Raw genomic sequence first — 111,934 nt, 5'->3', positions numbered from 1 at the left:
GCTCAGAGCAAACGTCAGTACCTTGCGACCGGCAGCGCGGGTCTTCCAGATGCCAAACGCCTTGTCATCGAGGTTCAGCACCGCGACGCCATCGGCTGCCAGTCCTTCGATGATTTCGCCCTTGGCTTCAACGATTTTCTCCGGCCCGCCAAACTCGCCGACATGGGCGGTTCCGGCATTGTTGAGTATCGCCACGTGCGGCTTGGTCAGCCCTACGGTGTAAGCGATTTCACCCAGACGCGAAGCACCCAGTTCGATCACCGCCGCGCTGTGCTCCGGGGCGAGTTCGAGCAGGGTCAGCGGTACGCCGAGGTCGTTGTTCAGGTTGCCACGGGTCGCGTGTACCGAACCGCGCGTGCGCAGGATGCTCGCGAGCATTTCCTTGACTGTGGTCTTGCCACTGGAACCGGTAACGGCGGCGACCGGTTTGGTGAACGCGGCACGGTTCAGCGCACCCAATTGGCCGAGCGCCTGGCGGGTGTCCTTGACCAGCAACTGCGGCAGCGTGCTGTCGGCGACTTCGCGCTCGACCAATGCAGCAACGGCGCCTTTGGCAGCGACTTCATTCAAATAGTCATGACCGTCGAAACGCGGGCCGGTCAGGGCGATAAACAGTTGGCCGGCCTTGATCGCGCGGCTGTCGATGCTCACGCCGTCAAAACTGGCGTCGGCACTGATCAGACGGGCATCGAGCGCGTTGGTCAACTCGCTGAGTTTCAGGGCCTTAAGCATGGGCCACCTCCCACGCGGTCAAGGCGTGATCGGCCTCGACCAGATCCGAGAATGCATGGCGTTCGCCGTTGATTTCCTGATAGTCCTCGTGACCTTTGCCGGCCAGAACGATCACGTCATCCGCCGAAGCACCGGCGATCAGTTGCGCGATGGCCTGACCGCGACCGGCCACGAACGTCACCTTGTCCACAGCCGTGAAACCGGCGCGGATGTCATCAAAAATGACGGCTGGATCTTCGGTACGCGGATTGTCATCGGTCACCAGCACGCGGTCGGCCAGACGCTCGACCACTTCGGCCATCAGCGGACGCTTGCCGCGATCGCGATCACCGCCGCAGCCGAACAGGCACAACAATTGACCTTTGACGTGCGGACGCAATGCGGTCAGAACTTTTTCCAGGGCATCCGGCGTGTGGGCGTAATCGACCACCACCAGTGGCTGGGTGCCGCCGCCGAGACGCTGCATGCGTCCGGCCGGACCTTCGAGTTTCGGCAACACCTTGAGGATTTCGTCGAGCGCGTAGTCGAGACCGAGCAAGGCGCCGACGGCGGCCAGTACATTGCTCAGGTTGAAACGACCGAGCAGCGTGCTGCGCAGATGATGCTCGCCCTGTGGCGTCACCAGGGTGGCGCGCACGCCATGGTCGTCGAACTGCGCGTCACGCACATAGAGATAGGCACTGCTGTCGAGCAGGCTGTAAGTGATCAGCCGCGACTCGCGTTTTTCAGCGGCCAGTTGCCGGCCGAAATCGTCGTCAAGGTTGACCACGCGGCACTTCAGGTCATTCCAGGCGAACAGCCGGGCCTTGGCCTCGGCGTACGCTTCCATGGTGCCGTGGTAATCCAGGTGATCGCGGGACAGGTTGGTCATCACCGCGACGTCGAACGCCAGCGCGGTAACCCGGCCCTGATCCAGACCGTGGGACGAGACTTCCATGGCCACGGCTTTGGCGCCGGCCTTTTTCAGGTCGCCCAGAGTCGCTTGCATGGCAATCGGGTTCGGCGTGGTGTGCAGGCCGCTTTGCAGCGAGCCGTGGAAACCGGAGCCCAAGGTGCCGACGATGCCGCAATGCTGACCGAGCAGGTCCAGCGCCTGCGCCACCAACTGAGTCACGCTGGTCTTGCCGTTGGTGCCAGTGACGCCAATCAGATTCAGATGATGACTTGGCTCACCATAAAAACGCCCGGCGATGTCCGACAGCTGCGCAGCCAGGCCTTTGACCGGAATCAGCGGCACTTCGGTGATCGGCAGCACGGTGGCGCCTTCCACTTCATAAGCCACGGCAGCCGCGCCGCGCTGCAAGGCGTCGGCGATGTGCGCACGACCGTCGAACTTGCCGCCCGGCACCGCGAGGAACAGGTCACCCGCGCGCACGTTGCGACTGTCGAGCGCCAGTTCACGGATCAACAGATCGTGGCCGGCGTGGGGAAAAATCTTGTTCAGACTCAGAGACATCAGCCGCGCCCTCCATTGGCTTTCAGCGGAACGGCCGGGGTGGCGTTGGCCTGTTGTGTCGTCGGCAGGTTGTCCGGAGTGACGTTCATCAGGCGCAGGGTGCCCGACATCACGCGACTGAACACCGGTGCCGAGACCAGACCACCGAAGTAACCAGCCTTGGTCGGTTCATCGATCACCACGACGATTGCATAACGTGGATCGCTCATCGGGCCGAAGCCGGCGAACAGCGAGCGGTAAGAGTTTTCGGCGTAGCCCTTGGTACCGACCGATGTCTTACGCGCGGTACCGGACTTGCCGCCCACGTGATAGGCCGGCACCTGCGCACGGAACACCCCGCGCGGGGCTTCGATCACTTGTTGCAGCATGCCTTGCATGGTTTTGGCGACGGCTTCCGGCAGCACCTGGGTGGTCTGCGGCGCCTTGTCGGTTTTGATCAGGGTCAGCGGTGCGAGACGACCGTTGTTGGCCAACGCCGAGAACGCGTGCACCAGTTGAATCGCGGTCACCGAAATACCGTAGCCGTACGACAGCGTTGCAGTCTCGGCCTTGCGCCACTCGCGGTAGTTCGGCAGGTTGCCGACACGCTCGCCCGGGAAGCCGAGGCCGGTGTCCTGGCCGAGGCCGACTTTCTGTGCGAGGCGGAAAATGGTTTCGCCGCCGATATCGAACGCGACCTTGCTCATGCCGACGTTACTGGAATTGATCAGAATACCGGTCAGGTCGAGTACCGGACCTTCGGTTTTCGATACGTCCTTGATCGTGTATTTACCGATCTGCAGGGAGCCTGGATACACCTCGACGGTGTCGCTCGGTTTCCAGCGGCCGGTTTCGATCGCGGCGCTCATCGAGATCGCTTTCATGGTCGAACCGGGTTCGAACACGTCGATCATTGCGCGGTTACGCATCATCGCCGGTTGCAGGTTGCGACGGTTGTTCGGGTTATAGGTCGGCTGGTTGACCATGGCGAGGATCTCGCCGGTCTTCACGTCCATGATCACCAGACTGCCGGCCTTAGCGCCGTTCTCGATGATCGCGTTGCGTAGCTCGCGGTTGGCCAGATATTGCAGACGCAGGTCAATCGACAACGCCAAGGGCTTGCCGGCCTTGGCGTTTTTGGTGACCTGGACATCCTTGATCAGCCGTCCGCGCCGATCCTTGATGACTTGCCGCTTGCCGGGCACGCCGGCCAGCCATTCATCGTAGGCCAGCTCGACGCCTTCACGACCGTGGTCATCGATGTCGGTGAACCCGACCATGTGCGCCGTCACTTCACCGGCCGGGTAGAACCGGCGGAATTCTTCGATGCCGTAGACGCCCGGCACTTTCAGGTCGAGTACGGCCTGGCCCTGCTCAGGGGTCAACCCGCGCACCAGATAAATGAATTCTTTGTTGGCCTGTGCTTCAAGACGTTCGGCCAGTGCTTTAGGATCCTGCCCCAGCGCCGCAGCGAGTGCCGGCCACTTCTCTTTGGCCAGCTGCATTTCCTTGGCGTTCGCCCACAGGGTGGTCACCGGCGTACTGACGGCCAGCGGCTCGCCGTTACGGTCGGTGATCAGACCACGGTGCGCCGGAATCGGGATATGACGAACGCTGCGCGCATCGCCCTGGCCCTTGAGGAAGTCGCGGTCGACCACTTGCAGGTCGATGATGCGCCAGCAGATCGCGGCCACCATCATACCCAGCAGACCGACCACCAGACGGAAGCGCCACGGGAAGAGTGCCCCTTCGAGCTTCATCATGGCGCCACCATCTTCACGTCAGCTGCGCCGGGGATGTGCATCTTCAGTTGTTCGGTAGCCAGCACTTCGATCCGGCTATGGGCGGTCCAGGTGCTTTGCTCCAGAATCAGGCGCCCCCACTCGGCCTGCGCCTTGTCGCGCACGCTCAGCTCGTTGTAAAGGGTGTTGAGCAATTGCCGGTTCCAGTGGGCGCTGTAAGACACGCCGATGGCCGACACCAGCACGCCGATGAATAACAGCAGCATCAAAAAGCTGCCGCCGGGCAATGGCTTGGCGAAAAGCTTGCTCACCGCAATTTCTCCGCGACGCGCATGACGGCGCTACGGGAACGTGGGTTGGCTTTGAGTTCGGCGTCGGAGGCCGTCTGCGCTTTGCCATGGACTTTGATTTTCGGTTCGAACGCAACGTGGCGAACCGGCAGGTTGCGCGGCAAGTTGTCGGCTTCGCCTTTCACCAGCTTGCGCATGAACAGTTTGACGATACGGTCTTCCAGCGAGTGGAAGCTGATTACGACCAGACGACCGCCCACTTCCAGGCATTCGAGCGCGGCTTCGAGGCCCGCTTCCAGATCGCCCAGTTCGTTGTTGACGTGAATGCGCAGGCCCTGGAAAGCGCGGGTTGCCGGGTTCTTGCCCTTTTCCCACGCCGGGTTGGCGACTTTCAGGACTTCAGCCAGATCGGCGGTGCGCTCGAACGGCGTGATGTCACGACGCTCGGCCACGGCACGGGCCATGCGACCGGAGAAACGTTCTTCGCCGTATTCCTTGAAGACACGGGCGATTTCTTCCACCGGCGCGGTATTGACGAACTCGGCGGCGCTGATGCCACGGGACGGATCCATGCGCATGTCCAGCGGGCCGTCGTTGAGGAAACTGAAGCCGCGCTCGGCATCATCGAGCTGAGGCGAAGACACGCCCAGATCCAACAGAATGCCGCTGACCTTGCCTGTAAGCCCCTGTTCGGCAACCACCGAGCCGAGCTCGGCAAAGCTGCGTTGCACAACGACAAAGCGGCCGTCTTCGGCCGCTAGCGTTTGCCCGGTGGCAATCGCTTGAGGATCCTTGTCGAATCCGATGAGCCGACCATCCGGCCCGAGCTTGCTCAGGATCAACCGGCTGTGCCCGCCGCGTCCGAACGTGCCGTCCAGATAGCAGCCATCAGGACGTACGGCGAGAGCCTCGACGGCTTCGTCAAGCAGTACGGTGATGTGGTTGAAGCCGCTATCAATAGTCACAGGATCAGATCACGCAGTTCGTCAGGCATGGCGCCCGGTTGTTGTATGGCAGCCAGGTCAGCGGCAGAAACCGCGTTCCAGGCATCTTCGTCCCACAGTTGGAACTTGTTCAGTTGGCCCACCAGCATTGCGCGCTTGTCGAGCTTCGCGTATTCGCGCAGACGCGGCGGCACCAGGAAACGACCACTGCCGTCGAGCTCGAGGTCAACGGCATTACCAATCAATAAACGTTGCAGACGACGGTTCTCTTCGCGAAGAGAAGGAAGCGCGCGCAACTTGGTTTCAATAATTTCCCACTCATCGAGCGGGTAGACACACAAACACGGATCAACGGCATCAATGGTCACGATCAACTGGCCGGAGCTGCGCGAAACGAGCTCGTCACGGTACCGGCTCGGCATGGCGAGACGGCCCTTTGCGTCGAGACTGATAGCGTTAGCTCCGCGAAACACGTCAGCGTTTCTCCAATTTTTATCGTTTTGAGCTCAAAAAACCCACTTCATGCCACTTTCCGCCACTTGCGCACACTATAGGAATGCGCCCACCACACCGTCAAGGCGCGGATTAAAGGAAAACCCTTACAGAACGGAGATTTAGGAGCATAAAAGGAGGAGCAACGAGAATCTGGCGGATGCTTTTATCCAATAACTTGAAGCAGCACTGAAAGCTGCGCTCGAAAGTTAAAGTAATTTGTTAAGAGTAAGATTTTTTCGGTATTACAAAAGCGCTTCTGCTGTTGATTGAAGCAAGGTGGGAAATGGCTATTACTGCGTTTGCCGTTGCCGGATTTCCAGCGCAGGCCTGCTGATAATAAACAGCCCTGTCGCCTTTAATTCAAGCAGGGAAAAGAAAAAGGTGGAGAGTCGATCTGTAAGCCGGGTTCTGTCTTGAACAGTCATTCGTCTACGATGGCCATCACTGGACATCTTTAGCAACCTACCCGGTCCCAGCGCGGGCCACGCCTTGGGACCCTATTTGGTCTTGCTCCAAGTGGGGTTTACCTAGCCACGAACTGTTGCCAGACGTGCGGTGCGCTCTTACCGCACCTTTTCACCCTTACCGGCGCCGAAGCGCTTAGGCGGTTATTTTCTGTGGCACTTTCCGTAGGCTCACGCCTCCCAGGCATTACCTGGCACTTCGCCCTATGGAGCCCGGACTTTCCTCCCCCCTCTAATTTTCATAGAGGGCAGCGACTGTCCGATCGACTCTCCGCCGCGCAGGTTAACGGCAGAGCGGCCGAAGAACAAGCGCTAATAGCCCGCAAACCGGTCTGCGCGACGGGTTACGCGTCTTTTTGCTGGTCCAGCGCCACCTGATACAGCACGTTTTTGCGCTCACCGGTGATTTGCGCTGCCAGAGCCGCCGCACGCTTGAGCGGCATCTCTTCCAGCAACAGATTGAGGATGCGCATCGCCTCGCTGCTGACGGCGTCTTCGGATTCCGGCGCGGTCCAGCCCGCCACCACCACGACGCATTCGCCACGCTGCTGATTGCTGTCGGCCTCGACGAATGCCCGCAACTCACTCAGCGGCAATCCCTTGAGTGTTTCAAAGGTCTTGGTGATTTCACGAGCGAGCAATGCCGGACGATCAGCGCCGAATACCGCCTCCATATCCTGCAGGCACTCCAGAATACGATGCGGCGCCTCGTAGAAAATCAGTGTGCGCGGTTCTTCCTTGATAGCTTCCAGGCGCGCTTTGCGCCCTACGGCCTTGGCCGGAAGAAAGCCTTCGAAGATGAAACGGTCGGACGGAAGGCCGGCAGCCGATAACGCTGCGATCAACGCGCACGCGCCCGGCACCGGCACCACATTGATCCCGGCGGCACGCGCCTGACGCACCAGGTGATAACCCGGATCGGAAATCAGCGGCGTACCGGCGTCGGAAATCAGCGCGACGTTGTCACCCGCCAGCAGACGAGTAATAAAGCGACTGCCTTCATCCCGCTCGTTGTGCTCGTGGCAGGCTGCAAGCGGAGTGGAGATGCCGAAGTGCTGCATCAGACGCTGGGAATGGCGCGTATCTTCCGCAGCAATCAGTGCCACCTCGCGCAGGATCTTCAACGCCCGGGCGCTGATGTCATCCAGGTTGCCGATGGGCGTCGCCACCACATAAAGCGAGCCCGCAGCGGAATTCAAAGGACCTGGAGCAGTCAAAGCGCACACCTCATGATCGGTAAAAGCCGCCATTGTAGCGCGTCGTGCGCCGGACGATGCGTCCGGGTCGGACACGGTTTGTCGCACCATTGTGAGGCTGCGCACTCTTTGTATCAGCTAAATTCACGGTTTCACGCCAGTAACATCGCGCCCCGGCCAGTGCTTGGGTACAATTCGACGCTAATTTGATCGAGTATTAGGAACACTTACATGATCGCTTGCCTGCGGCTGTTCACTGCCCTCTGCCTCGCTGCCTTGCTGGCGGCTTGCGCCAGCTCCCCTTCCTCCAGCCTTGGCGAACTTCCACGGACCCCGGATGCCACCATCGAGCAACTGCTCGAACAGGCTGCCCAGGCCAAATCGCCGGACAAGGCTGCGCTGCTGCGCCTGAGTGCCGCAGACATGGCCTACCGTCAGGGCAATGCCGGACAGTCCGCGCAAATCCTGCAGCAAGTACCGATGGATCAACTCCAGCCTGGCCAGCAGGCGTTCGCCAGCACGCTGTCAGCTGAACTGGCCATGACCCGTAACCAGCCGAAAGCCGCGCTGACTGCCCTGAGCCATCCAAGCCTGCAACGCCTGAGCGAAATGTCCGTACCGCTGCAAGTTCGCGCCGGCACCGTTCACGCCCGCGCCCTTGAGGCCGACGGCCAGACTCTGGCCGCCGCCCGCGAGCGCATCTTCATCGCGCCGATGCTGGAGGGCGAAGCCGCCAGCAAGAACCACGAGGCGATCTGGACCCTGATCGCATCGCTGCCGGCCGATCAACTGCAAGCGAACACCACCGATGATCTCGGTGGCTGGATGAGCCTGGCCCTGGCAGTGAAAACCGCCGGCACTCTGGAACAACAGCAAGCCGCCATCGACAACTGGCGCAACCAGCATCCAAAACACCCGGCCGCGATCAATCTGCCTCTACCCCTGACCAAACTCAAGGAGCTGGCCAGCCAGCCCCTGAGCAAGATCGCCCTGCTGCTGCCACAGGACGGCCAACTGGCCTCGGTCGGCAAGGCCCTGCGTGACGGCTTCATGGCTGCGCACTACCAGGCTCAGCAAGCCGGCCAGAAACCACCAGCCATCGAGTTCTATGACAGCTCGAAGCTGACCAACCTCGACGAGTTCTACCGCAAGGCCCAGGCCGATGGCGTGCAACTGGTCGTCGGCCCGCTGGAGAAGCCGCTGGTCAAACAGTTGAGCACCCGTCCGCAACTGCCGATCACCACCCTCGCCCTGAACTACAGCGAAGGCGATCAAGGCCCGGCGCAATTGTTCCAGTTCGGCCTGGCCGCTGAGGACGAAGCCCGCGAAGTCTCCCGCCGCGCCCGTGCCGACGGCCTGCATCGCGCCGCCATCATGGTGCCGAAAGGCGAATGGGGCGACCGCGTTCTGCGTGCCTTCAGCCAGGACTGGCAGGCCAACGGCGGCAGCATCGTCGCCACCGAACGTGTCGACCAGCCGGTGCAACTGGCCCAGCAGATCGCCGACATGTTCCAGCTGCGTCAGAGCGAAGCCCGCGCCAAGAGCCTGCAGAACGCTGCCGGCACCAACGTTGCCGCCCAGCCTTCGCGTCGCCAGGACATCGAATTCATCTTCCTCGCCGCCACCCCGCAGCAGGCGCAGCAGATCAAGCCGACCCTGAACTTCCAGTACGCGGGTGACGTGCCGGTCTATGCAACCTCCCACGTGTTCAGCGCCAGCGGTGATGTCAACCAGTACAACGACATGAACGGCGTGCGCTTCTGCGAAACCCCATGGCTGCTGGAAACCAGCGACCCGCTGCGTCAGCAGGTCACCGCGCAATGGCCACAAGCCGCCGGCAGCCTCGGCCGTCTTTATGCGATGGGCGTCGATGCCTATCGCTTGGCGCCGCGCCTGGATCAGCTCAAGGCACTGCCGGACAGCCGCATCGAAGGTCAGTCGGGCAGCCTGGGCATGACCCAGTCCCAACGCGTCGTACGTCAGTTGCCATGGGCGCAGTTTGTCAGCGGCCAGATCCAGCGCCTGCCGGACACTCCACGCTGATGCCCGACAGGTCACACCTGCAAAGCGGCAAGGATGCCGAGCGCCAGGCGTTCGAGCATCTGCAGTGCCAGGGTCTGCGCCTTCTGGCGCAGAACTGGTCATGCAAACGCGGTGAGCTTGATCTGGTCATGCTTGATGGCGATACAGTAGTATTCGTCGAGGTTCGTTACCGAAAGAACACTCAATGGGGCGGCGCACTCGACAGCATCGATGGGCGCAAACGGCAGAAACTGATTTTCGCCGCGCAGTTTTTTCTTCAGCGCGAGTCGCGTTGGGCCAATTCCCCCTGCCGCTTCGACGTGGTGGCCATCGACAGCCACCAGGGTCAGCTGAACTGGTTGCAGAATGCGTTCGACAGTTGAGCGCCTGCTCCGACCCGGACATTTTCACTCAACACTTTTGCTCTTTGCTTTGCGGGCTGCACATTCACGTGCCGGACAGCCGCGCTAATTAAGGTCACACAGATGGACATGCAATCCCGAATTCGCCAGCTTTTCCAGGCCAGCATCGACACCAAGCAACAGGCGATGGACGTACTTGCACCGCACATCGAGCAAGCCAGCCAGGTGATGGTCAACGCCCTGCTCAACGAGGGCAAAATGCTCTCGTGCGGCAACGGCGGCTCGGCCGGCGATGCCCAGCACTTTTCTTCGGAGCTGCTCAACCGTTTCGAACGTGAACGCCCCAGCCTGCCGGCGATCGCGCTGACCACCGACAGCTCGACCATCACCTCGATCGCCAACGACTACAGCTACAACGAAGTGTTCTCCAAGCAAATCCGCGCACTCGGCCAGCCGGGTGACGTGCTGCTGGCCATTTCGACCAGCGGCAACTCGGCGAACATTATTCAGGCGATCCAGGCCGCACATGATCGCGAAATGATTGTCGTAGCATTGACCGGACGCGACGGCGGCGGCATGGCTTCGCTGCTGCTGCCCGAAGACGTCGAGATTCGCGTACCGGCCAACGTCACCGCACGTATTCAGGAAGTCCACTTGCTGGCGATCCATTGCCTTTGCGATCTGATCGACAGCCAACTGTTCGGGAGTGAAGAATGACCCCTAATCGCCTTGGCCTTCTGGCCTTGACCCTGTGCCTCGGCATCAGCGGCTGCACGTCGGTGGTGAATGCCAGCCGTGAAGCGCCGATCGAAGACGACCGTGGTACCCGCACATTCGGCAGCAAGATCGATGACTCGCTGATCGAAACCAAAGTCGGCGTCAACGTGGCCAAGGCCGATCCGGCCCTGGACAACGACTCGCACATTGTCGTCACCAGTTTCAACGGCGTCGTGCTGCTGGCCGGCCAGACCCCACGCGCAGACCTCAAGGAAAAGGCCGAACAAGCCGCTGCCAACGTTCAGCGCGTGAAAAAGGTCCATAACGAATTGCAAGTAATCCCCCCTTCCGGCTTCATTGCCCGCCAGAACGATTCGTGGCTGACCACCAAGATCAAGACCCAGATGCTCACCGATGCCAGCATTCCCGGCTCGCGCATCAAGGTCGTGACCGAGAACGGTATCGTCTATCTGCTGGGCCTGCTGACCAAACAGGAAGCCGCTCAGGCGACCAACCTGGTTCAGGGTGTTTCCGGTGTGCAGAAGATTGTGAAGCTGTTCGAGTACATCGACTGAACCGCAAAATGCAGGCACAAAAAAAGGCGATCCAACTGGATCGCCTTTTTTATTACTTCACCACTTTCAGGCTTGGCCGGCCGCTTGGGCGCGGTGGCTCGCTGTCCGGTGGAGGAACATCGTCATCCTGCTCGATCTCGTCTCCGTCATCCATCGGCGACTCCAGATCGAACACCATGCCCTGACCGTTTTCCCGGGCGTAGATCCCCAGGATTGCAGCAATCGGCACATAAAGGCTGTGCGGGACGCCGCCGAAGCGACCTTCAAAGGTCACAACGTCGTTGTCCATGTGCAAGTGCCGCACGGCACTTGGCGAAATGTTCAGGACAATTTGCCCGTCGCTGGCAAAACCCTGTGGCACCTGCACTGCCGGGTACTCGGAATTGACCAGCATGTGCGGGGTGCAATCGTTATCCACAATCCACTCGTAGAGCGCGCGGACCAGATAAGGTCGACTGGAGTTCATAGCGGCTCCTTAAGCCTTAGCGCATGTCGCGTTCGACACCAGACAGACTCGCCTGGAAAGCCTCACGCGCAAACTGACGCTCCATATAATCAAGCAGCGGCTTGGCCTGCCGCGGCAGTTCTATACCCAGAATCGGTAAACGCCAGAGTATTGGCAATAGGCAGCAATCCACCAGACTTTGTTCCTCACTGAGGAAAAACGGCTTGTCGGCAAACAGCGGCGACACGCCCGTCAGGCTTTCGCGCAATTCCTTGCGCGCCACGGCACGAGCCGCTTCCTTGGTGCGCGAATCCAGAATCAGATCCACCAGACCACACCAGTCGCGCTGAATGCGGTGAATCAGCAGACGGCTGTTGGCACGCGCCACCGGGTACACAGGCATCAATGGCGGATGCGGGTAACGCTCATCCAGGTACTCCATCACCACGGTCGACTCCCACAACGCCAAGTCACGATCGACCAGCGTGGGCAGACTGCCGTAAGGGTTCACTTCAATCAGTTTAGGCGGCTGACGACCAGCCTCCACAAAAATGATTTCGGCGCTGACACCCTTCTCTGCAAGCACGATGCGCACTCGGTGGGAATAGTGGTCGGCGGGGTCGGAGTAACAGGCCAACCGATTGGTCACGCCCATGGCGATCCTCCTCGCTTGTTGAAATGGTCGGAGCCGGAAAAACGCGCGCGCCCAGAGGGCGCCTCCCGCAACGGCCGGCGAACCAGGCGTTGCGTTTTCAGAGGCGCCCTTGGGCGCGCGCGATTAACAGCAATTGCTTGAAGCGTTATCAGTGCACGTCTTTCCAGTATTCACGCTTGAGCAGGTAGGCGAACACAAAGAAGAACGCCAGGTACAGCAAGACGTAAGTACCGATGCGCTGATGTTGCAGCTTAACCGGGTTAGCCGAGTAAGCCAGGAAGGTTACCAGATTCTTGACCTTCTCATCGAACTGCTCTTCGTTGAGGGTTCCGGTTTTCGGCACGATGGTCAGTTGATCGCACGCTTCATGAGTCAGAGGCGTACCGGTCAGCGGGTCATATTGTTTCTTGCCGTCTTCGACGATCTGTACCTGTTTGCAACCCACAACCTGACGACCTTGCAGGCCGACCAGCACGTTAGGCATGCCGACGTTCGGGAAGACCTTGTTGTTCACGCCCCATGGACGCGCAGGATCTTCGTAGAACGACCTGAGGTAACCGTAGAGCCAGTCGGTGCCGCGAACACGAGCCACCAGGGTCAGGTCAGGCGGCGCTGCGCCGAACCAGGTCTTGGCGTCGGCCGGCTGCATGCCGATGTTCATGTGATCGCCGATCTTGGCGCCGGTGAACACCAGTTTTTCCAGCATCAGTTCGTGCGGGATTCCGAGGTCATCGGCCACACGCTCGTAACGCTGGAACTTGGCACTGTGGCAACCCATGCAATAGTTGGCGAAAGTACGCGCACCATCCTGCAGGGCAGCCTTGTCGGAAACGTCGATGTCGACCTTTTCCAGTTCCGGACCACCGTGTTCGGCGGCAAAGGACAGCACTGGCAGAGCAGCAAAAATCAGAGCAAAAAATAACTTTTTCATCAGCCAGTCACCCTTTCCGGAACCGGTTTGGTCTTCTCGAGCCTGGTGTAGAACGGCATCAGAATGAAGTAGGCGAAGTACAGGAAGGTGCAGACCTGCGACAACAGCGTACGGCCTGGCGTCGGGGCCAGAACGCCCAGAATGCCGAGGATCACGAACGAAATGCAGAACACCACCAGCCAGATTTTGCTCATCCAGCCTTTGTAGCGCATCGACTTGACCGGACTGCGGTCGAGCCACGGCAGAACGAACAGCACCGCAATCGCTGCGCCCATGGCGATAACGCCCATGAGCTTGTCAGGGACCGCACGCAAGATTGCGTAGAACGGTGTGAAGTACCAGACCGGTGCAATGTGCTCAGGCGTCTTGAACGGGTTGGCTTGCTCGAAGTTAGGTTTTTCGAGGAAGTAGCCGCCCATTTCCGGGAAGAAGAACACAATGAAGCAGAAGATAAACAGGAACACCACAACGCCGACGATATCTTTCACGGTGTAGTACGGGTGGAAGGCGATGCCGTCCAGCGGAACACCGTTTTCGTCCTTGTGTTTCTTGATGTCCACGCCGTCCGGGTTGTTCGAACCGACTTCGTGCAACGCCAGGATGTGCAGCACCACCAGACCGAGAATCACGATCGGCAGGGCAACCACGTGCAGGGCGAAGAAGCGGTTCAAGGTGATCCCGGAAATCAGGTAGTCACCACGGATCCACTGGGTCAGGTCGTTGCCGATGACCGGGATCGCGCCGAACAGCGAGATGATCACTTGGGCACCCCAGTAGGACATCTGGCCCCACGGCAGCAGGTAACCCATGAAGGCTTCGGCCATCAGCGCCAGATAGATCAGCATGCCGAAGACCCACACCAGCTCACGGGGTTTCTGGTACGAACCGTAGAGCAGACCACGGAACATGTGCAGATAGACCACGATGAAGAACGCCGAAGCGCCGGTGGAGTGCAGCAGACGCAGGATCGAACCGTACTCGACGTCGCGCATGATGTATTCGACAGAAGCGAACGCTTCTTCCGCCGATGGGGTGTAGCTCATGGTCAGCCAGACACCGGTGACGATCTGGTTGACCAGAACGAGCAGCGCCAGCGAGCCGAAGAAGTAGAAGAAGTTGAAGTTTTTTGGAGCGTAATATTTGCTGAGATGGTCTTCCCACATTTTGGTGGCGGGGAAGCGCGCATCAACCCAATCCATGAACTTGCTCATCACGCTTTCTCCGTATCGACGCCAATGACAATCAGCTCATCGGTCTCATAGGAATGCGGGGGTACTGGCAGGTTCAAAGGCGCAGGTTGCGACTTGTAGACGCGGCCAGCCAGATCGTAGTGGGAACCGTGGCAAGGGCAGAAATAGCCGCCTACCCAGTCTTTGCCCAGATCCGCGGGTGCAACTTCGGGACGGAAGGTCGGTGAGCAACCCAGGTGAGTACAGATCCCGATCAGCAGGAGGATTTCCGGCTTGATCGATCGCACTTCTGGGTCGACATAAGTGGGTTGCGTGGAGTTTTTGGAGGTCGGATCGGAGAGCTGGCCCTCGATCTTTTTGAGATTCCCCAGGATTTCCTCGGTACGGCGGACAATGAACACCGGCTGGCCGCGCCATTCAGCAATCATCTGCTGCCCTGGCTCGATTTTGCTGACATTCACTTTCACCGGTGCTCCGGCAGCCTTCGCCTTGGCACTGGGAAACCATGACCCCACGAACGGGACCGCAGCCCCCACCGCTCCTGCAGCACCCACCACGGATGTGGCTGCTACCAAGAAGCGACGCCGGCCTGCATTCACGCCGTCATTGCTCATTCAGTCCTCTCCCATCAGCTTTGTGGCCTGTTAAATCAGGCATCTACTAAATTGAAACTATGTACTTATAAAAATTTTGCCGAATGGTAATGAAAACCCCCAATTCTGACAAGGTAATTACCCGGAGGGCTGGCCCTCAAGCCTTGTAGTATAGGGGGTCTACGAATGTGGCAAGTTGTCACAGCGCAATTATTCAAGAAATCGCACGCATAAAAAAACGCCCGGTTCCGTGAGGAATCGGGCGTTCTTTTTGAACGTGGAAGCGAAATTAACGCTTCGAGTACTGCGGACGCTTACGCGCTTTACGCAGACCAACTTTCTTACGTTCAACTTCACGGGCGTCGCGAGTAACGAAACCAGCTTTGCGCAGAGCGCTACGCAGGGTTTCGTCGTAGTCCATCAGAGCGCGAGTGATGCCGTGGCGGATTGCGCCAGCCTGACCACTTACACCACCACCGATGACAGTGACGTAGATGTCGAACTTCTCGACAGTTTCAGTCAGTTCCAGCGGCTGACGAACTACCATGCGGGCAGTTTCGCGACCGAAGAACGTGTCCAGGGAGCGGTTGTTGATGGAGATGTTACCAGTACCCGGACGCAGGAAAACGCGTGCGGTTGCGGTCTTGCGACGGCCAGTGCCGTAATTTTGAGTCGCCGACATAATGAACTATTCCGTTAAATCTTCAGTTCTTGGGGCTGCTGAGCAGTATGAGGGTGTGCAGCGCCCGCATAGACTTTCAGCTTACGGTACATGTCGCGACCCAGTGGGTTTTTAGGCAGCATGCCTTTAACCGCGGTCTCGATCACGCGCTCAGGGGCCTTGGCGATCAGCTTTTCAAAGTTGATCGACTTGATACCGCCCGGGAAACCGGAGTGGGAGTAGTACATTTTGTCAGTGGTTTTAGCGCCGGTAACACGGATCTGCTCGGCGTTGATTACGACGATGTAGTCGCCGGTGTCAACGTGAGGAGTGTACTCAGGCTTGTGCTTGCCACGCAGACGGCTCGCGATTTCGGTGGCCAGACGACCCAGGGTCTGACCAGCAGCGTCGACGACAAACCAGTCGCGCTTTACTGTTTCCGGTTTAGCAGTAAAAGTTTTCATTCTTTATAGCCTCAGGGGCCGCCTGTAAATAAGACGGCGGATCTTACTGAATAGTGCGTACTTTGACAAGTCAAAGGCAGCCGGATACAGACGCTTTCGGGGGCTCGGGTCGGCGCGTCCGTTCAACGGCAAGATTCTTCGGCGGCGGGGCATCACTTCCACTGCAGAAAGAGGTCGGCAATTATGCAGATTGCGAAAAAAATTTCAACCTGCTTTTATGCTTGTTTTGCCCAAGGAGCACCCGATGGACTATCGCCAGCTAGGCCGTACCGACCTGAACGTGAGTGCAATCTGCCTCGGCACCATGACCTGGGGCGAGCAAAACACTGAAGCTGAAGCCTTCGCCCAGATCGAACGGGCAAAAGAGGCCGGGATCAACTTCCTCGACACCGCCGAGATGTACCCGGTGCCACCGAAAGCCGAAACCTACGCCACCACCGAGCGCTACATCGGCAATTACTTCAAGAGCCGCGGCGACCGCGCCGACTGGATCCTCGCCAGCAAGATCGCCGGCCCCGGCAACACCATCGACTACATCCGCGACAAGAACCTGCGCCACAACCGCCAGCACATCACCGAAGCGGTGGACGCCAGCCTCAAGCGCCTGCAGACCGACTACATCGATCTGTACCAATTGCACTGGCCGGAGCGTAGCACCAACTTTTTCGGACAACTGGGCTACAAGCACCAGACCGAAGCCAACCTGACGCCGCTTGAAGACACACTCGAAGCACTCGATGAGCAAGTGAAGGCCGGCAAGATCCGCCACATCGGTCTGTCCAATGAAACGCCGTGGGGCACCATGCGCTTTCTCGCTCTGGCCGAAGCCCGTGGCTGGCCGCGCGCGGTGTCGATCCAGAACCCGTACAACCTGCTCAACCGCAGCTTCGAGATCGGCCTGGCGGAAATCGCCATCCGCGAACAGTGCGGCCTGCTCGCCTATTCGCCGCTGGCGTTCGGTTTCCTGTCGGGCAAGTACGAAGGCGGGGCGCGTCCGCCGAAAGGCCGCCTTAGCCTCTACAGCCGTTTCAGTCGCTACTTCAACCCGCAATCGGAAGTGGCGTGCAGCCGTTACGTGGCCCTCGCCCGGGAACATGGCCTGGATCCGGCACAAATGGCCCTGGCGTTTGTAAATCAGCAACCGTTCGTCACCAGTAACATCATCGGGGCGACGACGCTGGAGCAACTGGACAGCAACATCGCCAGCTACGAACTGAAACTATCGAAGGAAGTACTGGAAGGGATCGAAGCGATCCACAAGGATCACCCGAATCCGGCGCCGTAATAAAGGACGATGATCGTTCCCACTTTGCGTGGGAACGATCATGCTCACTGCAAAACTCAAAGCGACCGCGCAATGATCTCTTTCATGATTTCATTGGTGCCGGCATAGATCCGCTGCACCCTTGCATCCGCCCAGGCCCTGGCCACCGGGTACTCCCACATGAAACCGTAGCCGCCATGCAGTTGCACGCACTCGTCGAGCACCTTGCATTGCAGGTCGGTGCCCCAATACTTGGCCATCGCCGCTGTCGGCACATCAAGCTTGCCTTGCAGGTGCAACTCCAGGCAGCGATCGACGAACACCCGGCCGATCTGAATCTCGGTGGCCATTTCCGCCAGTTTGAAGCGGGTATTCTGGAAGTCGGCAATCGACTTGCCGAACGCTTTGCGGTCACGGGTGTAATCCAGCGTCCATTGCAGCGCCGCCTCGGCTGAAGCCAGTCCGCCAATGGCCACGGTCAAACGTTCCTGCGGCAATTCCTGCATCAGATAGGCAAACCCCGCCCCGGCCTGCCCCAACAGGTTTTCCTTCGGCACGCGCACGTCCTGGAAGAACAATTCCGACGTGTCCTGAGCCTTCATTCCGACCTTCTCCAGACGCTTGCCCTTGTCGAAGCCCGGCGTATTCGCCTCCACCAGAAACAGGCTGGTGCCCTTGGCGCCGGCCTTGGGATCCGTTTTGGCGACGACGATCACCAGATCCGCCAGAAAGCCATTGGTAATGAAGGTTTTCGAACCGTTGATCACATATTCGTCGCCATCCAGCACGGCCGTGGTCTTGACCCCTTGCAGGTCGGAACCGGCGCCCGGCTCGGTCATGGCGATCGCGGTGACCATCTCGCCGGACACCAGTTTCGGCAGGTATTTCTGCTTCAGTGCCTCGCTGCCGTAATGCAGGATGTAAAGCGCGACGATGTCCGAATGCAGCGAGAAACCGATGCCGGTCAGGCCCAGCCGCCCGACTTCTTCGATCACGACCGCGCTGTAGAGAAAGTCCGCCCCCAACCCGCCGTATTCCTCTGGCAGATGCGAGCAGAGCATCCCCGCCTCCCCCGCCTTGTTCCATAGATTGCGGTCGATGTAGCCTTGCTTTTCCCATTGTCCATGGAACGGCACGGCCTCTTTTTCGAGGAATGTTCGTACGCTGTCGCGGAACAATTCGTGCTCGGAGCTGAACAAGGTTCTGGGAATCATGCGGCACCTTTTCTTTATTGTTGGAGGGATCAGACCTTCAGAGACTAAGCCTCGCTTCCGATACAGGACACTGGACACATCCGACAAAAAATAAGACGATCCAGCCGTCTGGTGACCACTTTCCCTTATAAAAACAAAAGTTGAATTATGTCCAAGCAAGTCTCCACGCCCTTGCGGCGCGTCAGCATCCTGGCGATCGACCGGGTTTTCGCTTCCACCCTCATGCAAGCCAAGGATTTCTTCCATCTGGCCAGCCTGCGTTACGGCAAACAACTGGGCCACGGCCTGACTCCGGTGTTCGAAACCCGCCTGGTCAGCCCCGACGGCAAACCGGTGAACAGCTTCAGTGATGTGGTCATGCCGGTGGACGGCGGCCTGGAAAACGCCGACGTCATCATCCTCCCGGCGTTCTGGGACGATTTCGATACGCTGTGCCAACGTTATCCACAGATCCTGCCGTGGCTGCGCGAACAGCACGCCCGGGGCGCCGTACTCTGCGGCGAGGCCACCGGGGTGTTCTGGCTGGCCGAGGCAGGGTTGCTCAACGGCAAGGAAGCGACCACCTACTGGCGCTTCTTCAATGCCTTCGCCGAGCGATTCCCCAAGGTCTATCTCAATCAGGACAAGCACCTGACCGACGCCGACAATCTGTATTGCGCCGGCGGCACCACCTCAGCCTGCGATCTCTACATTTACCTGATCGAGCGCTTCTGCGGTGCCAATGTGGCCCAGGCCGTGGCCCGCGACATTCTCTATGAGGTGCAACGCAGCTACGCACCTGGCCGCATCGGCTTCGGCGGTCAGAAGCTGCACCAGGACGTGATCATCCTGCAGATCCAGCACTGGCTTGAAGAGCATTTCGCCGACAAGTTCCGCTTCGAAGACGTGGCGCGCGAGCACGGCATGAGCATTCGCAACTTCATGCGCCGCTTCCAGACCGCCACCGGCGACAAGCCGCTGCACTACCTGCAACGGCTGCGCATCGAGACTGCCAAGGGCCTGCTCTCCGGCAGTCGCAAGAGCATCAAGACCATCAGCTACGAAGTCGGCTACGACGATGCGAGCTTCTTCGCGCGGCTGTTCCGCCAGCACACCGAATTGTCGCCGAACCAGTACCGGCAGCAGTTCCAGCAAGCTGCCTGACGATTCGACCAGACACAAAAAAAGGCCTGCATCTGCAGGCCTTTTTGTTTGCCGATTCCGCTTAAGGCTTGTGTGCCCGGGACAGGAATTCGTGCGATTGCATCTCCAGCAGACGGCTGAGGGTACGCTGGAACTCGAACGTCAGACGCCCGCCGGTGTACAGATCTTTCAATTCGACTTCGGCAGAAATGATCAGTTTGACGTTACGGTCGTAGAACTCGTCGACCATGTTGATGAAGCGTCGGGCGATGTCGTCGGTAGTGACGCTCATCTGCTCCACGCCACTGAGCAGCACGGCGTGGAAGATCTTGCCCAGCTCGATGTAGTCGTTCTGGCTGCGCGGGCCATCGCACAGCTCGCGGAAGTCGAACCAGGCCACGTCATCGCAAGTACGCAGGGCACGGATTTCGCGGTTTTCGATGATCAGCACATCGTTTTCCACGGCGGCGGTGCATTCCGGCGTCAGTGCGCGAAAGCTCTTGCGCAGGCTTTCATGGGCAACTTCGTCGAGCGGAAAGTGGAACAGTTCCGCTTGTTCGAGGTGGCGCAGACGGTAGTCGACGCCGCTGTCGACGTTGACGATCTCGGTGTTCTGCTTGATCAGCGCGATGGCCGGCAAGAAGCGCGCGCGTTGCAGGCCATCCTTGTACAGGCCGTCCGGCACGATGTTCGAAGTGGCAACCAGCGTTACGCCATTCTTGAACAGTTCTTCCATCAGCGTGCCGAGGATCATGGCGTCGGTGATGTCGGAGACGAAGAATTCATCGAAACAGATGACCCGCGATTCCGTCGCGAAACGCTTGGCGATAATGGTCAGCGGGTTTTTCTCGCCGCCGAGGGTTTTCATCTCTTCGTGCACGCGCTTCATGAAGCGGTGGAAGTGAGTGCGGGTCTTTTCCTTGAATGGCAGCGCTTCGAAGAAGGTGTCCACCAGGTAAGTCTTGCCACGACCCACGCCGCCCCAGAAGTACAGGCCCTTGACCGGCGTCTGATCCTTTTTGCCAAACAGCTTGCCCAGCAAACCCGGCTTGTTCTGCTCGGCCGCGATCAGGTCGTCGTACAGGCGTTGCAGATGACGCACGGCAGTTTCCTGCGCCGCATCGTGGAAGAAGTCCGGGCGTTTCAGATCAGCTTGATATCGTTCTAGGGGCGTCATAATTCGTTAGCAAGGCAACAAAAACGGGCCGTCACTGTAGCGATGGCCCGTGGGAATGGCAATCGGCCCTTGGTCGGGCCGGCCCGTTGATTATTCCTGAACCGGTGTCAGAGCGATCCGCAAGGCCTCGACGGCCGCGTCCCGCGCCGCCACGTCGGCAAATGCCGGGCTGTCGCCGACACACTCGCCTTCCAGCCAGACACTGAAGCTCAGGTCTTCGCTGCGCACATCCAGTGCCTGACCCGACTGCAGCTGCTTGGTCACCTGACCGGCGGTCTTGCCGTCGGCGAAGTTGCGCGACAGCAGCAGTTGCTCGCCATCGGCCGCCAACAGACGGAAACGGAAACTGCCGTCGTCTTCGCGGAAACTGACGAAACGTGCGGCTTTAGCGGCTTTCTTCTTGGTGGTCGCGGTCACCTGAACCTGATTGACGAAGGAGCGCAGGCCGACCGCTTCGCGCAGCTCGTTGAGGAACGGCGTCGCCACCGCACGGGCCTTTTTGGCACCGTGTTGCAGGATGTCTTCCAGATCGGCCGGACGCTCGATCAACTGGTGATAACGCTCGCGGGACTCGCCCAGCTCGTTATCGAGCAACTGGAACAGACGGTTCTTCGCCTCGCCCCAGCCCAGACCACCCAGCAGTTCGCTGCGGAACTCGTCGGCCTGCGCCGGCGTGGAGAACGCCTGGAACAGGGTGAACAGGTGCGAGTTGTCCGGATCTTTCGCTTCGCCCGGCGCGCGGGAGTCGGTGACGATCCGCGAGATCGCGTCCTTCATTTCCTTGGCGCTGGAGAACAGCGGAATGGTGTTGTCGTAGCTCTTGGACATCTTGCGACCGTCCAGGCCCGGCAGCGTGGCGACGCTTTCTTCGATCAGCGCTTCGGGCATGGTGAAGAACTCCTTGCCCTGGCCGAACAGGTGGTTGAAACGCTGACCGATGTCACGAGCCATTTCCACATGCTGGATCTGGTCGCGACCGACCGGCACCTTGTGTGCGTTGAACATCAGGATGTCGGCCGCCATCAGCACCGGATAGCTGTACAAGCCCATGGTGATGCCGGCATCCGGGTCTTCGCCGGTCTCGAGGTTCTTGTCCACCGAAGCCTTGTAGGCGTGGGCACGGTTGAGCAGGCCCTTGGCCGCGACACACGTCAGCAGCCAGGTCAGCTCGGGGATTTCCGGGATGTCGGACTGACGATAGAAGGTCACGCGATCCACATCCAGGCCACCGGCCAGCCAGGTCGCGGCGATTTCCAGACGCGAGCGCTGAATGCGCAGCGGGTCATCGCATTTGATCAAGGCATGATAGTCGGCCAGGAAGTAGAACGAATCGGCATTGCTGTCGCGGCTGGCGAGAATCGCCGGGCGAATGGCGCCGGCGTAGTTGCCCAGGTGCGGGGTGCCGGTGGTAGTGATGCCGGTGAGGATGCGGGTACGGTTCGTCATGGGTAATCGCTTGTCAGACTGCAATCAATTCGAGAGACGCGGCAGGATCAGATCCTTGAGATCGGTCAGCTTGCCATGAAAAAAGTGTCCGCATTCTGCCACTTTCAGCAGCTCATGGGGGCGCTGGAGTTTGTCGGACCAGTCGTAGACCCGCTGCGGCTCGATCACTTCGTCGGTTTCCGGCTGGATCACGGTCAGTTCGCCCTGCTGCGGCAGTTGATCCTGCTCGCCCAGGCGCATCACCGCCGGTGCGACCATGAACAAGTGCTTGAGCGTGATGCCTTGGGCTTCGAGACGGCCGCCGAGACTTGCTGCAACAAATCCACCGAAGGAGAAACCGAACAGGGTCAGTGGCAGACCCGGATGTTTGTCCAGCAGCCATGCGGCGGCAGCCTGGGCGTCGTCGACCTCACCCGTGCCCATGTCATGAGAGCCTTCGCTGGCACCGACGCCGCGATAGTTGAAGCGCAAGGTGATCAGGCTGGCATCGCGCGCGGTGCGCTGCAGGGTCGAGACGACCTTGTTGAGCATGGTGCCGCCCTGCACCGGGTTGGGATGGCAGATCAGCGCGATGCCTCGCGGCTGCTCATTGTCCAGGTACAAAGACTCAAGTTGACCCACCGGGCCATCAATCACTACAGGGGTTTCACGCATCAGCAAGGAAGGAACTCCGTGACCTCGGATCGGGTCGACTCGTCTAGCAAATTGTCTGTGCCAGTCTATTGCGAGTGAATCGCGGTATACAGCGCAGGTTCGAGCCGTTAACGTAAAGCAAAGCCGTTTATAGAGGAAGGACTCGTGGAACACTCGCTCTTAGTTTGGTTGTTACCGACTCTTGCCCTGGTTGTGGGTGTCGCCATTGGTTTCCTGATCGCTCGCGTTGCGCCGAACGCCGCGCCCAGCCGCACGCAGCGTCAACTGGATGATATTCAGGAACGTTTCGACAGTTATCAGAACGAAGTGGTGACCCACTTCAACAGCACCGCCAATCTGGTCAAGAAACTGACCCAGAGCTATCAGGAAGTGCAGGACCACCTCGCCGAGGGCGCCAACCGCCTGGCCCTGGACGAGCAGACTCGTCAACGCCTGCTGGCTTCCTTGCACTCCGAGGCAGCACAGGCCCCACGGGAACGCCTGACGCCGCCACGGGATCAGGAACCGCCGCGTGACTACGCGCCGAAGACCCCGAACTCGCCGGGCATGCTCGACGAGCATTACGGTCTGAAGAAGTAATCAGCCTTCGCGCCAACAAAAAGCCCCCGGACAATCACTTGTCCGGGGGCTTTTTTGTACCTGACGGTTACGGGTATTGCTGAACGGTGCCCGGCTGTTGCTGGCCACCGTACTGCTGGCCCGGGATTGCCTTGAGGTTGACCTCGACGCGGCGGTTCTGCGCGCGGCCATTGACGTCACCGTTGCTGGCGATCGGATTATCCGGACCGGCACCGCGGGCGCTCAGGTTGGCACCGCTGACACCTTGCGACGTCAGGTAGGTCGCCACACTCTGCGCACGACGCTGGGACAGGTCCATGTTGTGCTGACGGCTGCCAGTGCTGTCGGTATAGCCGACGATTTCGATCTGGTTCTGGTTGAACTCTTTGAGCGAGTTGGCCAGGTTGTTCAACGGCTGATAGAAGCTGGGAGCGATGTTCGCCGAATCGGTGGCGAAGGTGATGTTGCCCGGCATGATCAGCTTGATCTGATCGCCCTGACGCTGCACTTCAACCCCGGTGTTGGCCATGCTGGCGCGCAGCTTTTTCTCCTGCTGGTCGGCGTAGTAGCCGTAACCGGCGGCCGAGGCACCGACGACAGCTGCGCCAATCAGCGCTCCCTTGCCGCGGTTGTTGTGGTCGATGGCGGCACCGGCCAGCGCGCCGGCCAGTGCTCCGAGGCCACCGTACTTGGCGGTTTTGCTCATGCCCTGGGAGCCACCGTCGGCCTGACCCTGATTGTCATACGGGTTGGGCGAGGCGCAGCCGGACAAAACGGCCACGGCAGTAGCGACAATAATCAAACGACGCGTGGTGAACATGGAGAGCTCCTACATTTTGCATTCTGTGGTGCAGCGGCCATTGGCAACTGGCCCGTGCGGGCGTTGGATCATGACAATGCACAAAAATTCCGCTGCACACCCGTGACAAAATGTTTAGGCACGCACAAACGGGTTCTCGCGCATTTCATCTCCAAGACGCGTATCCGGACCATGCCCGGCCACGACAGTCGCGTCTTCATCCAGGGTGTACAGCCGCTGCTTGATCGATCGCACGATGGTCGCCTGATCGCCGCCCCACAAATCCGTGCGCCCTACTCCGCGACGAAACAACGTGTCGCCGGCAATCAACAGCTTAGCCTCGGAAAACCAGAAGCTCATGGAACCTGGCGTATGCCCCGGTGTGTGCAGTGCCACGCCACAGCCACAGGCCAGCTCTTCATCGTCGCTCAACCAGCGATCCGGTGACGGCACGGGGGTGTAGGGCACGCCGAACATCTGGCACTGCATTTCGAGGTTGTCCCAGAGAAACTGGTCTTCCTTGTGCAGATGCAAGGTGGCGCCGGTCTTCTCCTTCATCTGGCCGGAAGCCAGGAAGTGATCGAGGTGCGCGTGGGTGTGAATGATGCTGACCACTTTCAGGCCCAGCGCATCGACGCGGGCCATGATCAGGTCAGGATTGCCGCCCGGGTCAACGACGATGGCTTTTTTGGTGATCGGGTCGCCGATGATCGTGCAGTTGCACTGGAGCGGGCCGACGGGGAAGGTTTCGCGAATGAGCGCGGGATTTGCAGCGGTCATGGGGGATCCTGAAAAGGCATTCGAAACAATGCGCAAAGGCTGATTTGCGCCATTTTACGTTGTTGGCTCGCAGGATGACGACACAGCGCAAAACAGCAGATTCAGTTCAACACTCCCAACTCTTTCGCCCGCGCCACCGCCTGCGTGCGCCGCTCCACACCCAGCTTGCTGTTGATATGACTGGCATGGGTTTTCACGGTGTGCAGAGAGATGAACAGTTGATCGCTGATTTCCTGATTCGAGCAACCCTGAGCGATCAGACGCAGCACCGCCAGTTCGCGGCTGCTGAGCTGTTCGGTAGCGGCAGACTCCGCAGTGGGGCGAGCCTGGGTCTGAGGGAATTGCTCAAGCAATTGCTGACCGACGGCTGCCGGTGCAGTCAATGACAGTTGCCCGCGCAACCAGTCTGCATGCTCTTTGATCAGTAGATCGAAAGGCTGCAGGACACCGCCGGACGCCGCTTCCAATGCTTGAGCCAAAGCCTTGCGGGCCTCAGGTTCGCGGCCACCGGCCAGCAGCAGTGAAACCTTTTGCGTCAACGCCATCACGCTCAACAATTGCCTCCCGGTCTGCTGACCGTTTTCCAGGAGGACATTCAACCGCCCTTCAGCGAGCATCGGCTGCCCCTGAATGACATCCAGCAACGCCTGCTGCAACTCGACATGCAACGGCAGCTGCGGATGAAACTCCGGCGGAGCCGCTGCACGTTCGCCCGTGTAGGTCTGCCCCAGTCGTGCCAGCCACGCTTCGGCCAGATCGATGCGCCCCTGCGCCAGCCACAATTCGCATTTGACCAGGGTGATCATCGCCAGATAGTAGATTGGCGGGACGTCCCAGATGTGCATCAGGCGTTCGGCTTCGGCCAGCTCGGCGAAGGCCCGTGCGTAGTCGCCGCTGCTGCCGTCAAGTCGGGCGATGACGCAATGGCCGATCAACACGCTGATATCCCGACAGGCCCGAGCTTCGCTCAAACCCGTCTGTAATCGCTGGCGCGCCGCTTCGGGCTGCAACCGCATGGCCAGCAGAAAACCCTCGTACAGCGTCAGTCGCGCACGCACGGCGTACAAACGCTGTGCAGACAATCCGCGCAGGCGCTCCAGCCCTTGGCGCACTTCATCGAGTGCGCGCAGGATTTCGCCGCGCGCCTGCAGGACGCGGGCACGATCATAATGCGCCAACGCCTCGAACAAGGGATTGCCGACCCGCTGCGCCAGCTCAAGCGACTCGCGGTTCAGACCCCGTGCGCGCCACAGATCGCCGTCGGCAATTGCCAGGTTGGACAAGGTCGACAAGCACATCAGGCGCTGGCCATAGCGCTTGGCCGGCAGGCTTTCCAGTGCCTCGCTGCAATACTCGATGGTCTGCTCGCGATGGCCTCGCCCACGGGCGATGATGCCCTTGAGCGCCAGCCATTGGGCCAGCATCGATTTCTGTGCGGTAGCCGAGGGTGCAGGCAGAAACCGGCTTAGGTGACTGGCAAGCTCCTCGGCCGCGTCGAGCTGACAGGCAAGCCCCAACGCCCAGCTGTACAACACAATCAGGCGCGGGGTGCTGATCAGCAGGCTATCAGGCAAGTCCATTTTCCAGCGCAGCAACATGCCGACATTCTGCTCGGCCAGCAGTTGCTCCTCGGAGAGGTTTTGTACCAGATTGGCCGCGACGTCCAGATGCCCCGCGCGCAAGGCCTGCTCGACGGCTTCATCCAGCAGGCCCTGGGCGTTGAACCAGCGGCAGGCGCGCAGATGCAGCGTCGCGGCGGGGACCAGTGCCCGGGCGATAGGCCGGCTGCGCAACAGGTCGGAAAACAGGTGGTGATAACGGTACCAGTGCCCGTGCTCGTCCAGCGGCACCAGGAACACCTGATGCGCCAGCAGGAAACGCAGGATTTCGGCGCTGTCATGGGCCTCGCGCACCGCGTCACACAACTCGCTGCAAAAGCGCTCCTGCGGTGCGGTGTCATAAAGAAACGCCTGCACCTCGGCGGGCAGGCAATCGATGACTTCCTCCAGCAGGTATTCGCGGATCAGCCCTTCCCCGCCGTTCAGCGCTTGCGGCAACGCCGACTCGGTGCCGACTTCGGAAATTGCCAGCAGCCAGAAGCGCAGGCCGGCCACCCAGCCTTCGCTGCGCTGGATCAGGTTTTCCAGCGCTTCACCGCGCAGGGAACTGCTGTGACGATCAAGCAGTGCCAGGGCTTCGTCGTGGGTCAGGCGCAGATCCTGTTCGTGCAGTTCCAGCAATTGGCGCGACAGCCGCAGACGGGCCAGGTGCCAGTCCGGGCGCTGCCGACTGGTGACCATGACCACCAGGCCGTCCGGTAAATGATTGAGGAAAAACTGCAGGCAACGATCGAGCACCGGCCCTTGAGCAAGATGGTAATCATCCAGTACCAACAGCAGCGGGGCCGTGGGTTGCAGATGCAGCGTCAACTCATCCAACAGGCCGTCCAGCCATTCTTCGAAGGCAAACGGTTGATGGCGTTGACGCATTTTCAGCAGCCCCAGTGCGCGGCTGCCGAGTTCCGGGAAGTAGTCCTGCAGGCCTTCGAGCAGTCGTTCGAGAAACCGCCCCGGATCGTTATCCCGCGGGCTCAGCCCCAACCAAAGGCTTTGCCAGTGCGCCGGCAGGCTCTGACAGAACTCCACCGCCAGCGAGCTCTTGCCGAACCCGGCCGGAGCGCTGACCAGCAACAGGCGCCCTCCGAGTCCGGCGCCAAGGCGTTCGCACAAACGGGGTCGCAGCACGTAGCCATCGGGTAATGGCGGGCGAAAAAAACGTCCGTCCAGTGCCGCGACGGCAACGCTTGCGGGACCCGGAAGTGGGGACAGATCAGTCATGGCCGGCTCTTGTTCGTAGGGCTGTTGGCGGCGTAGCAGATGCCCGCAGACTAGCCTTAAACGGAGCAGTTATGAAGGTCGTTGCTACAAATGGCTACAAAAAGGCTACGGAAAAAGCGACAGACAAAAAAACGCCCCGAACCTGTCGGGGCGTTTTCACGAGGATGCGGCCTCGGTTTACAGGAGCTTAGCGAACACCATCCTGACGCAGAGCGGCTGGAGTGAAGTCGCTGGTGGTGGCGGTAAAATCGAAGTCATACGCCGACTTCTCTTCGTTCTTCATGCCCAGCGCCAGGTAACGGCCGGACTGCAGATCGTAAAGGGTCTCCAGGGTGTACCACGGTACCTGAACGTTGTAGTAGTCCTGAGCGTGAGCTTCCGCCACGCGCCACAATTGACCACGACCGTCGTAGTGATCGATCACCGCCGCTTGCCAGGTGTCTTCGTCGATGAAGAAGTCGCGCTTGGCATAGATGTGACGCTGACCTTCCTTCAGGGTCGCGGTCACGTGCCAGACGCGACGCAGTTCATAACGCGCCAGATCCTGGTTGATGTGCCCGGCCTTGATGATGTCGGCGTACTTGAGCTTCGGATCGTCGAGCTTGTAGCTGTCAGAGGCGATGTACATTTCTTGCTTGCCGATCAGTTTCCAGTCGTAACGGTCCGGTGCGCCGTTGAACATGTCCAGGTTGTCGGAAGTCCGCAGGCCGTCCGCCGCGGTACCCGGGCCGTCATAGGACACTTGCGGTGCGCGACGCACACGACGCTGACCGGCGTTGTAGACCCACGCCGAACGCGGTTCCTTCACCTGGTCGAGGGTTTCGTGCACCAGCAGCACACCACCGGCCAGACGTGCCGGCGCAGTCACTTTCTGCTTGAAGTAGAACAGGATGTTGCCCGGGTTCGCCGGATCGTAGTCCTTCATCTTGTCGCGGAATACGAACTGGTCCTGGAAGTACACCAGGCTGAACGAGCCGTTCGGTTGCGGCGTGGCCTGGGTCACCAGACGGGTCACGCTGCCGCCGCGATAGCGGGTGATGTGGTTCCAGATGACTTCCACACCGCTTTTCGGAATCGGGAACGGAACGGCGATATCGAAGTTTTCCAGGCCGTTGCCACCCGACACCAGGGTCGTGGTGGTGGCGTTCTTCTTGATGGCGGCGAATACCTCATCCGGCACGGTGGCACCACGATGAGACGGATAGACCGGCATCTTGAAGGTGTCAGGGTAACGCTGGAACATCGCGTACTGACCCGGCGCAAGCTTGGCCTTGTACTGATCGACGTTCTGCTTGGTGATGGTGAAGAGCGGCTTTTCACTGGCGTACGGGTCGGACAGGAAGCCTTTGCTGTCGACGGTGCCGGCATTCTTCGGCATCGGTTTCCAGGCCGGGATCGAGCCGTCCGCGTTACCGGCCATTTCGGCGCCCATCGGGGTCAGGCTCTTGCCCAGCTTGTCCGCTTCGGCGGCAGGCACCGCCGCCATGACGCCGGTCGCCAGCAGCGACAGGCCCAGAACACCGGCGTGGAACAGACTTTTTGTTATTTTCATAAATTCGTTCGTCCTGAAAATGCAGTGCTTAGAAGTTCACGCCGAGGCTGAGCGCCACGAAATCGCGGTCATCCACGGTGCTGTACTTGCCGTCGAAGAAGTTGGTGTAGGCCAGGCTCGCGGTGTAGGTGTTCTGGTACTCGGCATCGACACCCAGGCTGACAGCCTTGCGACCTTCCTCGAAGTTGCCGCCAGGGCCTGGCGAGTAGCCGCTGACGTCGTGGGACCAGGCCACGTTCGGCTTGAGGTTCACGCCGGCGAACACATCGTTGTATTCCCAGATCGCACGACCGCGATAACCCCAGGACATCGACGTGGTGAAACCGTCATTGTCGCAATTGCGACTACGGTTGTTCTGCGGTGAGCCAGGTCCGGCGCCATTGATGGTGCCGTTGTTGAGGATGTTCACGCAGGTGTTGGTGGTACCGGTGGCTGGCAATTCGCCCGGGCCGAAGACCGGATCACGGCCATAGCGCTTGTCGGACCGGCTTTCCAGACCGCCCACGTAAGTCATGCCCACTTCACCCACCAGGGTCAGACGGCTAGCGCCCATGACCTGATCGAAGAAGTGCGTGAAGGTGGTTTGCAGTTGAGTGATTTCCTTGCGCTCGTAGCCATGCAGATCCTGGCCTGGCACACCATTGAGCAGCGAAGCGTTGGCATACGGGCCGCCCAATGGACGCACACCGGCGAACAGGATGTCCGTGGAGTTCAGTTGTACCGGCGCATTCGGGCGATAGCTGATCTCACCGCTCCACGCCGTACCGGTAGGCAGGGTGGTGGAGAAGCTCAGACCGTAGAGGCGGATGTCCTCTGGGTATTCGACGAAGTACTTCGAATTGCCGGCGACCAGCAGAGGCCCGAGCGCCTGAAACGGACCTGGCAATGCGGCCACGCCGTTGTAGACCGATTGCGGCGCGCCAGTGGCACTGAAGATCGGCGCACGGCTGTGGTAATTCATGAAGTAGGCACCGAACTCGGTGTCCAGCGGTTCGAACATGTACTTGAGGGACGCGCCCCACTGGCCGCTATCGCGCGCATCGCGATCGGCGCCGCGCGGCACCAGCACACCTTCTTCATTGACGTTGACGCCGTTGGCCGCCAATGGCCCCAGGGCAATGGCCGGGATCTGCGAGCGCTTGTTCAGCACGCGCAGGTTGTCGGTGCAGCCATCGGCAATGATGTCCGGCTGGGAGAAGAACGTGCCGCAGTTGTCGACGACGGTCTGGTCCCACTCGAGCTGATAGAAGGCTTCGGCCGACAGGTTGTCGGTCAGGCTCTGGGACACATAGAACATGTTGACCGGGATCAGGCCTTCCTTGATCTCGGCGCCCGGACGACGGAACGCGGAAACGTCGATCGGGTTGATCGAGTTGATGCCGCCGCCGATGAAGGTACTTTCACCCCAGCTCACCACCTGCTTGCCCAGACGCACGGAGCCTGGCTGATCGGCGATCGCGTAGTTGTGGTAGACGAAGGCGTCGAGGATCTGACCGCCGGCGGACTTGGCGCCTTCCTTGCGGTTGCTGTCGCTGATGTCCTTGAACTCGCGGCTCTCGTCCTTCAGTTCGAAGTCGTACCAGTACTTGCCACGGACGAACACGCCGGTGTCGCCGTACTTCAGCTCGAGGTCATGGATGCCCTTGAAGATCTTCGAGAAGGTCTCGCCGCTCTTGAAGTTGGCATGGCCGTCGTCGGAAGTCTGGGACAGACCGTGGCCGCCGTTGTTGACGCCGATGAGGTTCTTGTTCGGGCTCTGGGTGGACCAGCTGGCACCGATCGACAGGGAGGAGTCGAACTGGCCTTCGATTTCACCGACGTTGAAACTGACGCCGAAAGCGGGCCCGGCGAGCGAAGAAGCAAGACTGACGGCCAGAGGCAGCTTTGCCCGGCGCCAGAACTGGTTTACTGAGGTCATCGACGCTACTCCATGTGCATTATTGTTATGGCAGTGAGTACTTTTAAAAACGCCTGAAGGACCGGGCGCCAGAGGCTTACCGAAATCGCTTCAATGTTGCATCGCCCCGTTAGTGCGTGTGCCCCGTTCTTAAAAATCCTTGAGCGGACTATAGCCAGCAGGGGGTACTGCTTGATCCCTCTAAAGTGTGATTTGCAGCTGCCGGCCACTCTGGAACAGTCCTTTCGCCAGTCCGACACATGTCGGCACGGCAAGGATGGCTGAAAATTCGGATTTCACAAGCCAAGCGCTTGCTTGGTGGGTCTGGCGCGCCGTTTTCGGCGCGCCAGCGGACGCTCAGAGCGTCGAGAGGAAGGTGCTGTTGTTGGCCTGCCATTCGGTGATGTCGAGGCGGATGCGCTTCTTGTCGAGCTTGCCGACACTGGTCTTGGGAATTTCAGTAACAAGCGCGATCTGGCTCGGGATCGCCCACTTGCTCAAGTGCCCCAATTCAACGAATGGCTTGAGGTGTTCCTTGAGCTCGCGCGCCCCGATGGCATGCCCTTCGCGGACCACCAGCAAGGCAAATGGACGCTCGCCCCACTGTGGATCGGCAATGCCCACGACTGCTACTTCACGTACCGCGACATGGCGACTGATCAGGTCTTCGAGATCCAGCGAGGAAATCCATTCGCCGCCGGTCTTGATCACGTCCTTGATCCGGTCGCGGATGTCGATCACGCCCATGCTGTCGATCGTGGCGACGTCACCGGTGTGCAACCAGCCACCGGCCCACAGCTCGGCGCCCTTCTGCGGTTCGTTGAAATAGCCTTCGGTCAGCCACGGTGCGCGCAGCACCAGTTCGCCTTGGGTTTCACCGTCGGCCGGGAGGAAATTGCCCTCGCTGTCGATGATCGCCGCCTCGACCAACGGTCCCGGCACGCCGGCCTTGATCCGGTAAGTAGTGCGCTCGTCTTCGGTGCCCGCCATCAACTCATCGTTCAAATGCGCGCAAGAGACCAACGGCCCGGTTTCCGACATGCCATACGCGGCCGTCAGTTGAATGCCCTTGCTCTTGGCCGTTTCATACAGCGTGCGATTGAGCGCACTGCCACCGATGACGATTTTCCAGCCGCCGAAATCGGTGTCTTGCGCGCCCTTGGCGTTGAGCACCATCTGCAGGATGGTCGGCACGCAGTGGGAAAACGTGACCTTTTCCTTGCGCCACAGCTCGACCAGAAATTCCGGGTCGTAACGCCCCGGATAAACCTGCTTGAGCCCGAGCATGGTCGCCACATACGGCAAGCCCCAGGCATGCACGTGGAACATCGGGGTGATCGGCATGTACACGTCGTTGGTGCCCAGCAGCCGCACGCTGTCGATGGCGCCCATGATGGTCGACACACCCATGGTGTGCAGCACCAGTTGCCGATGGGTGAAGTACACGCCCTTCGGATTTCCGGTGGTGCCCGTGGTGTAGAACGTGGTGGCGACCGAGTTTTCGTCGAAGTCCTGGAAGTCGTACAGCGGACTCGCCGCCGCCAGCAGTTGCTCGTACTCGCCCACCAGGTTCGGCAGATCGGCGCTTTTTTCCGGCAGATCGGTCAGCAGCAGGGTTTTCTCCACCGTGGCCAGGTGTGGCGCGATGGCCTGGTAAAGCCCGACGAACTCGCTGTTGACCAGCACGAAGCGGTCCTCGGCGTGGTTCATGGTGTAGAGAATCTGTTCCGGCGACAGGCGCACGTTGATGGTGTGGATCACCGCGCCGATCATCGGGATCGCAAACATGCATTCGAGGTAGCGATGGCTGTCCCAGTCCATCACCGCCACGGTATCACCGGCCTTTACGCCGGCCGCCGTCAGCACGTTGGCCAGCCGCGCGACCCGCTCGATCAGGGTCGGGTAGCTGTAGCGCAACTGGTCACGGTAGATGATCTCGCGGGTTTTCTCGTAACGGGCGCCCGACATCAGCAGCCGTTTAATCAGCAGTGGATACTGGTACGCCCCTTCGGCGGGCGGAATAACGCGAGTCTGCAACATAAGAATCCCTTTTCTGACTGCACGGTGTTGGCTTTGGAGTTTCGTACTCTAGAACCGTTATACGTCAGCCAAATCAGCCAAAGGAATGATTTGCAGAGCCGTACAAATGCTAGCTTTGCGCCAGCATTTGCCGAAACAGATGACAGCTCAGAAGGATCAATGCATCTCGGTGAACGCGAGTTTCACGCCGATGGCGATCAGCACCGCGCCCATGGTGCGGTCGAACCAGTGGCCCATGCGGGCGAAACCGGCACGCACGCGCTGCTGGCTGAACAGCATCGCCACCAGGCAGAACCAGGTTGCAGTCGCAGCCGCCAGGTAAATGCCGTAACCGGCCTGCACTGCCAGTGGCGTGTGCGGGTTGATCACCACGGTGAACAGCGACAGGAAAAACAGCGTGGCTTTCGGGTTCAGGCCATTGGTCACGAAGCCTGAGGTGAAGGCGCCACGTGCGGTGCGCTCGCCGGCCTCTTTGTGCAGATCATCGGTCACGGTTTTCGCCGGTTGCGCACGCAGGGCCTTGAAACCGATGTACAGCAGATAAGCGGCGGCGGCCCATTTCAGAGCGTTGAACAGCACGATCGATTGGGAAACGATCAGGCCGATCCCCAGCAGCGAATAACCGACGTGCAGGAAAATCGCCGTGCCCACGCCCAATGCCGTCCAGGTGCCGGCGCGACGCCCGTGGGTCACGCTCTCGCGCACCACCACGGCGAAATCAGGACCGGGGCTGGCGACGGCCAACAGGTGGATCAGGGCAACGGTCAAGAATTCGGTCCAGTACATGGGGGCTCCTTTCGGCCAAGCGTAACGAGTTGTTTCATCTGGTAGGCTCGGCAGATTACGCCTTCCCTTCAAAGCACAACAGGTACAGTTGATGACGAACGCCCACCGCGCCGTATTCCTCGATCACCCGTCGCTGGATCTTGGCGATCTCGATCTGAGCCCTTTGCGTGACTGCTTCAGCGATCTGCAACTGTTCCCCCAGACGTTGCCTGGGCAAGTGAGCGACCGCCTGCAAGGGGCGACCGTGGCGATCAGCAACAAGGTCCTGATCGACGCCGCCGCCATGGCCGCCAACCCACAGCTGAAACTGATCCTGATCACGGCCACCGGCACCAATAACGTCGATCTGGCCGCCGCCCGCGCCCACGGCATCACCGTGTGCAACTGTCAGGGTTACGGCACGCCGTCAGTGGCGCAGCACACGATCATGCTGCTGCTCAACCTCGCCACGCGCCTGGCCGATTATCAAAAAGCCGTCGGCGAGGGCCGCTGGCGACAAGCGAAACAGTTCTGCCTGCTGGATTACCCGATCGTCGAGCTGGAAGGCAAAACCCTGGGTTTGCTCGGACACGGTGAACTCGGCGGCGCAGTCGCGCGACTGGCCGAAGCCTTCGGCATGCGCGTGTTGCTGGGGCAGATTCCGGGGCGCCCGGCCCGTCCAGATCGCCTGCCGCTGGAAGAATTGCTACCACAGATCGACGCCCTGACCCTGCACTGCCCGCTCAACGAACATACCCGGCATTTCATCGGAGCCCGCGAACTCGCCGCGATGAAACCCGGCGCCTTCGTGGTCAATACCGCCCGTGGCGGGCTGATCGACGAACAGGCCCTGGCCGATGCCCTGCGCAGCGGTCATCTGGGCGGCGCGGCCACCGATGTGCTGAGCATCGAACCACCGACCAACGGCAATCCGCTGCTGGCGGTCGACATCCCACGCCTGATCGTCACGCCGCACAACGCCTGGGGCAGCCGCGAAGCGCGGCAACGAATCGTCGGCCAACTGGTGGAAAACACCCAGGCGTTCTACAGCGGTAAGGCGCTGCGGGTCGTCAGTTGATAAACTGCGGCACTTTTTTTCACAGGAGCAGTTATGGATCCGCGCAGTGAAGTACTGCTTCGTCAGGCCGAGTTATTCCAGGGTTCGGTATTGTTGGCCGGTTTGCCTGCCGATGATTTGCTGGGGCGTCTGCCCGACGCGTTTGGATGGTGCTGGCACGCCGGCGATCAGGCCGCACTCGATGCGCGTTTCGAAGGTCGCAGCCATTTTGGCGTAAACGTGCCGGAACGCGAATTCACCAGCGCCGTGGTGTTCCTGCCCAAGGCCAAGGACCTGACCGATTACATCCTCAATGCCGTGGCTTCGCGTCTGGCCGGGCGCGAGGTGTATCTGGTCGGGGAAAAGCGCAGCGGCATCGAAGGCGCGTCCAAACAGCTCAACCCGTTCGGCAAGCCGCGCAAGCTCGACAGCGCGCGCCATTGCCAATTGTGGCAAGTGACCGTGGCCAATGCCCCGCAAGCCAAACCACTGGAAAGCCTGGCGCAGACTTACGAACTGCCGCTGGCCGAAGGCCCATTGAAGGTCATCAGCCTGCCGGGCGTGTTCAGCCACGGCCGACTGGATCGCGGCAGTGCCCTGCTGCTGGAACACCTGGACAAACTGCCGAGCGGACATTTGCTGGACTTCGGTTGCGGCGCCGGCGTGCTCGGCGCGGCGGTCAAGCGTCGTTACCCGCACAATCAGGTCACGTTGCTCGATGTTGACGCCTTCGCTGCCGCCAGCAGCCGTTTGACTCTGGCGGCCAACGGTCTGGAAGCCGAGGTGCTGACCGGTGACGGCATCGACGCCGCACCGATGGGCTTGAACGCAATTTTGAGCAATCCGCCGTTCCATGTCGGCGTTCACACCGACTATTTCGCCACCGAGAACTTGCTGCGAAAAGCGGCCAAACATCTGAAAAACGGCGGCGAACTGCGCCTGGTTGCGAACAGCTTCCTGAAGTATCAACCGTTGATCGAAGAGCATCTCGGGGTCTGCGCGATCAAGGCCGAAGGCAATGGTTTCCGGATTTACCGGGCCAAGCGCGGCTAAAAATTAGCACTTGCCGAATGGATTCGGCCTAGGCAGAATCCGCTCCGTCCTAGGGGAGTAGTCTCCCACGAGCGCCAAGCTCGTCCGGCATACGTCAACATACTTGATCCTCAGATCATGGCGTATGCGACCCAAGCGTCCGCAGCAGACGGATCGCAGGGTTTGACAAGACCTATGACACGCACACCTTACCCGGGGCGGGAAGGCTGTACGTGTCATAGCCGTGTCGACCCGCCCCTTAGGAAATCCTGATGCTGGACTCGTTACTCGTTCCCACCGCAATCGTTGCCTTGGCCGAAATCGGCGACAAGACGCAACTGCTCGCGCTGATTCTCGCCGCACGCTTTCGCAAACCCTGGCCGATCATTGCCGGTATCGTCGCTGCAACCCTGGCCAACCACGCAGCAGCCGGTGCGGTTGGCGCCTGGTTCGGCAGCTTCTTCTCGGATTCCGTCCTGCACTGGATTCTCGCCGCGAGCTTCGCCGCCACCGCCCTGTGGACGCTGGTGCCGGACAAGATGGATGACGATGAAGCCAGCACCGCCCGCAAGTTCGGGCCATTCCTGACCACGCTGATCGCGTTCTTCCTGGCGGAAATCGGCGACAAGACCCAGATCGCCACGGTGATGCTGGCCGCGCAATACCCGGAGCTGTGGCTGGTGATTATCGGCACCACGGCGGGCATGCTGATCGCCAACGTGCCGGTGGTACTGGCGGGTAATTTTGCAGCAGAGAAACTGCCGTTGACCCTGATCCGTCGACTGGCCGCCTCGGCGTTCCTGATCCTGGCGATCGTTGCGGTGTACAAGGCGATGCAGAGCAGCGGCTGGGTTTGATCCGGCAGAACGCTCCCGCACTCAGTGCGGGAGCGATCATTGTTTCAGGACTTGGGCGCTTTCTCGTACAGCGGCATGACCTTCGGAATTGCCGCTTCCAGGGAAGCGATCCGGCTGGACGACGCCGGGTGAGTGCTCATGAACTCTGGCGGTGCACCTTCGGACGCCTTGCTCATCTTGTTCCACAGGGTGATCGCGGCATTCGGGTTGTAGCCGGCACGTGCGGCCAGTTCCAGGCCGATCAGGTCGGCTTCGTTTTCGTTGGCGCGACTGTTGGGCAGCGTCATGCCGTAGTTGGCCACGGTGTCAGCCAGCGCCAGGCTGTCCTGACCCAGACCGAGCAACGCACCGGCGCCCTGCTTGGCCATTTCGATGCCATAGGCCTTGGACATTGCTTCACGACCGTGCTCGCGCAGGGCGTGGGCGATTTCATGGCCCATGACCGCAGCGATTTCATCGTCGGTGAGTTTCAGGCTGTCGATCAGCCCGGTGTAGAAAATGATCTTGCCGCCAGGACCGCAGTTGGCGTTGAGTTCGTCGCTCTTGATCAGGTTCACTTCCCACTTCCATTGCGCCGAATCCGGACGGAAATTCGGTGCCTGGGCGATCAGCCGGTTGGCGATGGCCTGAATGCGTTTGGCATCGTTGCTGGTCTTGTCCAGCACGCCTTTGCTGGACGCTTCGCCCACGGTCTTCTGATAGGACTGGGCATACATCTGGTCGACCTCTTGCGAGGACAGCATGCTGAACATGTACTGCTTGCGCTCCACGCCCACGGCACCGCCGCTGGTGGTGTTGACCGACTGACAACCGGCCAGCAACAGCGCCGCGCTCAGTGCACTTACAACCAATGTCTTGTTCATTCAAAAGCTCCCTGAAAACCTGCCGCGTATCCTAGGCGGGTAATTGTATCGACGCCAGATGCAACGGACGTGTTGCACGCACTTTCAGAAAACGCCCTCTGACCTGTAGGAAAAAATTCATACCCACCGACAAACCCTGCGCATCCGCGTCGCGCACGGGTCCATTTGCGACATCCGCCTGCAATTACTCGGCCGCAACCTCATGACGCAATAGCGGCTGCCGATACAACAGCGCAGACGTCCTCTCGCGTGCGGAGCTCCCATGAAGTTCAAGTCGATCCAGTTTTCCGTGGCCGCCCTGGCCGGCGCCATCGTACTCAGCGTAGTCGCCGCGCTGGTGCTGTATGCGCTGTTCTCCGGTGCCCGCACCCAGGAAATGGTCCAGCAACGGACCCAGGCCCAGTTCGAGCAAGTCATCGAACAGCGCCTGACCTCGCTGGCACAGACCCAGGTCAGCCAGATCCAGCGCGAACTGGAAGCGCCGCTGTTGATCGCCGGCGGACTGGTGCGGGTCAACGCCCTGCTCGGCACGCCGGGCGCCGATGGCCAGCCGCGACTGACCGTCAGCCGCGAGCAACTGATCAGCCTGATCAAAGAAAACGTCGAGAAGAACCCGAAGATTCTCGGCACCTACATCGGCTGGGAAAAGAACGCGCTGGATCACAATGACGCGGCTTTCGTCGGCACTAGTGTGGTCGGTATCGACCCTGCCAACGGGCGCTTCCTGCCATGGTGGTTCCGCAACGACGACGGCACCCTCGGCCTGGACAAACTGGTGGACGTCGATGACCAGAAAGTCCTGTCCACCGGCATACGCGCCAGCGAGTACTACCTGTGCTCGAAAGAAACCAAAAAATCCTGCGTGATCGATCCCGCCCCGTACAAGGTCGGCGACAAGATCGTCATGCTCGCCTCCTTTATTGAACCGATCATGCTCAACGGCGCCTTCCAGGGCATCGTCGGCGCCGACCTGTCGGTGAACTTCATCCAGGAAATGCTCCTGGGCGCCAACCAGAAGCTGTACAGCGGCGCCGGGCAAATGGCCCTGATCGGCGGCAACGGCCGGATCGTCGCCTACACCAAGGACCCGAGCAAATTCGGCGAGAAGGTCAGCGATATCCTCGACGCCCAGCAGATTGCCAACATGGCCAACCTCAAGCGCGGCGAAGTGACCTATTCCGTCAATAAAGAGCAAGGCCGGATCGAGCTGTACCTGCCGTTCGGCATCGGCCAGACCGACGCGCGCTGGACGCTGATGCTGCAACTGCCGCTCGACGCGGTGATGGCCGATCTGCAAAAGCTGCAAGGCGACCTCGACGCCCAGCGCAAATCCGACACGTTCGGCATGGCCATGGTCGGCCTGCTCATCGCCGGCCTCGGCCTGCTGGTGATCTGGCTGGTGGGCCACGGCATCGCCCGACCGCTCAAGCAAATGGTGACCATGCTTGATGACATCGCTCAGGGCGAAGGCGACCTGACCCGTCGCTTGAGCAGTGACCGAAATGACGAACTGGGCTCGATCGCCAAGGGCTTCAATACCTTCCTGGCCAAGTTGCAAGCGATGATCACCCAAGTGGTGACTTCGGTGCAGAGCGTCAGCGACTCTTCGGAGCACACCGCCGATATCGCCATCCGCACCAACATCGGCGTGCAGAAGCAAATGGCAGAAATCGATCAGGTCGCCACTGCCGTGCAGGAAATGACCGCCACCGCCCAGGACGTGGCGCGCAACGCGACCCAGGCGGCGCAAGCCGCCAGCCATGCGGATCAGGCAGCGGCGCAAGGCATGCAGATCGTGCGCGACACCTCCAATTCGATTGGCGTGCTGGCCGTGGAAATCGGCAAGGCCGTGGATGTGGTGCAGACGCTGGCCAAGGACAGCGAAAACATCAACGCGATCCTCATCGCCATTCGCGGGATCGCCGAGCAGACCAACCTGCTGGCCCTCAACGCGGCGATTGAAGCCGCCCGTGCCGGTGAGCAGGGACGCGGTTTTGCAGTAGTGGCCGATGAGGTGCGCAATCTGGCGCAGAAAACCCAGCAGGCCACCGAAGAAATCCAGAGCATGATCCAGCAACTGCAACAGGGCACCCGCGATGTGGTGCGGGTCATGGAAGACAGCCAGAACCGCACCGATGAAAGCGTGCAGCACGCGGCCAAGGCCGCCGAGGCGCTGGAGACCATCACTCAGGCAGTGTCGGTGATCAACGACATGAACACCCAGATCGCCAGCGCCGCCGAAGAACAGAGCGCGGTGGCGGACGATATCAACCGCAACGTGATCAATATCGGTCAGGTGGCCAATGAAGTGGCCGGTGGCGCGGATGAGTCGAGTTCGGCGAGTGCCGATCTGACCAAACTGGCGGAGCAGCAGCGGCGGTTGATCAATCAGTTCAAGGTCTGATCAATCAGGCCGGGGTCAAACACTCCGGCCCGTTGAGCTTCGGATCATTGACCAGATTCGCCAGCACCCGCTCGCGCAAGGCGGCGGGCTCGCTAGCGAGCAAACCCTGCAGGACATGCAGTGGCGTTTCGGGATCGAGCCACGCTTCCTGCCCGGCCTCATCAAGAATCAACGGTCTGCGCTGACTGGCCGCAGGCTGGGTGATGACCGCCGTGCTCAGCCACACTTGTTCCTGCACCGGATACGCTTCCCAGATCGCCGCAAAAAACAACGAAGAACCTTCCCCCGGCGTCAGCCAGTACGGACGCTTGCGCGTGGTGCCGCGCCATTCGTAGAAGCCGTTGGCCGGCAACAGGCAACGGCGCAGGCGCAGGGCCTCACGGAACATCGGTTGCTCGGCGACGGTTTCGGCCCGGGCGTGGGCCGGCGTGCGAGAAAGATCGGTCAGCCACGGCGGTGTCAGCCCCCAACGGGCACGGGCCAGCGCGCGCTGGCCGTCGGGTTCGGCGCGCAGCATCAATACCGAATCGTTGGGGGAAATGTTCCACTGCGCCTGCTGGTCGGCAGGAAAACCGGGCAGGTTCGCGAAATCGCGGTTCCAGCGAAACAGGGCATAACGTCCACACATGGGGCAACACGACTCACAAATAAAACGAACGCCAGCCTAACAGACCAGCGTCCCGGGATAGCTGTCCGGTTCATCGCCGGGCAGCGGCAGCGCGGCATTGTACGCACTGATCAGCTCGCGGGCGTATTCCGCCTGGTCGTCATCCACCGACAGGCCCAACAGGCCGAAGATCGGCAACTCGCCCGTACCGCCCAGCAGATCGCGCCCGACCAGGTGCGCCTCGATGCCTTCGCTGGCAAGCATGCCCTTGAGCATCTCGCCTTCCATCAGGTTTTCCGGCTCGTAGATTCGCTGCATGGGCGCGCCTCACTCGTTTTCGCTGAAGACTTCCAGAAACCAGTCCTCTCCATGGACCTGCAACACAAAGGTGATCGGCCGACAACACACCTGACAGTCTTCAATATAGGTCTGGTCGCCACCGGAGAGATCCACGGTCGTCTCGACCTCTTCACCACAATACGGACATTCATATACTGCGCTTTCCAGCATCGCGGTCTCCCAGGTGACTTGTGCGTATAATCGCCGGTCTATTTGCAGGGCTATTTTTGTCTGGCTACTTTTTCAGACCGTGCCCCGTTGGTTTTCGATCAAAACCTTTACTTACCCTAGCCGTTTCCAACAAGAGAGCATGATGGGCGAATTCGATGCCATCCGACCTTACGACGACAGCGAAGTACCTGCGGTACTGGCGCGACTGCTCGGCGACAAGGCGTTTCTAGATATCCTCACCCACTTCCGCTTCCCGCGTTTTGCCGGTGCCTTCGGCTGGATGCTCAAACCACTTATAGCCCATCGGCTGCGTCGTGAGTTTGCCGACGTGACCTCCGTGGCCACATTGCAGGACAAGGTCGAGTTCTACGTCGACCACACCATCGAGCGCGCCACCGATGGCGTGACCTACACCGGTGTCGAGCAATTCAAGTCCGGCAGCGCCTATCTGTTCATCGCCAATCACCGCGACATCGTGATGGATCCGGCCTTCGTCAACTACGCCGTGTACCACGCGGGCCTGCCGACGCCGCGTATCGCGATTGGCGACAACCTGCTGCAAAAGCCGTTCGTCAGCGACCTGATGCGCCTGAACAAGAGCTTCATCGTGCACCGCTCGATCACCGGGCGCCGGGAGAAAATGGCCGCGTACCAGTTGCTGTCGGCCTATATCAACCACTCGATCCGCAACGACTGCGCCTCGATCTGGATCGCCCAGGCCGAAGGCCGCGCGAAGGACGGTGACGACCGTACCGAGTCGGCGATCCTCAAGATGTTCCACATGAGCCGCAAGGACGAGCCGTTCGGCGAGGTCATCCGGTCGCTGAACCTGACCCCGGTGTCGATCAGCTACGAATACGATCCGTGCGATCAGGCCAAGGCCCGCGAGCTATATATCCGCGCCACCACCGGCACCTACAGCAAGGCGCCGGGCGAGGATGACGTGAGCATCGCCAAGGGCATCACCGGTTATAAGGGCCGGGTGCACGTGAACTTCGCCGCGCCGATCACCGAGCTGTTCGAAGACACCAAGCAATTGGCGGTCGAGATGGACAAGCAGATTCTCGGCGGCTACCGGCTGTTCCCGGTGCATTACCTGGCGTACGCACAGTGGGCCGATGCCGATCCGCAGTTGAACGTGCCGAAGGCTGCCGAAGTGTTCGGTGCCGAAGAACTGGCCAAGGCCCAGGAAGAATGGCAGAACCGTCTGGACGCCTGCCCCGAGGAGCATCGTCCGTATCTGGTGCTGCAATATGCGACGCCGGTGCGCAATCAGTACCGGGTCAAGGCTGGACTGCCGCTGTAAGCGGTATCGGCCAGATACAGGAACGGCGCCTTCGGGCGCCGTTTTTCGTTCAGAAGCGGGTACTGATCCAGGACACCAATAACGCCAGACCAAGGCAGGCGAAACCGAAGCGGTAGAAAAAGCGGTTCATGCGCAGGGTCGCCCAATCGAGCACCGGCTCCTGATCAGGCTTCTGCTGACGCTGGGCCGCGATACTGGCCATGGCCCGTTGTTCACGGCGACGGGTCGCATGCAGCAGCCAACCGCCGGGGAAGGCCAACAGCAGGGCCAGCAGGTTGATCAGTTTGGCGGGATGGGCGGTAAACAGCGTCATCAAGTGCAGCGACATCACAGACCTCAATCTAGACCGGTTTGGCGAACGCCAGACCGACGACCGCGGCGCGGATTCTACCGAAACACTCCCCGACTGCCCTACCCTTTGCGACAAATAACCCGTCAATCGACCGATGGCTGTCCTGTGTCACGGCATCGTCATTTGTTTCAGTCACCCTGCGCGCCTCGAAACCGACACGGAACGCGACATGCTTCACGCTGAAAACCAGGATCGCCTGTACCTCATCTCTCCGTCCGACGAACAGCAGACCCTCGTCGGCAGCCTGGCCTTCAATGTTCAGGATCGTCACTGGCTCGTGTACTGCGCCCTCGGCGGGCACCAGCACGCGGACTTGCCCGAGACCGATCTGTTCACAGGCGTCAGCGTCCTCGATTTCTATTCCCAGGCCGCCTGAACGAAAAAGCCCGGGGCCATCACTGACCCCGGGCTTTGCGGATCTGACGAAAGGCTTATTCCGCCAGGATCTGGCCGATGCTCGGGTCCTTGAACAGACGAGTCAGCGCATCGCTCAACACGTCGCTGACCAGTTTGGTGTTGGTTTCCTGATTCGGCGCCATGCCGAAACGCTGGTCCAGCGACGCGCCGTAACGGCCGCTGTAGCGACGGTTACCGCTCTGCACGTCGGAGCGGAATGTCGCGCCGATGGTGGCTTCGGTCACATACATGCCTTCTTTCGGCGACTGGTATTTCAGTTCAGTCAGGGTCACGGTCAGCTGTGGAGCATTCATCGCGCCGTTGGACGGGGTGAAGCCCAGCAGACGCACGGCCGCTTCGGCCTGGGCCTGCAACTTCGGCAGGATCTGCTCGCGCTGCACGGTGATGGCGCTGGTCTCCGGGTACAGACCGCCACGGGTGCCAAGGGTTGGCGACGGACGACCGTCCACGACGCGAACCACGACAGGCTGGCCGTGGCCGACCGGTGCCAGCTGAGTGGTCAGCTTCGGTTCCGGGCTCAGTTGTTGCGGGCTGTGGGCGCAGCCAACCAGGGTCAAACTGGTCACAGTGATCAAACCGAACAACAGGCGTTGCAACATGCTCTTCTCTCCAGAATCAGGCACAGACAGGCCGGCAGTATAGCGGTGGGCCACTGTGGGTCACCAGCACTGAAATCTCAGACAAAACCCGCTGCCAGCGGTTCCTGTCACACATTCTTCACCCCCCATACACGTTCGCGTCACGGCGTTTTGACAAGCTTCCTCACAGATCCCCAAAAGGAACACTGCCATGCGCTATCTGATCTCGTTGTTCGCTCCACGCCCGCTGCACCGCAGCTTCGCCCTGCTCGACCGCAACGGCCATTGCCAGGCTTTCAAACAGTGCAGCCTGCAGCCAATGGGTGACGGCTGGGTGGAAATCGAGGAAATCCGTCTCAACTGGTTGCACCAGCCACTGCCTGCCAGCGCCCGGGTCGAACAGCAGCGCCCACGCGCACGCGCTCAGGCGATGTTGAGCATCTGACCGGATGCCTAATAAAAGTCATTAAACTCGACCAACTCCCCGCATTTCTTCGATACAATCTCCCCCCGATTATAAGGACGTCTCCTGATCGGGCCTCGCAACAGCGTCAATGCGCTTGCATTGGCATCCAAATCGCCCACAGAGAGCCGCCCACACAGATCGAGTGAAGCTGGCGTGCTTGCTGTTTCCCTGGCAAATCCCGCTTTTCGCGAATCTGCAGAGCTGTCATGACGCTCGGCCACTGAGTTGTTTGCCCCTCCGGGCACGGTGCCAGCCCCGGACAGCCCTTTTTGAGGTTCACGTCTTCAAAAGAGCGTGAAAAAAACGGGTTTTCACAACTTCACAAGAGTGTGGCGAGCAAATGAATAGTTTTGCGTCTGAACATGCACCATTAGCGTCTGAAACAGCCCAACGACACAGGAACGGGAACGCCTCGAATACCGGAGCCTGAAGCCTGTCCGCTACGGATTTGGTTGCACAAACGGATGTCTCGACCATAAGTCGAATTGCCAGCCGCGTGCCGAAATGAGTTCATGGAACTCTTTAAGCCAGGCCGCACGCATCCGTCGAAGTTGCGAAAAATTGCGAAGATTCGGACATGGCACACCTGACCAAGGATACCCGGGGCCCAACTGACCTGCCCTGGACGCCTGGCAGCCATGCCGACAATTTGGTGCTGCAGATTTTGGAGACGCGTTAAATGGCGCATAACGAAGCAGTCGACGTAGTTCTGGTTGGGGCCGGCATCATGAGTGCCACCCTCGCAGTACTGCTCAAAGAGCTCGACCCGGCGATCAAGCTGGAAGTCGTCGAGCTGATGGATTCCGGTGCCGCGGAGAGTTCCAACCCATGGAACAACGCCGGTACCGGCCACGCCGGCCTGTGCGAGCTGAACTACACGCCGCAGGCTGCCGACGGCACCGTCGACATCAAGAAGGCCGTGCACATCAACACCCAGTTCGAGGTGTCGAAGCAGTTCTGGTCGTACCTGACCAAAAAGGGCACGTTCGGCTCATGCAAATCCTTCATCAGCCCTGTGCCGCATCTGAGTTACGTCGAGGGTGAGAAAGGCGTGTCGTTCCTCAAGGAACGCTTCAACGTGCTGCACAAGCACCACGCTTTCGCCGACATGGAATACACCGAAGACAAGGCGAAGATGGCCGAGTGGATGCCGCTGATGATGCCGGGTCGTCCGAAAGACCAGGTGCTCGCCGCCACCCGCGTGATCAACGGCACCGACGTCAACTTCGGCGCCCTGACCAATCAGTTGCTCAAGCACCTGACCAGCGCACCCGATGCTCAGGTCAAGTACTGCAAGCGCGTGACCGGCCTCAAGCGTAACGCCAACGGCTGGACCGTCAGCATCAAGGACGTCAACAGCGGCAACACCCGTGAAGTCGACGCCAGGTTCGTGTTCCTCGGCGCTGGTGGCGCGGCCCTGCCGCTGCTGCAAGCCTCGGGCATCGAAGAAAGCAAAGGCTTCGGCGGCTTCCCGATCAGCGGCCAGTGGCTGCGTTGCGACAACCCGGAAGTGGTCAAGCATCACCAGGCCAAGGTTTACAGCCTGGCCGCCGTGGGTTCGCCGCCGATGTCGGTACCGCACCTGGACACCCGCGTGGTCGACGGCAAGAAATCCCTGCTGTTCGGGCCATACGCCGGTTTCACCACCAAGTTCCTCAAGCACGGTTCCTTCATGGACCTGCCGCTGTCGGTTCGCGCCGGCAACATTGGCCCGATGCTGGCCGTGGCGAAAAACAACATGGACCTGACCAAGTACCTGGTCAGCGAAGTGATGCAGTCGATGGAGCAGCGCCTGGAATCCCTGCGTCGTTTCTACCCGGAGGCGAAAGCCGAAGACTGGCGCCTGGAAGTGGCCGGCCAACGGGTGCAGATCATCAAGAAAGACCCGAAAAAAGGCGGCATCCTGCAGTTCGGTACCGAACTGGTCGCGGCGAAGGACGGCTCGCTCGCCGCCCTGCTCGGCGCTTCGCCAGGCGCTTCGGTGACCGTTTCGATCATGCTGGAACTGATCGAGAAATGCTTCCCGGCCAAGGCCAAGGGTGAGTGGGCTGCCAAACTGGCGGAAATCTTCCCGGCCCGCGAAAAGGTCCTGGAAACCGACGCTGCGCTGTATCGCAAGATCAACACGCAGAACAACGTCGCGCTGGAACTGGTTGAAGCCAGCAACGAGACCGAAAGCTACGCCTGATTCGGCTCCATGAAAAAACGCCCCGCACTCGGTGAGTGCGGGGCGTTTTTTATGCCTGTGGAAAACTTCGGGCTATCAGCCGCGCGCTTTCTCGATCAGCTCGATGTATTCCGCCGCGTTGCGTTGATCGCGGATCTGGTCGACGAAGGCCTTGCCGTGCTCGTCCTTGCCATCCAGGTCATAACCGGCTGCAACGAAGAACGTCAGGAAACGCTCGAAATCGTCGATGCGCAGGCCACGGTAAGCCTTGACCAGCTTGTGCAGCGACGGCGAGGTGGCGTCGACCGGCTCAAAATCGAGGAACAGCTTGATCTGCTCATCGCCGATCTCGTCACCAATCACTTGCTTCTTATCTTTACGCATTGCCGACTCCAGCTCGCAGACATTTCACGGGGCGGGCAGTTTACCCCTGCACAGGCACAAGGCTCAACGCGAGCGCGTGCTGCCGGTGTGCAAATCGGCCCAGATGTGGCCGTTGGCGTAACTGAGGAACTGCACGTACACAGTGTCATTGCGCAGCAGGTCGATGATTACCCGGTACTGGGCCAGCGGATAGAACAGCGTCAGCGTCTTGCTCTTGTCGTCATACACCGGTTTTTTCAGGCTTTTGCTTTCGCCATCGAAGTTGACCAGCACCTGATTGATCGTCGCGCCCTTGTTCAGGAACTTGCCTTTGAGGCGGATCATCAGCGGCGAGGTCACCGGGATCGGCTGCTGATTGGACTGACGCTGGGTGCCCACGACGACCGAATAATCGGTGACCTGCAACAGTTGCTGCTGCTCGGGTTCGGCATCGCGCAGGGTCAGGTCGTCCGGCGGCAGGAACTGGCTGTGCATCGGGGCGGCGGCCAAAGGCAGGCTGAGGGTCAGCAACAGGGCGATGGCGCTGCGGATCAAAAGGCTCATGACAGGCTCCGGGGGCGGGGCCGAGCACTCTAGCATGGGTATTGCGGATGGATCAGCACACGCAAAACAACTGTGGGAGCGTGGCTTGCCCGCGAAAGCGTCGATTAATCCGACATCAATGTGTCAGACAATCCGCCATCGCGGGCAAGCCCGCTCCCACAGGGATCGGGGGTTACCCGCAATTACATGCCTTTGACGGCGAAGATCCCGTTGGCGTTGCGCCAGTAGCCTTTGTAGTCCATGCCGTAACCGAAGATATAACGGTCGATGCACGGCAGACCGACGAAGTCGGCTTTCAGGTCAGGACGGGCCTTGCGGTCGTGGTCCTTGTCGATCAGCACGGCGGTGTGCACTTTGCGCGCGCCGGCGTGACGGCAGAAGTCGATGATCGCGCCCAGGGTGTGACCTTCGTCGAGGATGTCGTCGATGATCAGCACGTCGCGGTCGATGAACGAGACTTCCGGCTTGGCTTTCCAGAACAGGTCGCCGCCGCTGGTTTCGTTGCGATAACGGGTGGCGTGCAGGTAGGACGCTTCCAGCGGGAACTGCAGATGAGTCAGCAGTTTGCCGGAGAAGATCAGGCCGCCGTTCATCACGCAGAACACCACCGGGTTGCTGTCGGCCAGTTGTTCGTTGATTTGTGCACCGACGCGGGCAATGGCAGCCTCGACTTCAGCTTCGGTGTACAGGCAGTCAGCCTCTCGCATGATTTGACGGATATGCTCGAGATCAGCGGACATGGCGCTCTCCAGGGGGGACGGATTTCGGAAAAGCGGGCAAAGGTACGCATCAACCGGAGCCGAATCAAGCATTTGTGGACTAACGTACTGTATGTCCTATAGGACATCACCCTCGGATAGATTAATCTAGGCCGGTTTTTTTGCCCGCCGCCGGAGCCTTTCCCCATGTCCATCCAAGAGATCCGCCATCCGCTGATCCGTCACAAACTTGGCCTTATGCGCCGTGCAGACATCAGCACCAAGAATTTCCGTGAGCTCGCTCAGGAAGTCGGTGCCCTGTTGACCTATGAAGCTACCAAAGACCTGCCGCTGGAAACCTACGATATCGAAGGTTGGTGCGGCACGGTGTCGGTCGAGAAAATCGCCGGCAAGAAGATTACCGTCGTGCCGATCCTGCGTGCCGGCATCGGCATGCTCGAAGGTGTGCTGAGCCTGATCCCGGGCGCAAAGGTCAGCGCCGTCGGCGTTGCCCGTAACGAAGAAACCCTGCAGGCCCATACCTATCTGGAAAAACTGGTTCCGGAAATCGACGAACGCCTGGCGATGATCATCGACCCGATGCTCGCCACCGGCAGCTCCATGGTTGCGACCATCGACCTGCTGAAGAAGGCCGGTTGCAAGGACATCCGCGCGATGGTGCTGGTGGCCGCGCCGGAAGGCATTGCCGCTGTCGAGCAGGCTCACCCGGACGTGATCATCTACACCGCGTCCATCGATCAGAAACTCAACGAGCACGGTTACATCATTCCTGGGCTTGGCGATGCCGGTGACAAGATTTTCGGCACCAAGCAGAAGGACGCGTAAGCATGCAGCAAGAGTTTAACGATCCGCTCTGGCGCACGGTGCTGTCCGGCGCACAGATGCTGTTCGTGGCTTTCGGCGCCCTGGTGCTGATGCCACTGATCACGGGCCTGGACCCGAACGTGGCACTGTTTACCGCAGGTCTGGGCACGATTTTGTTCCAGATCGTCACCGGGCGTCAGGTGCCGGTATTCCTGGCGTCGAGCTTCGCCTTCATCACCCCGATCATTCTCGCCAAGGGCCAGTTCGGCCTCGCCGCGACCATGGGCGGCGTGATGGCGGCCGGTTTCGTCTACACCTTCCTCGGCCTTGCCGTGAAGATCAAAGGCACCGGTTTCATTGACCGTCTGCTGCCGCCGGTGGTGATTGGCCCTGTGATCATCTCCATTGGCCTGGCCATGGCGCCGATTGCCGCGAACATGGCGATGGGCAAGGCCGGCGACGGTTCGGAGCTGATCCATTACCAGACCGCGATGATGATCTCGATGCCGGCACTGCTGACCACGCTGGTCGTGGCGGTGTTCGGCAAGGGAATCTTCCGTCTGGTGCCGATCATTTCCGGCGTGCTGGTGGGCTTTGCCCTGTCCTTCTACTTCGGCGTGGTCGACACCGCGAAGATTGCCGCGGCACCGTGGTTCGCCCTGCCCGCCTTCACCGCACCGGAATTCAACTGGCAGGCGATCCTGTTCATCGTCCCAGTGGCGCTGGCCCCGGCCATCGAACACATCGGCGGCGTGATTGCAGTCGGCAGCGTGACCGGTCGCGACTACCTGAAGAAGCCGGGCCTGCATCGCACCCTGCTGGGTGACGGCATCGCCACCACCGCAGCCGGCCTGTTCGGCGGTCCGCCAAACACCACCTACGCGGAAGTGACCGGCGCGGTGATGCTGACCAAGAACTACAACCCGAAAATCATGACCTGGGCGGCGATCTTCGCCATCGCCCTGGCGTTCATCGGCAAGTTCGGGGCCCTGCTGCAAAGCATTCCGGTACCGGTGATGGGCGGGATTCTGTGCCTGCTGTTCGGTTCGATTGCGGCGGTGGGGATGAACACCCTGATCCGTCACAAGATCGACCTGGGCGAGGCGCGCAATCTGGTGATCGTTTCGGTGACCCTGGTGTTCGGTATCGGCGGTGTGCTGGTCGGCACCGGCACAGGTCCCGACGACTTCGGCCTCAAAGGCATCGCGCTGTGCGCGGTGGTGGCGATTGCGCTGAACCTGCTGCTGCCGGGCAATGACGGCTGGAAGCAGAAGAAGGCGGATGAGCCGCTGATCTAAGCCCTAGCTTCAAGATCGTTCCCACGCGGATCACCCCACACTGATCATTCCCACGCTCTGCGTGGGAATGCCTCTGGGGACGCTCCGCGTCCAGTGACGCGGAGCGTCACGGGCTGCATTCCCACGCGGAGCGTGGGAACGATCAATCATCGACGATCATCAAAGGGCCAGTGGCGCCCGTTCGCACAGCGTTGCCAATGCCTTCGCCCATTGCGGGTCATCATTCAGGCATGGCACCAGCACCAACTCCTCTCCCCCCGCCTCCCGGAACTGTTCCTTGCCGCGATCGCCGATCTCTTCCAGGGTCTCGATGCAATCGGCAACGAACGCCGGGCACATCACCAGAATCTTCTTCACGCCGCTTTTAGCCAGTTCATCCAGGCGCGCTTCGGTGTAGGGTTCGATCCATTTCGCCCGGCCCAGCCGCGACTGAAATGACACCGACCACTTGCCGTCCGGCAGCCCCATGCGCTCAGCAAACAACGCCGCCGTGCGCAGGCACTGGGCGCGATAACAGGTGGCCAGCACGGCAGCCGAAGCGTTTTTGCAGCAATCTTCATTCTTGAAGCAATGATTGCCGGTCGGGTCGAGCTTGGTCAGGTGCCGCTCCGGCAAACCGTGGAAGCTGAGCAACAGGTGATCGTAATCCTGCTGCAAGTGCGGCTTGGCGCTCGCCACCAGCGCGTCGAGGTATTCCGGCTGATCGTAGAACGGCTGCAACACCGACAGTTGCACATTGAGCTTCTTCTCGCGCAGCACGCGCCTGGCTTCTTCGATCACCGTGGTCGTGGTGCTGTCGGCGAACTGTGGATAAAGCGGTGCGAGGGTAATGCGTTTGTGCCCCGCCGCGACCAGCTTCAACAGGCTTGTCTCGATCGACGGCTCGCCGTAACGCATGGCCAGCTCAACCGGGCCGTGAGTCCACTGCGCCTTCATCTGCTGTTGCAGACGACGGCTGAGCACCACCAGCGGCGAGCCTTCCTCCCACCAGATCGAGGCGTAGGCATGGGCCGACTGCTCGGGGCGCTTGATCAGGATCAGCGACACCAGCAGACGTCGTACCGGCCACGGCAGGTCGATCACGTATGGGTCCATCAAAAATTGATTGAGGTAGCTGCGCACGTCGGCCACCGAAGTGGAGGCCGGCGAACCCAGGTTGACCAGAAGCAAGGCGTGATCGGTCATGCAACGTCCTATTTCAGAGGCGGCCGGAAAGATCATCCAGGGCCGCGCGTAAATCCGTGAACCGGAAAGTGAATCCCGCTTCCAGCAAGCGTTTCGGCGTGGCCCGTTGGCCACCCAGTAACAGCAATGACATCTCGCCGAGCCCGACCTTCAAGGCGAGGGCCGGCATCGGCATGAACGCCGGGCGGTGCAGCACGCTGCCCAGCGTCCTGGCAAATTCGCGATTGCGCACAGGGTTCGGCGCGCACGCATTATAAGGACCGCTCGCCTGATTGCGGTGCAGAAGAAAATCAATCAGAGCGATTTGGTCATCGATATGAATCCACGGCATCCACTGCCGACCGTTGCCCAAAGGCCCGCCCAGCCCAAGCTTGAACGGCAGCAGCAGGCGCGACAAAAAGCCGCCCTCGGCCGACAGCACCAGCCCGGTGCGCACCAGCACCACGCGAATGTCCATCGCTTCGGCGCGCTGCGCGGTTTCCTCCCAGGCGATGCACAACTGGCTGGCGAAATCATCGATCACCGGTGGCGAGTCTTCGGTCAACTCGCGCTCGCCGCCGTCACCATACCAACCCACGGCAGAACCCGAGATCAGCAGCGATGGTTTCTGTCCGCGATTTTCCAGCCACGCCAGCAACGATTCGGTCAACGTGATCCGGCTGCTCCACAACAGCGCCTTGCGTCGATGGGTCCACGGCCGGTCGGCAATCGGCGCGCCGGCGAGGTTGACGATCACGTCGACCGGCTCATCGCCAAGGTCCTCCAGATGCGCGACTCCACGCACCTGGGCGCCACAGATTTTCGCGACTTTTTCCGGACGACGACTCCAGACTGTCAGGCGATGCCCCTGCCCGGACCAGTGCCGGCAAAGCTGACGTCCGATCAATCCAGTACCGCCGGTCAGCAATATGTGCATGACTTCTTCCTCGCGTGGCGTTTTACCCCGATCACTAGTCTATTTTTATAAACAGGGATCTTTTCTATCGGGCAGGCTCTATTGTTTAACCATAGGCCAAGCTGTCAGAACCAGAACGCTGGAAGTTATACCAAAAAACAAAATTGTACAGGTTTCATCGACGGCGTAGTCTGTACAGAAAGGTAAACGAGGCCCCTATGACTGTACCTATCGCAATCATTGGCACCGGCATCGCCGGACTCTCCGCCGCCCAGGCCCTGACGGATGCCGGGCATACCGTTCAGTTGTTCGATAAAAGCCGCGGCAGCGGCGGACGCATGTCGAGCAAACGCAGCGACGCAGGCTCTCTGGACATGGGCGCGCAATACTTCACCGCCCGTGATCGGCGCTTCGTGACTGAAGTTCAGCGCTGGCAAAGCAAGGGCTGGGTCGCCGAATGGGCCCCGCAGCTCTACACCTTTCACGGCGGGCAGTTGAATCTGTCACCGGACGAACAGACCCGCTGGGTCGGCACGCCGCGCATGAGCGCCATCACCCGGGGACTGCTTGATGGGCTGGAAGTGCATTTCGCCTGCCGGATCACTGAGGTCTATCGCGGCGAAGAACACTGGCATCTGCAGGACGCCGAAGGCTTTACCCATGGGCCGTTCAGCCATGTGGTGATCGCCACGCCGGCGCCGCAGGCCACTGCCCTGCTGGCCGCTGCGCCGAAACTCGCCGGTGCCGCTGCCGGGGTGAAAATGGACCCGACCTGGGCCGTCGCCCTGGCCTTCGACACGCCGCTGGATACGCCGATCGAAGGCTGCTTCGTCCAGGACAGCGCACTCGACTGGCTGGCCCGCAACCGCAGCAAACCGGGCCGCGACACCACGTGCGATACCTGGGTCCTGCACGCCACCAGCGCCTGGAGCCGACAACACATCGACCTGCCCAAGGAAGCGGTGATCGAACAATTGCACGGCGCCTTCGCCGAATTGCTGCACAGCGCCATGCCGGCCCCGACCTTCAGCCTCGCCCACCGCTGGCTCTATGCCCGCCCGGCCAGCAGCCATGAATGGGGCACCCTGGCCGACGCCGATCTGGGCCTGTACGCCTGTGGCGACTGGTGCCTGTCGGGTCGCGTCGAAGGGGCCTGGCTCAGTGGTCAGGAGGCGGCAAGACGCTTGCACGAACACCTGCAGTGAATCGCATCAATCCGCGCAAATTGCTGCTGTCGAAATGGACAGCAGCCCACCCGCAAAACCGTGAAAAGCATTTCCTGGTGACCGAACTGTTCCGCGACGAGGACGGCACGGTGCTGGAAATCGAGTTGCAGGCAGTGCTGACCCGGCGTACCGAGCAATGCGACTGGCATGCTCTGCAAGATGATTCACGCTGGAAAATGGGCTGGTGCTGAAAATCGCATAAACTTGTACAAACCATTTGACTTGTACACCTTTGAATCTATGCTTGAAGAATGTTGTACAGATTTACTCGTCTGTACAGGTTCAGATTCGAGGTTGCTGCATGTCCGACTCATCGACGTCCCTGCCAAAAATCGCCATCAGCGCCTGCCTGATGGGGGCCGAAGTTCGCTACAACGGTGGCCACAAGGAGTCGCGGCTGTGCAGCCGCACCCTGGCCGAGCATTTTGAATTCGTTCCGGTATGTCCTGAAGTAGCGATCGGTCTGGGAATTCCTCGCGAGCCGATCCGGCTGGTGGGCGACCCCGCCCGGCCTGAAGCGGTCGGCACCGTCAATCCAGCGATCAATGTCACTCAGCCACTGGCCGCTTACGGCGAGAAAATGGCCGGGGAGCTCAGTGACATCTGCGGCTACATCTTCATGCAGCAATCGCCATCCTGCGGACTGGAGCGGGTCAAGGTCTACCACGCCAACGGCGCACCGGTGAATGGCGGCGGGCGCGGCATTTACGCCGAGGCGTTCTGTGCACAGCACCCGGACCTGCCGGTGGAAGAAGCCGGGCGTCTTAACGATCCGGTGCTGCGGGAAAATTTCATCACCCGCGTACTCGCCTACCGCGAATGGCAGCAAGTGCTCAAGCAAGGCTTGAGCCGCCGCGCCCTCACCGACTTTCACTCGCGCTACAAATACCTGCTGATGGCCCACAACCCGGTGCAATACAAGGCGCTGGGCAGTTTGCTGGGCAACATGGGCCGGACCGACCCGATCGAGCTCGGCCCACGCTATTTCAGCGAACTGATGGCGGCGCTGAAGAAATGCGCCACCCGCCGCACCCACAGCAATGTCCTGCAGCACATCAGTGGCTATCTGAAGCAGGTCATCAGCCCCGAAGAAAAACAGGAAGTGCAACACATCATCGGTCAGTACCGGCACGGCATCGTGCCCCTGGTGGTGCCGCTGACGTTGCTCAAGCATCACTTTCGCCTCCACCCGGATCCCTACATTGCGCAGCAGGTGTACCTGCAACCGCATCCGGAAAACCTCAGCCTGCGAAACGCCATTTGATGAACGACTCACTCGACACCAGCGCCCGTGAAGACCTCGGCGCCGACTTCAAGAAAGCCCTCGACGAAGGCTGGCTGCCGATTCGCGAAGTCGCACGCCAGACCGGCGTGAATGCCGTGACTCTGCGCGCCTGGGAACGCCGCTACGGGCTGATCGTTCCGCACCGCACGCCCAAGGGCCATCGCCTGTACAGCGCCGACCACGTGCAGCGGATCCAGAACATCCTCACCTGGCTCAACCGGGGTGTTGCGGTCAGCCAGGTCAAACCATTGCTCGATACGGCGCAGGCGTTCAACGAACCGGTGGAGGACGAATGGCATCCGCTGCGCCAGGCCGCCCTTATGGCGGTCACTCACCTGAACGAGCGCAGCCTCGACGACTGCATCAACCAGGCGATGGCGCTGTACCCGCCGCGCACCCTGTGCGAGCAATTGCTGCTGCCGCTGCTGAGCGATCTCGAACAGCGCTGGCAAGGCCAGTTTGGCGCGCAGATGGAGCGCGTGTTCTTTTTTGCCTGGTTGCGCAGCAAATTCGGCGCGCGCATCTACCATAACAATCGTCAGTTGCGCACCGCGCCGCTGCTGCTGGTCAATCAGTCGGATCTGCCACTGGAACCGCACCTGTGGCTCTGCGCCTGGCTGATCAGCAGCGCCGATTGCCCGGTGCAGGTGTTTGACTGGCCGCTGCCGGCCGGAGAGCTGGCGCTGGCAACCGATACCCTGCAAGCCCGTGGCGTCCTGCTGTATTCCAGCAAAGCCCTGAGCCTTGTGCAGCTGCCGAAACTGTTGAATGGCATCAGCTGCCCAAAACTGATTGCCGGACCAACGGTGTGCATTCACCACGCCGAGTTGTCCGCAAGAACTTCCGAAATCGCTGACCTGCTCCTGGCCGAGGACCCTCTTTCGGCGCATCGGGTACTCATTCAGCGTGGGTTGATTTAATGATTCAGGCAGAGACCGACATGCAATTGATCTGGCTGCGCAGCGACCTGCGCCAACACGACAACACCGCCCTCGCGGCCGCCGCCGAGCGTGGCCCGACCTTGGCCGTGTATCTGTTGAGCCCGCAGCAATGGCAGGAACATGACGACGCGCCGTGCAAGGTCGATTTCTGGCTGCGCAATTTGCGTGAGTTGAGCAAAAGCCTTGGCGACCTGAACATCCCGCTCCTGATCCGCACCGCGCCTCACTGGGATCAGGCACCCGACGTGCTGCTCGAACTGTGCCGCCAGCTGAAGATCGATGCCGTGCACGTCAACGAGGAATACGGCATCCACGAAAGCCGTCGCGATGCCGCCGTCGCCGAGGCGTTGCAAGCGGCAGGCATAACCTTCCACAGCTACCTCGACCAATTGCTGTTCAAGCCAGGCAGCGTTCTGACCAAGACCGGTACCTACTTTCAGGTGTTCAGCCAGTTCCGCAAGGTTTGCTACGAACGCCTGCACCGCTCGATGCCTTCGCTCAAACAAGCGCCGGGCAAACAATCGGCGCTGAACATCGCCAGCGACCCCGTTCCGCAAGCCATCGAAGGATTCCCGACACCCGACGAATCCCTGCGCGCCCTGTGGCCCGCCGGTGAAGCCGAGGCCCGACGGCGCCTCGACACGTTCGCCGATGCGCAGATCGATTACTACAAGAGCGAGCGCGACTTCCCGGCCAAACCCGGCACCAGCCAGCTTTCGGCCTATCTGGCCGCTGGCGTGATTTCGCCACGCCAATGCCTGCACGCCGCCCTGCAAAGCAATCAGGGCGAATTCGAAAGCGGCAAGGTCGGGGCTGTCACCTGGATCAACGAACTGCTGTGGCGCGAGTTCTACAAACACATCCTCGTCGGATATCCGCGGGTTTCACGGCATCGCGCATTCCGCCCGGAAACCGAAGCCCTGGCCTGGCGCGACGCCCCCGAGGACCTGGCCGCCTGGCAAGAGGCCCGCACCGGCTTGCCGATCATCGACGCGGCCATGCGCCAACTGCTGGAAACCGGCTGGATGCACAACCGCCTGCGGATGGTGGTGGCAATGTTTCTGACCAAGAACCTGTTGATCGACTGGCGCGAGGGCGAGCGTTTCTTCATGCGCCACCTGATCGACGGCGACCTGGCCGCCAACAACGGCGGCTGGCAGTGGAGTGCTTCGACCGGTACCGATTCGGCGCCGTACTTCCGCATCTTCAACCCGGTCAGCCAGTCGGAAAAATTCGACAGCGAGGGCTTGTTCATCAAGCACTGGCTGCCGGAGCTGGCCAGGCTGAACAAGAAAGAAGTCCACGACCCGGCCAGTGCCGGCGGGCTATTCGGCGTGGCGGACTATCCGGCGCCGATCGTCAATCTGGGTGCATCACGGGAACGGGCGCTGGCAGCCTTCAAGAACCTGCCGTCGCGATCGTCTCAAGGAGAGAGCGATGAGTGATTTTCTGCGCGGTTTTGCCCAGCGGTTCGCACAGTTGAACAAAGACAACCTGCGAAACCTGAATGAACTGTACAGCGAAGACATTCATTTCACCGATCCACTGCATGAAGTGCAGGGGCTGACGAACTTGCGCGGTTATTTCAGCGAGTTGTACGCCAACGTCAACGAACTGCGCTTCGATTTCCACGGATTCGACCAGATCGGCGACGGCGAAGGTTATTTGCGTTGGGTCATGAGCTACCGCCACCCGCGTCTGAGCGGCGGGCAGCTGATCCGCGTCGCCGGCTGCTCACATTTGCTCTGGAGCGACAAGGTTTACCGCCACCGGGATTACTTCGATGCCGGAGCGCTGCTTTATGAACATTTACCTGTATTGGGCCGAGTGATCGCTTGGCTGAAAAGGAGATTGGGATGAGTCGTACAGCTCCACGGCGTTATTGGCTGACCGGCGCCAGCAGTGGCATTGGTGCAGCATTGGCAGAAGAAATCCTCAAGACCGGCGCACATCTGGCGGTCAGTTCCCGCCAGGTCGCGCCGCTCAAGGTGTTGTCGCAACGTTATCCGGGACAGGTGCTGGTGGTACCCGGCGACCTGACCAACAGCCAGACCGTGCGCGAGATCGGCGAACAGATCGCACACGACTGGGGGGCGCTGGACTCGGTCATCCTCAACGCAGGCACTTGCGAATACGTCGACGCCCGCCAGTTCGACGCCACGATCATCGAACACGTGGTGCGCACCAACCTGCTCGCCAGCAGCTATTGCATCGAAGCCGCCCTGCCCTTGCTGCGCAAAGGTACGGCGCCGCATCTGGTGGGGATGGCCAGCTCGGTGACTTATGTGCCGCTGCCCCGCGCCGAAGCCTATGGCGCATCGAAGGCCGGGCTGCGTTATCTGTTCGAATCTCTGCGCATCGATCTCGCCGACGAAGGCATTGACGTCACGGTAATCAGCCCTGGTTTCGTCGACACACCGCTGACCGCCAAGAATGATTTTCCGATGCCGCTCAGCTGGCCTGTGGAAAAAGCCGCGCGGCATATCTTCGCCAAACTGAAGGATCGCCCGCTGGAGATCGCTTTCCCGGCGCTGTTCATCGCCGCCCTGTGGCCCTTGTCGAAAATGCCCGCGCGCGTACAACTGGCGATTGGCAAACGCATGGTGCGCAGCAACCCGCCGCTCAGGGATGCAACATGAAAATCGCCATCGTCGGTAGCGGCATCGCCGGTTTGACCTGCGCGTATCTGCTCGCTCGTCGACATGAGATCACCGTGTTCGAAGCCGACGCCCGGGTCGGTGGTCATACGCACACGGTGCCGGTGACCGTGGACGGACGCGACTACGCAGTGGACACCGGCTTCATCGTGTTCAACGACTGGACGTATCCCAACTTCATTCGTTTGCTCGGCCAGTTGGGCGTGGCGTTCAAGCCTACCGAAATGAGTTTTTCGGTGAACGATCCCGACACCGGCCTGGAATACAACGGCAATAACCTGAACAGCCTGTTCGCCCAGCGCAGCAATCTGTTGTCGCCCGGATTCTGGGGCATGTTGCGTGACATCCTGCGGTTCAATAAAGAAGCCCGGCGCGACCTTGCCGAACAGCGAATCGCCGCCGACACCACCCTCGACGACTACTTCAAGGCTGGCGGTTACGGCGAGCGCTTCATCCTGCATTACATCGTGCCGATGGGAGCGGCGATCTGGTCGATGCCGATGGCCGAGATGCTCAATTTTCCGTTGCAGTTCTTCGTGCGCTTTTTCGAGAATCACGGGTTGCTGTCGATCAGCAACCGGCCGCAGTGGCAGGTGATCGAGGGCGGGTCCAGTGCCTACATCGCGCCGCTGACCGCGTCGTTCAAGGAGCGCATCCGCCTGAACTGCGCGGTAGACCGGATCGATCGCGATGCGCACGGCGTGGTTATCCACAGCCCCGCCGGCATCGAACGTTTCGACAAAGTGGTGCTGGCCTGCCACAGCGATCAGGCGTTGCGACTGCTGGGAAATCCTGACGATAAAGAACGGGCAATCCTCCGTGCCCTGCCCTATGCCGACAATGAAGTGGTGCTGCACACCGACACCCGTCTGCTGCCCACACGCAAACGGGCCTGGGCCAGTTGGAACTATCGCCTCGGCGGTGCTGGCCATACCCGGGCTGCCGTGACCTACGACATGAACATTCTGCAGGGCATCCAGAGCGACACCACGTTCTGCGTCAGCCTCAACCAGAGCGCCGGCATCAGCCCGTCCAAGGTGCTCGCGCGCTTCACCTACGCCCACCCGCAATTCAGCCTTGCAGCCGTGGCGGCGCAACAACGCTGGGCCGAAATCGACGGCTCGCAGCACACGCATTATTGCGGTGCCTATTGGGCCAACGGTTTCCATGAAGATGGCGTGGTCAGCGCCTTGCGCGTCGCCGCCGCTTTCGGAGAAAGCCTGTGAACAGCGCGCTCTACAGTGGCTGGATCGCCCATCGGCGATTTGCTCCGCGCCGTCATGAATTCCGTTACCGGATCGGCATGCTGTACCTCGATCTGGCTGAACAGGAGGCGGTGCTGGGCCTGTCGCGACTGGCGGGTGCCAGCCGCTTTGCGCCGTTCTCATTTCGCGAAACCGACTACCTGAAAACCTTCACCGGCCGGGGTGTACGCCTGAGCGATGCGGTGCGCCGCTTGGTTGGCGAAGCCCTGGGCCACGCGCCGCAAGGTTCGATCTGCCTGCTGACCCAGCCGCGCAGCTGGGGCCTGTCGTTCAACCCGGTGAGTTTTTTCTATTGCCACGAAGCCGACGGCCAATTGGCTGCGATTCTCTGCGAAGTCACCAACACGCCGTGGCGCGAGCGTTATCACTACGTGCTGCCGGCTCGGGCGCCGACCGATTTGCATGACTTTCACCAGCACTTTGCGGTGACCAAGGCATTTCACGTGTCACCGTTCCTGCCGCCGGATCTGGAATACCGCATGCGTTTCAGCCCAGCCGCGCAGACTCTGGGCGTGCACATGGCCGACTGGCAAGGCGAGCGAAAACTGTTCGACGCCACCCTCGACCTGCGACGCGAACCCCTTGATCGGCGCCACCTGCACCGGCACTTGTGGCGCTTTCCCTGGATGACCGCCAAGACCGCGCTGGCGATCTATTGGCAAGCATTGCGCCTGCTGCTCAAGCGCACCCCGGTGTATGACCACCAGCGCGCCGACGACCATTTTCGAACCGCCACCGTACCGACCAAGGAACGCCACCATGAAATCCACTAGCGTCTCGGCCAAAGCCAGCCTGTTCAGCCCCCACGGTTTGAGCAGTTCGCTGCTGCGCCGGGGAGTACTGCGCCAGTTGGAGCAGCTCAAACAGGGCCAACTGATTGTCATCGAGGACGGCGAACGTCACGTCTTCGGTACGCCGGGCAGCGCGCTGGTGGGGGAAATTCAGGTGCTGGATCCCGCCGCCTGGGGCCTGGTCGCGAGCAATGGTTCGATTGGTGCCGGCGAGGCTTTTATTCATGGTTACTGGCGCTCGCCGGATCTGACGGCAGTGGTGCGGGTCTTCGTCAGCAACCTTGAAGTGCTCGACGCAATGGAAGGTGGCCTGGCCCGGCTCAGTCGCCCGCTGGTGCGCGGGCTGCACTGGCTCAATCGCAATACGCGCAAGGGCTCGCAGAAAAACATCGCCGCTCATTACGACCTCGGCAATGACCTGTTCGAGCAGTTTCTCGACCCGACCATGATGTACTCGGCCGCGCAGTTTCTCCGCCCGGACGACAGCCTGGAGCAGGCGCAACTGAACAAACTGGAGCGGATCTGCCAGAAGCTTGCGCTCAAGCCCGACGACCATCTGCTGGAAATCGGCACCGGCTGGGGCAGCATGGCGCTGTACGCGGCGCAGCGTTACGGCTGCAAAGTCACCACCACCACGCTGTCGAAGGAGCAGTTCGCCTTCACCGCCGCCCGTATCGAACGCCTCGGCTTGCAGGATCAGGTGACGCTGTTGCTCAAGGACTACCGGGACCTTACCGGCCAGTACGACAAACTGGTGTCGATCGAGATGATCGAAGCGGTCGGCCACCGCTTCCTGCCGACTTACTTCAAACAGTGCGCACACCTGCTCAAGAGCAACGGCCTGATGCTGCTGCAAGCGATCACTATCCGCGAACAGCGCTACGAGCAGGCGCGCCGTAGCGTGGACTTCATCCAGCGTTACATTTTTCCCGGCGGCGCCCTGCCCTGCGTGCAGAAAATGCTCGAGATCGTCAGCCGCGACACCGACATGAATCTGTTGCACATGGAAGATTTCGGCCTGCACTACGCCCGTACCCTGCGTCTGTGGCACGAGAATTTTCGGCATGCTCACGGGCGTCTGACCGAGCTGGGCTATGACGATTACTTCCTCAGGCTGTGGGAGTTCTACCTGTGTTATTGCGAGGGCGGATTCCTCGAACGCACCATCGGCACCGCGCAACTGGTGCTGGCCAAACCGGCGGCCATGACCGCGCCTTTGCTGGGCCGGTTCGATGCTTGAGCGGTTGGCCAACGCAGTCCTGTTCCAGATCGGCTGGCTAGCCTGCGTGCTCGGCGGTAACAGTTTGTGGTTGCTACTGGCGCTGATGGTACTGGTGGTTCATCTGCGCTGGATCAGCAGTTGGGCGGATGAAGGCCGGTTGATCCTCAGCGTGGTGATTATCGGCACGGCGGTGGACAGCGCGCTGCGCGGCCTCGGGGTTTTCGAGTTCAAGGATACGTCGCCACTGATTCCGCTGTGGCTGATGTTGCTGTGGGCATTGTTTGCCACGACGTTGCGTCATTGCCTGCAATGGAGCGCACGGCCGTGGTGGCTGGCCAGTCTGCTTGGCGCGGCAGGGGGCGCGCTGTCCTATGGCGCCGGCGGACGACTGGCCGGCGTGCAATTTCCTTTCGGTGAACTCCCCAGCCTGATTGGCATCGCGCTGCTGTGGGCGTTGCTGTTTCCGCTGCTGCACCAATTGTCCCGGCGGCTGGCGCGCTGAACGCCTGTCAGGCCTTTCACACGGTCGCCGGTCACTGCCGTACACTGGCGCCATGAAAACCATTCCCCATCGGCAAATCGCCGAGCCCGAGGTCACCTGCTCGACCTGCGCAGCCTGCTGTTGTCAGCTCGAAGTGATGCTGATCACCGACACCGGCGTACCCGAGCGTTTTATCGATACCGACGATTGGGGTGGTGAAGTGATGCTGCGTCTGGACGACGGTTGGTGCGCGGCGCTGGATCGCGACACGATGATGTGCACGATCTACGAGAAGCGCCCGCTGATCTGCCGCGAGTTTGAAATGGGCGCGCCGGAATGCATCGATGAACGCCAGGGTATTGCCACGGCGTATCGCTGATTACAAAAAAAAGGAGCGCTGAGCGCTCCTTTTTTCCTGGGCTTAACTTTCGAGGTTTACAGCGGCATCGTGTAATGCAGTGCGTAGCTTTCAACCCCGTCGTTGTCGCTGCTCAGACCGGCGTTGGAATAGTGCGTCGCACGGATCCCCACCTCATGCCCGCCATTGAAGCGCAGGCCGAAACCGATACGGTCCTCGAACTGGAAGGAACCGCCGAGCTTGTTGTCTTCGTACTCGGTGTTGGAAAACAGCGCCACGCCGATCCCCGCCTCGACATACGGCTTGACCGATTGACCGGCGAACTCGTACACAAATACCGGCGAGAACGAAAGGCTGTTGTTGCTGGAGGTCTTGTCACCTTCCCAGTAGGTGTAGGCGCCACTCCAGTAACCGGTCAGACGACCGACGTCGCTTTGCAGCCAGCTTTTGTCCCAATCGAAATTCATACCCAGGCGATAAGTCATCGTCGAATCGCTGGTACCACCCACTGCAAACTCGACGCCAGCAGCTTGTGCGGTAAAACTTTGCCCCATCAGTGCAGCCGCAATCGCGGCCAAGCAGAATAGTCGCTTCACGTTGAAACTTCCTTTTCGGAACGATCGTTTGGTTTTCTAGGTCACTCTGCGCTATAGAAATCTGCGCTTGGTCAGAAGTTCAGCTGACTTTTTAGATATTTCACATTTTTTTTACAAGGTGAATTTTTCGACTTCGCCGGCGACCTGCCCCAACAGCACCAGCGTGTTGCGCAAAGACGCGGGGTCGGCGCTGGTCCAAAATCTGACCGGCCGGTTCGGCCCTTCGGCGAGCAGGTCACGCTCGGCCAGCAACCGTTGCAATTGCCGCGCTACCGCCGCGCCCGTATCGATCAGGCTGATGCTCTCGGGGATCATCGACTTGAGCATCGGTTTGAGAAACGGATAGTGGGTGCAGCCCAGGATGATCGTGTCGCATCCGTTGGCGAGAAGTGGATCGACGTAGTGCTTGAGCAAGGCTCGCAACTGGGGACTGTGCAGATCGCCGCTTTCAATCAGCTCCACCAGTCCGGGGCACGGTTGAGTGATGACCCGCACATCCGTGGCGAAGCGGTCGAGCAGCGCCGCAAATTTCGCACTCTGCAAGGTGCCCGTGGTGGCGAGTACCCCCACCACCCCGCTGCGAGTGGCAGCAGCGGCCGGTTTGACCGCCGGCTCCATGCCGACAATCGGCCACTCGGGGAAATCCCGGCGCAGATCGGCGACGCCGGCCACGGTCGCAGTGTTGCAGGCGATCACCAGCGCCTTGGCGCCCTGCTCCCGGAAAAAACCGGCCATCACGCTGCAACGCTGGCGGATGAATTCAGGGGTTTTCTCGCCATAAGGAATATGGCCGCAGTCGCCGAGGTACAGCAGCGATTCATTCGGCAGCAGGTGCTGGATTTCCGCCAGCACCGATACACCACCGACGCCGGAATCGAATACGGCGATCGGCGCTTCACGCATGCTGCGAACCACAGACGCTGCAACCGGGATCGCGCTTGACCCGCAGCTCACGGAAACGCGAGCCCAATGCATCGATCAACAGCAGACGGCCCACCAGCGGCTCGCCGAACCCCGCCAGCAACTTCAAGGCTTCCAGCGCTTGCAGGCTGCCGACCAGACCCACCAGCGGCCCGACCACGCCGGCTTCGCTGCAAGTCAGTTCGGCTTCGCTGCCGTGACCGTACAGGCAGTGGTAGCACGGGCTATCGGCGCGACGTGGGTCGAACACCGAAAGCTGTCCTTCGAGGCGAATCGCCGCGCCGCTGACCAAAGGCCTGCGCGCGGCCACGCAGGCGGCATTGACCGCTTCGCGGGTGGAGAAGTTGTCCGAGCAGTCGAGCACCAGGTCCACCGCCGCCACGGCTGCGGCGAGGCAATCCTCGTCCAGCGCCTGGCGATGGGGCACCAGTTTGATTTCGGGATTGATCGCGCTCAGGCGCTTGAGCGCCGAGTCGACCTTGGTCATACCAACGCTGTCGGTGTCGTGGATGATCTGGCGTTGCAGATTGGTCAGGTCGACCGTGTCGAAATCCGCCAGGTGCAACTCACCGACACCCGCCGCCGCCAGATACAAGGCAACCGGCGCACCGAGACCACCGAGGCCGACAATCAACACCCGACTGTCCTTGAGCTTCAACTGACCATCGATGTCGATGTGTTGCAGCAGGATCTGCCGACTGTAGCGCAACAATTCCTGATCATTCAGCACGGCAAACGCCCCAGGCTGATCCGTTGATGGCCGCCCAGATCGGTGCGGCTGTGGACTTCTTCGAAACCTTGGGTCAGCAGCAGATCGCGCACGGCTTCGGCTTGATCATAGCCGTGTTCGAGCATCAGCCAGCCACCGGCCTCCAGATGGGCTGGCGCCTGGGCGATGATCAGACGCAGATCGTCGAGCCCGTCGACGCCGGCCACCAAGGCGCTTTCCGGTTCGAAACGCACGTCGCCTTCCACCAGATGCGGATCGGCGGCGCGGATGTACGGCGGATTGCTGATGATCAACTCGAAACGCTTGCCTTCGAGGGCACTGAACCAGTGACTGCTCAGTACCGTCGCGTTGTTCAGGTGCAGGCGCTGGCGATTGCGCTCTGCCAGGGCCACGGCTTCCAGCACCCGATCCACGGCGGTGACCTGCCACGCCGGGCGCTCGCTGGCCAGGGCCAGGGCGATCGCCCCGCTGCCCGTGCCCAGATCGAGCACTTTGGCCGGGGTTGCCGGCAGCAGTTCCAGCGCGGCTTCCACCAGCAGTTCGGTGTCCGGGCGCGGGATCAGCGTGTGCGGGGCGACTTCCAGATCGAGCTTCCAGAAACCCTGCTGGCCCAGAATATAAGCCACCGGCTCACCACTGCGACGACGTTGCAGGTACTCGGCGAAGACCAGTGCGGCTTCGCTGGGCACGATGCGCTCGGGCCAGGTGTGAAGAAAACTGCGCGACTTGCCCAGCGCGGCGGCCAGAAGCAGTTCGGCGTCCAGACGCGCGGTGGGCGAATCCGGCAGTTCGGCGGCGCGCAACAGGCTGGCGATGATGGTCATTTACTCACCTATCGCTGCGAGCTGGTCGGCCTGGTATTCGGCCAGCAACGGCTCGATCACTGCTTCGACGCCACCGGCGAGGATTTCGTCGAGGGAATACAGGGTCAGGTTGACGCGATGGTCGGTCACCCGGCCCTGGGCAAAGTTGTAGGTGCGGATACGCTCGGAGCGGTCACCGGAACCCACCAGCAATTTACGTTCGCTGGCGATGGCGTTGGCCGCCGCGGCGGTCTGCTGGTCGTTGAGCTTGGCCGACAGCCAGGCCATCGCCCGGGCACGGTTCTTGTGCTGGGAACGTTCTTCCTGGCACTCGACCACAATGCCGGTCGGCAAGTGAGTGATGCGGATCGCCGAGTCGGTCTTGTTGACGTGCTGACCACCGGCCCCGGAGGAACGGTAAGTGTCGACGCGCAAGTCCGCCGGGTTGATCTCGATCGCTTCCTGCTCGTCCGGCTCAGGCAGCACCGCCACGGTGCAGGCCGAGGTGTGGATCCGGCCCTGGGATTCGGTGGCCGGCACGCGCTGTACGCGGTGAGCGCCGGACTCGAACTTCAGCTTGCCGTAGACGTTGTCGCCCTCGACCCGGGCAATGACTTCTTTATAGCCGCCATGTTCGCCTTCGTTTTCCGAGAGAATTTCCACGCGCCAGCCACGTCGTTCAGCGTAACGCGAGTACATGCGGAACAGGTCGCCGGAGAAGATCGCCGCCTCGTCGCCACCGGTGCCGGCGCGGATTTCGAGGAATACGTTGCGCCCGTCGTTGGGATCCTTGGGCAGCAGCATGCGTTGCAGGTCGGATTCCAGCGTAATCAACAGTTCCTTGGCTTCGCGGACTTCTTCCACGGCCATTTCACGCATGTCCGGGTCGCTGTCCTTGAGCAGCGCCTGCGCGCCTTCAAGATCGCTTTGTACGCTGAGCAGCTTTTTATAGGCTTCGACCACCGGCTCGACTTCGGCGTATTCCTTGGAATAGGCGCGGAATTTGGCCTGGTCGGAAATGACTTCGGCGTCGCCGAGCAGCGCGGTCAGTTCCTCGAAACGGTCCTGGAGGATGTCCAGCTTATTGAGCAGTGACGCTTTCATTGCGGTTTTTTATCCGAAAAGCTATCCGGTGAGCCCTCGAGGGCAAAGAGTTCCTGAGCCATGGCCAGCGCATCGAGGCGGCCTTCGGCAGAAAGCTTTTTCAACTGTACGCTCGGGGCGTGCAGGAGTTTGTTGGTCAGGCCACGGGCCAATTGCCCGAGCACGTCTTCGGCGTTGCCGCCGTTGGCCAGCAGGCGCAGGGCCTTTTGCAGCTCCTCGTCGCGCAGGCGTTCGCTCTGTTGACGATAGGCCTTGAGCACATCGACCGCTGCCAGCTCGCGCAGACGCACCATGAAGTCGTCGGCACCGACCGAGACCATCTCCTCGGCGGCCTGGGCTGCACCCTGTCGGCTCTTGAGGTTTTCGGCGACCACTTCGTGCAGATCGTCGACGCTATAGAGGTAAACGTCGTCGAGCTCGCCGACTTCTGGCTCGATGTCACGGGGAACGGCGATGTCGACCATGAAGATCGGCTTGTGCTTGCGCAGCTTCAGCGCGCTTTCCACAGCGCCTTTACCGAGGATCGGCAACTGACTGGCGGTAGAACTGATCACGATGTCGCTGCGCACCAGTTCGGCCGGGATGTCCGAGAGCAACACCGCGTGGGCACCGAACTGCTCGGCCAGCAGGCTGGCGCGTTCCAGCGTCCGGTTGGCGACCACGATGCGCTTGACCCCGAGGTCATGCAGATGGCGGGCGACCAGGGTGATGGTCTCGCCGGCGCCGATCAGCAGGGCCTGGCTGCGCTGCAGGTCGCTGAAAATCTGTTTGGCCAGGCTGACCGCGGCGAACGCCACGGACACCGGGTTTTCGCCGATGGCGGTGTCGGTACGCACTTGTTTGGCGGCATTGAAGGTCGCCTGGAACAGACGCCCGAGCAGCGGCCCGATGGTGCCGGCCTCGCGGGCCACGGCGTAGGCCGATTTCATCTGGCCGAGAATCTGCGGCTCGCCCAGCACCAGCGAGTCGAGCCCGGAGGCGACGCGCATCATGTGACGAACTGCCGCATCATCTTCGTGCACATAAGCACTCGCGCGCAGCTCATCGAGGCTTAAATGGTGATAGTCGGCCAGCCAGCGCAGCACGATATCGGCCGAAAGCTGATCCTGTTCTATATACAGCTCGCTGCGATTGCAGGTGGAGAGGATCGCAGCTTCGCGGCTGTCGGTGAGTCGGCAGAGCTGCTGCAAGGCCTCCACCAGCTGCTCAGGGGTAAAGGCCACGCGCTCGCGGACGTCTACTGAAGCAGTCTTGTGGTTGATACCGAGTGCAAGGAAGGCCATTCAAGGTCGCTGATGGTGACGTGAAGCCGGCAATTGTCCTACTTCGTCAGATTCAGAACAACTACCGCTGACTATTGTCCCAATTGTCGGCCCCTGTAATGGCCACAATCGAGACTCGGTTATGTTTGGCCGAAGGCTTGTGTCATGATGATCCGACCGCAGGTTAGTCGTCCTCTTCCTATATGAATAGATCTTCCGCGTTGCTCCTCGCTTTTGTCTTCCTCAGCGGCTGCCAGGCCTTGGCCCCCGTTTCGCAGGACGGTGCCTCACCGGTCGAAGACACCACGCCGGCTCCTGAAAAGCCCAAGGTTTACAGCTCGTTCAGCCAGGAAACGGTGTTCAGCCTGCTGACTGCCGAACTCGCCGGCCAGCGCAATCGTTTCGACATTGCCCTGGACAACTACGTGACCCAGGCCATCAACACCCAAGATCCAGGCGTTTCCGAGCGCGCGTTCCGCATCGCCGAGTACCTGGGCGCCGACCAGCCGGCCCTCGATACGGCGCTGATCTGGGCGAAAAACGCCCCGGACGACCTCGAAGCGCAACGCGCAGCCGCCGTGCAACTGGCCCGCGCCGGGCGCTATGACGACTCGATGGTCTATATGGAGAAAGTCCTGCAGGGCAAGGGCGACACCCATTTCGACTTCCTCGCGCTATCGGCCGCCGACACCGATCAGGAAACCCGCAACGGTCTGATGAAAAGTTTCGACCGCCTGTTGCAGCGTCACCCGAACAACAATCAGCTGATTTTCGGCAAGGCCCTGCTGATGCAGCAGGACGGCGACACCCAAGGCGCGCTGACCCTGCTCGAAGACAATCCGCCGGAAGACGGCGAGATCGCCCCGATCCTGCTGCGCGCACGCCTGCTGCAAGGGCTCAACCGCGGCGACGAAGCGCTGCCACTGCTGCAAAAGAGCATCAAGAAGTATCCGGACGACAAGCGCCTGCGCCTGACCTACGCACGGATGCTGGTGGAACAGGACCGGATGGACGACGCCAAGGTCGAGTTCTCCACCCTGGTTCAGCAATACCCGGAAGACGACGAACTGCGTTACTCGCTGGCGCTGGTCTGCCTGGAAGCCAAGGCCTGGGACGAGGCCAAGGGTTATCTGGAAGACCTGATCGCCCGGGAAAGTCATGTCGATTCGGCGCACCTGAACCTGGGGCGCATCGCCGAAGAACGCAACGACCCGCAAGGCGCGCTCATCGAGTACGCCCAGGTTGGCCCCGGCAACGACTATCTGCCGGCGCAATTGCGTCAGGCCGATATTCTGATGAACAACGGCAAGACCGCCGAAGCCCAGAGCAAACTGGCCGCCGAGCGTGACGAACAGCCGGATTACGCAATCCAGCTGTATCTGATCGAAGCCGAAACCCTGTCCGCCAACAATCAGGGCGACAAGGCCTGGAAAGTCCTGCAACAAGCGTTGCAGCAGTACCCGGACGATCTGAATCTGCTTTACACCCGCGCGATGCAGGCGGAAAAACGCAATGACCTGGCGCAGATGGAAAAAGACCTGCGCCTGATCATCAAGCGCGATCCGGACAACGCCATGGCCCTCAACGCCCTCGGCTACACCCTGTCCGACCGCACCACCCGCTACGCTGAAGCCAAGGCGCTGATCGAGCAGGCCCACCAGATCAACCCGGAAGACCCGGCGGTGCTCGACAGCCTCGGCTGGGTGAACTTCCGCATGGGCAATCTGGAAGACGCCGAGAAATACTTGCGTCAGGCCCTCGAACGCTTCCCCGATCACGAAGTCGCCGCGCACCTGGGCGAAGTGCTGTGGACTAAGGGCAAGCAGCGCGAAGCGAAACAAATCTGGGGCAAGTTCCTCAAGGACCAGCCTGACAGCACCATCCTGCGCAGCACCATCAAGCGCCTGACCGGATCCGAGACTCTTTAACTCATGTTTTTGCGCCACGTCATAGTTTTCAGCTTCATCGCCCTGCTCGCCGGTTGCGCGGGCTTCGGCGCCCGTGAATCGGTCGAAGGCCACGGCAATCCTGGCCAATGGCGCGAGCACAAACAGCAATTGACCGGCCTTGATGGCTGGCAGATCGACGGCAAGATCGGCATCCGCGCCCCGAAAGATTCGGGCAGCGGCACGCTGTTCTGGCTGCAACGTCAGGATTACTACGACATCCGTCTGTCCGGCCCGCTGGGTCGTGGCGCGGCGCGCTTGACCGGCCGTCCGGGCGCGGTGTCGCTGGAAGTGGCGAATCAGGGCCGTTATGAAGCACCGACGCCGGAAGCGCTGGTCGAGGAACAACTGGGCTGGAAACTGCCGGTCTCGCATCTGGCCTGGTGGGTTCGCGGCCTCCCGGCACCGGACAGCAAAAGCCGCCTGACCCTGGACGGAAACAGTCGTCTGGCCAATCTGGATCAGGATGGCTGGCAGGTCGAATACCTCAGCTATGCCGAACAGAATGGTTACTGGCTGCCCGAGCGGATCAAGCTGCACGGCGCCGATCTGGACGTGACGCTGGTCATCAAGACCTGGCAACCGCGCAAGTTGGGGCAATAACGCATGACCGCTCCACGCCTCACTTTGCCATCGCCAGCCAAACTCAACCTGATGCTGCACATACTCGGTCGCCGTGAAGACGGTTATCACGAGTTGCAGACGCTTTTTCAATTTCTCGACTACGGCGACGAAATCACCTTCGCCGTGCGTGACGATGGCGTGATTCGCCTGCACACCGAATTCGAGGGTGTTCCCCACGACAGCAACCTGATCGTGCGCGCGGCGAAAAAACTTCAGGAGCAATCCGGCTGCTCGCTCGGCATCGATATCTGGATCGACAAGATCCTGCCGATGGGCGGCGGCATCGGTGGCGGCAGCTCGAACGCGGCCACCACCCTGCTCGGGCTCAATCATTTGTGGCAATTGGGCTGGGATGAAGATCGCCTGGCTGCACTGGGCCTGACGCTGGGCGCCGACGTGCCGGTGTTCGTGCGTGGCCATGCGGCTTTTGCCGAAGGTGTTGGCGAGAAACTGACCCCGGTCGAGCCTGCCGAACCGTGGTACGTCGTACTCGTTCCGCAAGTCTCTGTTAGTACGGCAGAAATTTTTTCAGATCCATTGTTGACACGTAACACGCCGCCCATTAAAGTGCGCCCCGTTCCCGAGGGAAACAGTCGAAATGACTGCTTGCCGGTGGTCGCAAGGCGTTATCCAGAAGTACGTAACGCATTGAATTTGCTAGGTAATTTTACTGAAGCAAAACTCACCGGAACTGGAAGTTGTGTGTTTGGGGGCTTCCCAAGCAAAGCTGAAGCTGATAAAGTCTCGGCCCTTCTGACAGAGACCCTTACAGGGTTTGTAGCAAAAGGAAGCAACGTTTCGATGTTGCATCGCAAGCTGCAAAGTCTGCTCTAAAGGAACCAAGTGCCCGGCACTTGCAAGCAACAGATACAGGGGCGTCGCCAAGCGGTAAGGCAGCAGGTTTTGATCCTGCCATGCGTTGGTTCGAATCCAGCCGCCCCTGCCATTTTCCTATACTCATCCAGGTATACCCTCAGCCTTCAGGTACTGCGCGTGTCCAAGATGATGGTCTTTACGGGGAACGCTAACCCCGATCTGGCTCGGCGTGTAGTACGTCAGCTGCATATCCCTCTCGGTGACATCTCTGTCGGTAAATTCTCCGACGGCGAAATTACAGCCGAGATCAATGAAAACGTTCGCGGTAAAGACGTCTTCATTATTCAGCCGACTTGCGCTCCGACCAACGACAACCTGATGGAACTGGTAGTGATGGCTGATGCCTTCCGCCGCTCCTCGGCTACTCGTATCACTGCTGTTATTCCTTATTTTGGCTATGCCCGTCAGGATCGCCGTCCGCGTTCCGCACGTGTGGCTATCAGCGCGAAAGTCGTTGCTGACATGCTCACCGTAGTCGGCATCGACCGTGTTCTCACGGTTGATCTGCATGCTGACCAGATTCAGGGTTTCTTCGATATTCCGGTAGATAACATCTACGGCTCCCCGGTTCTGGTGGATGACATCGAAGATCAGCGCTTCGAGAACCTGATGATCGTGTCCCCGGACATTGGTGGCGTCGTGCGTGCACGTGCCGTTGCCAAATCCCTGGGCGTGGATCTCGGGATCATCGACAAACGCCGTGAGAAAGCCAATCACTCTGAAGTGATGCATATCATCGGTGATGTCGAAGGGCGTACCTGCATCCTGGTCGATGACATGGTCGATACCGCCGGCACTCTGTGCCATGCGGCCAAGGCCCTGAAAGAGCATGGCGCAGCCAAGGTCTTTGCCTACTGCACACACCCTGTGCTGTCGGGTCGGGCCATCGAGAACATCGAAAATTCCGTGCTGGACGAGCTGGTGGTCACTAACACCATCCCGCTGTCCGCTGCAGCACAAGCCTGTGCACGTATCCGTCAACTGGATATCGCACCGGTTGTTGCCGAAGCGGTTCGCCGCATCAGCAATGAAGAATCGATCAGCGCGATGTTCCGTTAAGGGCCCTGCCCTTCTCGAAATGTCTCGTTGACGAAAAGCGCCCCGCCCCGGCATTCCTGCCGGGGCGGGGCTTTTTTGCCCATACCGTGTTCGGCGCTGGTCGCAAACGCCACTCGGTCATGGCTATTTTGGAGATACAAAATGAACGATTTTACTTTGAATGCTGAACTGCGTTCCGACCTGGGGAAAGGTGCGAGCCGCCGCCTGCGTCGTCTCGCCAACCTGGTTCCAGCTGTTGTTTACGGTGGCGACAAAGCCCCTGAATCCATCAGCATGCTGGCCAAAGAAGTTGCCAAACTGCTCGAAAACGAAGCTGCCTACAGCCACGTTATCGAACTGAACGTTGGTGGCACCAAGCAAAACGTGATCATCAAGGCTCTGCAGCGTCACCCGGCCAAAGGCCACGTGATGCACGCTGACTTCGTACGCGTTGTAGCTGGCCAGAAACTGACCGCTATCGTTCCTGTGCACTTCATCAACGAAGCTGCTCCAGTGAAGAAAGGCGGCGAAATCTCGCACGTTATTGCCGAGATCGAAGTTTCCTGCCTGCCAAAAGATCTGCCTGAGTTCATCGAAGTCGATCTGGCTGACGCTGAAATCGGCACCATCGTTCACCTGTCGGACCTCAAAGCTCCTAAAGGTGTCGAGTTCGTTGCTCTGGCACACGGCGATGACAAGGCTGTTGCCAACGTCCACGCTCCACGTGTTGCTCCAGAAGCTACCGAAGAAGGCGCAGCAGAGTAATTCACTCTGTCATGCCTGAGTGAGCAGGTAACATCGCGGACTGGAACGTAGCGAGAAAGCGGGCGGGAACGCGGAGTTTACATCCATGGTAAATGAGCATTTTTCGTCCACTTTCGCCGCCTTCACGGATTGCGGCGATGTTATCCACCACTCAAAGGAAGGGCCCCTATCGTGACTGCCATCAAACTGATCGTTGGCCTGGGAAATCCAGGCGCTGAATACGAACAGACCCGGCATAACGCAGGGGCCCTTTTTGTTGAGCGCATCGCCCACGCACAGAACGTGAATCTCGTGGCCGATCGCAAGTATTTCGGCCTGACCGGGCGCTTTTCGCATCAGGGTCAGGATGTTCGTCTGCTGATTCCCACCACCTACATGAACCGCAGCGGCCAGGCCGTGGCGGCACTCGCCGGTTTCTTCCGCATCAAGCCTGAAGAAATCCTGGTGGCGCACGACGAACTCGATCTGCCTCCGGGCGTCGCCAAACTCAAGGTTGGCGGCGGTCATGGCGGTCACAACGGGTTGCGCGACATCATTGCGCAATTGGGCAATCAGAATACGTTCCACCGCCTGCGGCTTGGCATCGGCCACCCGGGCGTTGCCAGTATGGTTTCAAATTTCGTCCTGGGTCGTGCGCCTCGCGCCGAACAGGAAAAACTCGATGCCAGCATCGACTTTGCCCTCGGCGTGCTGCCGGATATCCTCGCCGGTGAATGGAACCGTGCGATGAAAAACCTGCACAGCCAGAAGGCCTGACTCTAATCCGAGGGGAAACACCATGGGATTCAATTGCGGCATCGTCGGCCTGCCTAACGTCGGCAAGTCCACCCTGTTCAACGCCCTGACCAAATCCGGGATCGCGGCCGAGAACTTCCCCTTCTGCACCATCGAGCCGAACAGCGGCATCGTGCCGATGCCCGATCCACGCCTGAACGCCCTGGCGGAAATCGTCAATCCGAAGCGCATCCTGCCGACCACCATGGAGTTCGTCGACATCGCGGGTCTGGTAGCCGGCGCTTCGAAAGGTGAAGGCCTGGGCAACAAATTTCTGGCCAACATCCGCGAAACCGACGCGATCGCTCACGTTGTGCGCTGCTTCGAAGACGAAAACGTGATCCACGTTTCCAACAGCGTCGACCCGAAGCGCGACATCGAAATCATCGACCTGGAACTGATCTTCGCCGACCTCGACAGCTGCGAGAAGCAACTGCAGAAAGTCGCGCGCAACGCCAAGGGCGGTGACAAGGACGCAGTGGCCCAGAAAGCCCTGCTGGAGCAATTGATCCCGCACTTCACCGAAGGCAAGCCTGCACGCAGCCTGATGAAGAACATGAGCGCCGAAGAAAAGGCGATCATCAAGGGCTTTCACCTGCTGACCACCAAGCCGGTCATGTACATCGCCAACGTCGCTGAAGACGGTTTCGAGAACAACCCGCACCTGGACGTGGTCAAGGCCATCGCCGAAGAAGAAGGCGCCATGGTCGTTCCGGTCTGCAACAAGATCGAAGCGGAAATCGCCGAGCTGGACGACGGCGAAGAGAAAGACATGTTCCTCGAGGCCCTGGGCCTGGAAGAGCCTGGCCTGAACCGCGTCATCCGCGCCGGCTACGAAATGCTGCACCTGCAGACCTATTTCACCGCCGGTGTCGAAGAGGTCCGCGCCTGGACCGTCCGCGTCGGTGCCACCGCACCACAAGCCGCTGGCGTGATCCACACCGACTTCGAAAAAGGCTTCATCCGCGCTGAAGTGATCGCCTACAACGACTTCATCCAGTACAAGGGCGAAGCGGGCACCAAGGAAGCCGGTAAGTGGCGCCTGGAAGGCAAGGATTACATCGTCAAGGACGGCGACGTGATGCACTTCCGCTTCAACGTGTAAAAGCTGCACCCAAGAAAAAGCCGCGTTTGATACGCGGCTTTTTTATGCCTGAAATTCAGCCCGTCAGGCCTTTTTGGTTCTTGGCAGGAAGATCGCCAGCACCCCGAACAGCGGCAGGAACGAGCACAGGAAGTACACGTATTCGATGCCGTGAATGTCCGCCAGATGACCGAGCAACGCCGCGCCAATCCCGCCAAAACCGAACATCAGACCGAAAAATACGCCGGCAATCATCCCGACATTGCCCGGCACCAGTTCCTGCGCGTACACCACGATCGCCGAAAATGCCGAAGCGAGGATGAAGCCGATCACTACGCTCAGGACGCTGGTCCAGAACAGGTCGACATGCGGCATCAGCAGCGTGAATGGCGCAACGCCAAGGATCGAGAACCAGATCACTGCCTTGCGCCCGATCTTGTCACCAATCGGCCCGCCGAAGAATGTGCCCGCCGCCACCGCACCGAGGAACAGGAACAGATGCAACTGGGAACTGGCCACCGACAGGTCGAACTTCTCGATCAGGTAGAAAGTGAAGTAACTGGTCAGGCTGGCCATGTAGAAGTACTTGGAGAACACCAACAGCCCGAGCACCACCAATGCACTGATCACCCTGCCCTTCGACAGTCCATGAGTGGCGGCCTGGCCAGCCTTGAGCTTGAACAGGTTCAGGTGATGGGCATACCAGCGGCTGATGCGATAGAGCACGAACAACGCAAACACCGCGAACAGCCCGAACCACGCCACATTGCCTTGCCCAAAGGGAATGATGATCGCCGCCGCGAGCAACGGACCGAACGCCGAACCGGCATTACCACCGACCTGGAACGTCGATTGCGCCAGACCGAAACGTCCACCCGACGCCAGCCGCGCGATACGAGAAGCTTCAGGATGAAAGGTCGAAGAGCCGATACCGATCAGCGCCGCCGCCAGCAAGATAAGAGGGAAACTGCCGACCATCGACATCATCACAATGCCGATCAGCGTGCACACCGAACCTGCCGGCAGCAGCCACGGTTTCGGATGCCGGTCGGTGTGATAACCGACCCACGGCTGCAACAGCGAAGCGGTCAGCTGGAACGTCAAAGTAATCAGGCCGACCTGGGTGAAGCTCAGGCCATAGTTGGCCTTGAGCAGCGGATAGATCGACGGCAGCACTGACTGGATCAGGTCGTTGATCAAATGCGCCAGCGCGACCGCGCCGATGATGCGCATCACCAATGGACTGCTCTGGGGAGGAGCGGACGCCGAGGCAGCGGCGGTCTGAACGTTGCTGATAGCCATGAAATTTTCCGGACTGCAGATGGGTGCACGCGGGCAGGTGCGTCAATGTGCCATTTTTCGGTGCGCCAGCGCCATCCCCTTAGCCAGCTAACGAACTATTCAGTCGTCGCGCCGCAAGTGATAGCGCAACGCCATGGTCTGAATCTTGCCTTGCTTATCCGCTTGAACGCGGCGCCCTTACAAAGGGCATCGAGAATGGGAAGTTTCGCTACAGAGCCGGCCTACAGAGCGGGCAAGGGTGAACTTTCGAGGCCTTTTAGCAGGGCACCAATCCCGGTCGCAACGACCGCGATGCACGCCGATGGTGCGTGGTGTCCAGAGGAGTCATGAGGCATGCAGGCTTTTTTATCACCGGGGATCGGATTGCTGGGGCGGTTTGGCTTCGCGCGTAAATTCCAGTTGTTGTTTCTACTGTTTATCCTGCCTTTGGCCGGCAGCCTGTTGATGATCGGCCAGGATTATCGCGACAAACTCAATCTGATCGCCGGCGAGCGCGCCGGTGTGCGGCAATTGCTCGCCCTCGATGCACTCGACAACCTGCTCGCCGCCCAACGCGACCGCGCCGCCCGGTGGCGCGCCACGGAAACCAACCGCCAGCCGACGCCCGCGACCCTTGCCGCGATGGCTGCGTTCGATGGCGTACAACCCGCTGTCGCCCAAGCGACAGTGGACTTGGGCAATGCCCTGCAAGCCGAAGGCGCGGAAGGCGAAACCCTGGCTCGCTATCAGGCCCTGCAAGCCGCGCTCGATGGTCTGGACTCGAAAAGCCTTTCCGGTGTCGGTTGGTGGCCGGACGGTTACGACCGGTTCACCAATGCCCTCAGCGCCCTGCAAGCCTTGCGCGAGCAGATCGCGATGGACAATCGCCTGATCCTTGCACCGTGGCTGGAAACCTATCTGCTGACGCAGATTTCCACCCAGCACGCACCGGATCTGATCGAGCGGGTCGGCCGACTCGCAGCCGTCGGTCAGGCTTCAGTGGTGTCCGGCCAGTTCACCCTGCAAAGCCGTCTGCAACTGCGTGACCTGCGCAGCCGCATCGGCGATGCCCGCGAGCAACTGGTGAAAACCGCAAATCTGCTGGAGTCGCGTCTGCCGCCAGCCCTGCAAGGCTGGGCCGGGCAATATCACGACAGCCTCAAGCAACTGGATGCCGGTTTGAAAGTGCTGGATGACGGCGTGTTCGGCGGCAGTATCAATCTCAAGCCTGAAGAATTCGAGCGCACTCTCGATGCCCTGCTCGGCAACCTCGCCACGCTGCGCCAGCAATCGCTGGTGGCGCTGGATCAGCGGCTGGATGACTATCACGGATCGGCGATTCGTCAGTTCATCATTGTTGCAGCGGTCTTCGGTTTCCTGTTGCTGGCGGCGCTGTACTTGTTCGTCTGCCTGCAAGCCTCGATCCGCCGCAGCGCCAGCGGCATCACACTGCTGGCTGAAGCCCTGCGTGACGGTAATCTGAGCCTGCAAGTGCCGGTCGTGGGCCGTGATGAACTGGCCTCGATCAGCACCGCGCTCAACGTGGCCGTGGTGCAGTTGCGCACCAGCCTGCTGGGCGTCGATCACGAGACTTCGCAATTGAGCAACGCGGTGCGCAGCCTCAACGATCACTCCAGCGGCGCGCTCAGCGAAGTCGAAGCACAACAATTGCAGATCAGCCAGATTGCCGCAGCAGCCACGCAATTGGCGGCGACGTCTCAAGGCGTGGCGCAGAGTTGCGAACAGGCTGCCGGCAGCGCCCAGCAGACCCGACGCATCGCTACCGACAGCAGCCGTGACAGTCAACGGACCACGGCGAGCATTCAACAGCTCAATCAGCGTCTGAACGAAACCGCAGCAGCGCTCGGTCGGGTCAGCGAGCAAGGGCAGCAGATTCAACTGGTGGTCGATACCATTCGCGGAGTCGCCGAACAGACCAATCTGCTGGCGCTCAACGCCGCCATCGAAGCCGCTCGCGCCGGCGAACAAGGTCGCGGTTTTGCCGTGGTGGCCGACGAGGTGCGCAGCCTGTCGCAACGCACGCAATCGTCCACGGCGCAGATCGCCGCGACGGTCGACAGTCTGCGCAACACGGTCAACGAAGCCGTGAGCCTGATGGAGGCTGCGTGCGGCCAGGCGCAATCGGACGCAGAAGCGGTCACCGGACTCGGTGAACGCCTCGGGGAAATCGCCAGCGCCGTGCAAAGCGTCACCGACACCCTCGCCCAGATCGCCACGGCGGTCGAAGAACAGGCCAGCACCGCCGATGAGGTCAGCGGCAATATCCAGCAGGTCGATCAGGCCGCGGTTCGCCTGCTCGACGGCGCACGGGCAGTCAACCTGGCGGCAGACACCTTGAGCCAGGGCAGCAAGGCCTTGAGTGACAACACCGCACGCTTCCGGCTCAGTTGATCAACGCTTCGGGAAAGTCCTGTTCCAGTTCAGACTTGAGCCATTGAATGAACCACGCCGCATCCGCCGACAGCTCGGCGGACGGCGTCAGAACCCGATAGCTTTCCAGCTTCACCTGAGCCTCCACTGCGCGCACCAGTTTGCCGGACCTGAGCTCTTCGCGAACCAGCACCTCGTTGGCCAACGCGATGCCCTGCCCGCTCTCGGCCACCGATAACGCGTGATCGTTGTTCACGTAGAGCATGTCGGAATTGAGGTGAATATCCAGGTCATGGGCGGCGAACCAAAGGTTCCACCACTCGCCATCATCAACGTGGATCAACTCGTGCCGGACCAGGTCGGCCGGGCCACTGAGCGGCTCGATGCTTGCCAGATATTGCGGGGTGCAGATCGGAAACACACGGGGACAGATCAATGCTTCACGGGAGTCCGCGTACTGCCCGTCGAGACCGTAGACGATGCCGAGATCGGCGCTTTTGCCATCGACTTCGGTGAAGGTCGAGTTCGGTTCGATGGCGAACTTCAACCCCGGGCGCAAGTGACGCATGGCCTCGATGCGTGGCATCAGCCAGCGCTTGGCAAAACCCGGCACCACCATGATCCGCAGCCAGCGTTCGGCTTCTCTGGGGCGCGCTTCCTTGCCGGCCTCGATGATCAACTGCAGGGCGGCCGCGATCTTGCGGTGGTATTTCTCACCGGACGGCGTCAGGTTGACCCCGCGCGACGTGCGTTCGAACAACTGAATGCCCAGCCAGTCCTCCAGCAACTTCACATGCCGGCCAATCGCCGGCTGAGTCACGTGCAAGGCTTTCGAGGCCTCGACATAGCTGCCCAGGCGGGCAGCAGCATCGAACGCTCGCACTGCATTGAGTGGCGGCAAACGGTGGTCGGGCATGTTTCTGGCACCTGTCGGTATTAAATTAACTAACACCTGCCATGTTTAAATTGAAGTTTCGCCCCGCGCAACCCCTCGCCGATAATCGAGCCACAGCAGAACAACAAAGACAGCTGGTTTCACCCCGTACGCAATCTCGATCCTGCCCAGAAAAATAATATCCATGGCCCGACAGATTCGCTGACTTGCAGCGCAATCGCAGGCGATGGGGGAATCGGAGGTAACGCATGAATGCCCTGCATTCGCTGCAAACGCTGGCGGTGTCGATCCGCTCGGTGCGCAAGGTCTACGGCGATCCGGACAGCGGTCCGGTGGCGTTGAAAAATATCGATCTGGATATCCGCGACAACGAATTCTTCACCCTCCTCGGGCCCTCCGGCTGTGGCAAGACCACGCTGCTGCGGATGATTGCCGGGTTCGAGTTTCCAACGCAGGGCGAGATCCTGCTCTACGGCGAAAACATCGCCGAGCGCCCACCGTTTCAGCGCCCGGTCAACACGGTGTTCCAGCACTACGCACTGTTCCCGCACATGACCATCGCCGAAAACCTGGCCTTCGGCCTTGAATCGCACCCGATGGGCAAGGTCCTGACCAAGGCGCAGATCGCCGAGCGCGTGCGCGAGATGCTTGCTCTGGTGCAGATGGAGCGCTTCGCCCATCGCAAGCCGGTGCAACTTTCCGGCGGCCAGCAGCAGCGCGTCGCCCTCGCCCGCGCCCTGGCGCCGCATCCCAAGGTCCTGTTGCTTGACGAGCCGCTGTCGGCACTTGATCTCAAGTTGCGCCAGGCCATGCGCGAAGAGCTGAAAACCATCCAGGCCAGGACCGGCATCACCTTCATCTTCGTCACCCACGACCAGGAAGAAGCGCTGACCATGTCTGACCGCATCGCCGTACTGTCCGAAGGCGAAGTGCAGCAAGTCGGTCGCCCGGAAGACATCTACGAACGGCCGCGTAATCGCTTCGTGGCCGACTTCATCGGCGAAACCAACTTCATCCAGGCCAGCGTCACTCGCGTCGAGGACGGTATGGCGTGGTTCGCCGGGCCGGCCGGGCACCCTCTGCCGGCGCAGCCGTGCAACGACGTGCAACCGGGTGCCGGCGTCACCCTGTCGGTGCGCCCCGAGCGCCTGCACCTGGTGCCTGCCAATACTGAGGCGGCGTTGCCGTGCCGGGTCCAAGCGCAGATTTATCTGGGCACCGACCTGCAATACCAGGTCAGCCTCGGCGACGGTTCGCGCCTCACAGTGCGCACACCCAACTGCGTCGATCAGAGCCTGCGTTTTGCCGTGGGCAGCCAGGCCGGTCTGCTGTTCGACCGGGGAAGCGCCAGCGTCCTGCACGATTGAACCCGAGGAGTTGTCATGCACGCCTTACCCATAACCAACACGCTTGAACGCCGACGGGCATTGCACAGCTTCCTCGGTGTCAGTCCGGCGCTGATCGCCATCGCTCTGTTTCTGGTAGTACCGATCCTGATCGTCATTGGTTATTCGCTGATGGAAGCCAACCCCTACGGTGGGGTGAACAAGGTGTTCAGCAGCGACGCCTACACCTCACTGCTGTTCGAACGGCAAATGGACGATAGCCTGGCCTTCGCCGACTCCTACCTGATCATCGCCCTGCGCTCGGTCGGGATCGCCGGCCTGACCACCGTCATCACGCTGCTGATCGGGTTTCCGGTGGCGGTGTGGCTGGCCATGCAGCCGGCGCATCGGCGCGGTCTGTTGATCTTTCTGATCACCGTGCCGTTCTGGGCCAACCTGCTGATCCGCACTTACGCGTGGATTCTGCTGCTGCGTAACACCGGGGTGATCAACAACAGTCTGATGGGCATGGGCGTCATCCATGAGCCGCTGCAGTTGCTGTACACCGACGGCGCCGTGTTGCTGGGGCTGGTTTATACCTATGCGCCCTTCGTGGTTTTGCCCATCTACGCCACGCTGGAAAAAATGGATATCCGCCTGCTCGAGGCCGCTCAGGACTTGTATGCCGGACGCCTGCGCACCTTGCGCAAAGTGGTGCTGCCGATCGCCAGACCGGGAATTCTCGCCGGCGCCATTCTCACCTTCGTGCCGTGCCTGGGCGCGATGATTGCCCCGGAACTGCTCGGTGGCGGCACGCGGATGATGCTCGGCAACCTGATCTTCCGACAGTTCAGCGATGCCCGTAACTGGCCGTTCGGCGCGGCGCTGTCGCTGGTGCTGATGGCGGCAGTGATGCTGGTGCTGACGGTCTATGCCTTGCGCGCCGAACGCCAGCGCATCGCCAAAGGAGGTGCGTGATGATCGGTCTGCTCAAACGCAAGGGACTGGGCGTACAGGATTTCCCAGGATTCGGCGGTTTCAGTTTTCTGTTCTACCTGTACCTCTACGCGCCGATCGTGGTGCTGGTGGTGTTCTCGTTCAACGCCAACCAGTCGGCCACGGTATGGACCGGTTTCAGCCTCGACTGGTATCGCGCCGCATTCGCCAATCAGGCGCTGCGCCAGGCGGCCGGCAACAGTCTGCTGATCGCGGTGTGCGCCAGCATGGTCGCCACGGCGATTGCCACCCTGGCGGCCCTCGGTACCTCACTGGGCGCGAAGTTCAAGGGCCTGCAACTGTCGATGGGCGCGATCATGCTGCCGCTGGTTCTGCCGGAAATCGTCGTCGGCGTCGCCACGCTCGCGCTGTTCTCAACCATCGGCCTGTCGCTCGGCTACGGCAATCTGATCATCGCCCATACGGTGTTCTGCATTCCGTTTGCCTACCTGCCGATCCGGGCTCGGCTCAACGACATGGACCTGTCGCTGGAACAAGCCTCGGCCGACCTGTATGCCGGCCCGTGGCGGACCTTTCGCAAAGTCACCCTGCCGTTGCTGATGCCGGGGATTTTCTCCGGGCTGATGCTGGCCTTCATCGTCTCGCTGGATAACTTCGTGATCTCGATGATGGTCTCCCAGGCCGGCACCACAACGCTGCCGATCTTCATCTTCGGCCTGTTGCGCATGGGCGTGACACCCGACGTCAACGCCGTGTCGACCCTGATCCTGGGCGTCTCGGTGCTGTTTGTCAGCCTCTCTTACCTGCTGGGCAAAAAGAACGCCTGAACCTTCCAAGAACCGTGGGGAAATAGCATGAGCAAGTGGATAAAAAGCGTCGGCACTTCGTTGTTTCTGACTGTGCCGCTGGTCATGGCCGGGAGTGTTCAAGCCGCCGAAAAACTCAACGTGGTGAGCTGGAGCGGTTACTTTTCACCGGAAATTCTCGCCAAATTCCAGAAGCAGACCGGCATCGAAGTCACCGTCGACTCCTACGACTCCAACGAGACGCTGCTGGCCAAACTGAAACAGGGCGGCGCCGGTTACGACGTGGCGATTCCCTCGCACCAGTTCATTCCGATCCTGATCAAGGAAAACCTGCTGGAGCGCTTCGATCCGGTCAAGGAGCCGTACTACGCCAGTGTGGTCGACAACCTGAAAAAACCGACCTGGGATCCGGAAGGCGCCTATTCGGTGCCGTTCATCTGGGGCACCACCAGCGTGGTGCTCGACAGTGGCCGCTACAAAGGCCCGGCCGACAGCTACAAAGTGCTCTACGAGCCGCCGGCCGAGTTGCAGGGGCGGATCAACATGTTCGATTCGGTCAGTGACATGGTCGACATGGCCAGCCTGTACCTGAACATTCCGCTGTGCAGCGAGGACCCGAAACAGATGCAACAGATCCTCACGTTGCTCAAGGCGCAGAAGCCATTCGTCAAAACCTACAGCTCCAAGGCCGGCTCGATCCGCGAGAACCTCGCCTCGGGCGAAATCGATATGTCGATGTTCTGGGGCGGTTCGTCCATGCGCGCCCGCGAGATGAAACCGAGCCTGAAATATCTGTATCCGAAAGAAGGGGTGCTGGCCTGGGTCGACAACATGGTCATCCCCGCCGGCAGCAAGAACCCGGCAAATGCCAAGGCGTTCATCGCGTTTCTCAGCCAGCCGGAAAACTCGGCGATGACCCAGAACTTCCTCAAGCATCAGAGCCCGATCAAAGGCGTCGAACCGTTCCTCGATGCAAGCCTCAAGGATGCACCGGAACTGCATATTCCCGAGGGCACCCATGTGGTGTTCAGCAAGACCTGCGGTGAAGGCGCGATCCGTCTGGCCGATCGTCTGTGGACCAACCTGATGCGTTGATTTCTACCGCCCCGGCACGAGGCCGGGGCGTTTTTCCAGCCGTCTGAAGGGCGCCGTCGTCATGAACTCCAATAACATCAGCGAACTGGTCCTGTTGCCGGCCATCGAGCTCGCCGAACGCATCCGTCTGCGCCAGGTTTCCTGCCGCGAAGTGATGCAGACCTATCTTGCCCACATCGACCGGTTCAACTCGTCAGTCAATGCACTGATCAGCCTGCAGGCGCCGGAGGATCTGTTGGCCCAGGCCGACACACGTGACGCCGAACTGAGCCGGGGCCAGTACCGAGGCTGGATGCACGGCCTGCCCCACGCTATCAAGGATCTGTCGCTGACCTGCGGCATCCGCACCACGCTGGGCTCACCGCTGTTCAAGCACTTCATTCCCGAGCGTGACGGCATCATGGTCGAGCGGATCAAGGCTGCCGGCGCGATCATCATCGGCAAGACCAACACCCCGGAATTCGGCCTCGGTTCGCAGAGCTACAACCCGCTGTTCGGCGCCACCGGCTGCGCCTTTGACCCGAGCAAAACCGCCGGCGGCAGCAGTGGCGGCGCGGCAGCGGCACTGGCGATGCATCTGGTGCCGGTGGCCGATGGCAGCGACATGATGGGCTCGCTGCGTAACCCGGCAGCGTTCAACAACATCTTCGGTTTTCGTCCGTCTCAGGGCCGCGTGCCGTTCGATGACAGCGCCGATCTGTTCTTCGATCAACTCGGCTATGAAGGTCCCATGGCGCGCAGTGTGCGTGATGCCGCGATGCTGCTGTCGGTGCAGGCCGGTGGCGATGCGCGGGCACCGCTGTCGATCAGTGAACCCGGTGAGGCCTTTGCCGCGCCGCTGGAACGCGACTTCACCGGTACAAGGATCGGCTGGCTCGGCGACTTCGGCGGGTATCTGCCCATGGAGAACGGCATTCTCGCGTTGTGTGAAAGGACCTTTGCCGACTTTGAAAGCCTGGGTTGCCATATCGAGTCGGTGCGCCCGGAATTTGCCCCTGAGAAACTGTGGAGCAGTTGGCGCACCTTGCGCCACTGGATGGTCGCCGGATCCCTGGGCGCTGCTTATGCCGATCCGCAAAAACGGACGCTGCTGAAACCGGAAGCCTGCTGGGAAGTGGAAAACGGTCTGAAGCTCTCGGCCAGCGAAGTGTTCGCCGCCTCGGTGGTGCGCAGCGACTGGTATCGGGCGATCTCACGCTTGTTCGAGCAATACGACTATCTGCTGCTGCCCAGCGCGCAGGTCTTCCCGTTCGACAAGACACAACCCTGGCCGACCGCGATCGAGGGAGTGAGCATGGACACTTATCATCGCTGGATGGAGGTGGTGATTCCCGGCACGTTATCCGGTTGCCCGGTGGCGAACGTCCAGGCCGGCTTCAATGACCGGGGTTTGCCGATGGGGTTGCAGATAATCGGCCGGCATCAGGCGGACTTCGCCGTTCTGCAACTGGCGCACGCGTATGAGCAGGCCAGTCGCTGGTTCCAGCGCTGCCCTTCGCCACTGTTGAACGCCTGATTTTGATAAACGGTTGAAAGCGTAGAAAAAATTTTGAAATTTACGCTTGACGCTTTTCCATTTCAGGGGAATAATGCGCGCCACTTGGCTACATAGCTCAGTTGGTTAGAGCATAGCATTCATAATGCTGGGGTCCGGGGTTCAAGTCCCTGTGTAGCCACCAAGTACTAAAAACGGCTTACCGAAAGGTAGGCCGTTTTTTTATGCCTCGAGAAAAGTGCCGGCCATCATCAGCCGGCATTTGCTTTTATCCGGCCAGCGCCGCCAGCCCTTTCGTCCAGATCTGCCGGGTGCGCAAACCGACCATCGCCCGCCAGTCCGGATCCGCCGGATAGAACTGCTCCAGCAGATTCAGCTTGATCTCGCGCCCCTTCGCATCCAGTGGATCGCCATACAGATGCAGCCAGTGATCATCGCGCAAGTAGCGATGTACATCCGGCCCCGGGTAAGTCCCGCACTCGATCACAAACGGCATCAATTGCACATTCGGCAGCGCATTGAGCAGTGCCTGCGAGGTGTAACCCGTGGCGGTTGCCGCAACGCCGGTTTCACTCAAGGTTTCAGCTCCCGTGTGCAAGGTGTAGAGCCACGGGCCGTAAATCGATTGCGCCCGGGCCAGTGCCGGATACGGCGCCTGGGTAATCGTCAGCAGCATCGGATGCCCGTACTCGCCGGCGCCAGTGTGCAGGTCGAAACACATCACGGTTTCAGCACCGGCCAGATGATTCTCGATGATTGAATGCAACGTGCGATTCGACCAGCTCGGTGCAAGTCCGCCAAAAAACAGTCCGTCGGGATGACTGTGCTGACCACCCTCGACAATCGACATGACGGCCGGCCAGCCATGCCTGGCGATTTGCGCATCAAGCAAGCCATCAGCTTTATGCCGCTCGGGACCGTTCAAATCGGTGCAGGCGTAAATTTCATGCAGAGTGGCGTAAGCCTGGTTATCCGGAAGCGGTCGGTTGAAATCCAGATGATTGCGGTTGAGGTCGATGTTGTCTTCGTTGACCCGCCGCAGCCATGCCGTGCCCCACGGGTTGATCAGGTGAATCATCACCACCGCGACATCCTTCGCCAGCGACTCCTGCGTGAAATGCTTGAGCCAGTCGATCTGGCACTCCGAACCGTAATAACCCTCAACCCCGTGGGTGCCGCTGAGCGCCACCAGGCGCCGCTTGGCCGATGGATCCCCCAGTACCGCGACATCAGTACTCAAAGACTCGCCAAACGGCCCATTGAGCGGATGCGCGTACGAAGAGAACGTTGCGCCCGCCCCCTTCGCGGCGGCCAGAAAGCGCTCGCGCTGTTCGCGATAGCTGGGCCGGGTCGGAAACTCGTTGTGCATGGCGACCTCTTGTTGATTGTTCTGGCTTCACGTTTGCCCATGACCCTACAGAAAATCCGCCAAGGCATGAAGGACAAAGATACCTGCGGTTTGCGTCGTACACGGTCGGCCGATACAGTCCGTCAGACTTTTATCCCACGGACGGAGAGCCCGCGTGTTTCCAGCCCTGCCCCTGAACCGTTTTCGCCTGCCCGCCCTGGCTCTGATCGTCAGCGCCATCGCCCTCACGGCCTGTAACGCACCGCCCTCCTCGACCCTGCCGCTGGCACCGGAAGCCGCCTCCGGTTACCGCACCGGCCTGCAAGCCAGCCACGCTGAAAAACACATGGCCGCCGCTGCCAATCCGCTGGCCGCCGAGGCCGGTCGCGAGATGTTGCGTCAGGGTGGTTCCGCCATCGATGCCGCCATCGCGATGCAAGCCGTGTTGACCCTGGTCGAGCCGCAGTCCTCCGGGATCGGCGGTGGCGCGATGATCGTGCTGTGGGACGGCAAACAGGTGCGCACCTACGACGGTCGCGAAACCGCACCGGCCGGCGCGACCGAGAAGCTGTTTCTTCAGGACGACGGCAAACCGATGGCGTTCCCGCAGGCGCAGATCGGCGGACGCTCCGTCGGCACGCCGGGCGTGATGCGAGCGCTGGAACTGGCGCACAAAAAGCACGGCCGTTTGCCGTGGGCGACGTTGTTCGAGCCGGCGATCAAACTGGCGGAACAGGGCTTTGCAATTTCCCCGCGCCTGCATTCGCTGCTGGAATCCGATCCGGTGATTCGCCGTTCGCCGGACATGGCCAGGTACTTTCTGAACAGCGACGGCAGCGTCAAGGCAGTCGGCACGCGATTGCAAAACCCGGCGCTGGCCGGCGTGCTTAAACGCATCGCCAATGAAGGTGCGGACGCGCTGTACAAAGGCCCGATCGCGGAAGAGATCGTGGCCAAGGTTCAGGGGCACGCCAACCCCGGTAGCCTGTCACTGACCGACCTTCAGCACTATCAGGCCAAGGAGCGCGCGCCCCTGTGCACCGACTACAAGCGCTGGCAGGTTTGCGGCATGCCGCCACCCTCATCGGGCGGGATTGCGGTGGCGCAGATTCTCGGCACCTTGCAGGCGCTGGAAACCCGCGATCCGCGCCTGTCCCTGACGCCGCTCAAGCCTGTGCAAACCGATAAACCCGCCGCTATCGAGCCCGCGCCGCAAGCCGTGCACCTGATCGCCGAAGCCGAACGTCTGGCCTACGCCGACCGCGCGCAATACGTAGCCGATACCGACTTCGTGCCGGTGCCGGTCAAAGGCCTGGTCGATCCGGGTTACCTGGCCAGCCGCGCCAGCCTGATCGGCGAACGCAGCATGGGCAGCGCCAAACCCGGCACACCGCCGGGCGTGGAAGTCGCCTACGCGCCGGATCGCTCGCCGCTGCGCATTTCCACCTCGCAAGTGGTCGCGGTGGATGACTTCGGTGGCGCCGTGTCGATGACCACCACCATCGAAGCAGCGTTCGGCTCGCACCTGATGGTTCAGGGCTTCTTGCTCAACAATCAGATGACCGATTTCTCGTTCATCCCCGAAGAGAACGGACAGAAAGTCGCCAACCGCGTAGAGCCCGGCAAACGCCCTCGCTCGTCGATGGCACCGACCCTGATCTTTGATCGCAACAGCGGCGAATTCGTCGCCACCGTCGGCTCGCCCGGCGGCTCGCAGATCATCGAATACGTGGCCAAAACCACCGTCGGCCTGCTCGACTGGAACCTCGACCCGCAAAGCGCCATCAGCCTGCCCAACTTCGGCAGCCGCAACGGCCCCACTGAACTGGAACAGGGCCAGTTCAGCCCGACGCTGATCCAGGCACTCAAGGACAAGGGCCACGCTGTGAGCGAAATCGACATGACCAGCGGCACCCAGGCCATCGTGCGGGTCAAGGATGCCCAGGGGAATGCAACGCTGGCGGGTGGGGCAGATCCTCGGCGCGAAGGAATAGCGTTAGGGGATTGAATTCCCTACCAGCCAACTGAAAAAGGCTTACCGAGAGGCAAGCCTTTTTTGTATGTCCAAGAATCCAATTCGGCGAAATCACGTTGGCTTTTCCTACACCGGAAAAATGCTGTACGGGATAGAGTTTTCCACTGAATTCACTCTCCTTCCCTCCACTGCCGACAGCATCGGTAAAAGTGATCAATTGACAGTAACCATTGGTCCAGAATCCACCATCAGACTTGCAGTAGTCCCACAGCGGGACTAGGATCACGCCATGAGAATCATCGCCATCAGTCAGCTAAAAGTCTTTTGGGAACAACATCCAGAAGCACAGCAGCCATTGCTGGCATGGGTAGACGAAGCAAGAAAGGCAAGCTGGAAAACACCTGTGGATATCAAGTCACAGTTTGCTTGCGCCAGCATTCTGAAAAGCCGAAGAGTTGTGTTCAATATCAAAGGCAATTCCTATCGCCTGATTGTCGCCGTGGCATACCGCTTTGGCGCGGTGTACATCAAATTTGTCGGCACTCACAAACAGTACGACGCAATCGACGCTGATACCGTCGAAATGGAGTAACCCATGAACATACGTCCGATTCATACCGAAGAAGACTACCGTGCGGCACTCAAAGACGTGTCCGCTCTTTTCGAAAATGAGCCGGAGCCTGGCACGCCTGAAGGTGATTACTTCGACATCATGATCACCCTTATCGAGGCCTATGAGGCCAGGCACTTCCCACTCGACCTGCCCAACCCGATTGATGCCATAAGGTTTCGGATGGAGCAGTCCGGGCTTTCAGCAGCCGATCTCGCTCCTGCAATTGGCCGGACAAACCGCGTTTATGAGGTTCTGAATGGCAAACGCGCTCTGACGCTTCCCATGATCTGGAAACTTCACGAGTTGTTCGGTATTCCGGCAGAAAGTCTGATCAAACCCATGAAGTCGGTCTGATTGAAAACCCGTGATGCAGGCACCTCAACATGTGTTGCCAACCCTGAATCCCGCTGCCAACTGAAAAAGGCTTACCGATAGGCAAGCCTTTTTTGTATTGCAACATCCGGCCATGACCTGTCATCAAGCGGCGCTCACACTGACAGCGTCTTGCCATCCACCGGATCGCCAATTGTCAGGAAGTGTCCACCGGCCACATGGTGCAGCGTGCGCAAGCCGTCATGCCCCTCGAAGTGCCAGCGTCCATCGCTGAAGACTCGCGAATCAGCGTGCGCCGCAATGACCTCGGCCAGGAACAGATCGTACTGTTCATGATTGCGCGGCTCCGGCAGCAACCGGCATTCGAGCCAGGCAACACAACCGTCCAGCAACGGTGCCTCGACCTGCTCACCGGCGAAAGTCGGCAGGCCATAAGCCTGGAACTTGTCCCGCCCCTGATCCCGATTGATTTCAAGACCCGAAGTCGAACCCACGGTCTGCACGATGTCAGCCTGATTCACACAGGGAACGTTGAGAACAAAAGTGCTCGAGGCCTCGAGCAGTTGTCGGGTCCAGGTGGATTTGTCGAGGACTACCGCCACTTTCGGCGGATCGAAATCCAGCGGCATGGCCCACGCAGCGGCCATGATGTTGCGCTGCCCGTCATGGGCGGCACTGACCAGCACGGTCGGCCCGTGATTGAGCAGGCGGTAGGCTTTGTTCAAGGGAACCGGGCGACGGAAGGACTCGCGCATGGGATCTGCTCCGGGAAAAAGAGCCGATTGTAGCGGGATAGAAACAACGAAGGGATGACCGCGAACCATCCCTTCGCCCGACAGGCATCAGCTCGATAACTGGTTGGCGAACTGGCCGACCGCATCCACCACTTTCTGCGCGCCGTCCTGAATCTCGACGATTACCGTACCCGCCTCTGCCGCCAGCGCCAGCCCTTGTTCGGCCTGTTGCTTGCCGTCAGTCATCAGGGCCACGGCGTTGCGCGCCATGTCCTGGTTCTGGCGCACCACACCGACAATTTCTTCGGTCGCCTGACTGGTGCGCGAAGCCAGTTGCCGCACTTCGTCGGCCACCACCGCAAAGCCCCGGCCCTGCTCACCGGCGCGAGCGGCTTCGATGGCGGCGTTCAGCGCCAGCAGGTTGGTCTGTTCGGCAATGCCGCTGATGGTCTTGACGATGGTGCCGATCACCTGGGATTGCTCGTTCAGCGCCTTGATGCCCTCGCCGGCGGTCTGCATGTGTTTCGACAGATCGCGCATCACGTTGACTGCTTCAGTTACCACACGGGTGCCGCGCTGGGCGGTGCTGTCGGTTTGCAGGGACGTGCTGTAGGCGATGTTGGCGGCGTCGGCGACAGCCTGTTCCTGATTGACCTGATCGGTGATCACCGTGGCGAACTTCACCACTTTGTAGAGTTTTTCGTTGGCGTCGAGCACCGGGTTGTAGGACGCCTCCAGCCAGACCGTCCGACCATGGCTGTCGACCCGCTTGAAACGGCCGGCGACGAATTCGCCGTTGTTCAGGCGACGCCAGAAGTTCTGGTACTCGGCGCTGTTGTACTCCTCCGGCTCACAGAACTGGCGGTGATGTTTGCCCTTGATCTGCGCCAGGCTGTAACCCATGCCCTGGAGGAACCGGTCGTTGGCAGTCAGCACATTTCCGCTGAGGTCGAACTCGATCACGGCGGTCGAACGCACCAGCGCGCCGATCAGGTTCTCGTGTTCGCGGGAGGCCTCGATGGTGCGGGTCAGGTCGCTGGAGAAAATCGAGAAATGCTTGATCCGGCCATCCGATGAACGAATCGGCTGGGCGATCGAACGCAACCACGCCTCTTCGCCATTACCGCGGGAAAGACGCACAGCGCCGGCGAAATGCTCGCCACGGGTCAAAGCGGCCTTGAAGCGGTGATGAAAATCGTCGGACTTCACATGCGCCGGCACGATGTCTTCGATCGCTCGGCCAATCAGGTCCTGACTCTTGTAGAACATTTCACTGAGGAAATTCTGGTTGACCGACTGAATCCGTCCGTCGGGCTCAAGGGTGAGCACCAGCATCTCGCTTTCCAGGCTTTCCTTCACTTGCAGAAGGCTGGAGAGTTCTTCACGAAGAGCCGCCAGCTCTTGCTTCAGGCGTTTGTTGAACATGGGAAAGCACCGATGGACTGGATGGATAGCGGGTATGCAGCCTAACCATCGGCCTTGGAAATCTTTTCTGAAGAGCGCTTGAGGCTTGTCCTACAAAAATAGTTACGCCTCGACAAATCAGGCAGTGCCGGCCACCGGACACTGTTCTGCGCGCGGCATGCGCGAACCGAAATACGCCGCAGTGAAGACGCCCACCGTGCCCATCGCTGTGCAGAACATCACACAGATCCAAGGGCTCCACGGCATCAGACCGATCAGCAGCAACGGTGTGACACTGGCCCAGGCGGCGTAGGCAATGTTGTAGGTGAAGGAGATCCCGGAAACGCGGATCCGCGCCGGGAACAGGCTGACCATCACCGACGGCACCGCACCGACCACGCCACAGCACAACCCGGCGATGGCATAGGCCAGACCGACCCAATCCCCACCGCTGATCAGGCAGGTGTAAAGCAGGCCGATCCCCAGCGGCAGCAGCAGGCTGTAGAGCATGACCGTGCGCCAGGCACCGATGCGATCCACCAGTCGTCCGGCAATCACGCAGCCGATGTTCAGAAAGACGATGCCCAGCGCACTTAACGCGAAGGTGTGGCCGGCAGTCATGCCGAAGGTTTTCTGCATCATCGTCGGGGTAATGACCACGAACACCACCACTGCCGAGGTCAGCACGCAGGTCAGGAGCATGGCCGGCAACATGGCCAGGCGATGGTCGCGCAGCACAGTGCGCAGCGGCAGTTCGACCCGCGCCTCGCGCTGCGCCTCCATGGCCATGAACACCGGGGTTTCGCTCAGCCAGCGGCGCAACCAGACGCCGATCACGCCGAACACACCGCCCAGCAGAAACGGATAACGCCATGCGTAATCCAGCACCTCAGCCGGGGTGAACACCTGCGCAAGAAAGGTCGCGGTCAACGCGCCGATCAGATAACCGAAGGTCAGCCCGGCCTGCAGAAAGCCCAACGCATAACCGCGATGCCCGGCCGGCGCGTGCTCGGCGACGAACACCCAGGCGCTCGGCACTTCACCGCCCACCGCCGCGCCTTGCAGGATGCGCAGCGCCAGCAGCAACAGCGGTGCGAAATAGCCGATCTGCGCGTAGGTCGGCATGATCCCGATCAGCAGGCACGGCAGCGCCATCATCAGGATGCTCAGGCTGAAAACTTTCTTGCGCCCCAGCCGGTCGGCGAAATGCGCCATCAGGATTCCACCCAGCGGGCGCGCCAGATAGCCGGTGACAAAGATCCCGAAACTTTGCAGCAGGCGCAGCCACTCAGGCATTTCCGGCGGGAAGAACAGCTGGCTGAGGGTCAGGGCGAAGAACACGAAAATGATGAAATCGTAGATCTCCAGCGCCCCGCCCAGTGCCGCAAGGCCGAGGGTCTTGTAGTCGGAACGGCTGAACGGCGCCGGTCGGGCAGTGGAATGGGCAGTCATGGCAAAGAACTCTGGCAGGCAAAAAACCAAGGCGCCCATGGTCTACGCAAACGGTCCGCCGGACAACCCGTTAGACCATAGTCTGATTCAGCAAAACACGGTCACAAAAATCCACCGGTTGATTTACTGTTGGCACCTGTCCAGACGGGCCGGCCAAGCCCCGAAGACCACAATAAACATAAAAATCCGAGGTACTCCCGTGGCCGTTGATATCGAAGATAGCCGCTCTGCGCGCTTTGCCTTGCGCTGCTCCAGTTTTGCCGAACGCTGGTTTCCCGACTCCTGGGTGTTCGCCGCGCTGGCGGTGATCATCGTCGCGCTGGCGACCCTGGCCATGGGCGCCAAGCCCACCGATGCCGCCATGGCCTTCGGCGACGGTTTCTGGAGCCTGATCCCGTTCACCATGCAGATGGCCTTCGTGGTGATCGGCGGTTATGTCGTGGCCAGTTCGCCGCCTGCCGTGAAACTGATCGATCGCCTGGCGCGGATCCCGAAGAACGGTCGCTCGGCCGTGGCCTGGGTCGCGCTGATCTCGATGGTCGCATCGTTGCTGAACTGGGGCCTGTCGCTGGTGTTCGGCGGTTTGCTGGTCCGCGCCCTCGCCCGCCGCACCGATCTGAAAATGGACTACCGCGCCGCCGGTGCCGCCGCCTACCTTGGCCTCGGCGCCGTGTGGGCGCTGGGCCTGTCGTCGTCCGCCGCGCAGTTGCAGGCCAATCCGGCCAGCCTGCCGCCGTCGATCCTGTCGATCACCGGGGTGATCCCGTTCACCCAGACGATTTTCCTCTGGCAGTCGGGGGTGATGCTGCTGGCACTGATCGTGATTTCGATCATCATCGCCTACGCCACCGCGCCCGGCCCGAACTCGGCGCGTGATGCCAAGGCCTGCGGCATCGACCCGGCCTTCAACCTCCCGCCGCTGCAACCGCGCACCCGTCCCGGCGAGTGGCTGGAGCACAGCCCGCTGCTGATCATCCTGTTGGTCTTGCTGGCGGCCGGTTGGCTGTTCCACGAGTTCTCGACCAAACCTGCGATCACCGCGATTTCCGGGCTCAACACCTATAACTTCCTGTTCATCATGCTCGGCGCGTTGCTGCACTGGCGCCCGCGCAGCTTCCTTGATGCGGTGTCGCGCGCCGTGCCGACCACCACCGGGGTGCTGATCCAGTTCCCGCTGTACGGCTCGATTGCCGCGCTGATGACCACGGTCAAGGGCACCGATGCCCAGACCCTGGCCCATCACATCTCGACGTTCTTCGTCAGCATCGCTTCCCACGACACCTATGCGTTGCTGATGGGCGTGTACTCGGCGATTCTCGGTTTCTTCATTCCGTCCGGTGGCGGCAAGTGGATCATCGAGGCGCCATACGTGATGCAGGTGGCCAACGATCTCAACTATCACCTCGGCTGGGCGGTGCAGATCTACAACGCCGCCGAAGCCCTGCCGAACCTAATCAACCCGTTCTACATGCTGCCGCTGCTGGGCGTGCTGGGGCTGAAGGCGCGGGATCTGATCGGCTTCTCGTTCGTGCAATTGCTGGTACATACGCCGCTGGTGCTGGCGCTGCTGTGGGCGCTGGGCACGACGCTTTCGTATCTGCCGCCCGTCATGCCGTAAACGATAACGACAGGGTGCTGGCTCCAGCGCCCTGTCTTTGCTTTCGACAAAACGCCCCGAACGATCCTTTCTGCGGCTGCCTGTCGCAAATAATGGCTCAGAGCCATCATCTTTCTTTACCGCGCCACTGCCTCGGTAATATTCTTGCGCGCCCAATATCTGTTTCATTTTTTGTCTGAGCGCAAAGGGAGTTCGTTGCAATGATCGTCGGGATTGACCTGGGAACCACCAACAGCCTTGTTGCCGTATGGCGCGGCGATGCCACTGAGTTGGTGCCTAACGCCCTGGGGCAGTTTCTGACACCCAGCGTGGTGGGCCTGGACGATCAGGGCCGGATTCTGGTCGGGCAAGCCGCCCGCGAACGCCTGCACACTCATCCGCGCCTGACTGCGTCGCTGTTCAAACGCCATATGGGCAGTGCGACGGAGGTCTACCTCGGGGATAAAAAATTCCGTCCCGAAGAGCTGTCGGCGCTGGTGCTCAAGAGCCTCAAAGAAGACGTCGAGCGCACCTACGGCCAGACCGTCACGGAAGCGGTGATCAGCGTGCCGGCCTATTTTAGCGACGCCCAGCGCAAGGCCACGCGCATCGCCGGTGAACTGGCGGGCCTGAAAGTCGAAAAGCTGATCAACGAACCCACCGCCGCCGCACTCGCCTACGGCCTGCACCAACGGGACAAGGAAACGTCGTTTTTGGTGTTCGACCTGGGTGGCGGCACGTTCGACGTGTCGATTCTCGAACTCTTCGAGGGCGTCATGGAAGTGCGCGCCAGCGCCGGTGACAACTTCCTCGGCGGCGAGGATTTCGACAACGTGCTGCTCGAGCACTTTATCGATCAGCATCGCAACGTCTCGGACTTCCCCGAGCGCTCCACCATCCTCCAGCCGCTGCGCCGCGAAGCCGAGCGCGTACGCCGCGCACTGGGCCAGGACGCCAGCACCGAATTCAGATTGCAGGTCGGCGAAAAACAATGGACGCAGACCATCACTCAGGCGCAGATGGCGACGTTGTACATGCCGCTGCTCGAACGCCTGCGCGCGCCGATCGAACGGGCCCTGCGGGACGCACGCATCCGCGTCAGCGACCTCGATGAGATCCTGCTGGTCGGCGGCACCACCCGCATGCCGCTGGTGCGCAAACTTGCCGCCGGGCTGTTCGGCCGTTTCCCGTCGATCAGCCTCGATCCGGATCAGGTCGTGGCTCAGGGCGCCGCAATTCAGGCAGCACTCAAGGCCCGTTCGGCCGCGCTGGAAGAAGTGGTGCTCACCGATGTCTGTTCCTACACCCTGGGGATCGAGACTTCCACGCAGGTCGGTCGCCAGTATGAAAGCGGTCACTACTTGCCGATCATCGAACGCAACAGCATCGTCCCGGTCAGCCGGGTGAAAACCGTGCAGACCCTTCACGACAACCAGGAACAGGTCGTCGTGAAGATCTTTCAGGGCGAAAGCCGCCTGGTCAAAGACAACGTGGCGCTCGGCCAACTGGACATCAAGGTGCCCAAGCGCAAGGCCGGCGAAGTCGAGCTGGATGTGCGCTTCACCTACGACAACAACGGCTTGCTCGAAGCCCAGGTCAGCATTCCCCTGACCGGTCAGCAACACTCGCTGGTCATCGAGAACAACCCCGGCGTGCTGACGCCCGAGGAGATCCAGCAGCGCCTGCAAGCCCTGGCGCAACTGAAGATCCATCCGCGCGAGCAGCAGGTGAACACTCTGCTCAGTGCACGGTTGGAACGTCTCTATCAGGAAAGCCTGGGTGACCTGCGCGATCAGATCGGCTACTGGGCCAAGCAATTCCAGCAGGCGCTGGATTCCCAGGACGAGCGGCAGATCCGTGAAACCCGTACCGAACTGAGCAAACAGTTGAGCGCCCTCGACCGTAACCCTTGGCAGTAAGGAAGTACGACATGGAATGCTGGTCTGTCCTGCAACTGCCCGAAGACGCCGGGCTGCGTGATATCAAGCGCAGCTATGCGCGCCTGCTGAAAGTCTTTCGGCCCGATGAGGATGCCGCAGGTTTTCAGCGCCTGCGCGAAGCCTATGAGCGCGCGCTGTCGATTGCCCAATGGCGCCTTGAAAACGAGGAGACCGAGGAGCACGGCGACGTCATGCTGGCTCCGGGGATCGCCGCGCTGGCGGTACAAGAGCAGTCCATGGCTCAGCCACTGCAGAAGACCGGAACCGATGCGTGGGATTACCCTTCGCCGCCATTCGAACCGGTGACCCCGGCCGCGCCCGAAGCACCGCTCGAGTCGCCGGTCTTGCGGGTACAGCCCCTGAATCCGGAGCCTGTGGAGCCGACCGTTGATCCGGCCGTTGAAGCCGCGTCGCAATTGCTGAACGGCCTCTCGGACACCAATCTGGACCAACGCTGGGAGCAAGCGCGCCAGCAGGATTGTGCGCAAGCGTTCCAGACACTGTTGCTGACGTTGTGCTTCGACCATCCCGCCCTGCGCCTTTCGATTGCCCGTTGGGCAGTGCAGCACCTCGGATGGCTGGGCCCGTGGCAGGAGATCGTGATCGGCGACGGGCAGCGCGGCATTCTCGCCACCGAGTTGCTGATGGATTACCGGCAATCGCTGGAGGCATTGCTCGCCTCGCAGAACGAGCGTGAATTTCTCGCGCAGCTCAAGACTTATACGGCCCAACCCTGGCTCCAGGTGTTCGACCGTCGGGAACACTGGCAGCAGATCATCCTGCAACTGCTGCAGGACACGGAATGGAGCGTGCCGCTGTTCGACCGTGTGTCCCAACTGTTCGGCTGGGACGACACCAAGGGCATTCATCCGCAACCGGACTGGCTCTGGCAGGCGCTGATTGAGCGCTGCAACCAGGAAAGCCTCTACGACACCCTGTGCGCCCGGGCCGAAGATCAGCGCAACGGGTCGCCCGACGCGCTCGCCGCGCGGATGCTGATCAGCCCGATGAAGCCGCGGCAACAGAAAGACATGACCGACCGGTTCATTCCGGCTGACTGGCAGGCCTGCCAGCAACTGTCGGAAACCCTCAAGTGGCGCTTCCCCGACCTGCTCGCCCGTTTGCCGTACGCCGACGTTTTCTACTGGCGACGGTTTTTGCCACGCTACATCGCCGCCGAAACCTGGTTGCGGTCATGGGCTGCGATTGCGCTGGCGCTGTGGCTGTTCTATCTGCCTGCCGAGCACAAGACCACGGCCATGAGCATCGTCATTCCCCTGGCCTTCGCCTGTGTTCCTGTCTGGTTTTTCCGGATCGGCTTGAGTTATTGGTTTCTGATCAGCGCCCATTTGATCGTCCAGGATCTGTGGTTGACCGAAAGGATCATTCCACGCCGATGGAACCCTGATACACGCTGGCTCGTGCTGCGCCATGGCCTGCCGCAAGCCGTCATGATCCTGCTGTTCTCGGTCATGCTCGGAGGTCTGGGAGCCTTCACCTACATCGGGGTGATCCTGATCGGGCTCTGGCACAAGCGGCGCATCGGTACGCTCGACCCGGAGTTCAGCGACAAGCACCCTTGGCTGACCGCGCTGCATTGGGCGCATTTCAGTCCGCTGCAACTGCTGTTTCTGGTGGTCATGACCGGCGTGATTCTCGCCAGTCAGCTCGGTTATTCGCTGAAACTCCTGTTCCCCGGCTAGGCTAGATGCGGGCCGGATTGCCCCTCCACCAAGGTTTTACCCTCGCTGAAAAGGATCTGAGCATGTTGAAACTTGCAGGCCTCACCCTCGCGGCGCTCACGTTGAGCGCCGCCGCCCACGCCGATGTCGACCTGAAACTGGGCAGCACCGAGCGCGTTACCCGTCTCTTCGCCTACCCCAACAATTGCAGCGTGATCTGCTTTCGCAACTGGACGCTGGAGCAGACCGTCACCCATTACCTGAGCCAGAGCGTGCAGCGCGACGGCTACACCAACGCCAAAGTGCTGGTGAAAAACGACAACGATCAGCTCTACGCCGAAATCAGCGGCGTACCGAAGGGCTACGACAAACCGCTGACCGCGCTGCTGGACGCCGGCGACCTGGCCTATAACGGCGCCAGCAAACTCAACGCCGACGGCAAATGGGCGTACAGCTGGTACCTGTTCCTGCCACTCGGCATGGCTCTGGAAAACCGCAAAAGTGTCGAGCTGCTGCACTTCCCGCCGGATTACTCGCTGACCCAGGCCCAGGATTACCTGCGCTCGAACACCACCGACCGCTGGGCCGCGCTGCTGACCGACAATGGCATCCCCGCCGATCAGACGCCGGCTTACCAGACCATCATTGACATCGCCCCGATCGCCGCGCCCGCCAGCGCCGGCAAGGATCTGGAAGGCGTGTACGACTACTTCAAGGATTACCAGACCACCATGGTCAAGCAGGTCAGCCAGAACGCCAGCGGCGCCGTGCTGCCGATGGTTGCCTTTGGTGCGCCGGTGCGTAACTGGATCAAGCAGCAATACGGGGCGACCGTGAATGTACTGGGTCTGGCAACCATCAGCCCGAGCGCGGGCGTGAACGTGCCGGTGCTGGGTTCCAACCACCCGAGCTACATCTGGTACGCCGCCGATCCGAGCAACTACACCGGCGACGATGCCCAGGCCAAGGCCGATGCAGCCGGTCTGAAGGTGATGGGACAAGATTTGAGCGCCGCCTGCTGGCAGGCCGGAATGGGCAGCAAACCCGGCACCGATCCCAAGACCCTGCTCAACAGCTGCACCCAGACCTGGCAAGTGACACAGAAAGCCAAGACCTGCGAGCTGTTCTACACCACGATCCGCAACCAGACCGTGGCACAAGCGGACAAGACCTGCTCGACCGCACCGATCAAATCCCAACTGCAACAGCTGAAAAGCCCGCTGCCAGACATGGCCGCGCCCGCCGCCCATCTCTGAACGGACATGTGGTGCTCCCGTGTCAGTCCTGGCTGACGCGGGAAAGCGTCTATTTCGACTGTCAGATCTGACAGTAGACCGCTAGGGTAATTTGCAGGATCTTGGATCCAATCAGCGTGTTGCAGGACTGACAGGATGTCAGCCGACGGAAGTCGCGACACCGAAGCCAACAGGGACCGTTATGAACACATACGCATTACCGGGCAAACCGGCACGCGATACCGAAGGCATTTATCCTTTTGCCGGACTCCCCGTCCGCCTCGGATTTCCGTCGAAGCAGGATTTCCAGATTGTTCACGACCCCGAAGGGGTGGCCACCGCTGTCATAGCGTGCCGGTCATTCCTGCGAATCACCCGAATGTGTCGGGTTTCAGGCCAACTGCTGCCTTATCGCTGTCGGCAGACCCGGCAGATGCTGGCCGGTATCCATCTCTACGATCCGCGCTTTTGCGGCGCGTTCGAGCATTGCTGCGACCCGAACACCTTTCTCGACATGAGCGAGTTATGGGTGTGGGCCCTGCGAGATATTGTCGAGGGAGAACGGCTGACGGTGGACTACACCGCCACCGAAGACAAACTGCTGCGCCAGTTCGCCTGCGGTTGCGGGTCCTCGCGCTGCCGTGGGTGGATCACCGGTTACGACGAATCACCCAATCTTGAAGGCCAGCGCTATCTGCTGAGCTGGCGGCGTCGGCAAGGTTTACGCTGAACGACCGATCAAGGCGCGCCGACCGGGCGCAAGCGGTATTGCGGCGGCAATTGCTCGAAACCGCTGATCGTGGTGTTCAGGCTTTTCCAGCGACCATCCTTGATGCCGTAGATGCAGCCGTGGATCGACAGGCTCTGCCCGCGATGCCAGGCGTTCTGGATGATGCTGGTGTGGGCGACGTTGGCCACTTGCTGGATCACATTGAGCTCGCACAGACGATCGACCTGTTCTTCTTCGGTCGGCAGCTTGGCCAGTTCTTCGCGCTTTTCGTAGTACAGGTCGCGGATCGAACGCAGCCAGCCGTCGATCAGGCCGAACTGGCGATCCTGCATCGACGCCCGCACACCGCCGCAGCCGTAGTGCCCGGTCACCAGAATGTGTTTGACCTTGAGCACGTCCACCGCGTACTGGATCACCGACAGGCAGTTGAGGTCGGTGTGCAGCACCACGTTGGCGACGTTGCGGTGAACGAACAGATCGCCCGGCAGCATGCCGACGATTTCGTTGGCCGGCACCCGCGCGTCGGAGCAGCCGATCCACAGATATTCCGGAGTCTGCTGGCGGGCCAGCTTGGCGAAGAAATCCGGGTCTTCCTTGGTGATCGCGTCAGCCCAACGCTCGTTGTTATCAATCAGGTCTTGTAAGTCATGCATGCTGTAAGGCCTCAAGAAAGATGCGCTGGTATGACAGTCGACCGCCGGTCGGGGTCACTCCGGAATCAAGGGTGATTTGCTTTGAATTTCTGGTGCGCCCGGTGAGTCCATCCCAGTAAGGCCCACAGTATGAGGAATTGCCATGACTGATTCACGACGTCCCTTCGATGCGGTGCAACCGGAGCCCATCGATGATAACGAAGACCGCATGGGTTCAGTGCATGAGCTGGACTTCGACGACGAACAGCCCAGCGCAAAGATCGGCGAGGAACTGCCCGAGCGCGAGCGCGAACAGTTGTTGCCCCGTGAGCGTGTGCGCGAAGCGGGTTTCACCGGGGCATCGACCGCCGACCATGAGCCCACCGACGATGACCTGAGCCCGGAAACCCTGATCCGTGAGGACGGTGCCCGGGATGCCCAGGAGCTCGGCGGCGACAATCAGGCCGATTGGGATCTGAGCGTGGTCGACGAGGACGACATCGGCGGCGGCAACGGACTGGATGAGGCGGAGCTGGCGCGCCGCGACCCCCTGGATCGCAAGCGTTGATTTGTATTGCCTGACAGGACGCCATCGCGGGCAAGCCCGCTCCCACAGAGATCCGGATCGTACTCAAATTATGTATACGACACTAAAACCTGTGGGAGCGGGCTTGCCAGCGATGCTTCAACGTTTCAATTGACCAGCGTGCAGGCCATGACCACGGCATCTTCACGCCCGCCGACCGCCGGGTAGTAATCCCGGCGCCGGCCGATCTCGTTGAAGCCGTAGCGTTCGTACAGGCGAAAGGCTGACGTGTTGCTGTCGCGCACTTCCAGGAAACATTCCCGGGCATCGGCCGCGTAGGCGCGGGACATCAGGTATTCGAGCAGGGTCAGCCCCAGTCCGCGCCCCTGGTTTTCCGGCTTGACCGTGATGTTGAGCAAGTGCGCCTCATCGAGGATGATCTGCACCACCCCGTGTCCCACTTGCTGCTCACCTTCGAACATCAGCCAGATCTGGTACTTGCCCAGGCCGTCGAGAAAAATCCCGCGGGTCCACGGATGGCTGTACGCGGCGTATTCAATCTTCAGCACAGCGTCCAGATCCGCCTCGGTCATCGGGCGAAACGATACAGCGTCACTCATTCGATTCTTTCCAGCGCGCCATCAGCCGACGCATGGCTTGCCACACGGCGGCCTTGCGCTGTGGCTCTTCCATCAACAATTCCAGCCCCGGCAACGCCCACGCCAGGCCAAGACCCTCGATCTGCAACTCACGGTTGAACGCCTCGGCATCCGCTTCACCGGCAAAGCGCACCGCCGGCAGTCCGATCAGCCACAGGCAGGCGCACGGCGCCGCCTCCATCTGCACCGACAGGAAACCCTGGACGAAATCCCGGGCCGCTTCCGGTCCCTGATCCATCGTGCCGCGGTTCAGCCATGGCCAACGCACCGGCTCACCGACAATCTGCGGCGCGTCCGGCAGACCGGCGGCACGCAGCATGTCCTTAAGTAACAGATAGGCAGGATCGCGGGACTGGAAAGCTTCGCCTGTGGGTAACTCCACCAGCAGCAGGCAACGGCCGGCGCGCAGCAATTGCAGGGCAAACCGCGGTGGCGGCACCGGTGCCGGCCTGGACACCACAGGTGTTTCGTCGACTTCTTCGACCGGTTTGGCGCCCGTGCGGGGACTGGCCGGCGAAGGTCGCGCAATCTCGATCTTCGGCCGTTCGACCGGACGCGCGGCCGGCTGCACCGGCGCTTCGACCGGGGTTGCCGGGATCTGCGGCGCGGCAACTTCGGGCTCGGGCATGTCCGGCAGCTCGGGCCGCGACGGGGCGGCAAAGGGCAATTCGGTGCGCGGCAGCCAGTTGACCACCTGCATGGCGTTCAAATAGGCGCGGCGGCGGGACTCGATTAGCAAGGGTCGGCCACTTGTGGATAACTGAAGTGCGCCGATTCTACCGCCGTTCGCTCAAGATCGCGCGCTGTTGATCGATAGTCTTGACCGATAACTTGACGCAAAGAAAAGCGACAGCCCGTCCCGAGAGTGAATCGCATCCTTCGTGATGCAGTACAATCGCGGCTTTTAATCGCCAACCAGCCGGCCATTCCGATGATCGAACCCAAGCGCGTCTTGCGCGCCCTCGCTGAACACTGGGCACTTCTGGAGCCACTGTGCGAGCACTTCGACCAGGGCACCCTGAGCCTCAACGAACTGCGCACGCAACTGGCCGCCCAACAACTGGACAGCACGCCGCAGGACATCACCAGCCTGCTCGACGTGTGGATCCGCCTCGACATTCTGGTTCCCGTGGCGAAAAGCCCGAACCGTTTCGAGCTCAATGCGCAGATCCACGATTTCCTGGCCTACCTGCGCCGCGAGCACCGTCTGGGCCTGTGCCTGGAGATCGAAGCCTATCTGCGCCACCTCGAGCGTCTGGCCGGTTATATCCAGGATGCGTTCGACGTCCGTGACGGCAATGATCTGGCCCGTCAGCTGCGCCTGCTCGACATGCGCGTGCGCGACGTTCTGAAGAAACTCGACAACGACGAACAGGCGCTGGTGGCCGTGGCCGAACGGGCCAAGACCAGCGACCGACAGATTCCGCTGCGTCAGCGTTACGCCGAAGTACTGGCGACCTGGGACGAATACGTCGAGCCGATGATCGATCTGGTGAACGCCGACGGCGCCTTCGAACAAGGCGTGCGCAAGGTCGAAACCGTGCTGCTGAAAATGCTCAGCGAACAGCAGCGCCTGGGCCATCTGGTCGATGACGACATGCTGCTGCGCACCCACGCGCGCATCCTCGAAATGCAGACCAGCGCCCAGTTGACCCTGCGTCACGCCCGGGAACTGCTGCTGCCACTGCGTGAGGAAGCGCGCCGACACAACGCTGTGACCCGTGGTGCCGCGCTGGCGCTGGCGGCGATCCGCCGCAAAGGCATCGACGCCGTGCCGCAAGCCGCGATGCCGCTGTTCACCCGGCCGCAAAGCACCTTCCTCGGCAGCGCCAGTCAGGTCGAAGCCTACGTATACGCCCTCGCCCGTTTCGAGCCTAAACCGGCGCGTTTCCCCAAGGCACACAAGTCGCAGAAAACCGGCGATGCCCCGCGCGCACCGCGCACCGTGCGCGAGATGGTCGACCGCTGCGAAGAATCCCTGCCGATGCCGGATCTGATGACCTGGCTGCTGGAGCAGGAGCCGGACGGCGCGACCGACGAATTGCTTTATTGGTTCTCGCGCCTGTCGCGGGAAAAACGCTTCAAGCGCGAGCGTCTGGAACGCCGCGAATACCACACTCAGGAGCACCAGGTCAGTCTGCGCTCCTTCGCCCTGCTCTCGGCCGGCGACGCCACCGAGGATTCTGCGAGCACCCTCTCTGCAGGTACGTCTAATGCATCTTGATCTTTCCGAACTGTCGCAACTGGCGCCGATCTTCCGCGAGTTGTTCAAGGGTTACCACGTCAGCCGTCGTGATCCTGAGCTGTATGCACAACTGTCGAATTTCCAGGACCAGTACCGCACGCTGTTCAAGGCACTGGGTTTTGAACTGGTCTGCGACACCCGTGGTTTCTACTACTTCGTGCCGGACATGGCTGCCGCAGCGGTGAACAAGACCGCTCAGCGTCTGGCGCTGTTCACTTTCATCCTGGTGGAGCATCTGGCCGATCAGGGCCGCGATCCGATCGCCGTGCTCGACGGCGGCAGCCTCGGCCGCGAAGAACTGCCGTCGCTGCTGGAAAAGTACCGCGACCTGTTCATCCAGGCCGAAGTGCAGACCGTTGAAGAGCTGGAAGAAAAGATCATGCGCCGCATGACCCAGCTCGGCTTCGCCAGCGAGGAAAACGGCGTGTACCGTTTCCTGCCGCCAATGCACCGCTTCCTAGACGTCTGCCTGTCGGTTCAGCAGGACCGCGACCTGGCGGCCAGCGTGCACAGCGTTCTGCCGCTGCCGGCACCGGTGCTGATCGACGAGGCCGCCGAGGCCAAATTCCTCGCCACCGACGACCCGCTCGATCTCAGCGAATTTGAGGAAGAGAGCGAAGAAGACGCACTGGCCCGCGCCATTGCCGAAGAACAGGAGTCCGATGCATGAGCCAGGAACGCTACGGCATCCGCCGCTTTGCCCTTTTGAACACCGCCGGTTACAGCCTCGGCCTGTTCCCGCTGGAAGAGCCGCTGTCGGTCTACGGCGCGAACAACCTCGGCAAATCCGCCTCGATCAACGCCTTGCAGTTCCCGATCCTGGCGCGCATGTCGGACATGAGCTTCGGCAAGTACAGCCTGGAACAATCCCGGCGCTTCTACTTTGCCTCCGACACCAGTTACATCCTCGTTGAAGTGAACCTGCCCCACGGCCCGCACGTGATCGGCGTGGTTGGTCGCGGCCCGGGTGGCGGTTTCGGTCACCAGTTCTTCGCCTACGCCGGCAAGCTCGACCTGGCTCACTACCAGAAAAACGACACCTGCCTGCGTCAGAAAGAGCTGTTCAGCAACCTTGAGAAAGAAGGTCTGAAAGCCTACGAACTCAAACCTGACGAGCTGCGTCGTTTGCTGGTCGGCGGTCATACGTCGATCCCGCTCGACCTGACTCTGATTCCGCTGCGCTCCACCAGCGAGCAGAGCCTGAAGACTTTCCGCGCGCTGTTCATCAACCTGCTGCACATGCGCGAAATCACCGCAGCCAAGCTCAAGCAATTGTTCCTCGATGCCTTCGAACACAGCCTGCGTTCCGGCAGCGTCGATTACATCGCGGCGTGCGAAGAAGCCTTCCGCGACGTGCGGCGCATGGAACAGGATTACAACTCGCTGGTGGCTGCCGGCCCGTTGGTCGAAGCCTTGTCCAATGGCGTGAAGCAGCGCGATGTGCTGCGCGGCAAACTGCATCGCCTGTCGCCGCTGCTCGACTCGTTGCTCGGCACCTGGTCGGACTACGCCACGGCGCGCAAGGAAGAGCTGACCATTCAGGCCGAGCACTACCGTCGCGAGCAGGACGACCTGCAAAACGATCAGCGGGGTGGCACTCAGGAGCTGATGCGTCTGGAACGGGAAATCTCCGGCATCCAGCGCTGGCTCGGCGAACTGTCGGTACTGAAAAACCGCTTTGCGCTGGTCGATGACGTCAAGGTGCTGGAGCAGCAACTGCTGGCGGCCAAGGACGCTCACGACGAACTGGCCGGTGCACTGGCGCAGTCCCGTCAGTTCAGCGCCGAGGATCTGGAGGAACGTCTTCGCGATCTGGAAAAACGCCTGAAGTCGGTGAAGCAGCAACTCGATCACGCCGACAACAACAGCTACGCGCGCCTGCGCGAAGAGTTCTCGCAGCAGGACGTCGAACGTCTGATGCGCCTGTTCAACAGCGCGCTGTTCAGCCTGCCGCTGGGCGAACATGGCATCACCCTCGACGAGGATGGCGAATGGGTGAAGTCGGTCGAGCTGATCCTCGACGGTTTCAAGGGCGAGCGTTTCGAAGTGCCGGGCCTGTCGATCGACATCTCGCACATAGAGCCGCCGGCGCTGCAAGCGCTGGCCGACCGCGCTGCGCTGCGCGATCAGAAAGAACGCCTGGAAAAAGAGCTCAAACAGCTCAAGACCCAACAAGCCGTAGCCGCCGACCGCGCTGCGAGCAAGACCCAGACCGAGGCGCTGTACCAGCAGGTACTGGATGCGCAGAAGGCGCTGGAAGACTTCCGTCGCACCCAGACCTTGAGCGCCGAAGAAGGCGACAAGCTCGAGCAACTGGCGCAGATGGAGGCCGCGCAGGACGAACTCAAACGCTCCAGCGATGCGTTCACCGAGCGCGTCCAGCAACTGTCGGCCAAGCTGCAATTGGTCGGCCGGCAGATCGCCGACATGGAAGCCAAGCAACGCACCCTCGACGACGCCCTGCGTCGCCGTCAGCTGTTGCCGGCAGACCTGCCGTTCGGTACGCCGTTCATGGATCCGGTCGACGATTCGATGGACAACCTGCTGCCGCTGCTCAACGACTATCAGGACAGCTGGCAAGGCCTGCTGCGTGCCGACGGTCAGATTGAAGCGCTTTACGCACAAGTGCGCCTTAAGGGCGTGGCCAAGTTCGACAGCGAAGACGACATGGAGCGCCGCCTGTCGTTGCTGATCAACGCTTACGCGCACCGTACCGACGAAGCCCTGACCCTCGGCAAGGCCCGTCGTGCAGCCGTGACCGATATTGCCCGAACCCTGCGCAACATCCGCAGCGACTACGACAGCCTCGAGCACCAACTGGCGTTGTTCAACCGCGAGATCAACAAGCGTCAGGTGTCCAACCTGCAGAGCTTCCGCATCGTGCTCGCACCGAACAAGGAAGCCCTCAAGCACATCGACCAGATCATCCACAGCGCCGGCCAGTACGAAGAAGGCGAAACCCTGTCGGTGTTCGACCTGAGCCAAAGTGCGGAACAGGACAACAAGAACGAAGAGGCCAAGGAATACCTGGCACGGCTGGTGGCGGCGAACCACAACCAGCTTGGCCTCAAGGACTTGTTCGAACTGGCGTTCGAGATCACCAAGGTCAACGGCCAGCCGGTGATCCACACCGACATCGACGGCGCGGCGTCCAACGGCACCACGATGACCATCAAGGCGCTGACCAACATGTACTTGTTGCTGCACTTGATGGACCGCGACCTGGCCGGCCGCGTGCGTCTGCCGTACTACCTCGACGAGGCGGCGGACATCGACGAGAAGAACCAGGCCGCCCTGCTGGAAACCAGCCTGCAACTGGGCTTCGTGCCGATTCTGGCGAGCGTGAAGCCGCAGGTCTGCGCCAGTGTCGCCATCGACCTGGAAGGTGGCAGCGGCCCGGCCGGTATCTACATCGACGAGGCGGACTGGAAGTACATCCGTCGCCACGATGTGGTGAAAGCCACGATCAACGTCGAAGCGGACGAGCCGGAGCTGGATGCGGTTTGATGCGTAACTGACGGCTACAAAAAAGGGCCGCGATCCATTGGATCGCGGCCCTTTTTTATGTCTTGGAATTTTGTGCTGAATGACAGGGCCTCTTCGCGGGCAAGCCCGCTCCCACAGGATTGATGTCTTACACAAATTTGTATTCAACACAAAAACCTGTGGGAGCGGGCTTGCCCGCGAAGGCGCCCTCAACAACGCCCATATTTTCCGGATTATTTACCGAGGGGGATTTTCGGCGCCCAGTTCAGCCACTCGTCTTCGAACTTGTCGAACAGCGGGAAGGTTTGTTCGGCGCGGGCCGGATTGCCCATCTTCTCGCCGTCCGGGGTGGCGAAGGCGATACCGCCCTGAATCACTGTTTCAAGCGACTCGGTGCGCATGGTCACGCCTTTGAACAAGCCGATATCGAAACCGACGCCGCTGGTGTTCCAGAAGCGACTGCCGCTGCGCACCAGTGGCGCGTACTTCGGTTCGATCAGGATGTGCACCAGTACGCGATCCGCTGTCTGGCCCAGTTCGTAACCGGTGACTTTGCCCACGGTGATCTCGCGGTAGGTGACCGGCACACCCGGTTTCAGCGAGCCACGACGAGCAGCGCTCAATACCAGACTCAAACCAGCCTCTTGCTTGGTCACCTCCGGTGGATTGGCCAGGGCCACGAAGTTCTTCTGCGGGCCGAGGTTCTTGGCCGCCGGTTGCACTTCGATGTACTGGCCGGTAACCAGGGTCTCCAGGTTCGAGGTCTTGATCAGCCCCAATTCCGGCTTGACCACCCAGAACTGACTGCCGACCCGGGCGATCTTCTCCGGCACTTCAGTGATGCGCGCGGTGAGGATCACCGATTGCAGATCATCGGTCAGGTCGACACTTTCGATCTTGCCGACGTCCAGGCCTTTGAAGCGAACCGGTGTGCCGCTGCGCAGACCGTCCGCGCGATCGACCTTGATGGTGACGACAGCGCCTTTCTGATTCGCTTCGTCGTGGCTGGCGAACAGACGGAAGCGTGGAATGCGTTTTTGCAGCGGTGCCTTGGCTTGCGGCGTTTCGAAGGCAATACCGCCGGCCATCAGGGTCTGCAACGATTCACTCTTGACCTGAATGCCGCCCGTCAGACCGCCAGTCAGCGTGACGCCGCTGACGTTCCAGAACCGGGTCGAGGCGTTGACCAGGTTTTCGTATTCCTTCTCGATGTGGACGCCGATCACCAGTTGCTTGCGGGTCTTGGAGAACTGATAGCTCTGCACCGAACCGACCTTGACCTGCTTGTAGAGAATCGGGCTGCCGACATCGATCGAACCGAGGGTGTCGGTGAACAGCACAAGGTGCAGCCCGGGTGCGCGCAGATCCAGCGGCGGTGCTTTTGGCCGGGCCTCGAATTCACGTTGTGGCGCACCACCCTTGTCGCCCGGACGGACCGCGATGTAGTTACCTTTGACCAACGCTTCCAGACCGGTGATGCCTGCCAGTGAGATCGAAGGTTTGACCACCCAGAATTGCGTGCCGGTGACCAGATAGTCTTCAGCCAGCGGATCGAGGGTCAGCTCGGCGGTTGCGCTGGACAGGTCCGGATCGATCTTCAGCGCTTTCAGGTTACCGACCTGAATGCCCTTGTACATCACCGGGGTACGCCCGGCCTGCAGGCCTTCGAAATCGCTGAGTTTGACCTTCACACGGATGCCGGCGGCGGCCGCGTCGAAGTCTTCATAGAGACGAAACGGCAGGCTCGGATCGGTGGGCGGGCTGTCCTTGCGGTTCTCCGGGGTGGCGAAGGCGATACCGCCGGCGACGATACTGGCAAGAGATTCGCTGCGCACTTTCACGCCGGACAGGTTGGCGTCGATGCTGATGCCGCTGGCGTTCCAGAAACGGGTGTGTTTGCGCACCAGTTTGGCGTAGGTCGGTTCGATGAATACCTTGAGCTCGACCGTGCTCTGGTCTTCCGACAGCACATAACTTTTGATCTGACCGACTTTGATCTGTTTGTAGAAAACCGGGCTGCCACGATTCAACGAACCGAGGCGATCGGCCTTGATGGTCAGGTGCAGGCCGGGCTTGGAATCCGATAGCGGTGGCTCTTCGGCCAGGGCCTTGAACTTGCGAGTCGGCTCGCCTTCGCCGGGGCTGATGGCGACGTAGTTACCCGAAACCAGCGTTTCCAGACCGGTGATCCCTGCCAGGGTCACGCTTGGCTTGACCAGCCAGAATCGGGTGCTGGTCTTGAGGTACTGATCGACATCCTTGTTCATCTCGATAGTCGCGATGACACCTTTGGAGTTGCCTTCATCATCGAGCTTGAGGGCTTTCACCTTGCCGACCGGCATGCCTTTGTAGACCACTTCGGTCTTGTTGGCCTGAATGCCTTCACCACTTTCAAAACGCACCTGAATCTCGATGCCGGTTTCGGTATAGGCACGCCAGCCGAGCCAGCCACCGATAATCAGGGCGATCAGGGGCAACACCCAGATGGCGGACCAGTTCGAAGCCGGTCGGGTTTTCGCTACAGGCAAATCAGTCATGGTCGGCGTCCGACTCCGTGTTATCCCAAATCAGTCGGGGATCGAAAGTGACAGCGGCGAGCATCGTCAGAATCACCACACTGGCGAAGGCGATGGCGCCAAGATTGGCTTCGACGCTGGCAAGCCGGCCGAAGTTGACGACCGCCACCAGAATGGCGATCACGAAAATATCGAGCATCGACCAGCGACCGATGAACTCGATGAAGCGGTACATCCAGATCCGCTGACGGGCGGACAAGGGCTGGCGACGCTGCACAGAAAACAGTAGCAGCGCGATGCCCACCAGTTTGAACGTCGGCACCAGAATACTGGCGATGAATACCACGGCGGCGATCGGAATCATGCCGTGCTGCACCAGCTGGATGACACCGGACATGATCGTGCTCGGATCACCCTGGCCCAGTGAGCTGACTGTCATGATCGGCAATACGTTGGCCGGGATGTAGATAATTGCGGCCGTGATCAGCAGCGCCCAGGTTCGCGCGAGACTATTGGGCCGACGGGCGTGAACCAGCGCACCGCATCGAGTGCAGGTCTGCACATCGCTGTCGGTATCCTGCCTGTTCAATTCGTGGCATTCGGTACAGATCAGAATGCCTGCATCAATCGCCCGCATGGGCATCTTCTCCTGATAACGCCTGCCAGATCTGGTGCGGCGACATCACCACTTCGAGCCAGACCTGAACCAGTAACAAGCCGATGAAACACGCCAGACCGAGGCCCACGGTGATAGCTGCCATGTCCGCCAGTTTGACGATTGCGACCAGGACACCCATCAGGTAGACCTCGAGCATGCCCCAGTCTTTGAGGTGGTGATAAATGCGGTAGAGCAGCAGGCCATAACTGCGTCCGGTGTTGAAACGGATCGTCAGCAACACAATCAATTGGCACAGCAGTTTCAGCAGCGGAATTGCCATGCTGCAAAGGAATACCACCACTGAAACACCGCGCATATCGGTGTTGAAAAGACCGATCACACCGCTCCAGACAGTGTCCTGCGACGATTGCCCGAGAAGATTGAGCTGCATGATGGGTAAAAAGTTCGCCGGCACGTAGAGCAACAACGCGGCAATGACCAGGGCGAGACTGCGCTGCACCACGTTATGACGGTGAGCGTACAGTTCGTAACCGCAGCGTGGACAGAGAGCTTTTTCGCCGTGAGCAAGCTTGGGCTTGCGCATCAGCAGATCGCACTCATGGCAGGCCACCAAGTCATCCAGCGGTAAATCTGACAGCCCGGGGGCGTCAACCGAATCCGACATAAGGGCTCTGACTCCGAAAAAGTTGGGATCTATTCTAGTGTTCTGATTCGAAAATAACTGTGCAAATTTGTTCGCTGACGCGAGCAAA

107 protein-coding genes, 2 tRNA genes, 1 other RNA gene, 3 pseudogenes and 1 riboswitch (1 of these 114 cut by a window edge) are annotated in these 111,934 nt (G+C 60.6%); of the genes and pseudogenes, 57 read left to right on the top strand and 56 right to left on the bottom strand.

Annotated elements, in window-relative coordinates; translation table 11 throughout:
* The 8 genes from AC1MDC_RS11025 to rsmI form a co-directional block, all read right to left on the bottom strand.
* Positions 1–732, bottom strand: partial view of a UDP-N-acetylmuramoyl-tripeptide--D-alanyl-D-alanine ligase gene (locus AC1MDC_RS11025; protein ID WP_085701784.1) — the 5' portion only. Its footprint begins 636 nt before the window's first position; 732 of the gene's 1,368 nt are visible here — the first part of the coding sequence; it begins with the start codon at positions 730–732; its stop codon lies beyond the left edge, outside the window.
* Positions 725–2,188, bottom strand: coding sequence for a UDP-N-acetylmuramoyl-L-alanyl-D-glutamate--2,6-diaminopimelate ligase (locus AC1MDC_RS11020; RefSeq protein ID WP_480392996.1), 1,464 nt, complete (start codon positions 2,186–2,188; stop codon positions 725–727). The genes AC1MDC_RS11025 and AC1MDC_RS11020 overlap by 8 nt, the downstream gene beginning before the upstream one ends.
* Positions 2,188–3,927, bottom strand: a complete 1,740-nt coding sequence (locus AC1MDC_RS11015) for a peptidoglycan D,D-transpeptidase FtsI family protein (RefSeq protein WP_170929795.1) — start codon at positions 3,925–3,927, stop codon at positions 2,188–2,190. Before AC1MDC_RS11015 ends, AC1MDC_RS11020 begins: the two co-directional genes overlap by 1 nt.
* On the bottom strand, positions 3,927–4,220 hold the full coding sequence (gene ftsL, locus AC1MDC_RS11010; protein WP_085700842.1) for a cell division protein FtsL: 294 nt from the start codon (positions 4,218–4,220) through the stop codon (positions 3,927–3,929). The genes AC1MDC_RS11015 and ftsL overlap by 1 nt, the downstream gene beginning before the upstream one ends.
* On the bottom strand, positions 4,217–5,164 hold the full coding sequence (rsmH, locus tag AC1MDC_RS11005) for a 16S rRNA (cytosine(1402)-N(4))-methyltransferase RsmH (RefSeq protein WP_085700843.1): 948 nt from the start codon (positions 5,162–5,164) through the stop codon (positions 4,217–4,219). Before rsmH ends, ftsL begins: the two co-directional genes overlap by 4 nt.
* Positions 5,161–5,616: a division/cell wall cluster transcriptional repressor MraZ gene (gene mraZ, locus AC1MDC_RS11000; RefSeq protein ID WP_003205355.1), complete on the bottom strand. Its 456-nt coding sequence runs from the start codon at positions 5,614–5,616 to the stop codon at positions 5,161–5,163. The genes rsmH and mraZ overlap by 4 nt, the downstream gene beginning before the upstream one ends.
* Positions 5,617–6,019: 403 nt before the next feature.
* Positions 6,020–6,373: RNase P RNA component class A (rnpB, locus tag AC1MDC_RS10995), an RNA gene on the bottom strand.
* 73 nt (positions 6,374–6,446) lie between these two features.
* A complete protein-coding gene (gene rsmI, locus AC1MDC_RS10990; protein ID WP_074690999.1) occupies positions 6,447–7,352 on the bottom strand; it encodes a 16S rRNA (cytidine(1402)-2'-O)-methyltransferase in 906 nt (301 codons plus the stop codon).
* Between the two features lie 177 nt (positions 7,353–7,529).
* Here rsmI and AC1MDC_RS10985 point away from each other — a divergent pair, with 177 nt between their 5' ends.
* The 4 genes from AC1MDC_RS10985 (at position 7,530) to AC1MDC_RS10970 (ending at position 10,974) form a co-directional block, all read left to right on the top strand.
* Positions 7,530–9,341, top strand: coding sequence for a penicillin-binding protein activator (locus AC1MDC_RS10985; protein WP_085701786.1), 1,812 nt, complete (start codon positions 7,530–7,532; stop codon positions 9,339–9,341).
* Positions 9,341–9,703, top strand: a complete 363-nt coding sequence (locus AC1MDC_RS10980) for a YraN family protein (RefSeq protein ID WP_480392995.1) — start codon at positions 9,341–9,343, stop codon at positions 9,701–9,703. The genes AC1MDC_RS10985 and AC1MDC_RS10980 overlap by 1 nt, the downstream gene beginning before the upstream one ends.
* 102 nt (positions 9,704–9,805) lie before the next feature.
* The gene (locus AC1MDC_RS10975) at positions 9,806–10,399 is read left to right on the top strand and encodes a phosphoheptose isomerase (protein ID WP_007928463.1); all 594 of its coding nucleotides are present in this window, start codon (positions 9,806–9,808) and stop codon (positions 10,397–10,399) included.
* Entirely contained in the window at positions 10,396–10,974 is a 579-nt protein-coding gene (locus AC1MDC_RS10970; protein WP_085700847.1) for a BON domain-containing protein, read from the top strand. Before AC1MDC_RS10975 ends, AC1MDC_RS10970 begins: the two co-directional genes overlap by 4 nt.
* 52 nt (positions 10,975–11,026) lie before the next feature.
* Here the strand turns inward: AC1MDC_RS10970 and AC1MDC_RS10965 are convergent, their stop codons facing one another.
* The 7 genes from AC1MDC_RS10965 to rplM form a co-directional block, all read right to left on the bottom strand.
* A complete protein-coding gene (locus AC1MDC_RS10965; protein WP_085700848.1) occupies positions 11,027–11,440 on the bottom strand; it encodes a ClpXP protease specificity-enhancing factor in 414 nt (137 codons plus the stop codon).
* Positions 11,441–11,456: 16 nt separating this feature from the next.
* The gene (locus AC1MDC_RS10960) at positions 11,457–12,074 is read right to left on the bottom strand and encodes a glutathione S-transferase N-terminal domain-containing protein (RefSeq protein ID WP_085700849.1); all 618 of its coding nucleotides are present in this window, start codon (positions 12,072–12,074) and stop codon (positions 11,457–11,459) included.
* Positions 12,075–12,222: 148 nt separating this feature from the next.
* Positions 12,223–13,005 carry a cytochrome c1 gene (locus AC1MDC_RS10955; protein ID WP_085700850.1) on the bottom strand — a complete coding sequence of 261 codons (783 nt, stop codon included), beginning with the start codon at positions 13,003–13,005 and terminating at the stop codon, positions 12,223–12,225.
* Positions 13,005–14,216: a cytochrome b gene (locus AC1MDC_RS10950; RefSeq protein ID WP_085684715.1), complete on the bottom strand. Its 1,212-nt coding sequence runs from the start codon at positions 14,214–14,216 to the stop codon at positions 13,005–13,007. The genes AC1MDC_RS10955 and AC1MDC_RS10950 overlap by 1 nt, the downstream gene beginning before the upstream one ends.
* On the bottom strand, positions 14,216–14,809 hold the full coding sequence (petA, locus tag AC1MDC_RS10945) for a ubiquinol-cytochrome c reductase iron-sulfur subunit (RefSeq protein WP_041479967.1): 594 nt from the start codon (positions 14,807–14,809) through the stop codon (positions 14,216–14,218). Before petA ends, AC1MDC_RS10950 begins: the two co-directional genes overlap by 1 nt.
* Positions 14,810–15,077: 268 nt before the next feature.
* Positions 15,078–15,470 (bottom strand): 30S ribosomal protein S9, encoded by a 393-nt coding sequence (gene rpsI / locus AC1MDC_RS10940; RefSeq protein WP_007956794.1) that lies wholly within the window; start codon positions 15,468–15,470, stop codon positions 15,078–15,080.
* 14 nt (positions 15,471–15,484) lie between these two features.
* Positions 15,485–15,913, bottom strand: coding sequence for a 50S ribosomal protein L13 (gene rplM / locus AC1MDC_RS10935; RefSeq protein ID WP_003228062.1), 429 nt, complete (start codon positions 15,911–15,913; stop codon positions 15,485–15,487).
* A 244-nt stretch (positions 15,914–16,157) separates the two neighbouring features.
* On the opposite strand from rplM, the gene AC1MDC_RS10930 reads away from it, so the two are divergent.
* Positions 16,158–17,198 carry an NADP(H)-dependent aldo-keto reductase gene (locus AC1MDC_RS10930; protein WP_085700851.1) on the top strand — a complete coding sequence of 347 codons (1,041 nt, stop codon included), beginning with the start codon at positions 16,158–16,160 and terminating at the stop codon, positions 17,196–17,198.
* Between the two features lie 56 nt (positions 17,199–17,254).
* Here the strand turns inward: AC1MDC_RS10930 and AC1MDC_RS10925 are convergent, their stop codons facing one another.
* Positions 17,255–18,391 carry an acyl-CoA dehydrogenase family protein gene (locus tag AC1MDC_RS10925; RefSeq protein WP_480392994.1) on the bottom strand — a complete coding sequence of 379 codons (1,137 nt, stop codon included), beginning with the start codon at positions 18,389–18,391 and terminating at the stop codon, positions 17,255–17,257.
* Positions 18,392–18,637: 246 nt separating this feature from the next.
* On the opposite strand from AC1MDC_RS10925, the gene AC1MDC_RS10920 reads away from it, so the two are divergent.
* A complete protein-coding gene (locus tag AC1MDC_RS10920; RefSeq protein WP_170929796.1) occupies positions 18,638–19,534 on the top strand; it encodes a GlxA family transcriptional regulator in 897 nt (298 codons plus the stop codon).
* Positions 19,535–19,595: 61 nt separating this feature from the next.
* On the opposite strand, the gene zapE is transcribed toward AC1MDC_RS10920, so the two are convergent.
* From zapE to AC1MDC_RS10905, 3 genes are all read right to left on the bottom strand, one after another.
* On the bottom strand, positions 19,596–20,690 hold the full coding sequence (gene zapE / locus AC1MDC_RS10915; RefSeq protein ID WP_085700854.1) for a cell division protein ZapE: 1,095 nt from the start codon (positions 20,688–20,690) through the stop codon (positions 19,596–19,598).
* Between the two features lie 90 nt (positions 20,691–20,780).
* Entirely contained in the window at positions 20,781–22,136 is a 1,356-nt protein-coding gene (locus tag AC1MDC_RS10910; RefSeq protein WP_085701790.1) for a tryptophan--tRNA ligase, read from the bottom strand.
* Positions 22,137–22,160: 24 nt separating this feature from the next.
* Complete coding sequence (locus AC1MDC_RS10905) at positions 22,161–22,790, bottom strand: alpha/beta hydrolase (protein ID WP_480393045.1); 630 nt, start codon at positions 22,788–22,790, stop codon at positions 22,161–22,163.
* A gap of 144 nt (positions 22,791–22,934) precedes the next feature.
* Between AC1MDC_RS10905 and AC1MDC_RS10900 the strand changes: the two genes are divergently transcribed.
* Positions 22,935–23,369: a Z-ring associated ZapG family protein gene (locus AC1MDC_RS10900; RefSeq protein ID WP_039766275.1), complete on the top strand. Its 435-nt coding sequence runs from the start codon at positions 22,935–22,937 to the stop codon at positions 23,367–23,369.
* Positions 23,370–23,436: 67 nt separating this feature from the next.
* Here the strand turns inward: AC1MDC_RS10900 and AC1MDC_RS10895 are convergent, their stop codons facing one another.
* The 7 genes from AC1MDC_RS10895 to AC1MDC_RS10865 form a co-directional block, all read right to left on the bottom strand.
* Complete coding sequence (locus tag AC1MDC_RS10895) at positions 23,437–24,168, bottom strand: YiaD family glycine zipper/OmpA-like lipoprotein (RefSeq protein ID WP_085700856.1); 732 nt, start codon at positions 24,166–24,168, stop codon at positions 23,437–23,439.
* Positions 24,169–24,282: 114 nt separating this feature from the next.
* Entirely contained in the window at positions 24,283–24,927 is a 645-nt protein-coding gene (locus tag AC1MDC_RS10890; RefSeq protein WP_085701791.1) for an MBL fold metallo-hydrolase, read from the bottom strand.
* Positions 24,928–25,028: 101 nt separating this feature from the next.
* The gene (locus tag AC1MDC_RS10885; RefSeq protein WP_480392993.1) at positions 25,029–27,764 is read right to left on the bottom strand and encodes a winged helix-turn-helix domain-containing protein; all 2,736 of its coding nucleotides are present in this window, start codon (positions 27,762–27,764) and stop codon (positions 25,029–25,031) included.
* Positions 27,765–27,951: 187 nt separating this feature from the next.
* On the bottom strand, positions 27,952–29,316 hold the full coding sequence (locus AC1MDC_RS10880; RefSeq protein WP_480392992.1) for a DUF1329 domain-containing protein: 1,365 nt from the start codon (positions 29,314–29,316) through the stop codon (positions 27,952–27,954).
* 28 nt (positions 29,317–29,344) lie between these two features.
* The gene (locus AC1MDC_RS10875; RefSeq protein ID WP_085700860.1) at positions 29,345–31,234 is read right to left on the bottom strand and encodes a DUF1302 domain-containing protein; all 1,890 of its coding nucleotides are present in this window, start codon (positions 31,232–31,234) and stop codon (positions 29,345–29,347) included.
* A gap of 336 nt (positions 31,235–31,570) precedes the next feature.
* A complete protein-coding gene (locus tag AC1MDC_RS10870) occupies positions 31,571–33,253 on the bottom strand; it encodes a fatty acid--CoA ligase (protein ID WP_266200954.1) in 1,683 nt (560 codons plus the stop codon).
* Between the two features lie 156 nt (positions 33,254–33,409).
* Positions 33,410–34,039 carry a LysE family translocator gene (locus AC1MDC_RS10865; protein WP_085700862.1) on the bottom strand — a complete coding sequence of 210 codons (630 nt, stop codon included), beginning with the start codon at positions 34,037–34,039 and terminating at the stop codon, positions 33,410–33,412.
* 91 nt (positions 34,040–34,130) lie between these two features.
* Between AC1MDC_RS10865 and AC1MDC_RS10860 the strand changes: the two genes are divergently transcribed.
* The 3 genes from AC1MDC_RS10860 to AC1MDC_RS10850 all read left to right on the top strand — a co-directional run bounded on the left by AC1MDC_RS10860 (position 34,131) and on the right by AC1MDC_RS10850 (position 36,964).
* Positions 34,131–35,096, top strand: coding sequence for a 2-hydroxyacid dehydrogenase (locus AC1MDC_RS10860; protein WP_227233511.1), 966 nt, complete (start codon positions 34,131–34,133; stop codon positions 35,094–35,096).
* Positions 35,097–35,129: 33 nt separating this feature from the next.
* Positions 35,130–36,128, top strand: coding sequence for a methyltransferase (locus tag AC1MDC_RS10855; RefSeq protein ID WP_480392991.1), 999 nt, complete (start codon positions 35,130–35,132; stop codon positions 36,126–36,128).
* A 39-nt stretch (positions 36,129–36,167) separates the two neighbouring features.
* Positions 36,168–36,292, top strand: a riboswitch (yybP-ykoY riboswitch).
* Between the two features lie 87 nt (positions 36,293–36,379).
* On the top strand, positions 36,380–36,964 hold the full coding sequence (locus AC1MDC_RS10850) for a TMEM165/GDT1 family protein (protein WP_007956837.1): 585 nt from the start codon (positions 36,380–36,382) through the stop codon (positions 36,962–36,964).
* Positions 36,965–37,008: 44 nt separating this feature from the next.
* Here the strand turns inward: AC1MDC_RS10850 and AC1MDC_RS10845 are convergent, their stop codons facing one another.
* Positions 37,009–37,827, bottom strand: a complete 819-nt coding sequence (locus AC1MDC_RS10845) for a M48 family metallopeptidase (RefSeq protein ID WP_085700865.1) — start codon at positions 37,825–37,827, stop codon at positions 37,009–37,011.
* 262 nt (positions 37,828–38,089) lie between these two features.
* Here AC1MDC_RS10845 and AC1MDC_RS10840 point away from each other — a divergent pair.
* Both AC1MDC_RS10840 and AC1MDC_RS10835 read left to right on the top strand, forming a co-directional pair.
* Positions 38,090–39,376: pseudogene (locus AC1MDC_RS10840) on the top strand (methyl-accepting chemotaxis protein); the annotation flags it as partial.
* Between the two features lie 12 nt (positions 39,377–39,388).
* Positions 39,389–40,231 (top strand): methyl-accepting chemotaxis protein, encoded by an 843-nt coding sequence (locus AC1MDC_RS10835; RefSeq protein WP_416383550.1) that lies wholly within the window; start codon positions 39,389–39,391, stop codon positions 40,229–40,231.
* Between the two features lie 4 nt (positions 40,232–40,235).
* Here AC1MDC_RS10835 and AC1MDC_RS10830 read toward each other — a convergent pair whose 3' ends face one another.
* Genes AC1MDC_RS10830 through AC1MDC_RS10820 form a run of 3 tightly spaced genes read right to left on the bottom strand, consistent with a single transcriptional unit; the run spans position 40,236 to position 41,348 of the window.
* The gene (locus tag AC1MDC_RS10830) at positions 40,236–40,859 is read right to left on the bottom strand and encodes an SOS response-associated peptidase (protein ID WP_085700867.1); all 624 of its coding nucleotides are present in this window, start codon (positions 40,857–40,859) and stop codon (positions 40,236–40,238) included.
* 36 nt (positions 40,860–40,895) lie between these two features.
* Positions 40,896–41,156, bottom strand: a complete 261-nt coding sequence (locus AC1MDC_RS10825) for a putative signal transducing protein (protein ID WP_085684752.1) — start codon at positions 41,154–41,156, stop codon at positions 40,896–40,898.
* 9 nt (positions 41,157–41,165) lie between these two features.
* Entirely contained in the window at positions 41,166–41,348 is a 183-nt protein-coding gene (locus tag AC1MDC_RS10820; protein WP_007951671.1) for a CPXCG motif-containing cysteine-rich protein, read from the bottom strand.
* Positions 41,349–41,487: 139 nt separating this feature from the next.
* Here AC1MDC_RS10820 and AC1MDC_RS10815 point away from each other — a divergent pair, with 139 nt between their 5' ends.
* Positions 41,488–42,654, top strand: coding sequence for a 1-acyl-sn-glycerol-3-phosphate acyltransferase (locus AC1MDC_RS10815; protein ID WP_085700868.1), 1,167 nt, complete (start codon positions 41,488–41,490; stop codon positions 42,652–42,654).
* Positions 42,655–42,703: 49 nt separating this feature from the next.
* Here the strand turns inward: AC1MDC_RS10815 and AC1MDC_RS10810 are convergent, their stop codons facing one another.
* Positions 42,704–42,982 carry a hypothetical protein gene (locus AC1MDC_RS10810; RefSeq protein ID WP_227233515.1) on the bottom strand — a complete coding sequence of 93 codons (279 nt, stop codon included), beginning with the start codon at positions 42,980–42,982 and terminating at the stop codon, positions 42,704–42,706.
* Positions 42,983–43,175: 193 nt separating this feature from the next.
* On the opposite strand from AC1MDC_RS10810, the gene AC1MDC_RS10805 reads away from it, so the two are divergent.
* Positions 43,176–43,382: a hypothetical protein gene (locus AC1MDC_RS10805; RefSeq protein WP_480392990.1), complete on the top strand. Its 207-nt coding sequence runs from the start codon at positions 43,176–43,178 to the stop codon at positions 43,380–43,382.
* Between the two features lie 55 nt (positions 43,383–43,437).
* On the opposite strand, the gene AC1MDC_RS10800 is transcribed toward AC1MDC_RS10805, so the two are convergent.
* Entirely contained in the window at positions 43,438–44,022 is a 585-nt protein-coding gene (locus AC1MDC_RS10800) for a YajG family lipoprotein (protein WP_085684758.1), read from the bottom strand.
* Between the two features lie 190 nt (positions 44,023–44,212).
* On the opposite strand from AC1MDC_RS10800, the gene AC1MDC_RS10795 reads away from it, so the two are divergent.
* Together AC1MDC_RS10795 and mqo are read left to right on the top strand one after the other, a co-directional pair.
* Entirely contained in the window at positions 44,213–44,446 is a 234-nt protein-coding gene (locus AC1MDC_RS10795) for a hypothetical protein (RefSeq protein WP_039766297.1), read from the top strand.
* Between the two features lie 700 nt (positions 44,447–45,146).
* A complete protein-coding gene (gene mqo, locus AC1MDC_RS10790; protein WP_480392989.1) occupies positions 45,147–46,655 on the top strand; it encodes a malate dehydrogenase (quinone) in 1,509 nt (502 codons plus the stop codon).
* Between the two features lie 75 nt (positions 46,656–46,730).
* Here the strand turns inward: mqo and AC1MDC_RS10785 are convergent, their stop codons facing one another.
* The 3 genes from AC1MDC_RS10785 to AC1MDC_RS10775 form a co-directional block, all read right to left on the bottom strand.
* On the bottom strand, positions 46,731–47,018 hold the full coding sequence (locus AC1MDC_RS10785; RefSeq protein WP_480392988.1) for a PA4642 family protein: 288 nt from the start codon (positions 47,016–47,018) through the stop codon (positions 46,731–46,733).
* A gap of 63 nt (positions 47,019–47,081) precedes the next feature.
* Entirely contained in the window at positions 47,082–47,561 is a 480-nt protein-coding gene (locus tag AC1MDC_RS10780) for a hypothetical protein (RefSeq protein WP_085700872.1), read from the bottom strand.
* Positions 47,562–47,743: 182 nt separating this feature from the next.
* Positions 47,744–48,301 carry a hypoxanthine-guanine phosphoribosyltransferase gene (locus AC1MDC_RS10775; protein ID WP_007951681.1) on the bottom strand — a complete coding sequence of 186 codons (558 nt, stop codon included), beginning with the start codon at positions 48,299–48,301 and terminating at the stop codon, positions 47,744–47,746.
* A 165-nt stretch (positions 48,302–48,466) separates the two neighbouring features.
* Between AC1MDC_RS10775 and upp the strand changes: the two genes are divergently transcribed.
* Both upp and AC1MDC_RS10765 read left to right on the top strand, forming a co-directional pair.
* The gene (gene upp / locus AC1MDC_RS10770) at positions 48,467–49,105 is read left to right on the top strand and encodes a uracil phosphoribosyltransferase (protein WP_011335903.1); all 639 of its coding nucleotides are present in this window, start codon (positions 48,467–48,469) and stop codon (positions 49,103–49,105) included.
* A 2-nt stretch (positions 49,106–49,107) separates the two neighbouring features.
* Complete coding sequence (locus AC1MDC_RS10765; RefSeq protein WP_085700874.1) at positions 49,108–50,382, top strand: uracil-xanthine permease family protein; 1,275 nt, start codon at positions 49,108–49,110, stop codon at positions 50,380–50,382.
* Positions 50,383–50,541: 159 nt separating this feature from the next.
* Here the strand turns inward: AC1MDC_RS10765 and hemH are convergent, their stop codons facing one another.
* A complete protein-coding gene (hemH, locus tag AC1MDC_RS10760; RefSeq protein WP_480392987.1) occupies positions 50,542–51,567 on the bottom strand; it encodes a ferrochelatase in 1,026 nt (341 codons plus the stop codon).
* A gap of 13 nt (positions 51,568–51,580) precedes the next feature.
* Complete coding sequence (locus tag AC1MDC_RS10755; RefSeq protein WP_480392986.1) at positions 51,581–52,483, bottom strand: TIGR01777 family oxidoreductase; 903 nt, start codon at positions 52,481–52,483, stop codon at positions 51,581–51,583.
* 197 nt (positions 52,484–52,680) lie between these two features.
* On the opposite strand from AC1MDC_RS10755, the gene AC1MDC_RS10750 reads away from it, so the two are divergent.
* The 12 genes from AC1MDC_RS10750 (at position 52,681) to AC1MDC_RS10695 (ending at position 62,709) form a co-directional block, all read left to right on the top strand.
* Entirely contained in the window at positions 52,681–53,667 is a 987-nt protein-coding gene (locus AC1MDC_RS10750) for an NAD(P)/FAD-dependent oxidoreductase (RefSeq protein WP_007951687.1), read from the top strand.
* Positions 53,664–53,879 carry a TIGR02450 family Trp-rich protein gene (locus tag AC1MDC_RS10745; protein ID WP_085684777.1) on the top strand — a complete coding sequence of 72 codons (216 nt, stop codon included), beginning with the start codon at positions 53,664–53,666 and terminating at the stop codon, positions 53,877–53,879. Before AC1MDC_RS10750 ends, AC1MDC_RS10745 begins: the two co-directional genes overlap by 4 nt.
* A 110-nt stretch (positions 53,880–53,989) precedes the next feature.
* The gene (locus AC1MDC_RS10740) at positions 53,990–54,952 is read left to right on the top strand and encodes a YbgA family protein (protein WP_480392985.1); all 963 of its coding nucleotides are present in this window, start codon (positions 53,990–53,992) and stop codon (positions 54,950–54,952) included.
* Entirely contained in the window at positions 54,952–55,893 is a 942-nt protein-coding gene (locus tag AC1MDC_RS10735) for a MerR family transcriptional regulator (protein ID WP_480392984.1), read from the top strand. Before AC1MDC_RS10740 ends, AC1MDC_RS10735 begins: the two co-directional genes overlap by 1 nt.
* Positions 55,894–55,913: 20 nt before the next feature.
* Positions 55,914–57,359 (top strand): deoxyribodipyrimidine photo-lyase, encoded by a 1,446-nt coding sequence (gene phrB, locus AC1MDC_RS10730; RefSeq protein ID WP_480392983.1) that lies wholly within the window; start codon positions 55,914–55,916, stop codon positions 57,357–57,359.
* Entirely contained in the window at positions 57,352–57,774 is a 423-nt protein-coding gene (locus AC1MDC_RS10725; RefSeq protein ID WP_085701804.1) for a nuclear transport factor 2 family protein, read from the top strand. Before phrB ends, AC1MDC_RS10725 begins: the two co-directional genes overlap by 8 nt.
* Complete coding sequence (locus AC1MDC_RS10720; RefSeq protein ID WP_085700882.1) at positions 57,771–58,553, top strand: SDR family NAD(P)-dependent oxidoreductase; 783 nt, start codon at positions 57,771–57,773, stop codon at positions 58,551–58,553. Before AC1MDC_RS10725 ends, AC1MDC_RS10720 begins: the two co-directional genes overlap by 4 nt.
* Positions 58,550–59,797 (top strand): NAD(P)/FAD-dependent oxidoreductase, encoded by a 1,248-nt coding sequence (locus AC1MDC_RS10715; protein ID WP_480392982.1) that lies wholly within the window; start codon positions 58,550–58,552, stop codon positions 59,795–59,797. Before AC1MDC_RS10720 ends, AC1MDC_RS10715 begins: the two co-directional genes overlap by 4 nt.
* The gene (locus tag AC1MDC_RS10710) at positions 59,794–60,609 is read left to right on the top strand and encodes a DUF1365 domain-containing protein (RefSeq protein WP_085700884.1); all 816 of its coding nucleotides are present in this window, start codon (positions 59,794–59,796) and stop codon (positions 60,607–60,609) included. Before AC1MDC_RS10715 ends, AC1MDC_RS10710 begins: the two co-directional genes overlap by 4 nt.
* On the top strand, positions 60,596–61,867 hold the full coding sequence (locus AC1MDC_RS10705; RefSeq protein ID WP_085701806.1) for an SAM-dependent methyltransferase: 1,272 nt from the start codon (positions 60,596–60,598) through the stop codon (positions 61,865–61,867). Before AC1MDC_RS10710 ends, AC1MDC_RS10705 begins: the two co-directional genes overlap by 14 nt.
* Positions 61,860–62,351 carry a DUF2878 domain-containing protein gene (locus tag AC1MDC_RS10700; RefSeq protein WP_480392981.1) on the top strand — a complete coding sequence of 164 codons (492 nt, stop codon included), beginning with the start codon at positions 61,860–61,862 and terminating at the stop codon, positions 62,349–62,351. The genes AC1MDC_RS10705 and AC1MDC_RS10700 overlap by 8 nt, the downstream gene beginning before the upstream one ends.
* Before the next feature lie 52 nt (positions 62,352–62,403).
* Positions 62,404–62,709: a YkgJ family cysteine cluster protein gene (locus AC1MDC_RS10695; protein WP_007951707.1), complete on the top strand. Its 306-nt coding sequence runs from the start codon at positions 62,404–62,406 to the stop codon at positions 62,707–62,709.
* Positions 62,710–62,765: 56 nt separating this feature from the next.
* On the opposite strand, the gene AC1MDC_RS10690 is transcribed toward AC1MDC_RS10695, so the two are convergent.
* The 6 genes from AC1MDC_RS10690 to hemA form a co-directional block, all read right to left on the bottom strand.
* The gene (locus tag AC1MDC_RS10690; protein ID WP_085700887.1) at positions 62,766–63,284 is read right to left on the bottom strand and encodes an acyloxyacyl hydrolase; all 519 of its coding nucleotides are present in this window, start codon (positions 63,282–63,284) and stop codon (positions 62,766–62,768) included.
* 111 nt (positions 63,285–63,395) lie between these two features.
* The gene (gene murI, locus AC1MDC_RS10685) at positions 63,396–64,187 is read right to left on the bottom strand and encodes a glutamate racemase (RefSeq protein WP_480392980.1); all 792 of its coding nucleotides are present in this window, start codon (positions 64,185–64,187) and stop codon (positions 63,396–63,398) included.
* Complete coding sequence (locus tag AC1MDC_RS10680; protein WP_227233531.1) at positions 64,180–64,935, bottom strand: molybdopterin-synthase adenylyltransferase MoeB; 756 nt, start codon at positions 64,933–64,935, stop codon at positions 64,180–64,182. The genes murI and AC1MDC_RS10680 overlap by 8 nt, the downstream gene beginning before the upstream one ends.
* On the bottom strand, positions 64,929–65,759 hold the full coding sequence (gene prmC / locus AC1MDC_RS10675; RefSeq protein WP_266200945.1) for a peptide chain release factor N(5)-glutamine methyltransferase: 831 nt from the start codon (positions 65,757–65,759) through the stop codon (positions 64,929–64,931). Before prmC ends, AC1MDC_RS10680 begins: the two co-directional genes overlap by 7 nt.
* Entirely contained in the window at positions 65,760–66,842 is a 1,083-nt protein-coding gene (gene prfA / locus AC1MDC_RS10670) for a peptide chain release factor 1 (RefSeq protein WP_085700891.1), read from the bottom strand.
* Positions 66,839–68,125, bottom strand: a complete 1,287-nt coding sequence (hemA, locus tag AC1MDC_RS10665) for a glutamyl-tRNA reductase (RefSeq protein ID WP_085700892.1) — start codon at positions 68,123–68,125, stop codon at positions 66,839–66,841. The genes prfA and hemA overlap by 4 nt, the downstream gene beginning before the upstream one ends.
* A gap of 182 nt (positions 68,126–68,307) precedes the next feature.
* Here hemA and AC1MDC_RS10660 point away from each other — a divergent pair, with 182 nt between their 5' ends.
* The 8 genes from AC1MDC_RS10660 to ychF all read left to right on the top strand — a co-directional run bounded on the left by AC1MDC_RS10660 (position 68,308) and on the right by ychF (position 75,232).
* Positions 68,308–70,032, top strand: a complete 1,725-nt coding sequence (locus AC1MDC_RS10660) for a tetratricopeptide repeat protein (RefSeq protein ID WP_085701810.1) — start codon at positions 68,308–68,310, stop codon at positions 70,030–70,032.
* A 3-nt stretch (positions 70,033–70,035) separates the two neighbouring features.
* Positions 70,036–70,653: a lipoprotein insertase outer membrane protein LolB gene (gene lolB / locus AC1MDC_RS10655; protein ID WP_085700894.1), complete on the top strand. Its 618-nt coding sequence runs from the start codon at positions 70,036–70,038 to the stop codon at positions 70,651–70,653.
* 3 nt (positions 70,654–70,656) lie between these two features.
* The gene (gene ispE, locus AC1MDC_RS10650) at positions 70,657–71,508 is read left to right on the top strand and encodes a 4-(cytidine 5'-diphospho)-2-C-methyl-D-erythritol kinase (protein ID WP_085700895.1); all 852 of its coding nucleotides are present in this window, start codon (positions 70,657–70,659) and stop codon (positions 71,506–71,508) included.
* 37 nt (positions 71,509–71,545) lie between these two features.
* Positions 71,546–71,620: transfer RNA gene (locus AC1MDC_RS10645), tRNA-Gln, on the top strand.
* A 47-nt stretch (positions 71,621–71,667) separates the two neighbouring features.
* Positions 71,668–72,609 (top strand): ribose-phosphate pyrophosphokinase, encoded by a 942-nt coding sequence (locus AC1MDC_RS10640; RefSeq protein ID WP_003171603.1) that lies wholly within the window; start codon positions 71,668–71,670, stop codon positions 72,607–72,609.
* Positions 72,610–72,750: 141 nt separating this feature from the next.
* Positions 72,751–73,353 carry a 50S ribosomal protein L25/general stress protein Ctc gene (locus AC1MDC_RS10635; protein ID WP_085700896.1) on the top strand — a complete coding sequence of 201 codons (603 nt, stop codon included), beginning with the start codon at positions 72,751–72,753 and terminating at the stop codon, positions 73,351–73,353.
* A 171-nt stretch (positions 73,354–73,524) separates the two neighbouring features.
* Positions 73,525–74,109, top strand: coding sequence for an aminoacyl-tRNA hydrolase (pth, locus tag AC1MDC_RS10630; protein ID WP_007951726.1), 585 nt, complete (start codon positions 73,525–73,527; stop codon positions 74,107–74,109).
* 22 nt (positions 74,110–74,131) lie between these two features.
* Positions 74,132–75,232, top strand: a complete 1,101-nt coding sequence (gene ychF, locus AC1MDC_RS10625; protein WP_085684819.1) for a redox-regulated ATPase YchF — start codon at positions 74,132–74,134, stop codon at positions 75,230–75,232.
* Positions 75,233–75,295: 63 nt separating this feature from the next.
* On the opposite strand, the gene AC1MDC_RS10620 is transcribed toward ychF, so the two are convergent.
* On the bottom strand, positions 75,296–76,513 hold the full coding sequence (locus tag AC1MDC_RS10620; protein WP_085700898.1) for an MFS transporter: 1,218 nt from the start codon (positions 76,511–76,513) through the stop codon (positions 75,296–75,298).
* A 333-nt stretch (positions 76,514–76,846) separates the two neighbouring features.
* Between AC1MDC_RS10620 and AC1MDC_RS10615 the strand changes: the two genes are divergently transcribed.
* Positions 76,847–78,904, top strand: a complete 2,058-nt coding sequence (locus tag AC1MDC_RS10615; protein ID WP_480392979.1) for a methyl-accepting chemotaxis protein — start codon at positions 76,847–76,849, stop codon at positions 78,902–78,904.
* Here AC1MDC_RS10615 and AC1MDC_RS10610 read toward each other — a convergent pair.
* Positions 78,897–79,799, bottom strand: coding sequence for a LysR substrate-binding domain-containing protein (locus AC1MDC_RS10610; RefSeq protein ID WP_480392978.1), 903 nt, complete (start codon positions 79,797–79,799; stop codon positions 78,897–78,899). The two genes, AC1MDC_RS10615 and AC1MDC_RS10610, sit on opposite strands and share 8 nt — an antisense overlap.
* Before the next feature lie 227 nt (positions 79,800–80,026).
* Between AC1MDC_RS10610 and AC1MDC_RS10605 the strand changes: the two genes are divergently transcribed.
* From AC1MDC_RS10605 to AC1MDC_RS10580, 6 genes are all read left to right on the top strand, one after another.
* The gene (locus tag AC1MDC_RS10605; RefSeq protein ID WP_227233537.1) at positions 80,027–81,145 is read left to right on the top strand and encodes an ABC transporter ATP-binding protein; all 1,119 of its coding nucleotides are present in this window, start codon (positions 80,027–80,029) and stop codon (positions 81,143–81,145) included.
* A 15-nt stretch (positions 81,146–81,160) separates the two neighbouring features.
* Positions 81,161–82,081: an ABC transporter permease gene (locus AC1MDC_RS10600; RefSeq protein WP_480392977.1), complete on the top strand. Its 921-nt coding sequence runs from the start codon at positions 81,161–81,163 to the stop codon at positions 82,079–82,081.
* Positions 82,081–82,887 carry an ABC transporter permease gene (locus AC1MDC_RS10595; RefSeq protein WP_480392976.1) on the top strand — a complete coding sequence of 269 codons (807 nt, stop codon included), beginning with the start codon at positions 82,081–82,083 and terminating at the stop codon, positions 82,885–82,887. Before AC1MDC_RS10600 ends, AC1MDC_RS10595 begins: the two co-directional genes overlap by 1 nt.
* Positions 82,888–82,914: 27 nt before the next feature.
* Positions 82,915–83,961, top strand: a complete 1,047-nt coding sequence (locus AC1MDC_RS10590) for an ABC transporter substrate-binding protein (RefSeq protein ID WP_085700904.1) — start codon at positions 82,915–82,917, stop codon at positions 83,959–83,961.
* Positions 83,962–84,022: 61 nt separating this feature from the next.
* Positions 84,023–85,477: an amidase gene (locus AC1MDC_RS10585; RefSeq protein ID WP_480392975.1), complete on the top strand. Its 1,455-nt coding sequence runs from the start codon at positions 84,023–84,025 to the stop codon at positions 85,475–85,477.
* Positions 85,478–85,563: 86 nt separating this feature from the next.
* Positions 85,564–85,640, top strand: a tRNA-Met gene (locus AC1MDC_RS10580).
* Positions 85,641–85,724: 84 nt separating this feature from the next.
* Here AC1MDC_RS10580 and AC1MDC_RS10575 read toward each other — a convergent pair.
* A complete protein-coding gene (locus AC1MDC_RS10575) occupies positions 85,725–86,825 on the bottom strand; it encodes a DUF2817 domain-containing protein (protein ID WP_480392974.1) in 1,101 nt (366 codons plus the stop codon).
* A gap of 154 nt (positions 86,826–86,979) precedes the next feature.
* On the opposite strand from AC1MDC_RS10575, the gene ggt reads away from it, so the two are divergent.
* The 3 genes from ggt to AC1MDC_RS10560 all read left to right on the top strand — a co-directional run bounded on the left by ggt (position 86,980) and on the right by AC1MDC_RS10560 (position 89,746).
* Positions 86,980–88,812, top strand: a complete 1,833-nt coding sequence (gene ggt / locus AC1MDC_RS10570; protein WP_480392973.1) for a gamma-glutamyltransferase — start codon at positions 86,980–86,982, stop codon at positions 88,810–88,812.
* A gap of 256 nt (positions 88,813–89,068) precedes the next feature.
* A complete protein-coding gene (locus AC1MDC_RS10565) occupies positions 89,069–89,371 on the top strand; it encodes a type II toxin-antitoxin system HigB family toxin (RefSeq protein ID WP_480392972.1) in 303 nt (100 codons plus the stop codon).
* Between the two features lie 3 nt (positions 89,372–89,374).
* A complete protein-coding gene (locus tag AC1MDC_RS10560) occupies positions 89,375–89,746 on the top strand; it encodes a helix-turn-helix domain-containing protein (protein WP_074692315.1) in 372 nt (123 codons plus the stop codon).
* A gap of 134 nt (positions 89,747–89,880) precedes the next feature.
* Here AC1MDC_RS10560 and AC1MDC_RS10555 read toward each other — a convergent pair whose 3' ends face one another.
* The 4 genes and pseudogenes from AC1MDC_RS10555 to AC1MDC_RS10540 all read right to left on the bottom strand — a co-directional run bounded on the left by AC1MDC_RS10555 (position 89,881) and on the right by AC1MDC_RS10540 (position 93,315).
* A complete protein-coding gene (locus AC1MDC_RS10555) occupies positions 89,881–90,480 on the bottom strand; it encodes a flavin reductase family protein (protein ID WP_480392971.1) in 600 nt (199 codons plus the stop codon).
* Between the two features lie 87 nt (positions 90,481–90,567).
* Positions 90,568–90,999, bottom strand: a pseudogene (locus AC1MDC_RS10550) (methyl-accepting chemotaxis protein); the annotation flags it as partial.
* Between the two features lie 156 nt (positions 91,000–91,155).
* Positions 91,156–91,794, bottom strand: a pseudogene (locus tag AC1MDC_RS10545) (PAS domain-containing protein); the annotation flags it as partial.
* A gap of 207 nt (positions 91,795–92,001) precedes the next feature.
* On the bottom strand, positions 92,002–93,315 hold the full coding sequence (locus AC1MDC_RS10540; protein WP_480392970.1) for an MFS transporter: 1,314 nt from the start codon (positions 93,313–93,315) through the stop codon (positions 92,002–92,004).
* A 199-nt stretch (positions 93,316–93,514) separates the two neighbouring features.
* Between AC1MDC_RS10540 and AC1MDC_RS10535 the strand changes: the two genes are divergently transcribed.
* The 5 genes from AC1MDC_RS10535 to AC1MDC_RS10515 all read left to right on the top strand — a co-directional run bounded on the left by AC1MDC_RS10535 (position 93,515) and on the right by AC1MDC_RS10515 (position 100,499).
* Positions 93,515–94,933: a short-chain fatty acid transporter gene (locus AC1MDC_RS10535; protein WP_480392969.1), complete on the top strand. Its 1,419-nt coding sequence runs from the start codon at positions 93,515–93,517 to the stop codon at positions 94,931–94,933.
* A 200-nt stretch (positions 94,934–95,133) separates the two neighbouring features.
* Positions 95,134–96,831, top strand: coding sequence for a molecular chaperone HscC (locus AC1MDC_RS10530; RefSeq protein WP_085700915.1), 1,698 nt, complete (start codon positions 95,134–95,136; stop codon positions 96,829–96,831).
* 11 nt (positions 96,832–96,842) lie between these two features.
* Positions 96,843–98,555 carry a J domain-containing protein gene (locus tag AC1MDC_RS10525; protein ID WP_085700916.1) on the top strand — a complete coding sequence of 571 codons (1,713 nt, stop codon included), beginning with the start codon at positions 96,843–96,845 and terminating at the stop codon, positions 98,553–98,555.
* Between the two features lie 62 nt (positions 98,556–98,617).
* The gene (locus AC1MDC_RS10520) at positions 98,618–99,790 is read left to right on the top strand and encodes a hypothetical protein (RefSeq protein ID WP_480392968.1); all 1,173 of its coding nucleotides are present in this window, start codon (positions 98,618–98,620) and stop codon (positions 99,788–99,790) included.
* Between the two features lie 181 nt (positions 99,791–99,971).
* Positions 99,972–100,499: an SET domain-containing protein gene (locus AC1MDC_RS10515; protein ID WP_480392967.1), complete on the top strand. Its 528-nt coding sequence runs from the start codon at positions 99,972–99,974 to the stop codon at positions 100,497–100,499.
* An 8-nt stretch (positions 100,500–100,507) separates the two neighbouring features.
* On the opposite strand, the gene can is transcribed toward AC1MDC_RS10515, so the two are convergent.
* On the bottom strand, positions 100,508–101,152 hold the full coding sequence (can, locus tag AC1MDC_RS10510) for a carbonate dehydratase (protein ID WP_007951756.1): 645 nt from the start codon (positions 101,150–101,152) through the stop codon (positions 100,508–100,510).
* Between the two features lie 142 nt (positions 101,153–101,294).
* Between can and AC1MDC_RS10505 the strand changes: the two genes are divergently transcribed.
* Complete coding sequence (locus AC1MDC_RS10505; protein ID WP_266200919.1) at positions 101,295–101,699, top strand: serine kinase/phosphatase; 405 nt, start codon at positions 101,295–101,297, stop codon at positions 101,697–101,699.
* Positions 101,700–101,824: 125 nt separating this feature from the next.
* On the opposite strand, the gene rimI is transcribed toward AC1MDC_RS10505, so the two are convergent.
* Both rimI and AC1MDC_RS10495 read right to left on the bottom strand, forming a co-directional pair.
* Positions 101,825–102,277, bottom strand: a complete 453-nt coding sequence (rimI, locus tag AC1MDC_RS10500; protein WP_085700920.1) for a ribosomal protein S18-alanine N-acetyltransferase — start codon at positions 102,275–102,277, stop codon at positions 101,825–101,827.
* Complete coding sequence (locus tag AC1MDC_RS10495; RefSeq protein WP_480393044.1) at positions 102,270–103,016, bottom strand: energy transducer TonB; 747 nt, start codon at positions 103,014–103,016, stop codon at positions 102,270–102,272. Before AC1MDC_RS10495 ends, rimI begins: the two co-directional genes overlap by 8 nt.
* 231 nt (positions 103,017–103,247) lie before the next feature.
* Between AC1MDC_RS10495 and mksB the strand changes: the two genes are divergently transcribed.
* From mksB to mksF, 3 genes are read left to right on the top strand one after another with little or no spacing between them, the layout of a single operon-like run.
* Positions 103,248–104,540 carry an Mks condensin complex protein MksB gene (mksB, locus tag AC1MDC_RS10490; RefSeq protein ID WP_170929660.1) on the top strand — a complete coding sequence of 431 codons (1,293 nt, stop codon included), beginning with the start codon at positions 103,248–103,250 and terminating at the stop codon, positions 104,538–104,540.
* The gene (gene mksE / locus AC1MDC_RS10485; protein ID WP_007951764.1) at positions 104,530–105,231 is read left to right on the top strand and encodes an Mks condensin complex protein MksE; all 702 of its coding nucleotides are present in this window, start codon (positions 104,530–104,532) and stop codon (positions 105,229–105,231) included. Before mksB ends, mksE begins: the two co-directional genes overlap by 11 nt.
* Positions 105,228–108,068, top strand: a complete 2,841-nt coding sequence (gene mksF / locus AC1MDC_RS10480; protein ID WP_266200917.1) for an Mks condensin complex protein MksF — start codon at positions 105,228–105,230, stop codon at positions 108,066–108,068. The genes mksE and mksF overlap by 4 nt, the downstream gene beginning before the upstream one ends.
* A gap of 212 nt (positions 108,069–108,280) precedes the next feature.
* Here mksF and AC1MDC_RS10475 read toward each other — a convergent pair whose 3' ends face one another.
* From AC1MDC_RS10475 to AC1MDC_RS10465, 3 genes are read right to left on the bottom strand one after another with little or no spacing between them, the layout of a single operon-like run.
* Positions 108,281–110,584, bottom strand: coding sequence for a PqiB family protein (locus AC1MDC_RS10475; protein ID WP_085700924.1), 2,304 nt, complete (start codon positions 110,582–110,584; stop codon positions 108,281–108,283).
* Positions 110,577–111,200 carry a paraquat-inducible protein A gene (locus AC1MDC_RS10470; protein ID WP_007951771.1) on the bottom strand — a complete coding sequence of 208 codons (624 nt, stop codon included), beginning with the start codon at positions 111,198–111,200 and terminating at the stop codon, positions 110,577–110,579. Before AC1MDC_RS10470 ends, AC1MDC_RS10475 begins: the two co-directional genes overlap by 8 nt.
* The gene (locus AC1MDC_RS10465) at positions 111,187–111,846 is read right to left on the bottom strand and encodes a paraquat-inducible protein A (RefSeq protein ID WP_085701831.1); all 660 of its coding nucleotides are present in this window, start codon (positions 111,844–111,846) and stop codon (positions 111,187–111,189) included. The genes AC1MDC_RS10470 and AC1MDC_RS10465 overlap by 14 nt, the downstream gene beginning before the upstream one ends.
* Between the last annotated feature and the right edge of the window lie 88 nt (positions 111,847–111,934).

The sequence above is a fragment of the Pseudomonas sp. 1 genome (assembly GCF_056626735.1).
The sequence above is the reverse complement of the archived record's forward strand: the minus strand, read 5'-3'. Positions and strand labels throughout refer to the sequence as shown.

What these genes read in the sequence shown, in the direction of transcription:
- AC1MDC_RS11015 (WP_170929795.1), bottom strand. Translation starts at nt 3,927, where the DNA reads ATGAAGCTCGAAGGGGCACTCTTCCCGTGGCGCTTCCGTCTGGTGGTC.
- AC1MDC_RS10975 (WP_007928463.1), top strand. Translation starts at nt 9,806, where the DNA reads ATGGACATGCAATCCCGAATTCGCCAGCTTTTCCAGGCCAGCATCGAC.
- rsmI (WP_074690999.1), bottom strand. Translation starts at nt 7,352, where the DNA reads ATGGCGGCTTTTACCGATCATGAGGTGTGCGCTTTGACTGCTCCAGGT.
- AC1MDC_RS10600 (WP_480392977.1), top strand. Translation starts at nt 81,161, where the DNA reads ATGCACGCCTTACCCATAACCAACACGCTTGAACGCCGACGGGCATTG.
- mksE (WP_007951764.1), top strand. Translation starts at nt 104,530, where the DNA reads ATGCATCTTGATCTTTCCGAACTGTCGCAACTGGCGCCGATCTTCCGC.
- AC1MDC_RS10810 (WP_227233515.1), bottom strand. Translation starts at nt 42,982, where the DNA reads ATGTCGCTGCACTTGATGACGCTGTTTACCGCCCATCCCGCCAAACTG.
- AC1MDC_RS10705 (WP_085701806.1), top strand. Translation starts at nt 60,596, where the DNA reads ATGAAATCCACTAGCGTCTCGGCCAAAGCCAGCCTGTTCAGCCCCCAC.
- AC1MDC_RS10980 (WP_480392995.1), top strand. Translation starts at nt 9,341, where the DNA reads ATGCCCGACAGGTCACACCTGCAAAGCGGCAAGGATGCCGAGCGCCAG.
- AC1MDC_RS10875 (WP_085700860.1), bottom strand. Translation starts at nt 31,234, where the DNA reads ATGACCTCAGTAAACCAGTTCTGGCGCCGGGCAAAGCTGCCTCTGGCC.
- AC1MDC_RS10765 (WP_085700874.1), top strand. Translation starts at nt 49,108, where the DNA reads ATGCAGCAAGAGTTTAACGATCCGCTCTGGCGCACGGTGCTGTCCGGC.
- AC1MDC_RS10850 (WP_007956837.1), top strand. Translation starts at nt 36,380, where the DNA reads ATGCTGGACTCGTTACTCGTTCCCACCGCAATCGTTGCCTTGGCCGAA.
- AC1MDC_RS10865 (WP_085700862.1), bottom strand. Translation starts at nt 34,039, where the DNA reads ATGTACTGGACCGAATTCTTGACCGTTGCCCTGATCCACCTGTTGGCC.
- AC1MDC_RS10815 (WP_085700868.1), top strand. Translation starts at nt 41,488, where the DNA reads ATGATGGGCGAATTCGATGCCATCCGACCTTACGACGACAGCGAAGTA.
- AC1MDC_RS10965 (WP_085700848.1), bottom strand. Translation starts at nt 11,440, where the DNA reads ATGAACTCCAGTCGACCTTATCTGGTCCGCGCGCTCTACGAGTGGATT.
- AC1MDC_RS10590 (WP_085700904.1), top strand. Translation starts at nt 82,915, where the DNA reads ATGAGCAAGTGGATAAAAAGCGTCGGCACTTCGTTGTTTCTGACTGTG.
- AC1MDC_RS10795 (WP_039766297.1), top strand. Translation starts at nt 44,213, where the DNA reads ATGCGCTATCTGATCTCGTTGTTCGCTCCACGCCCGCTGCACCGCAGC.
- AC1MDC_RS10780 (WP_085700872.1), bottom strand. Translation starts at nt 47,561, where the DNA reads ATGAGCCTTTTGATCCGCAGCGCCATCGCCCTGTTGCTGACCCTCAGC.
- AC1MDC_RS10890 (WP_085701791.1), bottom strand. Translation starts at nt 24,927, where the DNA reads ATGACCGCTGCAAATCCCGCGCTCATTCGCGAAACCTTCCCCGTCGGC.
- AC1MDC_RS10805 (WP_480392990.1), top strand. Translation starts at nt 43,176, where the DNA reads ATGCTTCACGCTGAAAACCAGGATCGCCTGTACCTCATCTCTCCGTCC.
- AC1MDC_RS10885 (WP_480392993.1), bottom strand. Translation starts at nt 27,764, where the DNA reads ATGACTGATCTGTCCCCACTTCCGGGTCCCGCAAGCGTTGCCGTCGCG.
- AC1MDC_RS10495 (WP_480393044.1), bottom strand. Translation starts at nt 103,016, where the DNA reads ATGCAGGTGGTCAACTGGCTGCCGCGCACCGAATTGCCCTTTGCCGCC.
- AC1MDC_RS10880 (WP_480392992.1), bottom strand. Translation starts at nt 29,316, where the DNA reads ATGAAAATAACAAAAAGTCTGTTCCACGCCGGTGTTCTGGGCCTGTCG.
- AC1MDC_RS10905 (WP_480393045.1), bottom strand. Translation starts at nt 22,790, where the DNA reads ATGCGTGAAACCCCTGTAGTGATTGATGGCCCGGTGGGTCAACTTGAG.
- AC1MDC_RS10870 (WP_266200954.1), bottom strand. Translation starts at nt 33,253, where the DNA reads ATGTTGCAGACTCGCGTTATTCCGCCCGCCGAAGGGGCGTACCAGTAT.
- AC1MDC_RS10610 (WP_480392978.1), bottom strand. Translation starts at nt 79,799, where the DNA reads ATGCCCGACCACCGTTTGCCGCCACTCAATGCAGTGCGAGCGTTCGAT.
- AC1MDC_RS10565 (WP_480392972.1), top strand. Translation starts at nt 89,069, where the DNA reads ATGAGAATCATCGCCATCAGTCAGCTAAAAGTCTTTTGGGAACAACAT.
- AC1MDC_RS10540 (WP_480392970.1), bottom strand. Translation starts at nt 93,315, where the DNA reads ATGACTGCCCATTCCACTGCCCGACCGGCGCCGTTCAGCCGTTCCGAC.
- AC1MDC_RS10985 (WP_085701786.1), top strand. Translation starts at nt 7,530, where the DNA reads ATGATCGCTTGCCTGCGGCTGTTCACTGCCCTCTGCCTCGCTGCCTTG.
- prmC (WP_266200945.1), bottom strand. Translation starts at nt 65,759, where the DNA reads ATGACCATCATCGCCAGCCTGTTGCGCGCCGCCGAACTGCCGGATTCG.
- AC1MDC_RS10845 (WP_085700865.1), bottom strand. Translation starts at nt 37,827, where the DNA reads ATGAACAAGACATTGGTTGTAAGTGCACTGAGCGCGGCGCTGTTGCTG.
- AC1MDC_RS10475 (WP_085700924.1), bottom strand. Translation starts at nt 110,584, where the DNA reads ATGACTGATTTGCCTGTAGCGAAAACCCGACCGGCTTCGAACTGGTCC.
- AC1MDC_RS10505 (WP_266200919.1), top strand. Translation starts at nt 101,295, where the DNA reads ATGACTGATTCACGACGTCCCTTCGATGCGGTGCAACCGGAGCCCATC.
- AC1MDC_RS10465 (WP_085701831.1), bottom strand. Translation starts at nt 111,846, where the DNA reads ATGTCGGATTCGGTTGACGCCCCCGGGCTGTCAGATTTACCGCTGGAT.
- AC1MDC_RS10860 (WP_227233511.1), top strand. Translation starts at nt 34,131, where the DNA reads ATGACGAACGCCCACCGCGCCGTATTCCTCGATCACCCGTCGCTGGAT.
- AC1MDC_RS10615 (WP_480392979.1), top strand. Translation starts at nt 76,847, where the DNA reads ATGCAGGCTTTTTTATCACCGGGGATCGGATTGCTGGGGCGGTTTGGC.
- AC1MDC_RS10660 (WP_085701810.1), top strand. Translation starts at nt 68,308, where the DNA reads ATGAATAGATCTTCCGCGTTGCTCCTCGCTTTTGTCTTCCTCAGCGGC.
- ispE (WP_085700895.1), top strand. Translation starts at nt 70,657, where the DNA reads ATGACCGCTCCACGCCTCACTTTGCCATCGCCAGCCAAACTCAACCTG.
- AC1MDC_RS10530 (WP_085700915.1), top strand. Translation starts at nt 95,134, where the DNA reads ATGATCGTCGGGATTGACCTGGGAACCACCAACAGCCTTGTTGCCGTA.
- AC1MDC_RS10695 (WP_007951707.1), top strand. Translation starts at nt 62,404, where the DNA reads ATGAAAACCATTCCCCATCGGCAAATCGCCGAGCCCGAGGTCACCTGC.
- AC1MDC_RS10775 (WP_007951681.1), bottom strand. Translation starts at nt 48,301, where the DNA reads ATGTCCGCTGATCTCGAGCATATCCGTCAAATCATGCGAGAGGCTGAC.
- AC1MDC_RS10715 (WP_480392982.1), top strand. Translation starts at nt 58,550, where the DNA reads ATGAAAATCGCCATCGTCGGTAGCGGCATCGCCGGTTTGACCTGCGCG.
- AC1MDC_RS10960 (WP_085700849.1), bottom strand. Translation starts at nt 12,074, where the DNA reads ATGGGCGTGACCAATCGGTTGGCCTGTTACTCCGACCCCGCCGACCAC.
- rplM (WP_003228062.1), bottom strand. Translation starts at nt 15,913, where the DNA reads ATGAAAACTTTTACTGCTAAACCGGAAACAGTAAAGCGCGACTGGTTT.
- AC1MDC_RS10785 (WP_480392988.1), bottom strand. Translation starts at nt 47,018, where the DNA reads ATGCGTAAAGATAAGAAGCAAGTGATTGGTGACGAGATCGGCGATGAG.
- AC1MDC_RS10825 (WP_085684752.1), bottom strand. Translation starts at nt 41,156, where the DNA reads ATGCAGCGAATCTACGAGCCGGAAAACCTGATGGAAGGCGAGATGCTC.
- AC1MDC_RS10830 (WP_085700867.1), bottom strand. Translation starts at nt 40,859, where the DNA reads ATGTGTGGACGTTATGCCCTGTTTCGCTGGAACCGCGATTTCGCGAAC.
- AC1MDC_RS10835 (WP_416383550.1), top strand. Translation starts at nt 39,389, where the DNA reads ATGATCACCCAAGTGGTGACTTCGGTGCAGAGCGTCAGCGACTCTTCG.
- zapE (WP_085700854.1), bottom strand. Translation starts at nt 20,690, where the DNA reads ATGACGCCCCTAGAACGATATCAAGCTGATCTGAAACGCCCGGACTTC.
- AC1MDC_RS10470 (WP_007951771.1), bottom strand. Translation starts at nt 111,200, where the DNA reads ATGCGGGCGATTGATGCAGGCATTCTGATCTGTACCGAATGCCACGAA.
- AC1MDC_RS10620 (WP_085700898.1), bottom strand. Translation starts at nt 76,513, where the DNA reads ATGGCTATCAGCAACGTTCAGACCGCCGCTGCCTCGGCGTCCGCTCCT.
- AC1MDC_RS10755 (WP_480392986.1), bottom strand. Translation starts at nt 52,483, where the DNA reads ATGCACATATTGCTGACCGGCGGTACTGGATTGATCGGACGTCAGCTT.
- can (WP_007951756.1), bottom strand. Translation starts at nt 101,152, where the DNA reads ATGCATGACTTACAAGACCTGATTGATAACAACGAGCGTTGGGCTGAC.
- AC1MDC_RS10925 (WP_480392994.1), bottom strand. Translation starts at nt 18,391, where the DNA reads ATGATTCCCAGAACCTTGTTCAGCTCCGAGCACGAATTGTTCCGCGAC.
- AC1MDC_RS10735 (WP_480392984.1), top strand. Translation starts at nt 54,952, where the DNA reads ATGAACGACTCACTCGACACCAGCGCCCGTGAAGACCTCGGCGCCGAC.
- AC1MDC_RS10970 (WP_085700847.1), top strand. Translation starts at nt 10,396, where the DNA reads ATGACCCCTAATCGCCTTGGCCTTCTGGCCTTGACCCTGTGCCTCGGC.
- lolB (WP_085700894.1), top strand. Translation starts at nt 70,036, where the DNA reads ATGTTTTTGCGCCACGTCATAGTTTTCAGCTTCATCGCCCTGCTCGCC.
- AC1MDC_RS10855 (WP_480392991.1), top strand. Translation starts at nt 35,130, where the DNA reads ATGGATCCGCGCAGTGAAGTACTGCTTCGTCAGGCCGAGTTATTCCAG.
- AC1MDC_RS10800 (WP_085684758.1), bottom strand. Translation starts at nt 44,022, where the DNA reads ATGTTGCAACGCCTGTTGTTCGGTTTGATCACTGTGACCAGTTTGACC.
- rimI (WP_085700920.1), bottom strand. Translation starts at nt 102,277, where the DNA reads ATGAGTGACGCTGTATCGTTTCGCCCGATGACCGAGGCGGATCTGGAC.
- ychF (WP_085684819.1), top strand. Translation starts at nt 74,132, where the DNA reads ATGGGATTCAATTGCGGCATCGTCGGCCTGCCTAACGTCGGCAAGTCC.
- AC1MDC_RS10725 (WP_085701804.1), top strand. Translation starts at nt 57,352, where the DNA reads ATGAGTGATTTTCTGCGCGGTTTTGCCCAGCGGTTCGCACAGTTGAAC.
- murI (WP_480392980.1), bottom strand. Translation starts at nt 64,187, where the DNA reads ATGCGTGAAGCGCCGATCGCCGTATTCGATTCCGGCGTCGGTGGTGTA.
- AC1MDC_RS10740 (WP_480392985.1), top strand. Translation starts at nt 53,990, where the DNA reads ATGTCCGACTCATCGACGTCCCTGCCAAAAATCGCCATCAGCGCCTGC.
- AC1MDC_RS10595 (WP_480392976.1), top strand. Translation starts at nt 82,081, where the DNA reads ATGATCGGTCTGCTCAAACGCAAGGGACTGGGCGTACAGGATTTCCCA.
- AC1MDC_RS10895 (WP_085700856.1), bottom strand. Translation starts at nt 24,168, where the DNA reads ATGTTCACCACGCGTCGTTTGATTATTGTCGCTACTGCCGTGGCCGTT.
- AC1MDC_RS10820 (WP_007951671.1), bottom strand. Translation starts at nt 41,348, where the DNA reads ATGCTGGAAAGCGCAGTATATGAATGTCCGTATTGTGGTGAAGAGGTC.
- AC1MDC_RS10955 (WP_085700850.1), bottom strand. Translation starts at nt 13,005, where the DNA reads ATGAAAAAGTTATTTTTTGCTCTGATTTTTGCTGCTCTGCCAGTGCTG.
- prfA (WP_085700891.1), bottom strand. Translation starts at nt 66,842, where the DNA reads ATGAAAGCGTCACTGCTCAATAAGCTGGACATCCTCCAGGACCGTTTC.
- hemH (WP_480392987.1), bottom strand. Translation starts at nt 51,567, where the DNA reads ATGACCGATCACGCCTTGCTTCTGGTCAACCTGGGTTCGCCGGCCTCC.
- AC1MDC_RS10930 (WP_085700851.1), top strand. Translation starts at nt 16,158, where the DNA reads ATGGACTATCGCCAGCTAGGCCGTACCGACCTGAACGTGAGTGCAATC.
- petA (WP_041479967.1), bottom strand. Translation starts at nt 14,809, where the DNA reads ATGAGCAATGACGGCGTGAATGCAGGCCGGCGTCGCTTCTTGGTAGCA.
- AC1MDC_RS10555 (WP_480392971.1), bottom strand. Translation starts at nt 90,480, where the DNA reads ATGCGCGAGTCCTTCCGTCGCCCGGTTCCCTTGAACAAAGCCTACCGC.
- AC1MDC_RS10515 (WP_480392967.1), top strand. Translation starts at nt 99,972, where the DNA reads ATGAACACATACGCATTACCGGGCAAACCGGCACGCGATACCGAAGGC.
- AC1MDC_RS10585 (WP_480392975.1), top strand. Translation starts at nt 84,023, where the DNA reads ATGAACTCCAATAACATCAGCGAACTGGTCCTGTTGCCGGCCATCGAG.
- rpsI (WP_007956794.1), bottom strand. Translation starts at nt 15,470, where the DNA reads ATGTCGGCGACTCAAAATTACGGCACTGGCCGTCGCAAGACCGCAACC.
- AC1MDC_RS10700 (WP_480392981.1), top strand. Translation starts at nt 61,860, where the DNA reads ATGCTTGAGCGGTTGGCCAACGCAGTCCTGTTCCAGATCGGCTGGCTA.
- AC1MDC_RS10605 (WP_227233537.1), top strand. Translation starts at nt 80,027, where the DNA reads ATGAATGCCCTGCATTCGCTGCAAACGCTGGCGGTGTCGATCCGCTCG.
- AC1MDC_RS10520 (WP_480392968.1), top strand. Translation starts at nt 98,618, where the DNA reads ATGTTGAAACTTGCAGGCCTCACCCTCGCGGCGCTCACGTTGAGCGCC.
- mksF (WP_266200917.1), top strand. Translation starts at nt 105,228, where the DNA reads ATGAGCCAGGAACGCTACGGCATCCGCCGCTTTGCCCTTTTGAACACC.
- AC1MDC_RS11020 (WP_480392996.1), bottom strand. Translation starts at nt 2,188, where the DNA reads ATGTCTCTGAGTCTGAACAAGATTTTTCCCCACGCCGGCCACGATCTG.
- AC1MDC_RS10910 (WP_085701790.1), bottom strand. Translation starts at nt 22,136, where the DNA reads ATGACGAACCGTACCCGCATCCTCACCGGCATCACTACCACCGGCACC.
- mksB (WP_170929660.1), top strand. Translation starts at nt 103,248, where the DNA reads ATGATCGAACCCAAGCGCGTCTTGCGCGCCCTCGCTGAACACTGGGCA.
- AC1MDC_RS10560 (WP_074692315.1), top strand. Translation starts at nt 89,375, where the DNA reads ATGAACATACGTCCGATTCATACCGAAGAAGACTACCGTGCGGCACTC.
- mqo (WP_480392989.1), top strand. Translation starts at nt 45,147, where the DNA reads ATGGCGCATAACGAAGCAGTCGACGTAGTTCTGGTTGGGGCCGGCATC.
- AC1MDC_RS10575 (WP_480392974.1), bottom strand. Translation starts at nt 86,825, where the DNA reads ATGCACAACGAGTTTCCGACCCGGCCCAGCTATCGCGAACAGCGCGAG.
- AC1MDC_RS10720 (WP_085700882.1), top strand. Translation starts at nt 57,771, where the DNA reads ATGAGTCGTACAGCTCCACGGCGTTATTGGCTGACCGGCGCCAGCAGT.
- AC1MDC_RS10750 (WP_007951687.1), top strand. Translation starts at nt 52,681, where the DNA reads ATGACTGTACCTATCGCAATCATTGGCACCGGCATCGCCGGACTCTCC.
- AC1MDC_RS10525 (WP_085700916.1), top strand. Translation starts at nt 96,843, where the DNA reads ATGGAATGCTGGTCTGTCCTGCAACTGCCCGAAGACGCCGGGCTGCGT.
- AC1MDC_RS10635 (WP_085700896.1), top strand. Translation starts at nt 72,751, where the DNA reads ATGAACGATTTTACTTTGAATGCTGAACTGCGTTCCGACCTGGGGAAA.
- hemA (WP_085700892.1), bottom strand. Translation starts at nt 68,125, where the DNA reads ATGGCCTTCCTTGCACTCGGTATCAACCACAAGACTGCTTCAGTAGAC.
- phrB (WP_480392983.1), top strand. Translation starts at nt 55,914, where the DNA reads ATGCAATTGATCTGGCTGCGCAGCGACCTGCGCCAACACGACAACACC.
- upp (WP_011335903.1), top strand. Translation starts at nt 48,467, where the DNA reads ATGTCCATCCAAGAGATCCGCCATCCGCTGATCCGTCACAAACTTGGC.
- AC1MDC_RS10950 (WP_085684715.1), bottom strand. Translation starts at nt 14,216, where the DNA reads ATGAGCAAGTTCATGGATTGGGTTGATGCGCGCTTCCCCGCCACCAAA.